This is a genomic window from Sphingomonas sp. PEI4, assembly GCF_056679955.1.
The window spans coordinates 1-112195 of sequence record NZ_JBWXPI010000003.1 but is presented as its reverse complement, the minus strand read 5'-3'; the positions used below and the strand labels follow the sequence as shown (position 1 = coordinate 112195).

The window sequence follows — 112195 nt, the reverse complement described above, 5'->3', positions numbered from 1 at the left end:
GAAGACACCTGGGCGGCAAACGTGAGAGCGAGCCCGATCAGCATTCAGGCGAGCGCAGGAGCGCAACTAAGGAACCGGCGAGGTGCAAAGCATCGCCCTTTCGAGATGAGTAGGTGCATGTCAGCATGGTACCCCAAGCCTATTTTACTTTCACCCAGCAATGTCCGCTTTCTTCTCCATCCCGACTATTCGTGGTGCAAAATCAAAATTTTTGCATCAGCGGGGCAGCCAATGCCGTTGGTCAGCTGATACCCGCTCAGGTTCTCACGTGCACCGCATAATTGGCTGATAATGCAGTTGCACGCCCGCTCGATCCTGAGTTTGTTAGAATGACCCACCGTCAAGGGACATCTTCATGCGCCTGGCCGCCTGTTTTCTGTCCGCGCTACTTCTGGGCGCAGCCCCGCCGCCTGCGGCAACAGAGCCGCTGGGGGTGTTCCAGACATGGGGTATACACCCCAAAACGTCTCTCTCCCTCGTCGCGGGTGGTCTCAAGGTCGAGGTTGCGTCCACTCCGTGTAAGCTGCCCGCACAAAACGAGGGGTGCAGCTTCGAAGGTCTCAGCAATCAAGCGACCGTAACTGTTACCCAGCCCGGCATCGCGCCGTTTCAGATGATCAGCGATCGCCAAGCTTCGTTCGTGCGTGTTGCCGTCATCCATCTTGCACCTGGTACGGGGAGGTCGGCAGTGGTGGTCGATAATCAATGGGGTGGCTCGGCCGGCTTAACCGCAGTGACGGTGATCGAACAGGAAGCTGGCGGCTTCCGAGCTGTGCCGCTGGAGCATCACGGCAGCCGCGAGTTAACGGGCAAGGTAAGCCTGCTCCCTCGTGAACTAGTGAAACACGGTCGGCCCGGCTTCGTGTTGGAGGCGCGCGGGTTCAACTTCTCGGGCGAGTGCAACGCCTGCACGCGTGGAACACCGCTCGTGCTCGCCGTGCGCGATGGGCACAGCATCGACATCTCATCTGACCCTGCCGTGCGGCCATTGTTTGCGCATGACCTTCCAGCGCATCGCCGCGTCTGCGTGTCAGCAGTCCATGACCGCAACGGTCATTGCGCGGCCTTTGTTGCCGACGCCGCCCGGCTGGGGCAGGCCGTATCGGCGTGGCGGGTAATGCTTGCCCATTACCGGCACGAGCCAGCTGGCTATCCGGCGGCGTTGCGTTCGTTCCTCGTCGCTGAAGGCTACCTAACGCCAGCTGCGGCAAGTGCACTGCCACTGGCATGATGCAAAAATCACGGGTTTCGCATCGGCGAAGGAACGGCGGGAAGCGCCCGATGCGATTGAAATGCACGCATTCTATCATTGCGCCATCTTGCGACTCCGCGCAGCATGATCAATGCCGGTATGACACCTGGAGAAACAAATGTTTTACGCCAACAAATTCCTGATCGGAATCGCTATAGCTTTGTCGACGTCCGCCGTTGCAAAATCCGATGTCACGCACACCCTCCGCTATAACGACGCGGGCAGGGAAATCGATGTTAAGGTCGGTGATACGGTAGCATTCGTATTACCTGCTTATTTGGGAACCGGAACATATTGGACGCCCCGGCCAGACCCAATCTACAAAATTACGCAACCTCCTCGCGTGGAGGATGACCCGGCGAAACGGCTCCGCGATGCTACAAATATGCGGATCCAGTTCATTCACCCCGGCAGGAAAGCCTTGAAAGTTGCAGCAGTCCCGATGGGCTACGGCGGTGGCAACGCGTCGAACGTGCTGACGTATAACTTTATTGTTTCCCAATGAGGCAAACGTAGGAAAGGCAGCGAGGCCGCTAGCTTATTTTTCAAAGTCAATTCCATCGATCTAATGAAGACAGTTGGTCCGTTTTTTTCAAACAGGCCATTCTTGATGCAAAAATCAAAAGTTTTGCATAAAGTTTTAATCGCTAGCGCTGGCTGCATTTCAGATCGATCGCACGCCGATCGAGGTCGCTGAGGGTTTCCCCGATCCTAGCGGACTCATTATCCCAGCAACGCTGCTTAGGCGTGCGATTGTCCCTCTGTTGAACGGGCACCACGTACACAGGATATGGAAAAACAGGCGTTTTGCTCTCGGGTACGGCAGGCCCTGCCTGTTGAAACGATGAATTCGGCTTTGACGTATCCTGTACCTGCAAGGATGCGATCAGGGCCATTCCGAACGTGATTATCGTTGCCATCATCACCGCGTCTCCCCGTTGCCGATCCGCTGAGTATGCACCTAGACTGGTGACGAATACCCTACGTAACGATTTACCCCTCAACCGCGACGCGATGCAGAAGTCACAAGTTTTGCATCAAACGAAAAACCTCACAAAACCGGGCACTTCCGCGATGCATAAATCCGATGCAAAAACAGCACATGATTTACGGCTACGCACGCGTCTCATCCACCGGTCAGGACCTAGCGCAGCAGCTCGCCCAACTAGGTGCGGCCGGCTGCACGAAGATCTATCAGGAGAAGGTCAGCGGCGGGACGGCCGAGCGTCCGCAACTCAAGCGCGCTATCGGCGCGCTCGATACCGGCGACGTGCTGATGGTAACGTCCACCGATCGCCTTGCCCGCAATACCCGTGATCTGTTGAACATCCTGCATGCGGTAAAAGAAGCTGGTGCCGGCTTTCGCTCGATCGCAGAGCCGATGGTGGACACCACCTCCCAGTTCGCAGAGGTCATCATTGCCGTGTTAGGCGTGGCGGCGAGCTACGAGCGCCATCGTATCACCGAACGCACCGCTGCCGGTAGGGTCCAGGCCAAGGCCCGTGGCGTAAAGTTCGGCCGACGTGCTGCCCTTACTCCGCATCAGCAGGCCGAAGCGCTACAACGGCTCGCCGCTGGCGATACGCAGCGCACTGTCGCCGCCCTGCTTGGCGTCGATCAGGCGACGATATCGAGGCTATACCGAAGGGAAGGCTGAATGGCCGGGGACTGACGGCTTTCGGCTGACCATTAGCCGAAGCTGCCGTTCGGTGTTACTTGTGGTGCATTGAGCTACAAGGAACATCATGAGCTTATTTATGATCTTTGCGCTGGGGCAGGTTGCAATGACCGCTCCACCACCGCCACCCGTCGCGTTCGAAGACTGGGCGGCACTACAGCCTATTGAGAAATCTTACCGCGCATCCGTGCTATGTCGTGCGGGCGGTCGCATTACCGCAGAGTTCGCTCTTGCTCGTGGAGTTGTCTCTGTAAAGAGTATTGAGGGAATATCCCATATACTTACACCATCGGAACGCGTTTCCATAGATGCTGCGGTCAGAAGCCTGGGATATCTCGATAGAGTTGGCATTGGCTGCAATGGCCAAGATGCCCTGATCAGCGTGTTGGGAGGCTTTTCAGAGATCAATCACAAAATGATGCGACGTTCCGTATCCATTGTTTGGCAGCCTCGCGGCATAAGCGGAATGGGTGGACGCACTTCACCAGAAATGGAGCTTCTCGCCGAGCAGCGTTGAGAGCGAAGCAGTCGGTTTAGGATTGCATTACAACTCAACGTACGGCCGCAAGTGGGCGCTTTCTGCCATCGCAACACGGTCTCCGACGCATTAGATTTGCGCATCAAAGTCCGGTCACGTTTTAGCCGTTCGCGGCATGATGCAAAACTTGTGATTTTCGCATCATAGTCGAGGGTTTTGGCAGTTAGCTGCCATTGCCTCCGCCGCGGCGAAGAACGACCCAGCTCACCGTCAAAGATAACAGCCATGCTGGGAAGGCGCTTAGCAACAGGCCAGGCCCTGGCGGTATCATATCCTGCAAAGCGTCAGGTTGTCGCCAAGGCCACGGCCACGAGAGCACCAGACCATAAAGCACCATAGCTCCAGGCACGACAGAGCCTGCTATGACGATCCAGAGTACACGATTAGTACGGACCAGCCGAGAAGCCCGGAGCGAGATCACTACTATCGCTGTGATGACCGACGCTGGGATTGTGAGCATCAGAACGTAGGCGGTGATAAATAAGACTGCCTCCATTCGAGATATCAAGCTCATCTGCGGGCTTCTGGCAAGCACTGCTTTGTCTGCCGCAAGTGGCTGCTTCGGGCATTAGCTAACCAGCTATTTTGCCCTCCGCTGATGCAAAATGTTTCAATCTTTCATCACGAACGGCGAAAGTGATGGGGGTGCGGACCAACCGCTATTGGAAAGGCAGATGGCGTACGCCGACGTTGGGTGACACAACGGCTTTCCCCAAAGGATCGAGCTTGGGAATAGCGGGCCAGTATTTCCCCTAGGCGACTATAGGGCTGGCGGGTAGCATCGTATGTCGGAGGGACGTCATGCCGCTATTACTGGCTCTATTGCTCGCGCTGCCCTCTCCGCCGCCGCAGCAGCAGGCGGTCGCGGAGGACCGCTGTACAACGTTGCAAGCTGGGTTGGACAGCGCAACGGCAAAGCCGCCACCCCAGACTGACTTGTCGAGCCAATACTTTGGAACTGTAATTATCACTGCCACACAGCCGTTTTGCACGGGATGGACTGTCGTGACCGTGTTTCGGGATAGCAAGCTACACTGGGCGCTACGCCGAATATCCGTCGAACCAGATCTCGCCGTAGCGCCGGTCGAGCGCTGGGCATATTCGAGTAGCTGTCCGGCAATTCTCGACTGGCTTGAGCGGCTTGAGCGGTTACCGATCCGTTTTGGCATCGGTCCTATTAGGCAGACTCCACAATCGCGGGCACCACTCCGCGTACTGATGAGCCACGGAACTGACTATGCAGTGCGTGGCTATAGCTGGGTAACTCAACCCAGCGGCGCGCCAGCTACGCTGTCGTTGTCGAGCAACGATGGTGAAGTTGCCACTTGGGCGCGGGGCATATTGCAAGCAACGGTGCCGTGCTGGAAGGCGGGCTGAGACGGACTCATGGGAGTAGTTACTCCTGCCGCCTTGCAAACGAACCTCTACTGGGACAGCCCCCTCTCCGATCGCACTGACTGAACGGCCGCTTTGCGTCTCAGTCCTGATGCAAAACTTTTGATTTTCGCATCACGAACGGCGGCTTTGGGGATCGGCGGGACAAGCCTCGAATGACCGACTTTGGGCGAAAGCGGACATAGGCTTGTCGCGTAAGTGCTGAGTTTCTCGACAGCGTCTTCGAATCTCAGTTTCTCTCGTGTGCTTGCGTCGCAAAAGTCGGTTGCATAATGCTGGTTTTCTGATACAGTTTTGCGACATGCTGATCGGCTACGCCCGTGTGTCCACCGACGACCAGGATCTCCGGCTGCAACGCGCCGCGTTGAAGGAGGTTGGATGCAAACGGACGTTCGAGGAGAAGATCTCGGGCGCGAAGCGTGACCGACCCGAGCTGGCAAAGATGATCGAGCAGCTGCGCGACGAAGACACGGTAGTGGTAACGCGGCTCGACCGGTTGGCACGCTCCACGCGCGATTTGCTCGACATTGCCGAGAAGCTTAAGGAGATCGGCGCCGGCCTGCGCTCCCTAGCTGAGCCTTGGGCTGATACGACTTCGCCAGCGGGGCGCATGGTACTGACCGTGTTCGCCGGTATCGCCGAATTCGAGCGCGAGCTGATCCACCAACGCACTAGCACCGGGCGGGTAGCGGCCAAAGCGAGGGGAGTACGCTTCGGGCGCCCGCCCAAGCTCACCCCCGATCAAATCGCGCTAGGCGAGCGGCTGGTAAGCGAGGGTACGTCCGTGCGTGAAGCTGCCAAGCTGCTTAAATGCCATCATGCGACGCTCTATCGTGCGCTGGCAGCCGCGGCGTCGAGAATGGACGCCTGATGCCGATCCGTGCCGAACATGTGTTCTTGTATCCAATCGATTGGCCGCAGCTGTCGCAGCTCGTGCGCTTTGTCAGAGCGAAGGGACGATGCGAGCATTGCGCGCGTCCCCATGGACAAAGGGTTTTCCATTTGGGGGATGGACGGTGGTGGGACAGGAATCGTCTATGCTGGCGCGATGGCAGGGGACGGCGCGTGCGAAGACCGATGGAGAATATCCTGATCCAAGGCAGGTGGACACCGGTGGTACTGGCCTGTGCTCACCTCAACCATGATCCCAGCGACAGCGCGCTTCACCAGCTGGCCGCACTCTGCCAGCGCTGCCACATGATTTACGACGGCCCCGAACATCGTCGTCGACGCTGGAGGAACGCGCATTACCGGCGCGCGCTCGGTGACTTGTTCCACGGACCATACCCAATGCATGGTGCCGACTGGATTACGCCCACCCCGATCAGCATGCTCGACGACAGCCGTTCGTTGTACGCTCAGATTCCATAGAGCCAAATTTACCCCCGTACCCAAATCACGCCTTGGCCAGCGCATACTCCTGAACCAACACCTTCTCCGGCACGTGCCATGCCCCGGCGATCTTGCGGATCATGGGAAGGGTGAGGGCACGGTTACGCGCCAGTATCTCGGTTGCCCGTGACTGGCCAATCAGCGCTGCCAGTTCTGCACGCGTGTGACCGTTCATCTCCATTGCTGCTTCGATCGCGCGCACCGGATCAAGCGGCTCGATAGGCCAGCGACGGCTTTCATATGTTTCAACCAACGTGGCGAGCACATCGAGCCGATCGCCGGCATCGGTGCCCTCCTCTGCTCCCCACAGCGTCTCGATCTCTCGCAGCGCTGCTTCATGGTCTTCGTCAGTACGGATAGGACGAATGTGCATCGCACCAGCTCCAATAGGCATCATCAAAACAGGCTCACCGTCAGGGCATCGATCTTATCGTACTCGGCATGCGTCCCAACGAACTTGATGAAAGCAATCGACCGTTTCCAATCAAACGCCACCACCATACGATAATCGCCGCCAGCCACCTCGAACCGGACCCGCTCGCCGTTGAGCGACTTCGCTTTCGAAAAGTCGGCAACGACATCCAGAGGACTATGCCAAACAGCCGCCCCGGCAACCTCATGCCAGTGCCTTAAAGAGGCTTCCGTCGTGGGGTGCTTCGTCCAGAAAGCGATCAGCTTGTTCCTGGCGATAATTCTCATATCGATTGATTATCATTTCCCAGTACGGGAAACAAGCAAATTTCCCGTATTGGGAAAGTTTTGGGATCAGTGCTGCCCTCGCTATCGTTCCTAACCCTAGGTGCTGACATGGGAACGACACCGAAATCGAAGCGGTATCGCGCAGTGGCGCACGATACCGGCGGGCCCGAGCTTGCTAACACGCAAAGCTTCATCAACGGCCTGTGCCGCCTGATCGGCGTCGCGCCGCCCAACGGCAGCCGAACCGACGACATAGCAGGCAATAGGGGAGGATCGTCGCATGAGTTTTGACAGCACTAAGAACACGCTTGAGAAGCTGCTGGAGCAGGTTGACGAAGGCGACCACTAGCTACCTGAATGTATAAGGAATTATGTGTGGGCGGAAGAGGCGTGGTTACCGTCTCACCTTGCCTATTGCGCCATTCGACACCGGCCAGCGCGCACCAGAGGTCGACACCGAAAGCACCGTCAGCCCGGACCCGATCGCCGAACATCCGGTCGAGGATGACCTCGAAGTGCTTGGCGGGCCAATGGACGCGGGTGCTGGCGACACCGGCGAAATCATCTCTTGTGAAGAACATGATCGCCGGCTCCACCCCGCTACATCTCCATGCCGAAATCCCGGTCACGCCCCAGCCCCCCGGGTCCTGGCCCGTCTATCCGAAGCTGACGTTCCGGCAGGACGCGGTCAAGCGCACGTTCCAGCGCCGGCTCGCCCAACATGCGACCCTCAAGCCGTTCCTGCCGTCGCTCGACGATTACCTCGCTACGGTTGGTCGTCGCCGCCATACTGTCGGCCGACACCGCTTTCCAGTCGACGACGAACCGCTCGGCATAAGCGCCGCGATCGGTGCGCATCTCCCCTTCCCGCAGCCATGCCTGGGTCAACCGACCGAGGTCGGTCCATACGGTGCCTGGCGACGCAAGCTCACGGTCGAGCACGATACGCAGATCCTCCGCGCCGTTCACCCGCACCCGGTCGAGCGCTGCGGCAGCTGCGCCGAGCTCACGTTCCTGTGCCGTCGACGCGGGTCGGCCGTCGATCGCCCGCTGCTCGGCAACGAGGAACAGGTGCGCATAGCGCTCGACCGCAGTATCCATCACCGGCGATGTCGCCGGCATCCGGATCGTCAGACCCGGTCCCGCCCTTCCAATCGTCTCCAGCGCCGAGGTCTTGTCACCGGCATTGCGCGCGACACCGCGCTCGATCGCGCGACCGTCATCGACGATCAGCGCTACCTTGTCCGCAATGCGGGTAAGCCCGACGAGAAACGAGCGCTCGCTCAGCAGCCGACGCTCGCTCGAGCGCAATGCCAGCATGCCATGGTCAGTGGTGACCCCTTGCGCGATATGGACGTTGATCGCGTACGCCAGATCGAACCGCTCGGCCATGCGATCACCGGCTTGCAACTCATGCACGGTGCCGTCGATGAGCGATGAGACGACAAGCCTGCCCGTGCCCACTTCCTCGACACGGGCCATGTCGGCATTGCTGATCTTGCGATCATGATCGTTGTCGGTCCAGCGGATGCGGTCACCGGCATGGAGTTCGATCTGTTTAGGCTGATAGATCGTGACGGCATCGTATTTGAGGTTCTTCGCCAGCCGGTCGGGCTGCAGGTGCTTTTCTCCGCCGCCCCGCATCTCAAGACGTACCCGGCCGCCCTCGATCGCCTTCACGATACCCCGATCGCCGCGGACGAAGCCTTGCGAGGGTAAGTCGGTACGGATCTCGACCACCCGGCCGGGCTGATAACCCTTCAGAAGCCGGGCACCCTCGCGGGTGGCATTGACCCGGTCGAGCACCTCGATGCGGGTGCCGACGTTCGACATCTCGCCGGTCGCCTTCAATTCGGCCTGTACCGCCTGATTGGCCTCGCTGCGCATCGCCCGGCCCGCGGTAAGGAGCAACGTGTTGTCGCGCGTCTCCTTCGGCAGCGCCGCCCACCGGGCAGCGGCAGCCCTAGCGACATCGACTGCCGCCACTTCGGTCGTATCGGGCTTCAACAGCTCGAAGACCGTGGACAAATCCTTGCCATCAAGCGCGGCAACAATTCCTTTCATCTGGTCCGAGCGAGATCTCAAATTGTCGGTTATGTGCGCGGTCGCATGTCCGGCGCGCTGGCTGTCCTCGAACGGCCTGCCGGCCGCGATCGCGCCCAGCTGGCGGCTGTCACCAATCTGGACCAGACGGGCGGCACCGGTCATGTCAGCGAGACGGACGATCCGCTCCATATCCCAGGTGCCGACCTGACTGGCCTCCTCGACCATGATGACCGCCCCCTTCAGTTCGCCGGTGACGCGGGCAAGCTGGGCAGCGCTCGCGGTGCCGTCGATCACCCGGGCATGACGCGCCAGGAACCGCGCGATCGTGCTCGTCTCCGCGCCGGTGTCACGCCCAAGCGCGGTCGCGGTGCGACTGGCGATCGCGAGCCCGATGACATGATGCCCTTGCGCCTTCGCGATCGCGGTGACCGGCGCCAGCGCTGCCGACTTGCCGCGACCGGGGCCGCCCTGGATGTTCACCATCCGGTCGGACGACGACAGAATCAGCACAGCCGCAGCCTGCTGGCCGGCATTGAGCGGGCGCAGGCCCAGCTCGTGCGCTGCCTCCTGCGCGGTGGAGACGGCAGCGTCCGGCGACACGATCGGCACCGCCCGCCCCCTGCCCGCCTCGATGCCGGCCAAATAGGCATATTCGAGCCTCACCGCGCTCTCGGTGGTCACCATGCGGTCGCCGTCACCCAGCAGCAGGCCTTTGCTCTCCATGAGCGCTATGCGGGCTTCGACATCACCGACCGTAACCGGCCCGCCGCGTTCAAGGGCAGCGCGGATCAGGTCTAGCCGGTCGAAGGCGGCTTCGCTCTCACCCAGATCACGGGCTGCCGAGGCGACCGCCTGCGCCGCGGCATAGCCGACCGGATCCAGACGCCCGAGCCGTTCGGGCACGAGCGGATCCCCGTCACGTGGGGAAAGCCCCATGCGGGCCGCGACGGCGAGCCCGCGCTCCCCGACCCCGCGGACGCCGCGCATCGTCCGGGTCCATATCGTCTCCGATCGACCTGACCGGGCAAGCGCCTCCCCCACCAGCAGCCTTGCTTCGAAGCCACTCTCCGCTGCCAACGCCCGCCACCCTTCCGCGCGGAGTGCAGACGCCACCTCGGGGGTCTTGGCGTTCCGGGTCGCTAGCGTCGCCAGTTCGCGCTCGCGGGCGGTTCCTTCACGACCACGCGCTTCGAGGTGGGCGTCGATCTCGCCCGAGCGTGTTGAGAACGCCTCGACCACTTCGCGCGGCACACCCGTAATGTCGAAGGCGCCGTCGACCGGGTTCTGTGCTGGCATCGTCGCATAGCCCAGCGCCTCGACACGGGCCCGCAAGGTGGAGGCGAAGACCGCGCCCATGACGTGTTGGCGCTGGTACAGTTGATCGGAATGCAGCGCCTTCCAACTGCCGTCCGGCATCCGGGTGGCATTGGCGAGCACGTTATGGACATGCAGCTGCGGTTCGCCGTTTCGGTTCACATCGTGGAGGAATGTCGCGGCCAGCACGTTGCCAGTGCGCACCGCCCGCTGCCCCTCGGCGGTCGACACCCTTGCCTCGACGATGTTGCGCTCGATCCAGCCGAGCGTCGCCGTTGCGGCTTCGCGCACCGCCGCGATCAGCCGCGCATCGCCACCGACCAGCGCCAGGACCGATACCGACTTGGGCACCGACATCGTCAGGTCCCAGCCTGGGCGATGTCCCCCGCGCCGCGCATCGATCACGCTGCCGTCGGGAAGGCGGCCTTCGAGTACCGCCTCGAAACGGGCGGCGTCGACCGCGCCTTCGAGGCCCAGCGCGGTTGCCCCCTCCCCCGCCCAGGCGCTCGCGCCTTCGGCCTGATCGATGGTGTAGTAGTTGTCCTTCGCATAATAGGTCGCGGCATTGCCGGCGGATGAGACAGCGCTGACCGAGATCATGAGCGCTTCGCCTTGACCGATGCCGCGCCTGCTTTCGTGCGGGAGGCTTTGCCCGATGCCGATGCCGCTACATTGATGCGATGGTCGGCAGGCACCTGACAGTCATCGACCTCGAAGCGGTAGCGGATCAGCCGGCAGAACTCGGCATCTCCCGCCGCCATCTTGTGCGCCATCGGGATACCAAACGCAGGAACGGATTTACCAAGCCCGATGATGAACAAGGCGCCGACACCTGCCATAAACAGGCTCCACAGGCAGATGTACGCCGATGACCAGAAGCGGTCGTCACCCAGCACGAGACCCGTTACCTTGCGTGGGTCTTTCCGGACCTCCTCGATCGCTTCGGTATTTTCCCGCACCGCCTCGACAAGCTCTGCCTGCTTTTTGTCGATAGCATCGAGACGTGGCTGGTCCGTGATCGCGGCCATCATAACCGCCATCTCCGTCTTGATCGGCTCCAGGCTGCGCGAGATGCGTTCAGGGAAGCCGGTAAGGAACTCGGCCCGTGCGGAATACATCGCGAGCTGGTCCTTGCGCTCCATCGAGAGCAGTTCCGCCTCATGGGCGGCCCATTTGTTGGCGAAGCGTTCGACCTCCATGATCGCCTTGTTGAGCATGGCGTCCATCGCGACGAGATCGCCAGGTCCGGGCAGCGGGCGTTGAACCATGGGCTCACCGCCGGTCTTGCGATCGAGACCTCCCAGGACGAGGTCGCGCGCGAGCACACCGCGTTCAAGGCCAGCGTCGTTCGCGCATTCCAGCAGCCGGGCATGCTCCTCGGGCGTCAGTCGTATGTTGACCTGGATCGTTCTAGACATGCCCGTCATCCCCTTTGCACCAGACCATCGCTTCCGGAAGCATGACCGGATACACTGATACCTATCCATCTTAGGCTAGGTGAAGCAGTCTTCATGTCAATGAGCTTTGAATGAGTGAGCTTTCAACCCTTGGAGCCCGCATCAAGGCGATCCGTCGCATGGCGGGGATGGGTCAGGATGCACTGGCGCAGGCGCTGGGCTTCTCCACCCGATCGCTGATCAGCTGGGAAAAGGACATGGTCGAACCGCCGCTTGGCGTCGTGCGGCAGCTCTGCCGCGATCATGAGGTCGATGCCAGCTGGCTCGTCTTCGGCACCGATACCACGCCGACCCGCTATCATGGTCCCGTCGAATGGGATCGATACGACCGGCTGATGAAGATGATCGGCGACCTGTGCGAGGATGTCGGGTTCGATCCCGAACCTGGTAGCGGCCAGAGATTGGCTCGCTCGCTGTACGATGAAGGTGACGACGATGACGCCGATACACGTCGGCGCATTCGTCATACGATACTCATGCTTTCAAAGGGGAAGTGACGTGAAACCACGCAGCGAAAAGATCCTGGCCGAATGGGCGGACGACAACCGCCGGACGTGGGTCAGGCGCCGCGACTGGCATGGCGGATACCGGCTTGCTGCGCTTTGCGTCGTGCTACTTTTTGCCGGGTTCGCAGCCCTTCCTCCTTCGGGCTCTTGGCCGTTCGCGACGATCTGCTGGATTGGGTCTGCGGCAAGCTTCGTGACCATGCTTCGCCGCTCACGCGATCGCCGCTATTTCATTGCTCGTCAGTCAGGCCTTCAGGGTTACCATGAAGCTGCTCAAACCCCTTGGTGGCGCCGCTGATCAAGCGGGGCCGCGGGGGCGGATATAGACCCTGAGGCCATCCCGGCGGACGTCGAAAGCGCCAATCTTCTCAATCAGCGTGATGAGCTTGGCGCAGCCGTAATTGCACGGATCGAAATCCGGCGTCAGCGCGATCAGACGCTGACCGACCGCGCCCAGGAAATACCAGCCGGCCTGCTCGTTGAGCTGCCCCAATGCCGTCTCGATCAAGGCCGCCGCAGCCGCAGCCGGCAAGCCTGTCGTTTTTGTATAATCGCCTGCGGTCTGGCTCGTCGGCACGACCGGTGCGCCCTTACCGGATGAGGTCAGGTTCTTGGTGTAGATGAAGCGTTTGCAGGCCTGTCGAAAGCTCGCTGGCGCCTTGTTTTCGCCAAAGCCGAAAACATCGATACCCTGCTCCCGGATACGCGCTGCCAGCCGGGTGAAATCACCATCCGACGATACCAGGCAGAAGCCGTCGAACTGGCCCGAATGCAGGAGGTTCATGGCGCCGATGACGAGCGCGATATCGGAGGCGTTCTTACCGACCGTGTTCGCGAAATTCTGATGCGGAAGGCAGGCATAGAGCGGTGCGATTTCGGCCCAGCCTCTCAACCTCGTGCCGGTGAAATCGCCGGAGATCCGCCGCACGCTAGCCTCACCGATCTTCGCAATTTCCTCGAACAATCCCGCCGTGATTTGGGGCGTTGCGTTGTCGGCATCGATCAACACGGCAAGCTTGCAAGAGGCGATCGGATCGTCGGTCATGACCGGCATCGTGGCGGCAATCCGACTGCTTATTATCACAGGCTCGGCCAGCGTTTCAATGGGCGATCTGCAGGACGTCGCAGGCCGCCCCGGGCACGCCAGCGATGCCGCGTTTCAGGCCGTCCCGCGGTGCCAGAATATGACTCGTTGACGGTTATGCCTGGCCGGGATGCCAAGCCGGTGTCGTGGTAGCCCTCGAGGCCGTGTGTAGCAGCGTAGCAGGCCTGTAGCACGTCTCCTGCCAGCTTTCATCCGCCCGGTAGCCATGCTGTTACTCTGCTACATCATTGTCTACAAACAACTTTTTGCTCGTTGCACAATCGCTACGCATAGCGTGGTGTGTGCTTCTACCCTTTGCCGATCCTGATGTCGCCTCTGGTCCATTTGGTGGCCTCGATATCGTTCCTGGTTTTCGGGGGGGCCTCGGGCCGCCATGAGAGCCGGCCAGCAGATCACGCTTGCGTCAGACGCGCCGTTTGTCCCCAGGGCCGACTGCCTGCGCCGCCAGCAATGCCGCCAACACTTCGTCGCTCAGCGTCTCCGGCATCAGGACCTTGCGGTCGTTCAGAGCACGCCTAGTCAGGCGGATCAGATGCGAGAGTTCGGGCATCTCGAAGGGGTCATTGATCGCCAGTTTGCGGGATCGCTCGCTCGCCGTGATCGCAAGGTGAAGATGCAATCGGAGGGTTCCGCCGACCATGGCTCCGGCCCTGCGGAAAATCCACTTTCGTCAGCGTGCGCAACCAACGCCGGCCAGTTCATCGGCGCGATCTCCGCTACGGAGCGTATATCCTCGTGGTATCGCACACCGTGTACCGTGAACCAGCCCGAGATGCCGCAGACGATCCCGTCTGCGTATTCCGACGAAGCCGGCCACCTATTCCGACACGAAGCCGGCCACCGTACCGACACGAAGCCGGCCACCGTACCGACACGAAGCCGGCCAGCGTTCCGATCTGATGTCGGCCATTTGAGACGGTCATACAGGTCGTAATGTTAGGTCTCGCGATACGGCATTCAGGTCAAGCGTCGAGTGCGGAAGCGCTTCGTTTGCGAAGGCTCTCGCCGGTGAGATCGATGCGATAAGCGTTGTGAACTACACGGTCCAAGATCGCGTCGGCAAGTGTGGGATTTCCGATGATCTCGTACCAGCGGTCGACGGGAATTTGGCTGGTGATGAGGATGGAGCCGCGGTCGTAGCGATCTTCGACGATCTCGAGCAGATCTCGGCGGCGATCGGCGCTGAGCGTTTCTGGTCCCCAGTCGTCGATGATGAGCAGATCGGCGCGCGACAGCGCGCGCAGCATTCTGGACTAGCGGCCATCGCTCCTGCCGAGCGTCAGCATGGTAAACAGCTGGGACGCGCGATGATAAACGACGGAGAGATCGTCACGGCAGGCCTTCTGGCCATGTGCTCAGCAGAAGGCGAGCTGCACGTCGCCGACGCGCGCGAGCTTGCGGTATGCGGCATAGCCGTCGACCCCGGCCTTCGCCGGGCAGGCTCTGCAGCATGCCGCGGAAGCCGGTGAGATGCCGGGTAGGCTGCTCGGCCCCTTCGACGGGCTTGTCTGTGGAAAATGGTGTATTCACGAGGTGCCTGAGCGGGGTGGCCACCCCGCTCAGGCGGCGGATGTGAGGCCGTTCGACAGGCTGGTCGCCAGAGACCGTTCCTGAGCAGGGCCGCATCCGTCTTTCCCAAACCCCGAACAGTTGCTTGGGGCCGTTAACGGACCCCGCACGACAAGCCTGGGAGACCGGATTATGTCACAGCCCGACCTCTTTGTCGGCATCGATGTTGCCAAGGACGAACTCGTTATTCACCTTCATCCGACCGGAATGCTGTGGCGCGTCGCCAACAGCAAGACCGGGCTTGCCATGCTCGGCCGCAAGCTCACCCGGCTTGCCGGCACGGCCTGTTTGCGGATCGGCTTCGAGGCGTCGGGCGGTTACGAGCGCAAGCTTACTATCCTGCTCGATCGGCTGGCACTTGCCGCCTATCTACTAGATCCGGCACGGGTGCGCAGCTTCGCCCGTGCCGAGCGACAGCTGGCCAAGACCGATCCGCTCGATGCCGCGGTGATCGCACGCTGCCTTGCCGCGCTGCACGCCGAACTCACGCCCCATGTCTACGACCCGGAAGCCATCAGGCTTGCCGAGCATGTTCGTCTGCGCGACCTCGCTGTCGCCCAGGCGGTCCAACTGGGCAACCAGCTCGAGAGCATCGCTGATACCGCCATGCGTCGCCTCATCGTCGCCCAGGTCGCACGGCTAAAGGCCTTGGCCCTGCGGATCGAAAAAGCCATTGCCTCCGTCATCGCTGCCTCACCCGATCTGGCAGCACGGGAGGCATTGCTACGCACCGCACCCGGCGTCGGGCCAATCGTAGCCGCATGCCTTCTGGCGCGCATGCCCGAACTCGGACACCTCTCCAGCCGACAGGTTGCAGCCCTTGCCGGTCTGGCGCCGTTCGATCGGCAAAGCGGCAAGACCAGTCGACCTGGACGCTGCTCGGGCGGCAGGCCAAGCGTCAGACGCTCCCTCTACCTGGCAGCACTCACCATCGCGCGCTCAGGCAAAGGGCATCTCGCCGCGACCACCAATCGGCTGCGCGAAGCCGGTAAACCTTTCAAGCTTGCGATCGTCGCCACCATGCGGAAGCTCTCGGAGCGTGCGCCGAAGCGGTGCCGGCGCAGCGCGGCGATGATGTCGTGCAGCCGGGCCAGTTCTGCCTCGGCATGGTCGTTGACGGCGCCGAGCCGTACGATCTCTGCCTGAGCCTCCGCCTCGACCGCCTGCAGGAGGGCAATTTCCGCCTGCTTCTGCTCATTGGCGGCACGCAGTGAGGCGAGTTCTTCATCGTGCGATCGCAACTGCGCCATGGTCGCGACGAGCATGGTACGCAGAGCGTGCGGATCAGATGGAAGGTCAGCCTCAAGCAGCATCGCGTAGCAGTGAATCAGGCCGCTCGCGCGGCATCAACCGGGCAATTGCGGCGCCACGGGCTTGCGGCCGCCATGGACCCGGCGCCAGTCTGAATCCTCGAGCAGAACCGCCATCTGCGCGGCCGTCAGCCGAATCACGCCGTCGCGGATACCTAGCCAACGGAAGTCGCCCTGCTCGAGCCGTTTAGCCATCAGGCACAGGCCCGTGCCATCCCACCAGACCAGCTTTACCCGGTCCGCCTTCTTTGCGCGGAAGACATAGACCACGCCCGAGAACGGGTCGGCGCCATACTGAGCTTTCACCAATGCCGCGAGCGAGTCCGCACCTTTGCGAAAGTCCACCGGCGCGGTCGCCACGATGACCCGCGCGTCGCTGCCAGAGCCGATCAACGCGACACCTTCAAGGCATCGATCACCGCGGCGATGACGCTGGCATCCGCACCACGCCCGATCTTCACCGCGACACCATCGATCTCCAGCTCGACCATGCCATCGGCACGCGCTTGTTAGGAGCGTCGTCGGACCGATCGCTCTGGAACAGCGACGACCGGCGCAGGCTCGATGACAGCGGGCACGAACACCGGCGCTGCCACCTCCTTGGCTTTGCGCGCCTCCCGCCTCCAGGTGAACAGTTGCGATGGACATATCCCGTGGCGTCGGGCACCGCGCTGACGCTTTCAAGCCCTGCGTAGCTCTCTGCCAAAATCCGAGCCCGGGTCTCGTCTGCCCACTCGCGACGTCGGCCCGCTCCCGTAAACACTTCGAACCGGACCGGCTTAGTGCCAGCATCGTCACATGACATCGTCATGGCTGTAGGCCTTCCTGATTTCAGAAGGGCCAATCCGTCCACGCTTACGCCGTCGTCAATAAGGTGCCAGTGGAAGATCGCTTACGTTATAACCGCCAGACGATGCATCTTAACGACCTAGCCCACAAATGATTCAACCTGACTCATACTGATTGCCCAGAAATAATCGTCGAGCATTATCACGGAATGGGACAGATTATCACACATGCCTGTGGCCACGAGCAGATCCACTACATCTCCGGTTTCATCAGTCAGCAGGAACGAAAGGCACGTTGGCTGGAGACGACCAAGTGCCGGAACTGCTTCGTTGCGATCAAACAAGCCGAACAAACGGAGGCGGCGGCTCGTGACGGCGCAGCCATAGCCCACCTCAAACTGCCGCTGCTTGCGGGCAGTGATCGTCAGATTGTGTGGGCGACAGCAATCCGCGCCGCCCGCCTCGGCGCGCTCGTTGCTGGTCCGGTGACCGGAAAAGAGCAAGACTGGGAAATCTGTGTCCATGTAACCGACGCGAAATGGTGGATCGATCACCGCGATCTGACGGACGCAGCATTATTTGCGGAGGCCGAGCGCTGTGCAGTCGCCGTCGTCGAACCGGTGGATGGCAACCCGAATACCGGCATACTGCAGGCCGCCTGACCTGGCTCGTGACGGTATCGGCCAGCACCGCTGGACGGTTGAGCACAAGCTGGCGATTTGCGTAATGCATTTGGCCGGATGGGTCGGTCCGAGCGGCGGTCGAGCGCCATTAGCAGCGGCACGATCTACACTTGGCAGCGTCAAGCGATGTCAGGTGAGCTGAGCGGAGTGCCAGCCCCGCCTCAGCCCATATTTGCCGACGTCCGGATTATCGCATATCCAGGTGCGCACGCGGCACGGGAAGCTGATCAGGCTAAATACGAGGCTGCGCTCGACGCTTGGGAGCCGAACTCGAGACGGCGCGGCAGTGCGTCGATCGGATCGCCTTCTGCAGGTAGGTGCCGGTTTACGTCACCGGGGGAGTTCGCAGTCGGCAATGACGTGATTGCGGTCGCCAACGGCAGCGGGATCAAGGCGATCGCAGTCGCCGAGGTGGACATCACCTTCGACCAGTACCGTCGCCGCATCGGCAAGGTCTGGGCCGTGCGCGATGGTCGCGCATGGATCGACGTTCAGCACGGCTGAGAACGAGCACCACCACGAATAGTAGCGGCTTCGCGGCGCAAGCGGTCGCGGAAGGACCGCAGACACTTGCTACGCCTAGTCTCAACCGCATGGAATGGCTCGTCGTTATCAACCTAGCCGTCATGACGATCGCCACCCTGATCGGGGTGATAATGATCGTAAAGCTCGTTGGCGATTGGATGAAGCACCGCCGGCAGGATGTCTGATTGTCGCCCGCCAGTACCTGTTCGAAGCGGCTGGCATGATCGCCGCACTGCTCGGATGTTTCTCCGCCCGGTTCTGGATCGGTGCCGGCGAGATCGCGCGTCGAGAGCATCGCCGAATCCTCGGTGCTCCGGTCTCCTCCATGACTCTAGCAGTCGCGGCAGGTGGTGATCAGTCTGCATCCCAAGCCGCTTAGTGCTCTGCTTTATGGCGGCGGGGTGGGCATCCTCGGCGAAGGCATGTTCAAGCTCGCCGAACAGCGGATCAACAAGCTGAAGGCCGCCATGGGTTCGGAAGATAAGCCGATCGGCTGAAAGACGGAACCCTGCTCGCTCAATTTGGGGGGCAAGCGAGCAGGGGACGTCCGGGGAGAAACTGAAGCCTCGACCTCTCGTCTAACCGCCTGTTGCTAATACGAGAATAACGGCCCGTCCTAACAGATCAGGAGAGGACGCGCCTACCGGAACGGTGGGAGTAAACCCGGCTAGCATCAACGCTGGAATGGCATTTTGTTCCGGCCGGTATTGACCGGCCGTGCGTGCAAGGAGGCGTCCCGCCCAGCCCGTGTGACACAACAGTGTCTCGGACGAGACGCCTCTGCCGGCGCAATGCGCGGCCAAGCATTGCCACCCCGTTGATAAATATACGCTCAAACCGGAGATATGCAATGACGACGCCACCAAAGCCGGCGTGGCTTCGCCACGCCCGGTCGCTCCTTGGCACGCGTGAAGCTGCCGGGGCAGCCACAGCCCGACCATCATGGCGTGGCCAAGAAGCTGGGCAAAGGTGCTGGGCATGGTTTACAATGCCGACAGCGTGCCGTGGTGCGGACTGTTCGTCGCAGCGTGCCTCGCCGAGGATGGCAGCCCAGCCGCGCCGATCACAGTCTGCGAGAAGGTAACCAAGGAACAGATTTACGTCGCGATCCGGACGGCGCGCGTCGCTTTCCAGCGTCGAGAGCTTGGTGAAGGGCTATCGCGCCACGTCAGGCTAGCGCGAGGTGCCGCGGCGTTACTCGCCAACGCAGAAGTAATAGGGCAGAGTTATAAATATAAAAGGCACCGCAGCGGGGAGGCGTCTTGGGAAAGCTCAACCCGCTGCGATGACATTAATCTGTCACTTACCAATACGGTAAGCAATCCCTTACGTGGCCTGATTTAAAGCAATGTCGCGACGAGCGCGTGTGATGAGCACGGTTATAAAAAGCTCGCCGCGACACTTCATGGTAGCGTGAGTGCCTGACGAGCGGCAACCGCCATCTCGCGGAATGCAGTCTGCCATGTTGCCACAGCCTGCGCCCAAGGCGTGTGATCCTCGACGCGATCCATCCGGCTCTCCCACATGTACGCGGCGACGTACTCGATCACGAGGTCATCGTCGTTGCTCGTACAGAGCCGACACCGTCCGGCCATATCGAACCCTTGCAAGTTTGTTCCTGATGCGTTCCATAGCCGGATGCACCGGCAACCGCAAATCACGATTGATCTGGCGGTGCAGATCTTGCGGACCACGCTGAGCGAAACCAGCGCCGGGCGGGTCGACACTGTCGCGGTCCGCGTGGCGCTGCGGTGCCTGTGGGAGCATTGCCCTGAACGCTGGCCCCTCGTGATGTTCTGGGAAGGTGCGCAGCAGGATAACGACATCGGCCGCAGCCAGAGCGTAACGACTTCGTTCAACAGGATCCTGGAGCAACTGCGGCACTTAGGTCTTTATTCGGAGAGCGCCTAGCTACTGGGTTCGGCACGGGCAATGAATTCGACAGCTGCGGCTACGCGCCTCCAGTCCTCAACGGCTATGCGATCACCAAGAGCTTCGTCCAGTTGGTCGATAATGTACTTCGTGCTGCCGTCGCCATGTTCGGCGAGGATCGTTCCGGCCCTCAGCCAGACGTCTCGGTTGGACAATCGTCCGGTATCAGCCAATGATTACGACCTTCAGCTGCTCGCTCATTCCCGCCTTGCAGTGCACAAGCACATGGTCAGGCAGAACGTCGAAACGGACTGCGAGGACGCGACCGCACTCTCTGCGAACTTGCACGATTACTGGCAACCCCGAACATGCTGCTGATCTGTCAGCGCAAGGATAATTTGATCCGCTTTCCTGCGGTATAGTTTGAGGTTCTCATCTGTCGTGTCGAGGCCAGAGCCATCATGAAGGCGAATTCGCCTCGCTCTATTCGCCTGAAGCTATCCAGCAGGCCACGTAGGCGGTGTAGATCACTATCGTTTATGACTTAAGCCTATGCGCGGTCGAACGATTCGGGCAAACTATCTGCATGGACGAACTGACGACATCAATCGTGGGGATCGGCTTGCCGAATGACGACAAATCGAAGAGCAACAGACGGATAATGTGCATGCTCTGCGCCCGGGCTGACCTCGTCGAACTAAGGCCGGGAACGAAGAACCCGCTCCACGCGAACCCACTGTGATCTGGATCGGGCGTGGAGTACAGCGGGATTACATCTGGGCAGAATGATGCCGCTGATCAGCAAGCGGATGAACCAAGACGAGGTCAATGCGACCTTTCAAGCGGTCTACCGTCGCGTGGCTTATCAGGATCAGCTCGGTTCTCTTTACGTTTTGGTGAACAATGTGTCATAATTGGTTGACGACGAACAACGTCGCAACCATCGGAGACTTCTATGTTCACCAAATTCATTGCCATGGCTTCGGCCGGCGTTGCTCTGATCGCAGCTCCGGTTGCAGTCAGTGCTGCTCCAGCAAATTCGGCAGCCAACCTGTCTGTCTCGAAGACGGTTCGCGCTGGCACGCTGACGGCAAAAAAGAGCAAACTCGCCGGCGGCGGACTTATCGTAGTGGCCCTAGCTGCTGTCGCAGTGGGTGGAGGTTTGTACCTCGCAATCGACGACGACGACAACAATTCCGATAGCAACTAATCTACAGGGCTGGTGCTACAGCACCAGCCCATCCGTTATTTGTACTCGTTGGCGCGTTCTTTCCCAATCCAAAGCTTGTGTTAAGGTTTAGCGTCGCCGGAATATTCTGAGTTGTATCCAGCGACGAGGCTGTTCGTGTGGCGCTTAGCAGGACCGTCCGGGCGGCTAAGGACTAGTGTTTTGATGGCGCCGACGCCGTAAAACAGCGTCAACGTGACGATCGTATCCATCGAGTCACGTCATCGACGATATCGAGGATGCGGAACCGCCGACCCGTGGCCATCTTATCGTGGACGAAGTCCACGCTCCAGCGTTGGTTCGGCAATGCCAGCACGGGCACTGGTGCCCGAGCGCCGCCAGCGCGTTCGCCCCTTCTTGCGATTCCGTCCGGTCCTCTTCGCGGTAGAGCCGCTGGGTCTTTTTGCGGTTAATCATGATGCCGTCCCGGCGCAGCAGGATGTGCAGGCGCCGATAACCGAGCCGACGGCGTTGCTGCGCGAACTCGCGCAAACGCGACCGTAGGTCGCCATCATTTCCCCGGCACGAGCGATACCGCATGCTCGTTCGATCTGCCCGGCGACAGCGAACGCCGCCACTCGCTCAGCCGGCACCAGTCGCTCGAGATCCTGTCCGACTATGTCCGCAACCATGAACTGTTCCGCGACCATGCGGGCGAGCGATTTTTCTAGCAGGCGTGCTGGACTGGCCGGTTGCATCCGGGCGATAGTCAGCCTTGCGCAAACAGGCAGAGTTCTTGCTACACCAATGCGCCAATCGCCGCTCCGGTCGCTGGGTCACTGGTAATGCTCGCGCGCAGCATTCGCTGAAGGCGAAGGCCGGTGAAAATCGTTGCGGCAAGGCCCAACGCCAGCATGGCGCCCTGAAGCAGACCGGTGTCGTTCTGCGTCATCGCCCAGCCCGCCCGGGCAAACGCGCCAGTCGCGACATACCCGAACAACGCGGGCAACGAGGCCAGCGTGCCGAGCAGAAACTGGCGATTGTCTATCCCGGTCAGCCCTAACCCATAGCTGGTGGCTGCGAACGGCATCAAAGGCGAGACACGCATCAGGCAGACAAACCGCCAACCGTCGCGCGCGACCGCCGCGTCGAACTTGGCGAGCCGGTCGCGCGACATGAGCAATTGCGCGATCCATGGCCGCAGGATCGACCGGCTGAGCAAAAACGCCAGCCAGCCGCCAAGCAGCGTTCCCGTCGCCGACAGCGTGAAACCCAGCCACAGTCCGTAGGATAGCCCCGCCGCGATCGCGAGCAGCGAGGCAGGCAGAATTCCCAACGCCGCAACGCCGATCTGGATGGCAGTAAAGATCAGCCAGCCTTGCGGGCCGCTCGCTTGGGTCGCGACCAGCATATGGTCGATCTGCGCCATTGGATTGCGAAGTCCGCGCGCGATGAGGGCGCCGGCAGCTAGCGTGGCCAACAGCACCAATCCGGCGATCGCGCGGGGCTGTGCCCTCACCGTTGGCCTGCCGCGAGAACCGCCTGAAGCGCCACTTCGTCAAGATCGCGGGTATCGTTGCCATGGAAGATCGCCGAGCGGCGAAGGCCCCAGCGATTGAGCCGGTAATCCAGCGCGGTCGCCAGCACGCCGATCCCATAAGTACAACTGCGGCGGAAGTTGATGCTCGACGCTTCGGCGAAATATTTTGTCGGGCAGGAAATCTCACCGATCCGGAACCCGAACCACGCCGCCTGCGCCATCATCTGGTTGTCGAAGACGAAGTCCTCCGAGCAGGACGACAAGGGTAAACTTTCCAGAACGGTACGGCTCCATGCGCGGTAGCCCGAATGATATTCGGACAGTTTCTGCGTCATCAGGATGTTCTGAACCAGCGTCAGCATACGGTTGAACACGTATTTGTATTTGGGCATCCCGCCGACCAGTGCGCCGCGTCCGAGGATGCGGGAGGCGAGCACCATATCGTACTGGTCCGATGCGATCATGCTCGCCATCGCCGTCACCAGCCGGGGGGTATATTGATAATCCGGGTGCAGCATCACAACGATGTCCGCGCCACGCGCGAGCGCACTGGCGTAGCAGGACTTCTGGTTGCCACCATAGCCGCGATTGCTGCGATGCATTAGCGTATGGATGCCAAGTTCGCACGCTACTGCGACGGTGTCGTCAGTGCTTGCATCGTCGATCAAGATGACGTCGTCGACGACATCGAACGGGATTTCGGCATAGGTCTGCTTCAACGTCCTTGCGGCATTGTAGGCTGGCAGCACTACCGCGACCTTTTTGCCCCCGATCATGTCTCGCTCCTTGTCGGCATGCGTTGCCGCGCGCAAAACGCGCTTGAGGACAGATAGGACATGGCGGTTAACAAAATGAGAAATCGGGCATTCATGGTGCCGGCGTTCGCGGCCGTAATCCTGTTCGTCGTGATGGTCACACTCTATGCTGGCGGCGCACGCGATCTTTACAATGCGATCTTGCGCGGCTGGGGCGTGGATCCGTTCAGCTTTCCGTTTCTCGATACGGATACGGTGCTTTCCGCTATCCGATGCCTGCGCAAGGGTGTCGACGTGTTCGTCGTCAACCCGTGCGACTATCTTGGCCGCGTCTATGATTATTCGCCGCTATGGCTGGCACTTGCCGCGTTTCCAATGACCCTCGGCTGGTTGCAACCGATCGGCTTCGGAGTCGCCTTTGCCTTCCTCGCCTCGCTGTTTTTGCTGCCTGCGGGGCGGACCCGGCGCGATGTCGCGCTGATCGCGTTTGGCGTCGTATCCTCGGCGACGGTCTATGCGGTGGAACGCGGGAACAACGACCTGGTGATCTTCATTCTCGCGGCCGGCGCTGCTGATCTGGCTTGTCGATCGCCAATGCTGCGTATCGTCGGCTACGCGTCGGCACTACTCGCTGGTCTGCTCAAATATTATCCGATGACGCTGATGGTGCTGGCCACGCGCGAGCGGCCAAAACGCTTTTTCGCCGTTGCGGCTGGATCGATCGGAGTGGTTGCCCTGTTCGTTGCACTTGCAGGCCACGACCTGAGCCGGGCATTCGGCCTGATCCCGACCGGATCCTATTTCTCAGATATGTTCGGATCAATCACGGTGGCAGGCGGGCTTACCCAGTTGGTCGGCTGGCCGTTGCTCATCGGTGCGCTGCTGCGCGGCGTGATGATTTTCACAGCCGTCCTGATCGGTGTGTTGATAGGTCGGCGTGACAGGGTGAAGGTGGATGTCGCGCGGTTGAACGAGCGCGAGCGCACGTTCCTGTTAGCGGGCATCATGCTGACCTGTGGCTGTTTTTTCACTGCGCAGAACATTGGCTATCGCGTGGTTCACTTGGTTCTGCTGCTACCGGCGATGGTCGCCCTGTACCGCATTGCGCCCAGCAGGCTCTACGGCTGGGGTGTGGCGGCGACCCTCGCGCTGCTATGGTCGCAGGGCTGGCGGCACGCACTGTCGCTCGCGGCTGGCTCACTTGGTGAACGTGCTGAAAACGCGGCAATGGTAACTGGGTGGGTCGTACGTGAAGGACTGTGGTGGTGGCTTATAGTGCTGCTGATTGGACTCGCCACCGCGGTGTTGTTGCAGTCCGAAATGGGGGTTTTTGCGCAACGTCTTCTGACGCGCCGTACGGCTGGCCATTCCTCATGACCGATAAGATCCCCGCCCTGACGGTGAACCTGTTTTGATTATGCCCAATGGAGGTGGTGCGATGCATATTCGTCCTATCCGGACCGACCAGGATCACGAGATGGCGTTGCGCGAGATCGAGTTGCTTTGGGGCGCCGACGACGGGACAGACGCTGGCGATCGGCTGGACGTGCTGGCGACGTTGGTTGAGACGTATGAAAGCCGGCGCTGGCCGATCGAACTGCTGGATTCGGTGCGCGCGATCCAGGCGGCGATGGAGATGAACGGTTATACCTGTGCCGAGCTCGCTGCGCTGATAGGGTGTTGTTGCCCCCTAAAGACCTGACAGAGCCTCGCAGGTTTGCGCGATGAACTCGCGGGGTGATCGATAGCGCAAAGCGCGGTGCGGATGCACGTAAAGCGTGGCCGACAGGCCGTGGACTATGCGGCTTGCGCTACCGGCTTGGCAGGCTGCTGGGCCCAGTTCCCTGATGTGGATCCCCGTTTTCCGCTGGCATGGCCCTTCTGGCGAGCACTCTACGCTGCTCGGCTCCGCCCGCTTGGCGCGACCCGCGATATCGCGGCACTGGAAACAGGCGGCGGTGATCTGCTTGTCGGCCGTGCCGAGAAAAGCGGCACGCTGCTTCGTCAAGATGGTCCTGCCCATCTCGTTACCATTGCCCCCACCCGCTCGGGCAAGGGCGTCGGCACCATCCTGCCCAATCTCTTGACCGTCGATCGGTCCATCGTCTGCATCGATCCCAAGGGCGAGAATGCCCGCATCTCGGCGCGTGCCCGCGGACGCTTCGGCGCGGTCCATTGCCTCGACCCGTTCAGCGTCTCTGGACGTGCCACTGCGCGCTACAATCCGCTCGACCGCATGGATGCTGGCGACATCGATCTCGTCGATGATGTGGCGGCACTTGCCGATGCTATCGTCCAGGACGAGTACGCCGGTGGCGACGCCGTCCACTGGAACGAGGAAGCACGCGCACTCCTGTCCGGCCTGATCCTCCATATCGTCGCGACGGAGCCGCCTGACCGGTGCTCGCTCATTATACTCCGGGACTATCTCACATTGCCTCCAGTAGGCTTCTCTGCCCTACTGAGGCAATGCAGGCGAACACTGCCGTTCACGGTCTGGTTGCCCGCGCCGCCAACCGCTTCCTCGGCAAGGCAGACCGCGAAGCCTCCGGCGTTCTATCCGCGGCGCAGCGCCACACCCATTTCCTCGATAGCCCGCGGATCGCCGACTGCCTTGGTACGTCTGATTTTAGCTTCGCTGATTTGCGCAGTGGGTCCATTACGATCTTCCTGTGCCTGCCGCCTGATCGGATCGATGCGTATAGCCGCTGGCTGCGGCTGATCGTGGTCGAGGCACTGACTGCGCTCGCGCGCCCCCCTGCCTGCCGAGCCGCAAACCTGTCCTGCTTCTGCTCGACGAGTTTGCCGCACTCGGCCGGCTCGAGCCGGTTGTGCGCGCGATGGCCCTCATGGCCGGCTACGGCGTCCAGCTCTGGCCGATCCTCCATGAAATTCACCAGCTCCGACATCTCTACGGCGAGCGCGCCGGCACCTTCCTCGCCAATGCCGGTCTGCTTCAGGTGTTCGGCGTCAACGATCATGATACCGCCGAACTGGTTTCGAAGATGATTGGCGAGGAAACCGTCGAATATCGTTCGGAAGGGTGGTCGACCAATCACGGCAAGGACATGTTTGCCGGTAGCACCCACGGTAGCTCGGTCAGCGAGCACATCACCGCACGTCGGCTGCTTACCCCCGATGAAATTATGCGGCTCGGGCCCGAGCGCCAGCTTCTCCTCCGGCCGGGGAAAGCGCCCCTGCTAACCGGACGAATCGCCTATTATCGTGACCAAGAGTTCGCTAACATATTTGATACCCCATGATCATCGAAGGTAGCTCATTTGCTAATGAACCGCATACCGCTCCTTTTCCTGCGCTGAACCTGAAATAAATTTCTATAAAATACGCGCAGACATGTCTACACTTATACATGTCTGCGCATGGCATTCCAATCAGATACGAAGATATATGTCTCAAAGCACGGACATCGCTGCAGGTTGCAGCACGTTACCGGCATTGGTCGATACACTGTTTTTCCCGACAACACGGGCAGCCGTCGAAATATATGAAAAGAATATGCATGTCCGGTACGAGGAAATGCTGGCGATCTCGGCAATCTGCCCCTCCCCCGCTATCCGACGCGGTAGCGTCATGTCGACCATGCGCAGCACGATTGCCTACATGTCGACACGTAGATACGTGGGCTATCCTACTGTCGCGTCAACTGATCGTCACGACGTCGGCCGATGAGACGGGGAACAACGGCTCGGTGCCGCGCAAGCGGAGTAGAGCATGGCCGTGAAGTGCTCGGACGCACCCACACCTCAGAGATATTCAAGTAGACGTTGCATTGACTAGGTTGAGACCCGCAACCCGGTCATGCTGCGCCTTGGTGATGCGGTCACAGCTTTCCCCCTTCGCGGCGTGATGCTTAGCTCATGTCGAGGCTGACCTACGCACGGCGATACTTGCAGGCATGTGGATCCACTCGATGTTCAACTGGAGGGGGCACTAACGTAACTGACCGTCCACACCCACATTCCTGATCTGGCACCATGACCGTTGCTTCGAGAAATGAAGAAATCTGGCTAGTCACAGTAGGTCGATAACCCCGACCCTCTGACGGATGGCGTTTCCGATCGGCTCGATAAGGGCGACCGGCACGCTCGGGGGCATCGCAGCCACCGCCGCCTCAAAGGCCTGCTCTGCACTGCCGCGAAGTTCATGCAGGATCTCGCGCGTAGATTCCGCATCGTAACCGGCGCCTAGCGCCGTTTGCAGGAAGTGGCGCGGCGCAATCTCGTCGAGACGATACCGGCGCTTATCGCCGATCGCCATGGCAAGTCGCATCTGTCGCCTATTGACCTGATGGGCAGCAAGGCTCGGTTCGGCGGACAGCACGTCATACAGCGGCGTTGCCGAAAAACGTCCCCCGGGTGACAGGAAGACGCTGAAGTTCTTGGCGTGCCCGTCCGTAGCGCCGATCAACCAGAATGCAATGATGGCCTTCATCAGCATGCGCCGATCAACATCTGGCCGGTCGCTTGCTGCAAGCAGGCGCATGATATCCGCGACGCCCGGGCCACCATGGTCCTCGTATTTGCGCGTCGACGGCACCGAGAGCGCCTGACACATATCCTCCTGAGGTCTGCGCAGCAGGCGGCCGTCGCGCGCCCAAAGCCGATCGAAGCGCTCGACGATCAGCACCGGCCGGTCACCAAAGGTCGCGATCCGTGTCGGCGCCACCTCAAGCCCGAGGGTAGCGAGAAAGGTCAGGCAGAGATGCTCGTTCTCGACACTGTTCGACAGATCGATGCCGTTCGGAAGTTCGCCGATCTGCGGCTTGAAGATATGCGTGGTGGCGGTGGTACCGAGCGGCTTGTTCCAGCGCCCTTGCCACCACAGCAAGGCAGTTTTTTCCTGCGCGCCGGCGATGGAGATACGGAACGCTTCGTCCGGCTCGAGCCCGAGCGGTGCTCGACCCAGGTTGTTCAGGATGGCGGCGACGTCGTCGTCCTCCAGCGCTTCGGCTTCTATCATGCTCGCAGGCGCGACCGCTTCGCCTTCGGGCAAAAACTGAAGGGCGCCGACACAATCACGCCCGACCGCCGCCAGCAGGCTGTAGGGATCATCTCCCTCGGCGCCGACCCGGCCTGCGACACGGCGACGAATATCTGCATTGTCGGGCAAGAGATTGTCGAAAACGGCCGTGACGACATTGCCGGTATAGCGCCTCGTCGTAAGCGGCAGAGAAAGCGAGATCGGCTGGACATGCTCCCAACTGAGCCATTCTGTCGTATAGCAGAAGCTGATCGCACCACTGGCCCCCCGAGACAACAAACCCACCTCGCGGCCATTCAGCAGCACGCGCAGTGAGGAAGACCGTCGCGCCATCAGAAGATTTCGTCGAGGGCGGATGCCGACTGGCTGCGTTCGGCGACCTGGAGTTCCAGTTTCAAATAGGTCAGCACCGAAAAGAGCGTATCAAGCGTGCCCCCCTCGCCCTTTTCCAGATGGGAGATAGTTGCCTGCCTGAGATTTGTCCGAGCGCCCAACTCGCGCTGGGTAAGCCCGGCATTCTGGCGGGCATTGCGCAACGCACTACCCAAACTTTGCGAGGATCGAATGATCAAATGCATCTGCCAGTCCATACGGTTTTACGTATTAATAACCCTTATACGAAAAATCGTATTTAGCAATGCTAAACGAAAAAACGTATGGCGTATTTGACTACAAATGGCGCTTCATTACTCCTATCAGTGAAGGCGGCGTCGCATTCCACCAAGGGAGAGGCTCGGCGAATCTGGACAGGCTGCTAAGTGAAGTTTTGCCTAAAGGCCGCCAACATGACTGCCGAACAGGAGAACAGGACAAACGACTGGGCCGGAACCACATTCTGACCTCCAAGGCAAAAGTAGCGTCGGTTACTGTAAAGAACGAGAAGATGCTGGCCAAACTGGCAAAGCCGTTTGACGTTCACTCTAACCAAATCACGACGTGGTGCGGCCAATTGCTGGAAGGAGCAGCGGGTTTTTGGGTCGGAGAGCCATAGCAGCCTGCCGAGGCTGCGATCGACGTAAAGCTCCACATGCCAAGATCGGCGAATTGACGCTGGAAACCGATTTTTGCATCGAAGCTTTGGAAGAACGCTGACGCGCCTTGGGGCTGAAGATCTTTAACACGGATCAGAGTAGGCAACTCACCAGCATGGTGTTCACCGCCGTCTCGCAGCGAGGCGCGCGTCTCGATCGGCCCTCATCTGACCTTCTCCAGTGGACGACGTCCGTACTCACCGCTTGACCGCAGGAAGCCCGCTCACGTCTACTTCAACCGACCGGATCTCCCCGCGGCATGAACCGGCGGACGCTCCACTTGACATCGCGCCGAGCTGCTCTCGAAATGGAACGAAGATTGGGGACAGTCGGACCTGCTCGAATGGCCAGGAAACGAGAACGTGATCGGTATTGTTACATGGACACAGGGATTAACGGCAAGTTATCGTTTCAGGCTCAAAATGATTATAGTCGGTGGGGCGCAACGGTAAATGAACAGCGCAGTATATACCCTTGCGGTAAACGTTTGTATTGCGTTCCTTTTTTCTAGCGTGTTTGCCGTTATTCGCCTTTCTTATCCGCGCCAGCGCGGGGCCGGATGGTTCTGTACGACCTATCTTATCGGAATGCTGACCCCGCTCAGCGAGCTTGCCGTCCATTTTGCGGGTTGGCCGAGGATGTTTGCTCTCGCCAGCTACGGCAGCTTTTTGGTGTCGGTCCTGACGATGCCGCTAGGTCTGTCCGCCGTTGCGGCGCGCGCGCTGCCATGGCGATCGGTCGGCGTTATATTGGTGTGGGGCGTCGTTGCCCGCTTCGCGATCTGGGGTGGCACCCGCGATCACATACTTTATGAATTGATCTACCAGTCGGCGTTCATTGCCGGGTCTGCGCTCTCGTTGATCGTCGCCATTCGCACCGTGCGGCGACAGGGCGGCCTGCTGTGGTGGGGCGTGGTTTTCGTTTTCTGCCTGATAGTCATGCACTTCGCGACCAAGCCATTTTTCGCGGTCTATCTCGGGTCCGGGATCGACGACAAAGCCTATACGAGCAGCCTTTACGCTATTTTTTCGCAGGCGACCGGCGGCGTTCTAATTATTGCTGCCGGCCTGCAGATCCTGCTGGTCATTCTGGCCACGGCGATCGGACGAACCACCCTCGAGTCCGAAACCGATCCGCTTACTGCCATCGCCAATCGCCGCGGCTTTGACCGACAAGCGGCGCAAAAGATCGCGAAAGCACAAGCTGCCAGTCTGCCTTTGACGGTCGTGGCGTTCGACCTCGATCATTTCAAACAGATCAACGATCACCATGGCCATTCGACCGGCGATGCAGTGATACGCGCCTTCGCCGATTTGTTGCGTACGTCGTTACCGGTGTCTGCGGTGATCGCGCGCACTGGCGGGGAGGAGTTCGTCGTGCTGCTCGAGCGTACGACCATCCGCGGTGCATGGCAGGCAGCAGAGGCGATCCGCCACGCGCTGACCGTTACCGATGGAAACCTGCCGCCGGTGACCGTCAGCGGAGGCATTGCTGAATTGCAGTCCGGCGATACGTTGGCGACGCTGCTCGATCGCGCCGACGCCTGGACCTACGCCGCCAAGGCGGATGGCCGGAACCGCGTCTGTCCGCCGGTGGAACCGTCTTTGGTAGAGGCACTAGCGATAGCGGGATGATTCGTATGGTTTAGAATGGCTTTCCATAAGTAGCCAACTGTTATGTTGGCTTCATTCAAGCGCAATCCATGAGCGATTTTTAAAGACTGATCTCTCGCTTGCTCATCTCAGCTGACGCGATCTCGGCAAGGGGTGACTGGCTCTGAGATTTAAAGATATCGGCGAGATCAAGTAGGTCTTCGGCGGATTCTAATTTGAAGTGCGAAAAGTCAGCTTATACGCGGGTTCTACCCGCTTAGAGGTCCCACATGGGTCACATCCCGCCCACGTGAGACGAACAATATGCTACCGCCGTCGTATTCGACGCGACTTCGATCCCGATCCAGTGAACCCCAACTCGATCAGATTGGCAACGCGCGCATCACGCGCCGATACGCTAGTCTCACCCAATACAACGACCACGATACGCCGGCCCCGGCGCTTTGCCGAAGCCGCAAGATTGTAGCCCGCGTCGGATGTGTACCCCGTCTTTATACCATCTACGCCTGCAACCCTACCAAGCAGATGGTTGTGGTTGCCGATCCTACGGGATCGCCACTGGATCGTACGCTTGCTGAACCGGGCGTATTGCCGAGGAAAGCGATAAACGATAGCTCGCGAGAGCTTCGCCATGTCATTCGCGGTCGTCACGTTCCCGGTATTCGTCAGTCCGCTTGCGTTGGCAAACCGCGTGTTGCGCAAACCAATCTGCCGCGCCTTTGCCGTCATGAGCTTGGCAAATTGCGCCTCGCTGCCAGCGATTCTTTCGGCCACGGCCACGGCCAGATCGTTCGATGAAACAGCCGCGATCGCATCCAGCGCCTTGCCGACGGTGATCGTTCTTCCCGCGGCTATGCCGAGATGCGAAGCGGGCTGGCGCGCCGCCCGACGGGAGATCGGCAGGGGGGCGCTCGGCCGCAATCGACCATCAGCCAGGGCTTCGAATGCGAGATAGAGCGTCATCAACTTGGTCAGAGACGCCGGCCGTTTTGCTGCATCAGGCGCATGCGAAAACAGAACGGCACCGGTCGAGGCATCGACGACAATCTCAGATACACGTGCTCGACCAGCAGCCGCTTCCACAGGCGGGGCAAATGCCAGCGCAGCGAATAAACAGGTCCGCCAAGCGCGTAGATGACTGGAAAACATGTTGGAGTTGCGACCTTCAATGGAGATCGAACATGCCCACCCTGACCTGACTGCCACCTTAAGCCGCGCACTCCGGGGCACGACCCAGCTTGCCGCTACTCCAAGTCACCTTCCGTGACGGTTATCAGACTGGCCGTCGGCCGTAGCTCAGCCAGATCGGCGCAGATATCGAGTATCTCGTCACTGAAGCGCTCGAACAATTCCAGGGCATCATCTTCGGGTTCGTCGCCGCAGACCTCACGCAATACGGCGTACTTCACGGCAAAATCGCGATCTTCGCTATCGATCTCCGCAGTGAATTCGACCTGCTTCTCGCGGTCGTTGTCGACCAGGCTGTCTTGGTCAATCTTGAGACGGTCGGCCATGTATCGCTGCTTCCTTGGTTAGCGCACCCCCCTGCCCCAAGGCTATGTGGCGTGCAAACTCAGCAAAGGCTGACGCCGCGGTACGTCGCGTCCTCAACAAGGATCTTGGCAGTGCCAGGGCCGACGATCGTGTTCACTTTCCCCAGTGCCGTATCGATGCTGTCGCCTGGAAATACGATCTCAACCACGTGGGAATTTGCGACGGGGAGGCCATCAGCGTCGATTACCATCGGCGTAGGTAGCAGCTGAACACGATAGGCGAGCAGGGCGGAATTGGTCATGCTGCCTTCTGCAACCTGCTGCAGCCGTGTCAATGCGCGCGGACCTCGCTGGGGGAAACGCTCCGGCAGGGGCAGAATTGCCGGTGGTCCATATGAGCACGGCTGCACACGAGGAGTACAAGATAATCAGGCACTTGGCACCTGTCTGCCGGGCTTCTAGGCATGGCTAAGCCAATCGCGTTACAAATTGAAAGCCAGGTTCGTATGCAGGTCTCCGTCCGCGACAACAATGTCGACCAGGCGCTCCGTGTTCTGAAGAAGAAGCTGCAACGCGAAGGCGTGTACCGCGAAATGAAGCTGCGTCGGCATTTCGAAAAGCCCTCGGAGAAACGAGCCCGTGAACACGCCGCAGCGGTCAGCCGGGCGCGCAAAGCCGATCGCAAGCGCGCGGAAAAGGATCAGTAAACGCTAAGCTACGTTAGCCCTTACCGGGCGAGCGCGTGCTGTTTGCTCAGGCGGCGAACGACGGAAACGAGCTTGGCCATTGCTGGGTCCCGGATCGGCTCTGCGAGGCGCACCTCACGGCTCCGGCCATCAATCGTCAGACCGACTGTATACGTGCGCGCATCCGGCCTCGCGACATCGGTCGAAGGCTCACAGCCGAAAAAGTCAGCCTGGTCGGCCAGGCTGGCGAGTTCCTGGCGCTCTGGCGTCGCAAGGTCGCCGAACGAGATCGTTTGTTCCTTTGCCAGCCCCGGGAAACGGGCAAGACCGCCCTCGATCCGTACCCGGGCTTCGCCCGTCACGGTCTCGTCGCAAGCCTTGCCCATCTGCATCAGATTACTCCAACCGTTGTCCATGCCTCGGCGACGGCTATCGTCTCGGCGCTGTCCGTGCCGTGCAAACGCCCCGCAACGTCAATGGTGACGCGGGCAAAGCCGGCGAAATCCGTGTTGGCCCTCGTATTGGGGTCCAAGAGTGCGCTGTACCATATCCGCCCGGCGCGGTCCCATGCGTTTCCGCCGATCGTCGTCGCGGCCAGATAGAAGGCCCGGTTGGGGATGCCAGAGTTGATGTGCACCCCGCCATTATCCTGATTGGTGCGGACAAAGTCGTCCATGTGGCCGGGCTGCGGGTCCTTGCCGAGAACCGGATCGTCATAGGCTGTCCCGGGTGCCTTCATCGAGCGCAGCGCGACACCATTGACTGCCGATGTCAGCAAGCCGGCGCCGATGAGCCAGTCGGCCTGCTCAGCGGTCTGGCCGAGCAGCTTCTGCTTCACCAAGCTACCAAATACATCGGAGATGCTCTCGTTAAGCGCGCCCGACTGGTTGAAGTAGGCGAGCCCTGCCTCCTTCTCGATAACGCCGTGGGTAAGTTCGTGACCGATGACATCAAGCGCGATCGTGAAGCGATTGAACAGTTCGCCATCGCCATCACCGAACACCATCTGGGTGCCGTCCCAGAAGGCGTTGTCATAGTCCTGGTCGTAGTGGACCGTCGCATCCAGCGGCAGACCGGCATCGTCGATCGAGTTGCGCTGATAAGCTTCCCAGAACAGCGCGAATGTCGCGCCGAGACCGTCATAAGCCTCGTCGACCGCGATATCGCCTGTTGGTCCCTCCCCTTCACGCCGCACGATCACCGAGCCGGGAGCTTCAGGTTCGCCCTTAGCGTCGCGGATCGTTCGCAGAGGACTGGGCACCAGGATATTGCCGGCTGCGGCTCGCCTGCGGGCAATATCGCCGGTGACCGGGCCGGCGGTACTCGCCCGAACGATCCGGATGGTCGGGTCTATCAGCAGGCTGTGCATGGCCATGGCGCGCAGCGCAGGAGAGCCGTTCTCGGCGATCTTCGACAGGATGTAGGGCGGCAGGATGCAGTGAAGAGTGTGCCGGTGGGTGGACATGCACATGGTCGTATCTCCTTTGGATATGGTCAGCGGCGGGCACGGCGCAACGCGAACGGTACGAGCGCGACCCACATGATGGTGATGAAGGCGAGGAACTGGCTCGTCTGCGCAGGGCCGCCTGGAAGGTAGCCGAAGCCGCCAAGCGAGGCGGCGTAGAGCTCGAACGAGATGACTGAAACGACGATCGCCAGCACATCTGCATCTCCCCCACTCTCCTCCTGCGTTCCGAACCAACGCAGCGAGATGACGAACAGCGTGATGATGGCGATCAGGATCAGGCGAATGACTATGTCGTTGCAAGCAATGCCGATAGCGAGTGGGTAAAGCGTCACCGCCTCGACCGGGAACAGTTTCACGAGGCTTGCATAATAAGGCTCGGGCATCGGCTCAGGTTGGCGCCCTGGCCTGACAGACGCCCCTATTTCGCTCGTGCTTTCGAGCACGCCTAGAGATCTTAGTCGCCGCGCTGACGCTCGCTGAAGCCGCAGCGCGCCGCGCAAAGTTGGCCGAGAAGACGGCACCTGTTCATCGGCGAGTGCCGCAATCGCGCGCTGCACGGCTGCCGCGTACCGCGACACCGCAGCATCGCCGGGAGTAAGCGCAGTACCGATCGTTATCGCCTGTTCGCAACGGTCGAGGATCGTGGCGAATGCGGGTTGGTCCATGCCCTCGGCGCTACGGGACGAAGCGAACCGGTCGCGTGCATTACCGAGCGCCGTTCTCAGCCCGAACATCGTATCAAAGAAGCGGGGAAGGTAGCGCGGGTTCTCGGTCAGCCCTTGAAGCTGCTCAATGAGCGCGTCGACAGCCTCCACTGCCTGGGCAAAACTGGTCACTGGATCCTCCTCAGGCAGGGGTGGCGATCGACGCGATCAGTCCGAGCGCGCGGGTGATACGATCGATGTTCAGGCGCGCCGCGGCACGGCGCTGCTGCGGCGACAAGCGGCCTGCCAAAGCGTCCCGCAGTCCGGCCTGTGCTCTCGCGACGAGATCGATAGCTTCTGCCACCTCGGCTGCGCGTACCGGCCCCTGCTTTGCGGCCTCGCGGGCGGCAAAAAAGCGCGCCGCAAGCTGCTCACGCTGTTCGGTCGACAGACTAGCGCGATTGCGAAGATAGGTCCGGAAAAGCGCGTTGCCGTAAAGGTCGTCTGCGTTGCGCGCGGCGCCCTTGCCGCAGATAGTGACTTGTACGGACAGCGATGCAAGCGCGCGATCGACGACGGCGCCGCGGTCGACAATCAGCGCGCGAACATCGCGGGTTTGCCGCGCTTCGCGCGCCAGGTCGTTGGCGAAGGCAATTAGTGCAATGACACTCTGCCCTTGTTCGCTGGCGATGGCCGCATTAACGTTCGGCAGGTCGGTGCCAGCGACGAAGTTCGTGAAGCGGGCCAGCCGCTCGGCCTGATCGGCAAAGGCGGTGATCTCGGCCGACACGTCGGTCTTGGGCGCGTCGAGAATGGTCGCCAGTGCATCGGCATACCCGCCAATAGCAGCAAGAAGTGCGATGCGCGGCTCCAGCATCGCTCGCGGACTGCTCGCGATGTCGATTTCGAACGCCGTGTAGCCAACGGCCGGCGCTCCACCTGCGAGGCATAGAGGTGCAGGCGGAGCCGTGGGCATCATCGGCACCTGAATGCGAAGCGGTGTGGCGGGCAGACAGCTGGGGTCGCTCGCGACCAGCGCCGCAGCAGCCTCACGACGGCGTTGCTCGATAGCGTCGAAGTAGATCGTCGTGGCCGAGACCGCCTCACGGCTTCGGGCCTGGACGATCCCGGCGGTTTCCAGTTGGATCGCGTTCGTCGCACATCCCGTCAGCAGCAGCGGGCCTGTCAGTATGGGCAGAAGGGAAAAGGCGCGGTAGCGCATAGCGGTCTCCTTCGGTCTTTCGGGCATCATGCCCTTAAACTACGATTCTCTCTTCCCTTTCTGCGCCGCGGGATCGTCCGCACACGCGAACGGTCCGCTGGCCGATCACGCGTACGAACAGCTGTGATGATATTAACGACACTGGTGATGAGCGCTGCGATACCCATAAGCATCGGGCCGTCGATCATGTCGGTCATTGTCCGACTCTCCCTGTTAACCGATAGCCGATGTTCCATATATGTTCTGTGTAGGACAGCGCTATTTTCGGTCGTTACACGCGAATGTCCTCGGCCTCGGTAAGCAGGACCCTGACGATTTTGCCGGTCGCCTCTTCCTCGTTCGAGAACCCATCAAACTGATGCAATGATCCAAAGTCGAGGCTCGTCAGTCCTTCGATCGAAGAAACCGACCGCTGGTAGGTTTTGAACGCGCCAAACAGGAGCGACTGGGCGTCCAGGTCGACATCGTGATCGATCAGATACGCGGAGGCCGATGGACGACCGTCGTCATGGATAAAAGCCACGACCTTCCAGTAGGCCAGCGGGATCGCGATGCCGCGATAGACTGGATCGGTCTGCCTGAAGACAGGGCCCGTAAAGACGGTCGCCCGCTCGCCGACCCGGCGCGTGTTGGCGAGGATGTAATCCTCTAGGCCCAGCCACGAGCGCTGGTTGAAGACGGAGAGCTGTGGTGCGCAGTTGGTGAAATGGAAGGTGTCGCGGTTGGCGACGCCGGCGGTCGGGCCCCAGTTCGGATCCTCGCGTCGCACAAGGTGTCCGCGATCGAAGTCGTTATTGGCGTAAAGCTCGTCCCCCACTTGCGCCTCTTCGGGGATGCGGCCGTCGAACGCCCATGGATCACCGCCGCGCGGTACCGAGACGCTGGCGCTTCCGTCGATGTTGACGGCGGTGAACAGGGCGAGGCGCCGGCTTTTCGACATGATGATCGAGAAATGCTCGTAGTCCAGGCGGCTATCGTCGCTATTAGGAACCGGCAAGACGTCCTCGGCAATGGCGCTCGTGTCGGGGAGCGACACGACAAATCCGGTAAGGAAGTCTTCGCGATAGCCCACTCGCCCGCGGAACGCGCCAGCGTCGGACGTCCTGACTCCTTCCAGTTCGAACGATAGCAAGCCCGGGTTCGAACGCGGCAGTGGCTGAAGATCGACCAAGCGGGGTCGGTATGACAGATCGATCATGATAGTCCTCTCTCGCGTCATTCACGACGACTACGCATGCCGCGTAGCGTCATGATGACACCGCATCGGGATGGGTCTGGATCAAACGCATAAGCGCGGAAAAGCGGCAGTCTCGTTGCATCAAGGTGCGGCTCTTCGATCCAAGCGTCACGACGAGAGGAATCCGACGTCCTCGGTTTCGCACGCTCATAGCATCAGCCCTACCGGATCACGGCTACGGGAGGCTGCGTCGTAGCCGCGTTGCCACGCTGCGCGCAGACGACTTCCGCGCCGGCCGCTGGGGCTATCATTGCCCATGACAAAGCAGCGCCAACCGGCTTTTTCTGCTTTCCACACCTCGTCGAGCGGTGCTGGCGCAAGCAATGCCATGAAATCGAGGCGGCGCTCTTTTTTTGAAGCTGTCTCGGCCATGTCAGAGATCTTCGCGCAGCATGATCGTCAGCACGGCGGGTGATGCTAGGTGTTTGATCCCAGGGTTTGATGGTGCAATCCTTCCGCTGGAATGGAAGCTGTATGGGACAGGTTCGTTACGGGAGCGCCACGACTACGGACGCAGTCCGAGCAGCAATACAGCGATCGCAAGCTTCGCTCTCGACGCTGAGCCGAGAGCTGGGGATCAAGCCGAAGACGGTGGCGAAATGGCGCAAACGGGCGACGGTTGAGGATCTGAAGACCGGGCCGAAGGCCCCTCACTGCACGACCTTGACCGAAGCCGAGGAGGCAGCGGTCACTGCGTTTCGGCGTCACATATTGCTGCCGCTCGACGATTGCCTATATGCGTTGCAGCCCTCGATCCCGCAGCTGACACGCTCAGCGCGGCATCAATGTCCGCAGCGGCACGGCATATCCGGCTGCCGGATATCGAGGGCGACAAGGCTCTACTGAGCGAAGTCGAAGGGCCAAAGCGGCAGCGCTTCAAGCGCTACCCCATCGGCTTCTTCCGCATGGATATCGCCGAGGTTCAGACCACCGAAGGCAAGCTCTACCTGTTCGTGGGCATTGACCGTACCAGCAAGTTCGCGGTCACTCAGCTGGTCGATAAGGCTGACGGGCGGACGGCCTGGGAGTTCCTTGAGCATCTGCTGAAAGCCGTACCTTACCGGATCCAGACGATCCTGACCGACAATGGCGTCCAGTTTGCTGAGCAGCCGCGCAATTGTAATACCGCCTGGTCGCGTCAGATGCGCTTCGACATGATCTGTGACGAGCACCGGCTCACCAAGGCTCTCCCGAGCAAAGCCGAGGGGCCGAACCGTCCCTGGACCAACGGTCAGGTCGAGCGGATGAACCGCACTATCAAGGACGCGACGGTCAAGCGCTTCCACTATGAGAGCCATGAGCAGCTACGGGTGCACTTCGCCGACTTCATGGCGGCCTACAATTTCGCCCGTCGACCCAAAACGCTCAGTGGCCTTACGCTGTACGAATACGTCGCCAAAATCTGGAGGTCAGAGCCGCACAGGTTCAAAGCAAACGCTTTGATCGGACAGATTGTCGCTGTGAAACGTTGAGTGAAGAACATCAGGGGGATTTGTCATGAGATTGCAATCGAAAGAGCTCGCAACCATAGCCTGGCTGAAGAAGGAGCAACGTGAGGCAGTGCGGATCATTGTCGATTGGCAGGCGTCAGTCACCGTTGGTCAATTCGGCCCCAAGAGGGTCAAAATCACTGACTGTACAAGTCGCGGTTGCCGCATCGAAACTGATCTTGCGGCGGCCGTCGGCACATTCGTGCATGTCGCTCTCCCGCTTTTCACAGACGTTCCTGGCTGGGTCGCGTGGAGCAGTTCTGACGCTTTGGGCATTGACTTCAGTCACCCGCTCCCGAGCAGGGTTCTGGAATATATTATCGAGCAAAACGACCCGTTCTGACGCTAGAGGCACGAGGCTTTAGGTCGGTTGAGGCTGCTGGTCGTCATCATCCGGATGGTACGGAGGCTTATGATGGAAGTGCAAGTCCTGCCCGGTCTCCCGCCCGTGGTATCCCGCATAATGCGCCGGATCGTGTTGTTGCCCTTAAAGACCTAACTGGGCATGCACAGCTTTCGCGATGCAACGGGGGTGATCGGCAGCGCAAAGCGCGGTGCGGATGCACCTCGCGAACCAGCCGGGCAGTTGGTTGAATATGCTTCGTGCATTTGGCACAAGGTTCACCCGGATATCATCGTGCTTGAGAGTGCGAACGAACGCCTCAGTCATGCCGTTCGATTAACGGCTGCTGAGCGGGGCTGTTCGCGGGATCAATCCGATGCGCGGGCAAAGACGCGCGTGATTTCAGGCGGTGTAGCAGCTGCCGTTATCAATGAGCTATTCGATCGGTTCGAACATGCGATTCACCTGTTCGTGGCAATGCTAGACGGTAGCGACCATCGAGTCCTGGACGTCCGCGGCGGTGATGCCGTAGATGGTCATGCGTCCGCGCACGTGCAGCGGCAGCTTGTCGGCCTTCGCCGTGGTGTAGGCCAGCGGATCGATGCGATGACCGATTGGGACCATGATGTCTCTCCTGGGATAGTGTCAGCGCGAGGCGTACTGGACGCCCCGGGGGATGATAGTCATGACGCCGTCCTCGATGACAACGCGGCCGAGCCGGGCAATCTCGGTCTGGCCAAGAAGAGTGTACGCAATGCCACGCTGGCCGATGCGCGCGATCATGCTGCCAAACTGCTGTCCGGCGACTTCCATCGAGAATAGCCTGGCGACTGCCACGGTAGTCATGCCGCCGATGCCGACGGCCTGCTCGTTGCGGATGATCGACTGATAGGCGCCGACCGCCTGTGCCGCTTCTGGCGTGAGCAGCGTGTAGGTGGCCCCGGTATCTATGATTGCCTTGATCGCAACGCCGTTGATGCGGATGTTCGCGATGAAGTGCCCGCTCCAGCCATCGCGTTTGATGCGCATGACCCGGGGCATCGATGACGGCTGGTCGTCCGAGAGTTCAGACAGGTCCGGTTTTAGGCGTGGTGGTACATAAGCAGGCTGGCGATAGATGGCCTGCTGGTAGCTCGGAGTCCGCGCCGCGTAGGCAACGCGCTGTGGTTCGACGTGCGTGACGACCTTGCGCGAAAGGATGCGACCGTGGTCGTCCTCCTCGACAGTTTCGGTAGTGACGACGACGCCGGAGGCGACTTCGACGCCGCTCTGGCCGTCCCATGGCTGATCGGAAATCTGCTGCTCACCGCCCGGCGAATAGGTGATAATGCGCATTGTGCCCGCGGGTACGTCGATGGACTCGCCGTTGACGGTGACGCGCACCTGCGCGATGGCAGGCGCCGCCACGATGACCGCGGCGGCGATAGCCAGAATGCGGGGCATGATCATGCGCTCCCGATAGGACACAGAGGTTGAGGTCCGGTAAACTTAATGCGGCGATGGTCTCGCCGAGCCGAATAGGCAGATCTGGCCGCGCGTAGTTGGTGCCCTTGCTGTCGATCAACATATGCAGACAACCTGTACCTGCGCGACCGTCAAGCGACATCGTCAATGTCTTTTGCCGCCGGCACAGCGGCGCAAGCCAATCCAACTTCGTAAGTTTCAGCAGGCTCGCAACCAGCCCGTTAACTGCCGCAGCGGAAGACCAACCACCAATTTCAGCGTCAGGCAAAACCCTGATCGCGGTATCCGAGAGTCGCAGCGGCCGACCAGGACGACCACCCGGTGCCGACAGCCACTGCATAGCTGGGTCAAACCATACCTCCAGCGATCCGCGCCGCTTCAGCGCTGCGTTATGTTCGTTCCAGTTCGTCGTGTGGCGTGCTGGCCTGGGCGTCCTCGCCACCTACGCTCCGGGATTCGCTTAGTGAATCCCAGAGCGGTCACGCAACAAAGTCCTACTCATACGCGTAGCCCTCCTACCGGATTACAGCAGCGCGCCCACCGCGTTCAAGAAGCGCGCCAAGGTTATCGGCTTCGAGATATAGGACCGTGCGCCGGCTACCCGGATCCGTTCCTCATCGTCGGGTCCGGCATAGGCGGTCACGGCCATTACCGGGATCGTTCGCAAGTCCTTGTCGCTCATTATCTCAAGGATCAGCTCGTAGCCTGTGATGTACGGCATCTGGATGTCCATGATGATCAAATCAGGGCGAAAGTCACGGGCCCGGGCCAGAGCTTCGCGGCCGTCGCGTACCGGCTCGACGACGAACTCATGCGCTTGTAATAAGTCGCAGAACAGCTTCAGGTTAAGCTCGTTGTCTTCAACGATAAGCACCCGTTTAGCCATAAGGTGTTCGGCCCTACAAAACTGGAATATGCTTCTGGAAAAAAGTATTTTGATGCAAGATGTTCGCTACAGATCGTGCTCGCCGTTGCACAAACTATGGCGTGCCAGCTTTGCCGGCACTCAACAGAGCCTGTGAGGAGGCAGCATCACCTCCTACCGCAAGACGCGAAGAGGGAGCGCCTTGTAGGATGGGCTTTACCGCGCCGGAGGCGGGCGGCACCCGATTCTGCAGCGACCAGAAGAAGATGATGATCATGCCGACCGTAAGGGCGATGATCATCGCCGCAAGCAGCATGCCAATCGAGCGCGAGTTCATGTGAGGCTTCCCTAGAATGATGCTCGCGCCCGAACGTTTATGCCTGACCGAACTGGGTTAACTGTTGCGACGCTGGTTCGCGTTTCGCCGCGCCCTTGCCGGCTTCCAGAGCGTCGGCTGCCACCTGCTTGACGCTTCCAACCAGTTCGCCGCTCTTCAGGGCTGCCACTGCTTCGCCGATCGGCTTGTCCGCGGTAAGTCCTTCGCGGCTTGCACTGTCGCGAGCGGTGTCGAGCACTTGATTGACAACCTGGCCGCCCTTGTCCGCCAAGTCCTGCGCCATGTCTCGGCCCGTAACTTTGAGCTTGCCGGCAGCAGAGCCAAGAGCACGCTCCTCGGCGTTCGAGGTGGGTAGCAGCGACCCGACGATCAGGCCGGCGACAGCCGCGAGACCGCCGAGTGCCAGGGGGTTCGACTTCAGCGATGCGAAGCTAGTGCGGGTGTTCTGGGCCATGTTCCGGCTCCTTTGATGAAGTGTGTAAGCGCCACGTTCTAACTGCTCGCCTGCGCCTGATACGGCGCCGGCGAGGCCTGCTTGCGCGTCATGCGACGTCTCACGTAACCGCTGGCGTGCCGACGCGAGCGCCTGCGTGATGCGTTCGCCGTAGGCCGACGATGGCTCGGCAGGGTTGCGCTCGACCCCGAGAACACGACCGCGGGCCACGTAGAGGCGTTCGTTGAACGCGTCGTCGTGTTCGCCTTCGGAGCGCTGTACCTGGTTTTCGGCAAGCCGTAGACGGGCAGACAGATCATCCGCCGGGTGCGCCCCGCGGCCGCCTGTGCGCTGGTTCGGCATCATCAACCATGCAAATCCGACACCGACGAGCGCCACCGCCAAGGGGTTGGCTTTGGCACGGACGATGAGGTTTTCGGTGAATGCACCGCCGTCATTGCCGCCGATGTGCGAAAACGCATCGTTGACGAGCTGTGCTGGAGACATCTTGTCCTGCAACGCATCGAGCCGCTCGTCCATGCGCGCGCGGGTGCGTGCCAGATCCTGCTCGATCTGATCGGTGTCGGCGTGTTCGTTGGCCATCAGATATGCTCCTTGACGATATGTGCGTCGCGCTGGACGCTGGCGATCGTGCGCTCGGGCTTGATGTTCTGGAGAGACAGTCTGGCGATAGCGGCCCGGGCGATGAGCCCGCCGACCAGCACGATCACCACGCCGACGATCAACAGCGCCGCCCAGGTCGGAATCCACTTCGCCAGCAATGCCGCGCCGCCTTCGAGCAGTACGACAAGCCCGGCAAAGGCGACCAGGGCTCCGCCCACGGCCGCGATCGCTGCCGTGATGAGCCCGTGAATCTTCTGGTCGATCTCCGCGCGCGCCAAGGCCAACTCACCGCGCACCAGATCCTGAATATCGCCCGCAAGCCCGCTGGCGATCTCCCCGATGCTATCGGATCCGCGTAGATCAGCGTTGGCCATGACCAACCTCCGGCACGACAGGCAGATCGTCGCTGCTCACGTCCGCTGCCACGACCTTGCCGAAGCGCGCAACCGCAAATCCCGCCACAAGCGAGGCGCCGATGAACAGCCCAGGCTGACGCCGCGCAAAGCCCTGGACCTGCTGGAGCAGATCGGCAGGGTCGGTTTCGCGCAAGGAGTTGGCCAGAGTTCCAAGCTCCGTGCCGCCACGCGCAATGGCGCCAGCGATCCAGTCCTGCTTGCCTGCGAATTGTTCGCTGCTTTTGCTCAGGCTTTCCGCCACCTCATCAAAGCGATCAGCAATGCCGGCCTTTCGGTCGGTAGCCGAGCTGGTGAGACGCTGTTTTACCTGACCGGCAATCCCGGCTGCTGCCTGCTTTGCGCCAGCGACCGGCATGGAGCCGGCCTGTGGCGGAGCAAAGGAAGGTTCCGGGATCGGGCTACCAAGCGCGGGGTTAGGAATGGTGGCCTGAGGCGCCTGATAGCTGGCTCCAAGTGTCGTATCGGTCATGATGTTCGCTCCTGTATGATGTCGTTACGTCTGCCGGGCAGCGCGGGTGCATAGGCGTCGGAAGCGGCTAGGCCTTGGCGCTGCTCACTTTCCGCGGATGACATCGGCTTGCTGGTCGAGCGCCCTGGCCTGCCCCTTGGCCTGCTGGCGTAGTGCCTTGGCCTGACTCTCGAGTGCGTCGGCCCGCTGGTCAGCCGACGTCTTGATCTCGTCGGCACGATCTTCAGCGGCGTCCGCCTGAGCTTCAATCGCCTGTGCCCGATCCTTGGCTGTACGATCCCGGATCTCACCGAGACGTTCCTGCGGCCCGGCCTCGATGACCCCGCTGGCGTTCACAGCCGCATCAGCCTTCTCGCCTGCATTCTCACGAGGGCCGTCACAGGCAGCGAGCAGACCGCAGACAATCAGAGCTGAAGTTGAGAATTTCCTGTTCACGCCTCAGACTCCTGCGGCATAATAGTGGAGCGGACGATGGTGCTCATCGAGCATAGCGGCGTCGCCGAATTGGCGCGTGCTGACGACCAAGCCCGGCGTCACAGAGTTCGGCTGCATCGCCGTGCTCCCTGTTATTGTAAGTAAGCGCCAGCCCGCGCAGGCGTGAGCCTGCGCGGGTGCACCAGGTCTTAGTAGCCCTTGGTCGTCGTACCGAAGGTCGAGCCCGTGGACGTGTCTACGTCACTGTCGCGATCGACCTCGACGTCCGTCTTGCGAACGGTGTCGTCGATGTTCTCGACATGCTCTTCGGCGGTTTTGGAAACGACGACTTCCTCGACCACGCGCGCGTTCTTGCCGACGACGGCTTCCTCACCCGTGGCCGTCATGTCGATCGAGCGCTCACGAAAGGCGTCGCCGTCTGCTGCCGAGAGCGGCAGGTCGACAGAGCGGCGCTCGACGTTGAGGCGCTCGTTGCGCAGGCGGATCTGCTCGTGCACCGGCGTCTCGGTGACGTAGGAGCGTACTCGCACGCCACCACGATCGACGTCGCGCTTGCCGACAACAAGCTGCTCTTCAACTACCGGGATAACCTCTTCACGCTCACTGCTGCCGACGTGATCGGTCGAGCCGACTCCACCCATGGCACGATCATCGCCACCGCCGGTTGCGGGTGCGTTCGAGCCGAATGCGCCGAGAGCAGCGCCCGTACCAACGCCTGCACCCGTTGCCGGAGCGGAATAATCCCAGCCCGACGAACGCCACTGGCCGGAGCGATCATCGATGTCGATCGAGCCCGCGCCTTCCAGAACACGCACGGCTTCGTCGACGCGGTCGTCGTCGACGTCTGCGGTCAGCAGCACGCCGCCACGGCGCAGGCCTTCTTCATACGTGTGACGATCTTCGTCAGGCAGGAATGCATTCTTGATCGAATCCCAGACGCCACGATCTTCGTGGGTCGAGTAACCCTGCTCGCGGTGGCCGCTGCTAGTCTTGTCATGGATATGGACGTGTTCGGCATCGACATTGGCGCTCTCGAGGCGTGCCTTGGCGGCCTCTGCATCCGAACGGCTGTCGAACATGGCAGTGATGGTGCTGGACATGATTTTACTCTCCTGGCTTGTGAAACGAGAAAGGGATTTAGCGAGCCGTCACGACGAGTTCGGTGCGACGGTTCTCAAAACGGCCACCAGCTGTGGCGTTGGTATCAACCGGATCTGTTTCGCCGCCCGACACGGTCTCGATGCGACCGCCGTCGATGCCCTTGCCAACGAGCGCAGCCTTCACGCTGTCAGCGCGTGCCTTGCCGAGTGCGGCGTTGGCGGCATTGTCCCCGCGTGCGTCCGCGTAACCAGCAATACGGATACGCGTGGTCGGGTACTTCGCCAGCGTTGTCGCAACCTCGTTCACTTCGGCTGCGTCAGCTGCGCGAATTTCGCTCTTGGCGGTGTCGAAGTTCAGCTTCTCAAAGGTAAACGTCCGTGGCGTCGCCTCTGCGCCGGCAAGATAGCTACCGAGACCGGCAATGCCGACGAGCGCCGTGGCATTTGCAGCATTCGGCGTTGCAGCGACGACCTCGGTCGGCTGCTGGGCAGCGGCGGTCGTGTTATCGATCGGCGCGACTGCAGCGGGTTCGTCCCGGCCGCAGCGACTGAGCGCGAATAGGAGGGCGAGAATACCAAGCGCAAGAAGAAGCCACGGCAACCAGTTGAAGCCCTTCTTCTTCTCGATATGAATATGGCTCGGCGCGCCGTCAGGCCGCCGGTCGTTGGGCATGGGCATCAATGCTTCTCCTGGTGTTCTAAATCTTCGCGCTCGATCTCGACGCGCGTGCGGCGCAGTGTCGTCGGCAGTTCGACCGCCTGGTGCTCCACGGCACGGCGAAGATGCAGTTCTTCGACCAGGAAGAGGCGCTTCTCGACGACGAGCCGCTCTTCCAGCACCGGCACGATGGTCACATCGCCTTCAGTGCGAATGGCCGGAGCCTCTGCGACTTCCTCGTCCTTGGGGACGCGGGTGATCTCGACATGCTCGCGGCGCACTTCGTCACGGACGAGCACCTGCTCCTCATCGGACGACGTGCGCACGTTCACTCGCTCGGTTTCGACCGAACGCTTGTGGATCGTCGCTTCTTCTTCCACGATGGGTATGGTTAGATGGTCGGACATGGCTGGCCTTGAGATTAAGCCAGCAGAACATTCCCGCCGATGCACTGTTCCGTCTAAAGTTAACGAACAAACATGGGTTATAGTAAGATCTAACTATAGGTACTGGTACAACTCAATCGCGAGCTTTCCTTCATACAGGAACAATCGACCGCTACGCTGCGCTTGGAGTGCATGACCCAACCTCTTCCTCGCGTTCTGACTGGCAACACACTCCTTCATCTTGAACAGCTGATCAGCGGGCTGACCGCAGGTGTGATCCTCGTTGACCTCAGCGGCAGCATCCTCTGGGCAAATGACGCAGCGCTTGCCATGCACGGTGTCGGCAAGCTGGAGGATCTCGGGGCGACAGCAGACGAATACGCCACGCGCTTTTCGCTCAGCCTGCGCAATGGCCACCGCCTCGCCAGTCGAGACTACCCCATCATGCGAATCCTGGCTGGAGAGACCATTCCCGACCTGATTGTCGAGGTAGCGGCAAGCGGCCCACAGGAGGCCCGCTGGACTCATCATATCCGGGACGTTCTTCTGACCGGCGACGACGACGAGCCTGACTGTCTGGCCCTCGTTATCCAGGACGTGTCGGAACAGTTCGAGGCAGAAGAGCGGTTCGAGGCGATGTTCCAGGCCAATCCAGCGCCTGCCCTCATCCTGCGTCTGGCCGACCAGCGCTTCGCTCGCGTCAATACCGGCTTCCTCGAGATGACCGGTTATCCGCGCACAGCTATCGTTGGCCGCAGCCTCTACGACCTCGACATCTTCAATGGTGCAAAGATGCTCGTGCTCGCCAAGGAGCGTCTGGCGGCAGGCAAGACGATCCCGCAGATGGAAGCCGAGCTGCCGCTGCCCGGCGGGCAGACGGGTCTGGTCGTCCTCGCGGGGCAGCCGATCGATATCGGTGACGACAAGTGCATGCTGTTCACCTTCACCGACCTTGAGCCGCGGCGAAAGGCTGAACGCTCATTGCGGGACAGCGAGACGCATTTCTCCACGCTGTTCCAGATGGCGCCGGTTGCGATGGCACTCACCTCGCCCGATGGACACCGCATGATCGAGGGTAACGAGGCATTCTGGCGGCTGACCGGTTACAGCGCGACCAGCTTTGTCGGGCGTGCTGCCGGCGATCCCGAGCTGTGGGCGGATATCCAGGATCGTAACGCCGCGGAGCAGGAGATCGAGCATGGTGGCGGGGTCCGCAACCGCGACGTCCAGCTGCTCGATGCCAGGAACCAGCCGGTCGACTGCCTGCTTTCCGCCGAACGCATGGTGCTGCGCGGCGAACAATGCACGCTGTGGCTCTTCCAGGACATCTCTGCCCGGCGGAGCAGTGAACTGGAGCTAGTTGCCGCGATAGAGGCGGTGATGACGGATGCCAGTTGGTTCAGCCGTTCCATCATGGACAAGCTTGCCAGCCTGAAGAACCCGCATCACTGCGAGTCGAAGAAAGAGGTGCAGGAGCTGACGCCGCGGGAGCGCGAGGTGTTGGCGTTGATCAGCGAGGGGCTCGATGACAAGGCTATCGCGCATCGTCTGGCCCTCTCTGGGAACACCGTGCGCAACCACGTCGCCAGCATCTACAGCAAGATTGGCGTCAACCGTCGGCCAGCCGCAGTAGCATGGGCGCGCGATCGCGGCGTCTCCTGAGCCCTTAGGCTAACATGTCGCGAAATGCTGGTTTTCACGAGACGCAAACTGCTGCCGGCTATCGGAATGATATGTGTTGCAAACACCTCAGACCGTCCGAAAACGTCATGAGGGATTCCGTTTACTAAGAATGGACATTCTCGCGCCCCTGTCTGTTTATGTAGGCGTGGTTAGAGCCGACTCCGCGACAGGCGTACGTCCAGCGTTGTCAGAAAAGACTGTCTTGCGCGTTTTACTGCGTGAACCGGATTGGCTCTGTTCCGCATCATAATAGTGCGGAAAGACAGTAATGAACCGGGGAGTTTTTCGGGCCTCACCGATTCCCGGTCAAACGGTCCCGCTTTGTTTGGCGGCCGCCTTTAAAGCATCACCACGGCAATGGCATCTGCGTGGCCTCAGGATTCAATGGCTGGAACAGGCCACCGTAGACATGCTGCGCGACTGTTAATTGAGCAGCTGCTCGCAAGCTCTCGTTCGGTGCCGTGAGGCCAATCAACGCCCACGTGGGAGCGCCGTCGATTAGCAAGGCTATCCGCTCCGCAGTGATCATGCCGCCCATTAGGCGGAGTCGGTTGAGTAGGTTGCGTACGTGATAGGCCACGGCGCGCGAATTCGGCTTCGATCGGTGTCAACAAGGACTCAGTGCCGTCCTCAATCGCTTGAAAATAGATCGTCTGCATCTCGCATGGGCGGATGTCAGGCAGGATCTCAGCGATCAGATTACGGGTCTGACTGCAGGGCCGTGCGCCGCTGCGCATCGACTCAGGTGCGTGTTCCATGTGCCGCCCATAGTGGAACAGATAAAGAACACAATAAGAGTGGCACGACTGAGAGGCCCGCCGCGCGGACCTCGGATAACTCAGGTTAGTTACGGGATGTCTCCGGGGAAAGCCCCGATCAGACGAGTTGTACGCACCTCCCAGTATACGCGGATATGGATGGGGCGTGGCACGCGCTCCGTACGCATACTCGAGATCTACGTCTCCGCTCGGAACTACCTCGAAATGGTTCAGATAAACGTAACGGTGACCGCACGGACAGTCAGTCCGCCAATCGATCTAGCGATTTACGTAGAACATGGTTCAAAACGGATTGTTCTGCTCTATGATATACTCAAGAACTTTCCCCGGCAGAGGATGCGCGAAGTCGACGCCTATTGCCGCCGGGCTGCTCCATGCAACCCAACCCTGTACATCAGTGAACTTCGGTATCACGACCTGAACGAACGTGCCGACCGTAATAGCCAGGTCGGTCGCAATCCGGCAGCCGCGACTGGTACAATCCGTGATCCTTACCGCGCGCGAGCCAAACTTGTCAGCGGCGACCGTTGCCTCCCAGTCTACCACGATGCGGACGGCAGCTCGCTGGTCTTTCCCCGTCCACCCTGGAGCGGCAAGTTTGAACGATCGAAGTGTCACTATGGGCTTCCTTGCACTGGCCGTCCACGTTGCCTTACGAAAGTAGGTCTAAAGGAGCCGTAAACCGCCAATCGATTCATCGGCGCCTTGCTTGTATTTTGAGGTGGTGCGTAACGCGTCAATCCAATCTGTTGGGCAGCGACGATTACTACTCAAATTGCGGAATCGTATGATCGGTCGCAGATCATGACATTCGACTCGTTCCCCGGTGATCGGATCGCGAGCTCGTTGAGCGCCGGATGCTGGTGGCCGAGATAGATAGCCTCGTTGTCGCCTATGTGGCTTGGCAGCACGGAGGCTGTATCGGTAAGGATCACGTCAACAAGCTCGTTGTCGCCGATGGATACCGGCGCCGCGGGATCGCGCAGGAGTAGATTGGCGCACTGAACGCCGTGCTGGCAGGGCATGTATTTATTTCGACGGGAGCGCACAATGTTCGCGCTGTCGCGTTGCTCATGGATACAGGCTGGGCTGCCGCTGGCTAGAGGCGAGGGCAACGGCGTGTTTCATCATGAGGCAGGCGAAGGCGACGACGTGAAGTCCCGCGAGTGTTTCGGCATATCGTTCGTAGTCTTTGACGAGCCGCCTGAAGCGGGTCGCCCATGCGAATGACCGTTCGACAAACCCAGCGTCGCGGCAAGAGGACGAAGCCGCGTTTGGCTTAGGGCAGTTTGACGACCTCGAGTGCTATACCGTGTTTGGCTGCGGCATTGGCAGCACGCTCACGGGTATAACCCTGGTCGATCCAGGCGAGCTCGACCGCGTCGTTGGTGACGGCCTGCACGGTACGCGCGAGCCGTTCCACCTCGCCGCGATCCTCCGCGCTGGCCGGCGTGACGTGGAGCGCCAGCAGATGGCCCAGCGTATCGACGGCCATGTGGATCTTCGAGCCCTTCTTGCGCTTCCCACCGTCATAGCCGGCACGCTCACCGCTCTCGGGCGTGGAGCGCAGCGTCCCACTATCGATGATCGCGGCGGTCGGCTCGGCCTTGTGGCCCGCCGCGAGGCGCAACACCGCGCGCGGGTCGTCGACCAGCGCTTCGAAACATCCTGCCGCCAGCCAGCGCTGCGTCTGCTGGTACACCGCCGCCCAAGGCGGCAGGTCGTTCGGCATCCACCGCCACGGCGCACCGGTCTTAACGATGTAGCGCAGACCGTTGAACACCTCGCGCAGGTAATGCGCCCGCTGACCGGCATCCTCACGCTGCAACAGCAGGTACGGCGCAACCAGCGACCACTCCTCGGTGCTGACATCCGACGGATACGGCTTGCGGCAGATGCTCATCCAATAACGGATGAATCAAGCCCGCTTCCAAGTCCATAACAGCCTCTAGATAGTAGGGTTGTTACCGATGGAAAAGACTGAGTTGTTTTCTACAGCGACCTATAGCCGGCAGCGCCCGTAACGACTGAGTTGCTGTCACAATGGTGCACGGTGCCGGGAACAGCAGTGCGGGGTTCGGCGCTCGATTACGAGCCCGTGGAACAGACCGATCTTGATCAAGTGATAAGCGCCCCGCGTGTCCGTGTGACTGAAGCAGGCGGGGCGCTGAGGTACTCGGCACTGGAAGCAAGGGCTTCAATGATCGCTGTAGCGATGCTTTCCTAATATGCGGTAAAGCATCCCGCCCGTTCCGTGTGACACCAAGATGCCCCGGGCGGGATGCCGAGCATCAACCGTCTTGGTTCGGCTGGCTCTCTCTCAAAGCTCACAGGTAAAGCACTTGCACGCAAGCGTCGTAGGTGCCGAGATTCCCGGATCGGGACAGCAGTCCTCAACCAGTGTACCGCTGGCAAGCGATCGCACGCTGCAGCGGTCTCGGATATTCGACCTAGTGCTCATTCAAGCGCACCCCGTTACGATGTAGCCGCATTTAGATGTCCAACCGCTGCGTCAGCGACATTCCCCATGTGATGCTGGCGCCAGTTCCGATCTCACGGAACAGCGGCACCCGAGGCGATTGCAGCACAGGAGAGCGAGCGACCGCCCGGCAACGTGCATCGGGCAACCACGCGGCTGTAGCTCTTACCGGTTGCCTCGCACCGCAGCGTTTTCCGCAGTTCGCCCCCCGCCCCCTACCGAGACTTATTACCGTCATGGCACCACGCTAACCGCCGCCTTAGGCAGACCAACCGGGGAGCAACATCGGATCACATCGAACCAATATAAGCTTTCTTCAAACCACGACGGTTGCGATAGCGCTTTGCGGAACCTTAACCTAGTTTAAAGTTGATACCCAGAAAGGGTTCGGGAAAACGATAATGCGAGAGTATCGTATTTATGTTCTCGATAATATCGGGAAAATCATTGAGCGCATCGATTTAGAATGCCCAAATGATGCGGAGGCCGTGTCGGACGGAAAGATATACGCCCGGAAAAATGATGTAGAGATTTGGTGCGGTCAGAGAGTCGTTACCGTTCTCCATCCTCTAGCCTGATTGAGACCGCCGCACGACTTCCTCTGAAAACTTTTGAGGCGCGGAGTCATTCGCAGGCGGAATGTGTGTTATGTATGAGCCTCGGTTGCCTTCTCGAATGACTCCATCGGGCGCTTGGTCATGCCATCGAACCAATAGGGAACCACTTTTCCCCACTTCGAGGTCGTAGGGATGATTTCTCATTGCCCTCGTATCAACGCCTAGCTCGCTGGCAACACGAGAACGCTGCTTTTCCATTTCGTCGTTTGTCATAATCTGTCTCAGTCCCGTCTCGGGTTCGATACTGGCGCGACAAACCTTCCAAAGAGGGGGATTGATCCTGTCTATTTCTTACCAAAGCTACATTAGCGTCAAACGGTTGGCCTTGCTCGACCGAACGAAGACAACGCGGGAGCGGTCGCCCTTCGAGAATCCACGATTTTTCAGGATCGCTCAGCACATTCTCGAGGGCTTCGAACACCATTGAGCTTACGATAGTGCCTTACGAGTCGTAGGATCCGCGCACTGTTCGGAGAGATATTCGTGTTGCGGCGCCATGCGACGCAATGTCGAAAATCTGGATTCAATCATGGCCACCCCGCTGATTCGTCGGGAGATTATTCGCAAGCCTAAGAGTGGATCAAGCCGGTTACGGCGTTCCGTTCCTTGATTACGGCGTGATGCGCGTACCGATCTCGGACGTTAGGCACGTGGACGGCCGTGACGGCGTCGCAGGGGTTCATGCGCGAGTGGAAGAAGCGGTCTGAGATGCCGTCGCCAGCGTGGACGACCGACATCTCCCAAGTACCAACGGTTCGTGCTTAACTCACGCCTTGCTTGCGCGCGCCGACGATCATACCCCGTGCTATCTGGCGAACTGCCTCGTTATCCTTGATCTCATCCGTTGCAGGATCACCCAGATGGTCGAGGCTTTGTTCCCCGCTGCCAGTTGAGGAGGTCACTCCGTATGCTCGGGCTGGCAGCAATTCCACAACGACCGACTGGATTGAAGACTTTCGCGACGAGGCTCTGGCCGCAGCAAAACGGAAGAAAGATCCGTACCGTCTGAGCGATACTATCCTGACGGCGGACTCAGCGGATACCCAAACCGCTTCCTAACTTCTGTTTCACTGCGCGAACCTATCTGGTATCGCGCTGGTATCGCAAACCGCCCATCCCGACCGCCGGCTATGGCGATTTGCCTGCACCCTCCCCTCGTAAACCGTTCGAAACTGCAGCATCGGGAGCAATCGCACTGCAGAGGTCAGGGGTGATCAGGGCGGAGCATCGCCCAAGCTTCCAAGCCAACGGATCGTGCCAGCGTCTCGATCGTGTCTAGGGTCGGGTTCGCCCGTCCGTTCTCGAGCATTGAGAGGTAGGTTGCCGCAATTCCTGTTCGCTCAAAGATCTGCACTTGCGTCAGGCGAAGCTCGCGGCGTCGCTGCTTCATACGCTTCCCGAACAGTCGAGCAGTCGGGGACAAGCCATCGTCCAGGTATATGGTTTTGGTCATATGCGCAGGACCTTTATCAAACCGCTCGCCCCCCACAAGTCGCGTCATCTCGTGGAACGTAAGCGTGGACCTCGGGTTAGCCATGACGCGCGGGACGCCGCAGAACGCTGTGCCTCCACTGAAACGGGTTAGACAGTGTGGATCGGCGTCGAAAGTAGGACCCCAATAGCCTTTTGCCAGCTATTGATTCTGCGTCGAAACCTTACATAACCCGGGATCGCGATCGGCTCCGATCGGGACCTCTTCATTACCCATACTTTTTCAAAAGATTATAGGAGGTTGGATCGCTCAGACCGGGGTCCTGCTTCCCGCGCCGATCCACACACCAGGCTCTGCGCGGGTGAAGAACGCCGCGGCATCCGCGGCCTTCAGCAGCGCGCTCAAACGGTCGGTGTCGAGCGCACCGAGAGCCATGGTCCGCTCAGCGACGAGGCCTAGGAAATGCGCGAACCCACCGGTCACCGACAGGCCGATCAGATCGCCGTCGCACGTGGTCGAGATGGCGGTCACGGCCGCGGCGCGGCGTCGCGAAGTCGTACCCCGGTCGCAGCCTTGCGGGCATCGAGACGGGCATGGCGTTCGTCGAGGATCGCCTCGATCATCTCGCCCCGGCGCAACACCCGGTCACGACCGCGCGACGGGGTGCCACTCAACCGCTCCAGTGCCGCATCGATGAGATCGTCACCCATGGTTTCCCTGGCTACCGCCAGCCAGCGGGGTGGCAGGTAGGGATAACGCTCGCACCATGCCCGGCGGATCATCAGGGCGGTCAGCCACACAACCGTCACCAGGGAGAGGACGAGTAGTATTCCGGCGATAATTCGGCTGCCGGTCACTTTGACGACCGGAAACGCCACGATGGCGCTGCTGATGCCGAACCCGATTGCCCAGGGTGACGGCATCCGCCAGTTGGCCATGTCGCTGCGCACTGCGACCCGGTCGAGCATGCCAATGGGGGCCTGTGCGCCCGTGTCAGTCACGCCAAGGATCATGCTCACCTCCCATGCTGCCGAAGACTGTGTCGTGCCACCCCCGTGCGATGATCGTCGAACGACGATCTTGAGAGGTGGCCCCGGTTGTCTGAACAGGCTCGCGGTCTGGATAAGTGGATCGCCGCTGGTTGATCATGCCGCTGCGAGAAGCGGCTGGTCGAAGTATACCTGGTCCGGTGTCCTGGTACCAAGGGCTGAATGTGGCCGGATGCTGTTATAAAATGCAAAGTATCGGCCGATGCCGGCGCGTGCTTCCGGGACTGAGGTGTATGCGTTGAGGTACACGTCCTCGTATTTCACCGAGCGCCAGAGGCGCTCCACGAACACGTTGTCGCGCCAGCAACCCTTTCCATCCATGCTAATGGCGATCTTCTCTCGGTGAAGGACAGCGGTGAAAGCCGCACTGGTAAATTGCGAGCCCTGGTCGCTGTTGAAGATCGTAGGCTTGCCATAACGGGCGAGCGCTTCCTCCAGTGCCTCGATACAAAACGCGACATCCATTGAGATCGACACCCGCCAAGCCAGCACCCGCCGGGTAAACCAATCGACGATAGCGACCAGATAGACGAAACCGCGCGCCATGGGCACATACGTGATATCGGTCGCCCAAACTTGGTTCGGCCGCGTCACCGCCAGCTTGCGCAGCAGATAGGGATAGATCTTGTGACCCGTCGCCGGTTTCGACGTGTTCGGACGGCGGTAGATCGCCTCTAGCCCCATCCGCTTCATCAGCGTCGCAACATGCCGTCGTCCGATGCTCACATCCTCCTGACGGAGCAGATCGCGCAGCATCCGGCTCCCGGCGAACGGATAGAGCAGATGAAGTTCGTCGATCCGGCGCATGATCGCCAGGTCAGCCGAGGATACAGGCCGCGGAAGATAGTAGATGCTGCCGCGGCTGATCTCGAGCTGCTGCGCCTGATGGGTCAGCGGCAACTCATGGTCACGGTCGATCATCGCTTTGCGCTCGGCAACAGACCGGCCTTCCCGAGCGCACCGGCCAAAAAATCGTTCGCCAGCGTCAGCTCACCAATCTTGGCGTGCAGCACGGTTATATCGACCGCTGGTTCGCTCGCTGCCGGAACCGCTCCGAACACGTCTGCCGCCCCCTCCAGCAGCTTGGACCGCCACTGGTTGATGAGGTTCGGGTGCACCTCATACTCCTGCGCCAGCTCGGCCAGCGTCTTCTCACCCTTCACAGCAGCCAGCGCCACCTTGGCCTTGAATGCCGGACTGTGGTTCCGGCGGGGTCGCTTGCTCATCTTGCTTCCTCTTCGCGGCCAGCATGGCCGCTGTCAGATCGGCAATCCACTTATCCCCGCTGTTCAGATTCCTAGAACCACCTCTCTTGAACACTGCAGATCGTGTTGCAGTCGTCATGACGGTGGCTGGACAGGTTGGTACCGAACGGGTTGCCGGCGACGTCGATCCGGCCGGTCATCGGCAACCCTGTAGCGGGATTGATAGCGGGATCGTCGATGGCCGATCCGCCTGGTGAAAGTTGCCAGTCGTCGAAGAACGACACGATGCGGGTCAGCAGTCTCATGAGGTACACCAAGCTCCCGGCGGCGACGATGCGAAGATATACGTTTTCCGCATTTACGGCAAGACGGGTTAATGCGGGAGCATGCCCGTGTCCCCTTCCCTTCCCGATCTTCACGCGCGCATCGTCGCCGCACTGACGGCCGCGCGCCAGGGGGCCCGGCTTCGCCAGGTCGATCTGGCGAAGCGGCTCGGCTGGCAGCAGGCCTATGTGTCGCGGTACGAGACCGGCGAGCGCATGCTGGCGGTCGATGAGTTTGTTGGGGTGGCACAAGCGATCGGGGTCGATCCCGTCGCAATGCTCGCTCAGGTGCTGGATGAGGGTAACGACGGACCTGGCTGATCCGGGCCGCAAGCCAATGTGCGATCGCCTGCTCCATCCGGTCGGATCTCCAGCCCGACCGGCTCGAACGCCTGCCGTCCGCCGGGATAAGTGCCGGCGTCAGCCGCCCTCGGCAAATTCGCATGGAACGTGCGTACGAATTTCAACGGACAGTTCGGACAATACGACGCCGCCAAGGGACCAAGCGGGACATGATGGAAGTCGTAGATCCAGCACCCTAGCCCCAAGCTAGTCCTCGTTTATTGCTGGGGCCGGCGAAGAGAGGTGTGCTCATTATCCTGTTAGGAAACAACTACTTCCTGTGGCGTAACGGCGTCGGTGCTTAACGCTCTGTGATGATCAGGTACCTGTCTCTCGAGACTCAGGTCGGTCGTCTGCGGACGGCTTTTTTATCATGTTCTCAGAACGAAAGTCATATTTACAAATACGCCGCTGCGCGCAGCGGAAGGATTCCTGATTCAATAGATTCTGATTCAGCGACAAAAAACCTACCCCTTACAATGAGGTACGTCGCTCAAGCTGACCGTACGGGGGCGTTTAGCTGACTGCGCGGGGGCGGTTACCTGTCCAGGTGGGGGAGGCATCCTGCCCAAGTGGGGGCACGCTGACCTAATGGGGTGATAGTTGCTCAAGAGCATCATCTCTCGGGTCTACTGTGATAGACCGCAAATCTGTCCATCGAAGTTGGATTATTGACGCGAGCCGAGCAGGATACGGGACTCGGCAGAGTTCCTCGAATTCCAACAATCGACCTGTTAAACCTATCCTGACCTTAGGGGGGGTAAATTCCGATTAGCCTGACCTGACTTGACGAGCATGGTCAGGTCAGGCAGCAATATCTAGACCAAGACCCAGTTCCGATCGTGATATTCCATGGAATTAGACCGCGACCAAATAGCTGCAGCGGCTGCTGAGGAAGCGGCTGTAGAAATAATGCCCGGCCGCGCCATGCGGGTAGCTGCGGTCTTACGTGCAAAGGGCGGCGACGAGTTCGCGAAGCCCGGAGCCATCATCGAAGTCAAATTCGTGAAGGGAGAATCGCTAAGTCTGACCGCGTCTCGCCTGCTTGCTCTGATGATCTTGACTGCAGGCGGCGATGCTTGGGAGGACCGGCCGCACCGGATGCGAAAGGCCGATATCCGTCGCGGCCACAAGGGCAACGAGCGTATTACCGATATGCTTCAGGAGCTTCACCGCACACTGTTTGCAATCGACGATCGCTCTTGGCGTGGAAAGAAGGCGACGACGTTATTCTCGCTTATTTCTCGCTCAAAGGAGGAAACGGACGAGGATGGCGGCGAGGCCGGTTGGATCGAGTGGGAGTTTACCCCTGACGCGCGGAAGCTGATTCAGGCATCTGAGACTTATGCGGTGTTGAACCGTCAGGCGGTTCTTGGTTTTCGGTCGAACTATGCGCTTAAGCTTTACGAACTTGGAGCACTGCGCCTCCACCGGCGGCAGGCGACCTGGCGGGGGGATATGGCGGCGCTTCGGGCTGCCTTGGGCATTCCCCCGGAGGCCTACACCGACTTTGCGCAACTGAGGCGCAAGGTTCTTGAGAAAGCTAAAGCCGAGATTGATCAGCTTGCGCACTTTCGAGTGGAGTGGCGTGAAATCAGACACGGCCGGACCGTGGTCGAGATCGAGTTCCGGTTTGAGCCTAAAGGAGCGCCGGAAGTAATTGAGACGGTCAGCGAGCTGGATCGTCATTCGAGCGGCAGGATGCCTCGTCGCATAGGAAAAGTCGATGCGGTAGTGGAGGGCGTCGATGCAATTCACGGACTGCCGAAAAAGGCGTTTTCGGCATCAACGGCAACCTCTAAATCAGTTGATATCGATGTGGTGTTTCCGAGCGGCTCAATACGGTTCGGCGCCGAAGAGCTTTACGCGATCGGACGGAATCAAGGCGGCGGTTGGGACGTAGACCTTATCGCACAGGCGTTTCGAGCGCAGATGGGCGAGCGCCTCGTGAAGCTGCGAGGCGCAAAATTGATCTCGGCGTGGACAGGGTTTTGCGAGGGTTGGGTAACAAGGCGAGGCAGGGCTTAACTGCAAATTGCACGTGTGCAATTTGCTCCCCCAGCTAGTCAGGATAGGGGCCGAGTCGGCAGTTTGAAAGGCGACGCAGGCAACGACTTTCGAAAGATAAGATAAATCTGACCAAAAAGCGAAAGTTTGTGTACCATAGCGCAAATTTCGAAAGATAAGCACATGGCCAACATTCTGGAACTTGACGAGGCTGACCGGCTCGTGTCGGTAGCGGCACTGGCGCGGCGCACGTCTTCGGTCCTAGAAAAATTGCGAGACGCTGCTAGAAGCGCTAGATCAGATGATCGTCGGGAGCCAACCTTTACGATCAGCAAGGCTGCCGAACTGGTCGGCCGAACCTCTGCAGCGATCCGTGACGCGGAAAAGGATGGCAGGCTTCCGGAGCCTGTCCGTACCGGCAATAACAGACGCGAACGCTACACCTTGGCGCAACTCAACGACATGCGCGGTGTCTTCGGGACACGTCCGTATCGAAGCCCTGGAGACCCGTGCTGCGTCGTCGCGGTGCAAAACTTCAAAGGCGGCGTAGGCAAATCAACACTGGCCGTGCATCTAGCGCAGTATCTTGCGATCCGTGGATATCGGGTCGCATTGATTGATTGCGATAGCCAGGCGTCAGCAACGACCCTTTTCGGCTACGTGCCGGACCTCGATTTGGATGAGGACGATACGCTGTATCCGTTCCTAAGGGAGGGTGAGCGAACCTCGCTCGACTACGCGCTCCGCAAGACGCATTTTGATGGTCTCGAGTTAATTCCAGCCAACCTCCGGTTATTCCAGTCCGAGTACGAACTTGCCGCGCGAATGGCACGCGGCAGTGGTGCTTTGCTCGATCGGTTGAAGGAAGGTATCGAAAGCATTGCCGATCGATTCGACGTCATCGTTATGGATCCGCCGCCAGCGCTCGGAGCGATTTCGCTGTCGGTATTGCGAGCTGCGAATGCCCTGGTTGTGCCGGTCCCGCCGACCGTGATGGATTTCTCGTCAACAGCGGCATTCTTATCTATGTTGGACGAGACGATTGAGCAGCTCGCAGAACGCGGTCTCGCGCCTGAATTGTGTTTTCTCCGGTTCGTAGCGTCGAAGGTGGACGAGAACAAATCCATGCAGAAGGAGATGCTGAACCTAATGAGGACCTTATTCGGCCACGCGATGGTTCGAACGCCGCTGAAGGACTCAGCCGAGATCGACAATGCGACCGCCCGGCTAATGACGGTCTACGAGCTTGACGGACCGGCGACGAGTTCGGCGGTGCGTAACAGATGCCTAGCGTATCTGGACGGGGTAAACGCGGAGATCGAAATCGATATTCGTTCAACGTGGCAAAGTCATCAGAAGAGACTACGTCAGGAGGCATTAGCGTGAACAATGCGAATTGCTTGCCTGAAACTGGCCGTAGAAGCTTAAATTGCACGCGTGCAATTCCGAGCAGAGGGAGGCTCTTATGAGCAGAAAAAACACGGGGTTTGCGGCCGATCTCGCCGCGGGCATTGATTTGTCCAACGACGCTGAGCCGGTGCGGCGGCCGAGCATTGCAGCCAACGTCCTGACGGGGCGGTCCAACCGGCTAGCCGATCTCGCTTCGGGCGCGGTCGTGAACCGGACGCACGAGCTAGTTGATCCGGTACGGTGTCGGATGTGGCCTGGCCATAATCGTGAATATCGCCTGCTTAATGAGGAGCGCTGCGAAGATCTTATCGAGAGCATCAAGGCACAAGGCCGGCAAGAGATGCCAGCGATCGTTAGACGGGTTCCGGCAGATCCAGATTACGACTTTGAGGTGATCTGCGGCGCGCGCCGCCACTGGACGATTACCTGGTTACGCGCGCACAACTATCCTGACTTCAAGTTCCTAATCGACGTTCGGAAAATTGGCGATGAGGAGGCTTTTCGGCTTGCTGATATTGAAAATCGCGCCCGGGACGATCTAACGGATCTCGAGCGCGCACGAGATTATCTTCGCGCACTAAATGCCTATTATAACGGCCGCCAGAAGACGATGGCCGAGCGGCTGAAGGTGAGCGAGAGTTGGCTCACGCGCTACCTCGATCTGGCACGTCTTCCGAACGAACTGATGGTGGCATTTAAAAAGCCGCAGGAACTTGGCATCCGTAATGCGATTGCATTGAAGGCGATGCTCAAACCGGATGACAGACGTGCGCAGGTATATGCTACTGCTAAGAGGCTGGGCGAGGAACAGGAGGCGAGCGGGAGAGCAATGCCAGTACTCGACGTCATCAAAGCACTCGCGCTGGCGACCGCCCCCCCCAAGAGGTCAGGAACCCCCAAGAGGTCAGGATCTACGCACACGGTATCCAGTGAAGGCGGGAAGCCCGTGTTGCGAATTGAAGGAACTGATCGCAAGGGCGTTCGCTTGACGCTCCTTCACAAGAGCGGCGCCTCTCGAGAAGATGCGGAGAAGGCGCTTCGGGAGATATTGGACGCGCACTGGTCGTGACACGACGCGCTTAGCCGCTGAGTGCGACAACTGTGTCGCATTCGAGTCAGCGGGGTTCTACTGTGGCCGCTGTTCGAACATGCGCTTCGCAATTTCAAGAGTTTGCCACGATCGAACGGCAATTCGATCAACCCCGCTTATAGCAGGGCGCTGTCGAACGATGCTGTTATCATTGTGTCGACGTGGCTTCCAGAAGATTTCCTTCTATCGCTTAGGTTCTTGTGCACCGGCGATTGTTGCGTTGCGCCCCAAGAGAACGCGATCAATCTCTGCCATAGCTGGTCGAGATCGGCAGCCGCTGCGCCTAGCGGCCCTTGATCAAGAGCTACCAACGGTGATGGAGATGTTCGGGGAGGGCGGGGGTTACCTGACCGCCCTGTTGGAGCTTGACCAGTCCGGCAGCGGCAAGGGCGCGAGCTTGAATATCGGCACCGGCGCGCGACAGGCCAAGCGCACGTGCAATCTGCGTCCGCGTGGTCGGACCAAACGCTGCGACAAGGGCCCAGGTGTCGGCGGCACGGGCGTTGCGGGATAAGCCATCAAGGGCATCACGACCGCGGCAGAGGGAGGTCTCGATGCGCCCTAGCTCCATAAACGCTGCCGTCGCGACATGCTGGCTATGATCAACGAACGCTGCGGCCCGCTCGGCCTCGCCGAGATCGAGCCGGAATACCGAACGCGGGATCATGCCCGCGACAGACGGCGCGACGCCGCGCGCGACAAGCGCAAGGTTTAGGGCCCAGCATCCCGCTGGCTCAGCCGCAATGTAGTGCCGCATCGATCGCGAGGGCAGGGCGAGCATCGCATCGTGCCCCTGACCTTCGGCGAAATCCGCGGTGGTGATCAGACTGTCGACCGCAGATGTGGCGCGAGTCAGTCCCTGAAGCGGATGATCTGGACCAAGGTCGGCCAGCCCACAGGCTCGGGTGAGGGGGCCACCGGCAGGCATCTGCGCCACCGCGTCTTGGGCGGCGTTGAGCAACGCCAGCGCATCGGCCTCAAAGCCACGCGGCGCGTTGACCATGCGAACGACGGTCGTCGCGGCGTTCGCGATCGCCGGCACGCCGTTGGCAGCAAGCCAGAGCACGACGGCATCACGGCGCGGGTCGTCGGTCATGAGGATCGAACTAGGATCACTACTGGGCTGGTGGGCAGGGCCGACATCACCGGCGCCGGCGTCGCGCCGATACGCACGCCAGGCGCCGGCGACGGTTGCCAGGCTGGCAACCCTGCAAATTTCAGGGGACGCAAAGCGCGCGGCGCCTGCCACGCGACCGAGCGCGTAGCCAAGCGAAGTGAGATCGAGGGGAGGCATCGCAGCTTTGATACGCTAGCAATACTCAGATCACTAGGCATCGCTAAATGCCCGAAAAAGCTACTTACCATAATCGGACATTATGGTAAGTATATAGATGTGCTACGGTGCCGGAATGCAGGGTAAATCGAACCAGCGGGCGCGGCCCTCATGAGCGAGATCATCGTCCATCGCACCGACGGGGAGGGGCTTCCGGTCCGCGCGCGGCGTGGGACCGTCGAGCCAATCGATGCCCGCGTTACCCGGTTGCTGGGTCTTGCCCTGCCGGCTGATGCCGGCCCTGTCAGCGAGATCGGTTTCGCCGCGCAGCTCGGCGCTATGGCAGCGGCGAGCAAGGCGGCGCTGGCGTCGGACCTGGCCTGCTATCTGCGTTGGTGTGAGGACATCCGTGTCGCCCCGCTGCCCGCTGAGCCCGAAAACCTGGTCCGCTACATCGCCATGCTCGAGGCGCGCGGCGCCAAGCCCGCGACGGTCGCCCGGCGGGTTGCCAGTCTTGCCACCGCGCATAGCCTGTCAGGCCTGCAGGGGAGGGGGCATGCACCGACGAGCCACGTCATGGTCCGCGCGGCGCTCAAGGGCCTGCGCCGGCGTCGCGGCGCCGCCCAGCGTCAGGCCGCGCCCTTGCGCTTCGGCGCCACGCTCGATCCGCATACCAAGGGGTTTACGCTGACGGCGCTGCTGGGGGCCTGTGGCGGCGACCTGCAGGGGCTGCGCGATGCCGCCCTGCTGTCGCTGGGTTATGACGCGGGATTGCGCGTCAGCGAGCTCGTCGCGGTCACCGTCGCGCATATTGATCCGCACAGCGATGGATCAGCGCTTCTTTTCATTCCCTCGTCCAAGACCGACCAGGACGGGCAGGGGGCCTGGGGCTGGCTGTCCCCGGATACGATGCGCCGCGTTGGTGCGTGGCTGGTGGCGAGCGCCATCACTGAGGGACCGGTCTTTCGCCGCGTCGGGGTCGACCGACGCCGTCTGCGCGTCGCGGTCCCGCCGATGGCGTACGAGGCGATCCCAGGACACACGCGGCACTGGCAGGAGAAGCTGAAGGGTAAGAAGGCCGAACCGGCGAGGACGGTCTACACCGTCGGGACGGCCCCGCTTAGCCGGCAGGGTGTAAATGGGATCTATCGGCGCGTGGCGCTCAGCGCGTTCGATCAGGGACTGGTCGAGATGCCGATCGCCAAGGTTGAAGAGGCGGCGCGGGCGCTGTCGAGCCATTCGCTGCGCGTGGGGCTCACGCAGGACCTGTTTGCGGCCGGCGAGGACGGCGTCGGCATTGCCCAAGCGCTGCGTTGGTCGTCGCCGTCGACGGCGCTGCGCTATGGCCGCAAGCTCGCTGCGCGAAGCAACGTTGCGGCTCGGGTGTTGTCGCGGATCAGAAGCTGATTTGGTGCTATGACACGGACGGAACGCGCCGCAATTATCGTTAAGCCCGTACTTTCCTATGTAACCTAATCGGCAAAGCTTGCCACAGAGGCACAATAGCGTGAACTTGATGGAGGCTGCGCTCTGGTACGGGTAGTATCCGCTGGTCAGTCGATTTACGATGCAGCAATGATCCCGCTCGTCACCGACGCCGCCTTGACCCGGGCGATTTCAACGCAACGGATGCTGGAGGCCGGTCGAGACTATTGGCAACGCGGACGTGTCGGCGAACTGCACCTCGAAGACGGTCAAGGAGTCGTACAAGCCACGGTGGTGGGAAGTGCCCGTTCACCTTATCATGTAGAACTGCGCTTCCGGTCTAATGCGATTGTCGCGATCTGCACGTGTCCGGTCGGGATCGGCTGCAAGCACGCGGCCGCCGTTCTGCTTGCGTTGCAGGCACGCCAGGGCGCGCGGCAGCCGCCTCACGCAGTTTCGACAGTCCGCGCGGAAGGGGCGTTGGTAGCACGCTCCACAACGATGCTCGCGACGGACCTGCTTCCGACGTCTCTTGCGCAATGGGCGGCCGCAATGAAGCCCTTGTCCGAACGCCATGGGGCGACCGCGCCTCCAGCATCACGTGCCGTCATTTACGTCGTGCGAGTCCAGGCGCTTGTCGGCAATATGCGCTTATCGAAGAAGCGTCCGCTGGCATCGCTGACAACACCGGGTTGCGCCCTGCGCCTGTTCGTCGAGGCACTCGACATCGGGCTCGACGAGGACGGCCACCCGGTGGGCAACGGCGCCAAGGCTCAGCCTGCTGGTCTTTATGGTGGATACGGCAGCCCCGCACATATGACGGATGAGGATCGGCACATCCTGCGACGCTTGCAGATGCGGATTGGCGATACCGACCATGAGGGATGTCTGACAGGCGCCGGGGGCGCGGACCTGTTCGAGCGAATACTCGCGACCGGCCGGGCGCGATGGGCGACGGCGCGCGGCGTATCGATGCACCGGCAGGTCTCCAGAAAGTCTATGCTCGACTGGATCCATGACGATCTTGGCCGTACGCGATTGTCGGTCCGGGATGTGCCTGTCGACGGCGTGGCGGTAGTGTTGGCACCCCCTATGCTGATCGACACCGGTAGCGGTGCGGTCGTGTCTCTCGATTTCGACCTGCCCCCCACCATGGCCGAGCATCTTCTGCGCCTGCCTCCGGTCGACGCGGACGCGGTTGTTGGGCTTGCGGCGCTCTGGCCCGATCTCGTGCTGGCCCATGTGGTGCCCCCGGTCGCACCGACAGTGCGCGATCTTGGCACAGTCGCACCGGTTCCGGTCCTGTCGCTGTGCATGGACAAGGTCACCATGCAGGCATGGCATGGCGGTCACTATCGCTACTCCGGCAAAATGCAGGTTCCATGCGCGCTCGCCCGCCTGACATTCGATTATGCCGGCACGATTGTCGATGCCACGACCGTGGAGCAGACGGTGCTGTTCCGGGACGCTGACGGGCTCGTCCGCTTCAGCCGTGATCCCGACGGCGAGAACGATGCCATAATGCGGCTGATACTGGCCGGGCTAATCCCCCTGTTCGATTTCGAGGACGCCGAGCCAGCACCTCGGCAGGAATGGGATCATGCGCCCGGTTTGCCGGCGACGGCAGAAGACTTTACGCCATTCCTCATCTACGACGCCGACACCCTACAAGCAGAAGGCTGGCGGATCGAGGTCGCCCCGGACTTTCCGCTGCACGTCATCCCTGTCGAAGCGGCAGATCTGTCAGCTGCGGTTGTACCCTCGGGGATCGACTGGTTCGACATCACGCTCGGTGCGAATGTGGACGGCGACCGCGTCGATCTGGTGCCAGCGTTGCGCCGGATGCTGGCGACGATCGACGCCAACGAACTCGAGGCGCTCGGTTCTGATCTCGCTGAGGAAGACGATGTCATTCCGGTCGCCCTTGGCGACGGCAAAGTGGTGGCGATGAAAGCGGCGAGCGTGCTGCCGATGTTGCGCGCCCTGATGATCCTTGCCGCGAATGATCCAGCGCCCGCGACAGCAGGGAGCAGATCGGGCTTTTCAAGACTTGATCTGGGACTGCTGGGCGCTATCGAAGCCGCGACACCCGGGATGGCATGGACCGGTGCGGAGCCGTTGCGACGTCTTGCCAGGGAGCTAACCCAACTCCGTCTCGCACCGACCCCGCTCCCGCCGGGTTTCGAAGCAACCTTGCGCCCGTATCAGCAAACCGGGTTCGACTGGCTTGAAGCGCTGGCGCGGGCAGGGCTCGGCGGGCTGCTCGCCGACGACATGGGTCTCGGCAAAACCGTACAAACGCTCGCCCATATCGTGTCGCAGAAGACTGCAGGCGCACTCGACGGCCCCGTTCTCATCGTCGCACCAACGTCAGTGCTGCCGAACTGGCAAGCCGAGATTGCCAGATTTGCGCCCACACTGACGGTGCTGTTGCTGCATGGCTCAAGCCGGCACGACCGGCACGACACCATTCGTGCTCATGACATTGTCCTGACCAGCTATCCGCTGCTGGTGCGTGACGAGGACGTGCTGACACGCGAAGCGTTCGGCCTCGTCGTGTTCGATGAGGCACATGTGCTCAAGAACCCCAGAACAGCCGGTCATGCGGCTGCCCGCAAACTGACAGCCACGCGGCAGATCGCCCTGAGTGGGACGCCGATCGAGAACCAACTCACCGATGTGTGGTCGCTGTTCGAACTGATCGTTCCGGGGCTGCTCGGCAACCAGCGCGACTTTGTACGCATGTACCGTACGCCAATCGAGAAGCACGGCGACAGCGAAGCGCGGGCACGGCTGGCACGCAAGCTGAAGCCATTCATGCTGCGTCGCACCAAGGATGCGGTGGCAGTCGATCTGCCGGCAAAGTCGGTCTTGCCTGTCATGGTCGTCCCAGGGGCCGCACAGATGGCACTCCACGAAAGCCAGCGTATCCTGATGCAGCAGCGCGTCCGCGACGAGATCGCCCGGGTCGGGCTCATGCGGGCCCAGATCATAATGCTGACAGCACTGACGCGGCTGCGGCAGGTGTGCTGCGATCCGCGCCTGCTGCCAGAGCAGGGGGCGAAGCCACCACCGTCCGCCAAGCTCGAGCGGCTGCTGGAGCTGCTCGACGAACTGATCGCAGAAGGACGGCGGATCATTCTGTTCAGCCAGTTCACAAGCATGCTCGATCTTATCAAACCAGAGCTAGACCGACGGCATCACGCCTGGGTCGAACTGACCGGCAAAACTCGGGATCGCAAGACGCCAGTAGCTCGCTTTCAACAAGGCGAGGTGCCGCTTATCCTGATCAGCCTGAAGGCAGGCGGGACCGGGCTCAACTTGACCACGGCCGATACTGTCATTCTCTACGATCCATGGTGGAACCCGGCGGTAGAGGCGCAGGCGATCGACCGTGCGCACCGGATTGGTCAGAGCAAGCCGGTCTTTGTGTACCGGATGATTGCAACCGGTACGATCGAGGAAAAGATCCTGACACTCCAGCAGCGCAAGGCGGCGCTAGCCGACACATTGTGGAGCGAGGACGTGACGTCTCCCGCCCACATTACCGAAGACGACATCGCCTTTTTATTGGGATAAGCCAGGCAGCCCGCATCGGCGACGCAACATGGACGGCACGACGCAACTGTTAACCATCGTGAGTGCTTTTTTGACGTTACTTAACTTGAAGCGCTGTGAAAGCGGCGTAAGCAGGATGAAACTGTAGGTCGGCACCGACGTGAGATCCTAGTATTGGCGCCGATCCACGATATGTTAGAAACCATCCGGAATTATAGAATGGCGGGTAATAGATATAGAATATCTAGGTGTCTGGGTCAGAAAGGTTGATTTGGTGGCAAAGCGCGTGCTCATTGTCGAAGACAACGAACTCAACCTGAAGCTATTTTGTGATCTTCTGCAAGCGCATGAGCTCATCGTTGAGGCGCTTCGCGACGGTCGTAACGCTATAGCTCGTGCTCATCAGTTTCGGCCAGACCTGATAATAATGGACATTCAGATGCCACACGTGACCGGCTACGAATTGATTCTAGAAATTATGAAGGACAAAGACCTGAGCATGATCCCAGTCATGGCAGTCACTGCCTATGCCAGCCACAAGGATGAAGAACGAATTCGAGCAGCCGGCGCAAGAGCCTATATTTCCAAGCCGGTGACCATCGCGCATTTTTTAAGAGCGGCGAATGCTTTGTTGAGCGGGTGTGCATAGCTATAGCCGATTAAGTTGTATTGCAATACATAAGCTATGCTGCCAAAGGTTTGCCTCGACAGGCAAGCCCAGCGACTTGATGTTTTTTTACAGTCGCTGGTTACGATGAAACCCGATCAAAACTGAACTAGCAAATATTCAATAGCCTCATATTCCTAACAAAAGTGTGACCGACTATATCAAGCATACTGAATCGAGTCACATTCGTTATTTGAAAGCTCATTAAACAATCGATCTGATTCATGGCGTCTATAGTGAAGGACCTACTTTGAGCATCGAAGACAAATATTCTCAGGCGTATCACGAGCTTCGTTGCCGTCAATAAGAGCAACGAATTCCATTCGTTCGACACCAGTAATCCCGTCGCAGGACTATGAAACCAGCAGACTGCAAACCTCTTTCTCAAGAAAGCTCAACGTGAACGGCTTTGCTAAAAATCGATCTGCGATGTTAGACCGGAGCTCAGCTTCATCAGTGTAACCCGACATCACAATCGTCCGAAGATTTGGGCGCAACGCCAGTGCGCGTTCGATGAGATCGAAACCGTTCAGTTTACCAGGCATTCTAACGTCAGTTACGATTAAATCAATATGAGTCAAACTACTTACAATATTGATTGCATCGTCACCAGTAGCGGATAGGATTACATCGAACCCGCAATCCTCAAGCTGCTCGCCTACCACGTTGCGGATGCGTTCCTCGTCATCGACAACCAGAATGACGTGTGAGTGAACGGTCACGACCTCACTCCCTTGTTAAGCATTAATTCAACAGGTACTCGTATTTTGCCTGCATGCATACTCTAAAAGTTCTGATCGTTGACGATAACCTTGTCGTTCTTTCCACGATTTCCGAGATGGTTAGCGAACTTGGCTACATGCCAGTCGCTGTCGATAGCGCGGAAGCTGCGCTCGATCAGCTTTCTGCGGGCGGCATCGACATGCTGCTTAGCGACATAGCGCTCGGGTCTGGCCTGTCCGGCGCTGAGCTGATCCTGAACCGTGGCATTATGCCGCGGACCGTTATACTGATGTCAGGTCGTCCGAGACCTGAAGGCTTGCCAAACGGTACGCGTTATTTAAGCAAGCCCTTTACCATAAAAGCGCTCGAACACGCTCTGATGTCGTAATAGAGTCCTCGTTCGACAAGCCTTTCATAACAGGCGCGGTACTCATCTAGCGTTTGGATTTTGCCTATTACCAAACTGCTGCGAGAATAGTAGGAAATGATGTGAGTGCGAGCGGAGGGAGAACCGGGCCGGCGTTAATCGGCCATACGTGGCGATGCTGGGGCAATATCCTTAGCCCTTGATCGAGATGTATGCGAGCTGCTGCAGCGAGACGAAGCCGAGCTTGTCGAGATCTCGTATGCCGACATCACGCATCCAGACGACCGCTCTTGGAACGCCCATCATGTCGAGACGCTCGAGAACCGCGGTGCGGCGATTACGATCCGGAAACGGTATGTGCATCGCGTCGGCGCTGTCGACCCCTCGTAACCCCAAGTTTTCCAAAAGATACAGGTAGTCGCCTCGCTTAAAGCGGGGTTCCGCTTTCGGTGCCGATCCACCGGGGACGGGGGGGCGAAATTTCAGTTATTCGGTAACAAGAGAGTGTCATCATCGATTGTTGGAAAAGTATCTTAGAAGTGAGCTACCGCGGTCCCGTTCCGCGATGCAAGAAATAGAGGAAGGAGCTATGACTTTCCAAGGCAACGCTCTGCTTAATCCGCTGCGATTACCTTTTTTTTAATTCTGTCGCAACCTTGTTGCTCAGATGAACCGCTGCCCAGTAGCTGCCTGCCTACCCATGGCGAGACGCCTTCTCAAATGGGGTAAAATCCGGGTCACTTGCAATCTGCGAATGATATTTAGCAAGTCGAGCATGAGCAACTCTTGCCTCCTGATTGCTCGCGACTTTTGCACGCGCGCCCTCCTCTGCGGCGCGGCGGCGATGATAGCGTTGCCTACCGATCGATTTCATCACTGCTCTCGCTGCAGGAGCTACGTTCCATGAGTCAACGCGCGACTATAGCGATGAGAAAACTAAACTTTGGCTACTAAGTTTCCGGGCGCACACATTCCACGCGTCTTCCATTATGAGCGAATTGCTTCTTTGTCAGAAGCTAACTGCAGTATCGGCGACGAAGGCGCGGAATAGCTCCCGGCATCTGCACGGTAGTGACACACTTAAGATCGCAGGTTGTCGCGGTCAGCGGCGGCTGCGAACAAGTTAACTTTTGGTTTCGCCTGCAACCGCTGCCCGCGCTAAAATGTAATCAATTACCTTTTGCGGAACGGGATTGGCCACCTCAAGACCGATCTCACCGGAGTGAGACCATGCAACCCAGCCGGAATATCGAGGTAGTTGGGGTATATCCAGCGACAGGAAGCGTCCGAGAGTTACTCCATAATCGGACCTAATCCTGAACCCCAACGACGATATGTTCGTAAGAGTGGCGGAATGGAGGTCGCCTGCTGGCGTAATGAGGGACACAGGTAAATAGATTCTTGACCGTACAGCCGATCGTCGATCGCCGGGAAACGAAGGTGGGTTGTCGACCGGATCATCAGCGTGGCTCATTCGACACTCATTCCATTTTCAAATGAAGGCCGAATTAACCGGATCGTATGAAATAGTGACATGACCCGGAATCCGTGCCTTGGTGAGAAATACTACGTAAGCTTACCTCCGCTGCAGGATCAAACTCCGAAACCTAGTTTCTTGTACGTCCACGTTGAGACCTCCGCTGGAAACAATCTCTCTCCAATTATAACCTAAATGCATCGGTTCGGCGCGCGGGTGAATCGGTCTGTCGAGCCACCAAAAAAGAGTTAACTATCTGTTAACCAATTTCGGGTGGGTGTTGGGTTCGTCGTTTCCTTACGGCGTAACGGAGACGAACGTGCCGACTGATGTAAACCTCGAAACGGAATGCGAGCGAGTGCGGCGTATCGTCGGGGGACTGAATGACGAGCTTTCCCGTGAATTGCTTGACGCCTACGCCGCCGATCTTCGAGAAGCACAGCATATACGGTGGATTGCCGATCGAAATTCTGGACTTTCGCGCTCCTCGGCTCTCCCTCTGCACCAATTGCGTTAACCTCTTGTTTACCGTCTCCCGGCACAAGGGTGGCGGGGGACATAGTATGCGTTTTCGAATCTATGAGTTGGGTAGTTGTGGCGAAATTGTAAGCGGTGCGGACCTCTCGGCGGCTAGCGACGAACATTCCTTGATCGAAGCGGCAGGGCACTTGAACCGGTATGGACTTGAGATCTGGCAGGGTAATCGCAAGGTCGCGTTGATAAGTCCGCCTGCAACCCATTCACGAGGTTCCTTGAGCGTGATCGCTGCAGCGTCGCAGCCACCGGGTTTGACTTCAATGTATCGCTCTCTGCCATGAGCGCACCGACTTCCTTCGGGTAAACATATTTCCGTATCAGTGTCTCAGCGAAGTCGCCACGCAGTGGCACTGAACGACTATGCAAACGCACTACCTGAACGCGGAAATCCTGCCAGAACTGCGGCTGCCGAAATGCAGACGGTGTACGACCAGTGCATGGAGGGACGCCCCCGGAAGCCTGCTTGGACCAATCGAGGCGGTGTTCCCACGTCGCGGCCCCGTATACCCCTAAGCTCAACAGCATCAGACTCCGTAAACGCCGTCCGAAACGGTTGAGATCAGACGGGTTCTGACCCCTGCTTCTATCGCTTGGGCGAAAAGCGGTGCGCACGAATAGAAAGCTAGCGGTAGCCGTCTTAGCTGTATTTACCGTAGGCTCGAGCCCGATGGCCCATCGCGCCGGTAGCAACGTCTTAAAGAGGACATCCGATCGCATAATTTTGCAACCGTGCTGAGGTGTACAACTCATTTTATCGCCGATCGAGTTACCGCGAGGGCGACCGCAAAACGGAACGCTAAAGCGGCTGAGCGGCGGAATTGGACCGGCAATCAATCACACGATATGCCAGCTTCACCAAAAATAGCCTGAGCCATACTTTGCCTCAAAGACCTTTTCTGAAGATTTCAGCGGGCCTGAACAACCGTTGTAAATTAACGAGTTAGCCTGTCTCATAGAAACCGATTACATCCCGATGTTCTGCGGGATCCCAGCATGTGATGGCTACTCCTACATGCGATTGGAGCGATTGCTTTAAGGTGTTATAGTCGGTGGATGTTGCCAAATTCAACGCGCGTTACCCTACGCCTGGACATGCTGCCGCAGCAGAACGGCGAGAGAGATTAGGTAAGGGCGACCGAACCTATTTCGATTATCTTCTACGCTGCCGCGCAAGATGCTTAAGTGCCTTGGCGGCCGCATCAAACGGCGACGACTGAGGTTTTATCCAAGAAACGATAGCTACCGCCGATCAGATTATTTCGGCACTTGAGCGATCGCCGAAGCGCTGACTGATGCTCGCTCACGCTCCCCTAAGCTGTTTGGGCGTCGTCTCAACCTTGTTGAGTGATGCCGGGATACCGGAACGTTTCGTCAACAGCTTCACTTGTGGCTCTACCGCCGTAAAAGTGGGTCAACGGTACACTCGGCAAGCACGCCTGTTAGGACCCAAACCCAATCAGCGGGTTGAGTGGAGCGACTTTTTTGATTCACGGACGGCGTGGATCAAGGGAGGTGTCGCGTGGCATTGTCCTGGTTGTCGGACGAGGAGCGGTCGGCGATCGAGGCGCATTTGCCCAAGAACCAAGCCAGCGCGAGGAGGGTGGACGATCGTCGGGTGATTTCGGGTATCCTGCACGTGCTGAAAGTAGGGTGCCGCTGGTGATGAATAACAAAGAACGATCGGTTTTTTTGGCTGCTGGATCAAGCACCGCAACAATCATCGGATGTGGCCTTACTCGGAACACTAGCTTGGTCCGGCTGCGACCCGGATGCGCCTTTCGCCGCAGATATGAATCGTTCTATCGATGTCAGAGCAAAACTTAACTAATAATTAACCATGATTAATGCTTTGTAAATTAGTGCAGACATACTGATCTGCGGAGAGAAAAGTGCCTCAAGATGACTATCTGTGTGCGGAATCGGCTCGCGCTCAGCGATTGGCCGACAATCTCAGAGACGAACTGTCCCGAGAACGCCTAAGCCAATATCTTTCGGAAATTCGAGAGGAGCAGCAACGGCGGAGGTACGGCGAGACGCTGCTTGACCTGCGGCTCGGCAAACAAGTCAACATTTCGATTTAAGAGACTTCTACTGGACAAGCTGATGGCAAAGAGGGTGGCAGGAGCAGTCATTCAGTGGTCAACGCAGACCTCTCAAAGTGGTCTGGTACTTCATGTCGAAGTCGCGCGGTCAGTGGAGGAGTTCCTTGCAGGAGAGGAAATATCGGTTCAGATGACTCTTAACAACTGGCAGCTTAAAGCCTTAGCGATTGATATCGTAAAAGCAGCTATTGTACAGGGTATTGAGTTTTATCCGATGAGGAAGTGGTGGAGGTTTTGGTAGGTAGATCGAATTGCTCGTAAAGCGTAAAGATTCTTCCAGTCCTACATGTACGTCCGGCTTGCAAGAGAACTGCCTAACGCGCTCTCGTATTTTAAGGTTAGTATGGGCGGACTGTGATACAATCGCAATGCTAAAAGCTTGGTGCCGTCACTCAAGTTCTAGTTCAAGCTATCGGTTTATGCTGGGAGTGCAAATGTCCATTCGTTCTCGCCGGCCCGGATTTTGATTTTAACTTTCGGCGGACAGGGCGGCTAGCCGTCGCTGCAGGCCTCATTCAACTCGTGCTTCAAACGCGTTAGCTGCGACTGCTTCGTCTCGGATGCCTGTTCAACCGTCAGCGGTTTCGCGCGCCGACCGTAGTCGACGCCTTCACCCGTGAGGCACTCGCGATTGACGTCGACCAAGAGATCAGGGGCGAGCAGGTTGTCGAGGCGATGCCACGGATCTCGTCAATCCGCGGCGCGTCCAAGACCATTCGTGTAGACAAATGGGCTAGAGTTCATCTCGAAGGCGCCCGACCTTTGGGCGTACGAGAATGGCGTGACGCTCGACTTCAGTCGACTGGGGAAGCTTACCGACAATGTCTTCATGGAATCGTTCTACGGCCGCCTTCGCGACGAGTGCCTGAACGCGCATGGGTTCCTATACATCGCTGACGCCCGAGCGAAGATCGAGGCCTGGCGGCGGGACTATAACGAGAGCCGCCCTCACACATGGCTTGGTTGGATGACGCCGGTCGAATATGCTGCTGCCGCGACCGCCAAGGCGGCCGAATGAACGCCCGAAACCCACCTTCAGGTTGGATGAGAAGCCGGGGATCTTTAAATCTGATTAATTCGCTCCATCCTGATACGATGGGAATCGCCATCGCGCTGCTAAGGCCGATTGGTAGATGGCAGGCTTTACGAACAGCCGCACGCGAGTAGTCGGGCCGGGCATTGAACCCGGCTTGACCGCTTCTTATCAGCATTGTGAAGACGGGCAGGGGCCAAGGCCGCTCCGAAGCAACATCCGCAAGGATTACAGGCGTTGACGATCGCCTTGGTGTCGCCATTGACAGCGACAGTGCTGATAACGGGCTTTGCGGCCGTCAACGATACCTACTGTCAGCCCAAATGGGCGTCAGCCGCGTTGATACGAAACGAAATGATCGTGAGCATGATGTAAGCGCTTCCGGTTGATTATAGTTAGTCGCCGATCGGGCTTTCGCCATGTTTACGGAGCACGTCGTTGAACGCCTCGGCCATCAGTGCTTGGAGACTCCTTCCCTGCCGGCGTGCCAGCGTGTGCATCGCAAACGACATTTCGGGGGAGAAGAAGCCGGCGATTTGCTTGCGCCCCTGACGACTGGCTGGACCTGTGGTAGCTCCCTGTCCGCCGACGGTTTGTCGGTTCTGGTTTTGTCCGACCGATGTGTGACCGGGATTGGTCGATGCGCTGTCAGGTGCAGGGGGCGTTCGATCGCGCAGATTGGCGAACGAGGGTTTGCGAGTCATGCTGCGGCTTTTCCTTTTAGCGCAGGTTTAACAATCTTACTCGAAATGTCGACCTGTCGACATGTCCACTCGTATACCTGTCGAACGTCGTCGGCGGCCTTACCGGTTGGATCGAATTCCATGACCGTGCGGCCTTCGGCGCTGGCATGGCGGAATGCGGCGCGATCAGGGACCTGAATCGGACAAGCCTGCGTGCCGAAGCTTTCGACCAGTTCGGCGGCTTCCTGATACACCCGCGGCGCATTAGGCGAGCCGGCAGTGAAGACGACAAAAGCGGGCTTGCGCAGCAATTGCACCAGCTTTGCGGTCGTCTGGATTGCTGAGAGATCAAATGCGCTAGGCCTGCAGGGGATCAGCACCAGATCAGCGATCTCGACTGCAGCGCGGGCGGCACTGTCGGCATGAGGGGGCGTATCGATAACGATGAACTCGGCACCTTGTTTCTTCGCCTGCGCTACCTTGGCGGCGAGCCGTGGTGGTGGACTGTCTATCACCTCGGGAGGAGCCTCCTCGCGCCAGGCCGCCCATTGACTAGCCGTGGCTTGGGGATCGGTGTCGATGACGAGCGCGACCCTTCCGGAATCATGCGCGGCTGCGGCAAGATGGATTGCTAGTGTCGTCTTACCGGCTCCGCCCTTCTGGCTGATGATCGCGATTGTCGTCATGTCAGACCTCCTACATGTCTACACAGGCAAAACAATAGGACTGATATCGATTTGCCCACAGGTTGAGTTCGGAAAGCCTCGGTCCTTCTTCAACGCGTCATATCATACACTGCTTAACCGAATTTAGAGCAACGCTAGCCGCTTGCTCCAGCTAGGGAGCATATGACGGCATAGCCGGTATTTCAGGTTTTTCCTTTTTCTCCTTCAGTTGTTCATGGCTTTGATCGTCTTGAGGGCGGTTGATTTGTGCCGTAACGGGTTAGGGTTCTTGTTTGGGATAATCATATTAGTTTGTGAGCGGTTCCGGATATATTTGAGACTCGCGCTCACGGCGGTCAATGGTCGCGCCGAGCTTGGCGAGCATCTTGCCCAATTGCCCGCCGACCGTCGCAGACGCCAATTCCCGGCAGGATAATCCTGCCAGCATTGCCGACACATCGTCGATGCGATCGATCTCGTGCTGCACCGCATCGTCGGGCAGGGGGGCTGGCCGCATCCACCGGGGCATGTAGCCGAGTACGCGTTGGGGCAGGGTCGGGCGGTATGCGTTGGACGTCTGCCGGTAGCGTGGTCCCGAACCGTGCGCGTCGACCCGCTCGAAGCGGCGCTGACGAACGAGAAACCCAATATTCTCCAGGATATGGAGAGCGCGAGCAATCGTCGCACGGCCGAGACTTGTCGCGTCCGACAGATGGTCATAGCTGGGGAAGACCCGCCCGCGATTGAGGCGCGCCAGCGTGAGGATCTCCTCATAGACCCGTACGGCAGCTGCGGTCATCGTAACGATCCGGCGCTCGGCTGCGTTCAGGACGCGATCGCCAACGCGGGCCTCACGCCGCAACTGGCGGCCTGCATCGAGAGTCCGTCGTGCGATCCGCAGCAATTTGTCAGTCTCGCCCTTGGCGGGCACTGCAAAGAACAGCTCTTCAAACGTCCCCGCCTCGATGCTGTCGCGCAGCACCGGCGCGCCGGTCCGATGCGCCATGCGAGGACGCCCGGTGCCCGCACTGGGCGCCATGTCGCGCCCGCTTACGCTTACGCCCGCCTTGCCAAGCGCCCTTGCAGTCGCTTGGCTTAGGGTAAAAACAGTCATCTTCCGTCCCCTTATTGGGGCTGGGACCAAGGCAAAAAGGGAGCGTGGCGCGAAACGCGCATCCTTGAACCGAAGTTCGTGTCCGGCTATATGAAGGGGGTCTGAGAGTGACCCCGGATCGACGTTTGGCGACGTCGCTCCATTTAAGCTTGGGATGCCCGGCCTCGTGCCGGGCTTTCCTTTATGGGGTCACAGCCACTCCATCTTCGGTCGTGCCAGCATCAGCGCTGACATTCCCGATTTTCGCAGCAAATTTCGAATAGCGAAAGCACCTCCGGTTCGTGCTTTCGAGTATCAATTGCGAATTACCTTACATTCTGAGGCCGAAAGTTCGTGCTTTCGAGTATCAATTCATTGACCAATTCGTGCTTTCGAGTATCAATTCACGATGTCTCTTCCGAATCGGACGATGCCGATTCACGTCGCGATTCGGAAAGCGAGTCGCGCATCGATCCTCGGCCGCCTTCCCGCACCGATTCCGGCGGTGCACCGATCGATGGCTCCGGCTCCACGAGCAATGCCGGACGTCGGGTGATTACGACCTTGACCGGGTTGCTCTTGCGGCCGCGCTTGGCGGTATCGACCACCGCTTTGGGATCGTTGACGGTCTCGATCAGTTCAAGCCGGTAATCCGGAATCGTGTCGGTGCTCGCGATTTGCCGTAGTGCCGTACGGAAGTTGGCTAGCGGATTCTGATAGCCGATCTGCAGGCGGAAGGTCGCGAGGTCGATCTCGAACCCGTCGCCATCACCGGTCGAGCGTGCGACTTCGTAGATCCGCCGTTCGATCGGCCCCAGTTGAAAGTACGCCGCGGCGTAGTCGAGGACATGACGATCGAGCAGGATCGCCCGGAACAGCCAGTCGCAGAGCCGTACCTTGACCGCTTTCAACCGCCGTTCGCCGGCCCGCGTCTTGTTATAATGCAGCTTTGCCTCAGACAACCACGAGAAAAATCCTTCCTCCCCTTCGCCACCCGCTTCGATATTGGTCTTGATCTGCGTGCCCTGGAGCCGCTCCAGCGCCTCCGACAACCGGCCATAAGAGCGCGCGCTGTGGTTGCTGCCAGTCACGCTGAACAGATCGTGCGCGGTGAACACGAAATCCTGTGCGACGTCCTCGCCCGCCTCGAGCTTGGCGGCCATGAGACTCGCGATGTATAGAACGATCTCCTTGTCGTAGATCGTAGCCACGCCGCTGGCGCTCGGGCGGACCTCGATCGTGACGGTATCAGTCTGGTAGCTGAGCGGCTTCATCCACGCATTCTTGCTGAGCGCGAAGAACGGGAAGGCCATCAGCGATCGCTCGCCGCGGATTTCGCCGTACAGAGGGCTGTCGAGCAGGAAGAGCTCGCCTTGGGGAATCCTGGATGGCGTTGTCTTGCCATCCTTGGTGCGCTTTACGGTGGGCGATCGGGTCATTAGCCATTCCTACTCGAAAGCACGAACTTTTGGCATCCCATCTCCTGTTTTACAGGGCAAGCAGGCCATCACAGCACTTCAGTTCGTGCTTTCGAGTAGAAATTCATCAGTACGCTACGCACGCCGGCAAAATGGTCCGAGGGTCCTGCCATGCCCGAGGATGCCCAAACATGTCGAAATGTCGACATGTTAGCTTTCTGACACGTCGTTATATTGGAGGCTCGACTGTTGCCCCGTGGCGGCGGGTTCAAGCTGATTTCACCATACACGTCCGTTAGTATTGGGAGGATTTAATCGCTCGTGGCAACGCTTCGAGACCGGGAGCGTGCGATGGAGACCAAGAAGCGGCGTTCTGTCCGGTGCACACTGTTGTGGCTGCGGTCGCCGGGGACGCCACCGGTTGCCAATCGGCATGGAGCGCGAAATGTTCGAGTGCGGTCTCATTGATCATAGCCAGAAGACGACGGTAGCTGAGAGCGCGACGTCGGAGAAGAAGACGGTCGGGCGTCGGTCGTAGCGGGTAACGACGCGGCGCCAGTCTAACCCTGGAACAGCCAGCGGATTGGGCTGTTCGTCATAGTCGCTGATGGGATCGGCGATGGTAAAGTCGAACCTACACCGGCGCGGATGGCTACGGACACGAGATAGTGACCTTGCCCCCGTCACACGTCTCCCTTGACGTGGAGACTATGCTGCCAAGCTAATTTGCCGGGCAAGCCATTTCTGTTCGAAGGCCATCGGACTGGTATAACCCAGCGTCGAATGAAGCCGTCGATGGTTGTAGAAGGCGATCCAATCCATCACCTCGTCCTTGGCCAGGCGCCGCGTGTCGAAGCGCATGCCATGGAGCCGCTCGACCTTTAGCGAGCCGAACAGTGTCTCGGTCACGGCGTTGTCCCAGCAATCGCCTTTGCGGCTCATCGAGCTGGTCATTTTGAACGCAGCAACGAGCTTCCGGTAATCGTTGCTAGCATATTGGCTGCCGCGATCGGAATGGAAGATCAGGCCCGGCGCGGGATGGCGCCGAAACCAGGCCATGCGCAACGCATCCATTACCAGCGTCCGTGTCATGCGCTCGCCCATCGCAAAGCCGACCACCTGCCGGTTGAACAGGTCGATCACCACGGCAAGGTAAAGCCAGCCCTCTTCGGTCCAGATGTAGGTGATATCGCCCGTCCATACCTCGTTTGGCGCATCTACGGTGAAGTTACGCGCCAGCAGGTTCGGCGCCACCGGCAGATCATGTGCGCTGTTCGTGGTTGCCTTGAACCGCCGCTTGCCACGGGCGCGCAGGCCGCAGGCCTTCATCATTCTGCGAACGCGCTCCTTGCCCGCCCGGATGCCGCGCGTGGCAAGCTGACGCCATATCCTGGGCCAGCCATAGGCCCCCTTCATCTCGGTGAAGACCGCTTTGATGTGAACCGCCAATGCCGTGTCGCTGAGCCGGCGGTTTGGCTGGTTCAGCCCGCCATCTGCGGCTTGGTGTAATCGGTGCTGGTGATAGCCGCTGGCGCTAACCTGCAAGACGCGGCACTGGACTACGATAGGCCAGATATCGCGATGCCGCTCGATAAAGGCGTACCTCACCGCGACTCCCTCGCGAAGTACGCCGTCGCTTTTTTTAAGATGTCGCGCTCCATGCGCACCCGCGACAGCTCCGCCTTCAGTCGCGCAATCTCCATCTGTTCGGCGGTCAGATCCTTGCCCCGAACGTCCCGGAGACGACCTGCGGCCTCTGCTTTATACCCAGTTATTCAGCGATTGCGCAGACACGCCCAGCGTCCGCGCCGCTGACGCCAGCGTCTCTCCGCCCCGCACCAACCACACTGCTTCCTGTTTGAACTCAAGCGTGTAGCGCGCCCTCACTCCGTCCTTCATGCAAATCCCTTTGCTGATCGAGTCCTATCAGCCAAGGGAGACGTCAGGCAGGGGCAAGGTCAAGCGGCTACATCGAGGGATTGACGGTAGTTCGGCTAGAGGGGGAAGTTGTAAGCTGACCAGAAGATCCGGAATCTCGCACCAATACGCCCTATCGCGGAAGGCGTTTAAGCGCTCCGGCGGGCGCATCGAGGGTAGCATCGCGCCATCGCTATGACCGGTAGAGATGAACCGATGCCACGCGATGGCCTTTTCCAGATAAGGCATCTGGAGGGAAGCTCGCCTAGCCGATCGCGACACCGCCAGTCAGACGACACGTGAAGCTGAACGGACGGCTGGTTCCAGGACGCGACGAAAGCGCTTTGAGTGTCCGCAACTGTGAAGGAAATTGGGCACCGGAAGGTGTACATATCCTCCAAAGCAGGAAGCCGCGGACCACGGATGCTGCCCTACGGGGTTTTCCGTTTTCGCCCTGGTTTTAAGACGTGTGCAACAGCCGCCCGGGCGGACAACTGCGGGCTGGAAGGATGCTGCCCGGCGCTCAGTTTGGCTTGGATTGTAGCTTCGACGAAGCCGTGATGTCGCGGACAGGGTACGGCTTACCCTCATCCTCAAACTAAATCATTACGGTGTCATATGCCTCGAAACGGCGACGCTAATGGCGCTTTCGATTTGATCCCGTAGTTCGGAAAGGTGAACAGGCTTACTAACGAATGCCGTTGCGCCAAATGCCCGGCATTCATACTCGTTTTTTATACCGTCAGCCGCAGTGAGTACCATGATAGGAATGTCGGCGGTTATCTCGTCGCGTCGCATATCAAGAATAAGGTCGCGGCCATCGCAGTCGGGGAGGACAATATCGAGTATCACAAGCTCAGGATGCACTGCGGCCGTGATTGCGCGGCCCTCCCTTCCTGATAGCGCGGTAATACAATGATAACCCGCAACGCGGATAAGGTCTGAAAATAGTTTTGCGTGCAGTGGATTTGGCTCAATCAGGACAACTACTGCACCCATCACAGCTTCACCCACCCCAAACCGGCGTTCATCAGGCGGCAATTTGGATCATAATAAAGAAAACAAAGATATATCATCGGTTAAATTAGGACGCTTTTGTAAGGAAGGTAGGGCGGGGCATCCCCCGCTCGGCATTCGAAAGGTTCAGCGAAACGTTGATCTGAACTCACCGACGAGCGTTACGGAAGTATCGTTATATCGATCGCTGCTACCTGGATACCCAAAGAGCAGTGAAAATAGGTCCACACTCCTTACATACTACGTCAAGAAGATCAGTAGTAATTAGCTTCCAATCGAAATCGGAGTTCAGTTCTAGATTTCAAAACCCGGCAGTGAGTCTTTGGAATTTAAGAGAGTTCGACTGACTCGTTCAAGTCAGCTTTGCGACCTTGGCGAGTATCACCTGTGGCGAGCAGCTTGCGTGCTGTTAGCCCTCCTCGCTTTGACTCGCGTATTTCTCTTCATAAAAATACCCGTAATTGGTAATCTGGGAGTTCGCGGCAGCAATCAATTCCCACAACCTATTCCAATCGGGACGGGACGAGATTTGTAGGAAGTGGGTGCAAGCGTTTGGTGCGATCGGATTTCATCCCATTCGACCGCGCCTACCAATTCTGCGATACGTTTGTCGAGAGAACAGCTATCCTTCTTCGAGGGATTTCATCACGTCTGCGAGATTTCCCTTCACGACGACATAATTACCCTTCTCAAAGTTCACAGCGCTTGCATCATTTCCGCCCCTAAAGCGTCGCACAAAGTTCACGCGATCCACGTTCACGACGATCGGGTCGCCTTCAGGACTTTGAAATTCTACATAGCCGTTCATGCGTGTCCTCGATGATTGAAAAAGGTGACTATAACTCCGCACCACGCCATTGCACAGCGGAATGCCACCCTGGGAAGAGCAACAGAATATCGGCACCGCGATCAATCGACTTTCGAACGGAAATTCCGGAAACCTCCCTACGGACCCAGCAATTAAATGGAATTGTGCTGCTCAAAATGAGTTAAGTATCAACGCATTAGTGTCGACGAGAAACCGTACGCCGGACGTTATCCGATTGGCCGCTTGTACAAATACTAATCAGGTCATACTTGCTCGCCAGCTAAATGGAGGCCTTATGCCCGACGATACCTACCAGCCCAACGCTGTCGAACTCGCTACCGAGTTGACGATCGCTTGGCTCAGCAATCCAAATACCCGCACATCCGCTGATGACGTTCCCGCATTTCTATCGCAGATGCACATCAGCATTCAGGCGCTTGTTGGTGGTTCGCAGGCATCGAAAACTCCTGCCGAGGAGCCGAAGGAATATGTCGGTGCGATCACGGCTAGGAAGTCCCTTGCCAGCCCCGATCACATCATCAGCATGATTGATGGCAAATCATACAAAACGCTGCGCCGTCATCTCGCAACCAACGGCATGACGCCTCCGGAATATCGCGAGCGCTATAACCTCAAGGCCGACTATCCGATGGTCGCTGCGACGTATTCGGAAAGCCGTCGCGCTATGGCGAAAAAGATCGGGCTGGGTCGCAAGCCCGGTCAGACGAACGCTGCCAAGGCAGAAGCTGCAAAGCCGGTGGCACGCAAGCGCAAGGCCGACGACGTAGCGGGATAACCTCGGGGCTGGCCTTTAGAGATGGAGGCCAGTCACCCCCTGTCTGTTATTTTTTCTGCTCTCCCTCGGCCACGGCGTTGTAGGGAGTAGCCTTATTCTCGCTCGGCTTGGCGTGGAAGTTACTGGGTCGCTTGTGGTCGTTGCAAGCTCCGAGCGCGAGCAGTAAGCCTAGCAGTAAAGCGGCATTTGATGTTCCGATATAATGGACCCATGCGCTAACGCCTATCGCGCTCCAATCCAGTATCATTTCGGTAAGACGGCACGCATCGGTGAACGGCCTGACCAGCATCTTCCCGTCTGCCTCTATCACGATGGCTGCGACAGCCCGATTGAGTTCGAGAACCGACACCATATGGGAGTCATGGGAGCCGCTTTCAGCATTCTCAAAATATTATTCCAGACCGTGCGAAAACTCGCTGGGTGATTCCACAAGGTTGCTGACGGGTGTATGCTGTAATCATGGCATATATCGAGGGTCATGCGCGCGACCAGGCGCTGCTGCTGCCGGCATCGGTAGAGGATTATGTGGCAGCGGATAGTCCGGTTCGGTTCATCGACGCGTTCGTTGATGACCTCGATCTGGGCGAGGCCGGTTTTCATCGGTCGCGGCCGAAGGCGACGGGGCGGCCAGGCTATGACCCGGGCGACATGCTCAAGCTGTACCTGTACGGCTATCTCAACCGGGTGCGGTCGAGCCGACGGCTGGAAGCCGAGGCCGCACGCAACCTCGAGCTGATCTGGCTGCTGCGTGGGCTTCGGCCAGACTATAAGACCATCGCTGACTTTCGCCGCGACAACCGGAGCGCCTTCAAGGCAGTGTTCCGCGCCTTCGTCGTCCTATGCCGCAAGCTCGACCTGTTCGGGCGCGAGCTGCTGGCGGTGGACGGCACGCGGCTGAAGGCGGTGAACAACCCGGGACGCAACTTCTCCCGTGACAAGCTGGCCAGGTATATTGCCGCGGCCGACGAGCGGCTTGAGGGGTATCTTGCCGAGATGGACGCCATCGACTGCGGCGAGGATGGCCATGGGCCTGGCCGCAGCGCGGCGCTGGCCGCAAAGATCGCCAGGGTGCGCGAGCGGCGTCAGGCCCAGGAGGCGATGCTGCACGAGCTGAACGCCAGCGGCGAGAGCCAGATATCGCTAACCGACCCCGATGCGCGCGCGATGGTCACGGGTCGAAAGACCACGGTGGGCTACAACGCGCAGGTAGCGGTGGATGCGAAACACAAGCTGATCGTCGAGCAGCACGTTACCAACGCCGGCACCGACATGGGTCTGCTGGCACCTACTGCTGGGGCGGCGAAAGACGCGCTAGGCGTCGAGCAGATCGATGTGGTCGCCGACATGGGCTATTACAAAGGCGAGGACATCGAAGCATGCGAGGCGAATGGTATCACACCCTTCGTCGCCCGGCCGAGACGGGGCAGCGCCATCGCCAATGGCCGTTTCTCTAAGGATCTCTTTCGCTACGATGCCGAGGCGGACGCGTACCACTGCCCGGGTGGCCGGACCCTCGACATCAGCTATCGCGCAGTGACGCGCGGCCACGCCAACATCCAATATTCCAACCCCGCCGCCTGTTCGGACTGCGCAATCAAGGTGAACTGTACCAGCAGTCGCTGGCGGCGCATCAACCGTTGGGAAAACGAGGCGGTGCTGGACCGCATGGCGGGGCGCTTGGTTGCGCGCCCTGATATTCTTGCCGTTCGCCGCGAGACGGTCGAACACCCGTTCGGCTCGATCAAGCAATGGATGAACCAGGGCGCATTCCTGATGCGCGGGCTGGAGAAGGTTCGCGCCGAGTTCAGTCTGACCGCGCTCGCCTACAATCTAAGAAGAGCCATTACCCTCATCGGCGTGCCGGGGTTGATCAGGGCCGTAAAGGGCTGATCAAGCTCGCCAAATCTGCTGCGCAGCGCTCAATGGCCTCCCCTTGAAGCCACCAGAGCGCCACCAGAGCGCCACCACCGCAGTAACTCAAAAATATTTGCGCCCAGCTCCACGGTTTAACAAAAGACGTCTGTGCCCATGTGACGGCGAGTTCTCGCACGGTCTGTTATTCTATTTCGAGAATGCTGAAAGGCAATGATTGTGTCGCATAGCGATTCCAATACTTACCTATTTAGTGGCGACGATCGGCTCAATGGTATGAAAGAACAGCAGGGGGGACGACGTCGTATGGACATTCCGTGGAACGAAAGCGCCACCCTTGTACGCATGGCTAGTAGGTCTGCCGCCGGTACTGCGGTTGATGCAGTGCCTCTTTTTGAAGGACCGCTCTCCCTCACGGTTTCGCGAGTACGCGATATGATGCCGTCAGAAAGAGAGCGGCTGCGAATCTCATTGCCCAACCGGCGAGCGCACCCGCGCACTTTCCAGAAGAAGGCTATCGCAATGCTAGTGTACGAGTTGGCGCACACGTAGCCATGATTACGGAGGCTCTTATCTTGCCACCTGCGTCGTCCATAGGACGAGCCCCCGCCCAAAGAAGTGCAAGGACGGTGGGGCCCCGTCGAGCCGCTCCGCGCAGATAATCGTAAGCGGCCAGTTGGTCCGCGGCTTGAGTCTCGTCCGGCTGCTGAAGGCAACCCAGCAATGTAGATCCCGTAGTATCAGACCCGTCCCGTTAGTCATTGCGACGTTCCACGGATGAGAACCCGAGAAGGCAACGGCGGCATCGAGCATCATCCGCTGCAGCGCGGTCCGGGGTGAGCGCCTGCGGTTGGGCGTACCGCATGGCCATTGGAAAGCCACAACTTCGGTGCCGGCCTGCGCCGTTCCGGCATGGTCGCGCCGGTGGTGCTTGATAGTCCAGTCAACGAAGCGGCGAGCGTTAGTTTCCTCTTGCTCTACAGTCCTGACCTCTGCGGTTCCTGGATGATCGCGCGCTCCATTCCTGAGTGATCGCGATCGAAACGAGGATTATTGAGCGGCGATCTGGATGAGACAGTAGCGGCGATCAGGATGAGACTCTGCGGCCGTGACGGGAGCGAGATTGTCGCGGCGCGACAGGCAATGCAAGGCCAACTTTGGTCTTGATCGCCGCTCCGCGACAGACGGTGTCTCAGCTTGATTGTCGCTGGAGGGCTGCGCGGCGTCGGTAGCTCTCGACGTTCATCTCGAAGATGGTGGAATGATGAACGAGGCGATCGACAGCGGCGAGCGTCATGGCGGGGTCAGGGAATACGCGCGACCAGTCGCCGAATGGCTGGTTGGCGGTAATGAGGGTTGATCGGCGTTCGTAGCGGGCGCTAATCAGTTCGAAGAGGACGGAGGTTTCGGCCTGGTCCTTGGTGACGTAGGCGAGATCGTCGAGCACGAGCAGGTGATATTTGTCGAGCTTGGCGATCGCACTTTCGAGGGCGAGCTCACGGCGCGCGATCTGCAGTTTCTGGACGAGATCCGAGGTACGGGTGAACAGGACGCGCCAGCCCGCCTCGATGAGTGCCATGCCGATTGCAGCGGCGAGATGGCTCTTCCCGCCGCCCGGTCCGCCAATCATGATGAGGTTGGCCCCCTTCTCGAGCCAGCTGTCGCCGGCGCAGAGCGCCATGATGTGAGCCTTCGAGATCATCGGCACGTTGGTGAAGTCGAAGGTGTCGAGGGTCTTGCCTGGTGGCAGGCGTGCTTCTGCCAGGTGCCGCTCGATGCGTCGCCGGTCGCGTTCGGCGATCTCATGCTCGGCGAGCGCGGCGAGGAAGCGGGTGGCCGGCCACGCCTCCTTGTCGGCGCGTTCAGCGAACTGGAGCCAGGCCTGCTTGATGGCAGGCAGACGCAGTTCGTTGAGGATGAATGCGAGGCGCTGGGTGTCGACAGCGGGGTTCATGCGGCCGCTCCCGTCAGCAGAGTGTCGTAGACGGCAAGCGAGGGCAATTGCACCGAGACGACCGGCAAGCTGGCCGGGTCTGGTGAGAAGCGTGCTCGTAGCTGCGTGAGGTCTGGCAGGCGCCTGGCGTCCAGATCCGCTGCCAGAACATCTGCCAGCTCTGCTTCGCAACCCCGCTCATGCGCGAGCGAGAGCAACTCGACCATGATCTTGCAGGCGACGCGCTCGGGCAGTTGTTCGATAAGACGGTCGAATGTCCGGCGATACGCTTCGCGCGGAAAGATCTGGTCGCGGTAGACGAGGTTCATCAGCGCCATAGGTTTGCGCCGCAGGCTGTGAATGACGTGCCGGTAGTCGACGACGTGTCCGTGCTTGCCGTCGCTGGGCGTTCGTCCGCGACGGAGCGTCATGAGACGCGTCGCGCCGAGGAAGATATCGAGGCGGTCGTCATACAGGCGGACCCTCAGCCTGTGGCCGATGAGGCGCGACGGGACCGTGTAGAAGACCTTCTTCAGCGTGAAGCTGCTGGTCGAGGTGACGGGGACAATGCTCTCCTCATAGTCGCCGGTGCGAAGCTGCGGGAGCGGCTGCAGCGTTGCGCGCTCGGCATCGATACGAGCCGCGTTGCGTCGGTTCTTGCGCGCGACGATCTCGTCGATGAAGGCGCGATAGGCGGTCAAATCGTCGAAGTCGCCGGATCCGCGCATCAACAGTGCGTCGTTTACGGCATATTTGAGATGGCCGTGGGGGCTTTCGATAGCGCCGTTCTCATGGGCGACACCGCGATTGTTGCGCGTCGGCTCCATCGCATAATGCTCGCAAAGCGCATCATATCGCCGCGTCAGGTCAACTCTGGCGTCAGCGTCGAGATTGCGGAATGCGGCCGACAGGCTGTCACTGCGGTGTAGGCGTGGCGCGCCGCCTACCGCCCACAGGGCGTTCTGCAGTCCCTCGGCCAAGGCGACATAGCTCTCGCCGCCGAGGATGACATGGGCGTGCTCGAAACCCGACCAGACCAACCGGAAGTGATAGAGGAGATGCTTGAGCGGCTCGCCGGCGACCGTGACGGGCACATCGAGGTCGCCCATATCGGTGAAGTCCGACAGGCCCATGTGGCCGGGCTCGTGGGTCTGACGGAAAATGACTTCCTGGTCCTGACCATGCCGCGCACGCCATGTCCGGATGCGCCGCTCCAGGGTCCTCCGGATACCGGGCGACAGATCCGAATGCCGGCGAAGCATCTCCTCAAATATGGCAACGGCCCGCAGGCCGGGAGCCGCCTGGAGAAGTGGGACAATCTCGGTGTCGAAGATCTCTGCCAGCGGGTCTGGTCGGCGCCGACCTCGCGGCTCCGCCTTCTGGGACGGGAGTTTGCCGCCCTTGAGCAGTCGATAGGCGGTCGCCCGGCTGATACCGGCCTTGGCCGCTGCCACGGGCACCGGGTCGCTTTGACGATGTTTCATAAAGAGCCTCGTTTGATGATCGTTGACGTGTCGACCGCTCACCTGCGCTCTTCCCCCAAGGAAAAGCCCAGATGTAGGCCGGTCACGACCACCAAAGCCCTTCGAAAGGGCTTCCGTTTGGGGCTGTCGGCTCCGGGCTACGCCCTACGCCGACAGCCCCAAACGGAGTCTCATCTTGATTGACGCTGCTGTCTCACCTTCATCGCCGCGCAGCAGAGGATGCTTCGCGGACCGATCCGGTCGTCGCAGGCTGCTCCCTTATGGGGTGGCCGATGCCGACGGAGCGAATGGCAATGCGCAAGCTGCGAAAGATTTTGCGGCTGACGTATGACGGGGGGGGTGTCCTCGCGGGAGGTCGCGCGACGAGTGGGCGTCGGGAGCAAGGGAGTGCGTGTGATGCTGCAACGCTTTCGGGCGTCAGCGTTGACGTGGCCTTCGCCGGAGGTGCTGACAGATACGGCGCTCGAACGGGAGTTCTATGGAGTAGCCGCAACGCGGAGCGGGCAGAGCCAGACTGGTCGGCAGTCAGTCGCGAGCTCAAGCGCAAGCACGTCACCTTACAGGGCTGTGGGACTGTTTGGTCGCAGCGGTTGATGGCGGGCCTACTTATCTTCTATCCGCTTGTCAGCATCGTGATATCGAGGCTCGACCGGCTGGTGTTGAGAGGTGGTTCTAGGAATCTGAACAGCGGGGATAAGTGGATTGCCGATCTGACAGCGGCCATGCTGGCCGCGAAGAGGAAGCAAGATGAGCAAGCGACCCCGCCGGAACCACAGTCCGGCATTCAAGGCCAAGGTGGCGCTGGCTGCTGTGAAGGGTGAGAAGACGCTGGCCGAGCTGGCGCAGGAGTATGAGGTGCACCCGAACCTCATCAACCAGTGGCGGTCCAAGCTGCTGGAGGGGGCGGCAGACGTGTTCGGAGCGGTTCCGGCAGCGAGCGAACCAGCGGTCGATATAACCGTGCTGCACGCCAAGATTGGTGAGCTGACGCTGGCGAACGATTTTTTGGCCGGTGCGCTCGGGAAGGCCGGTCTGTTGCCGAGCGCAAAGCGATGATCGACCGTGACCATGAGTTGCCGCTGACCCATCAGGCGCAGCAGCTCGAGATCAGCCGCGGCAGCATCTACTATCTTCCGCGGCCTGTATCCTCGGCTGACCTGGCGATCATGCGCCGGATCGACGAACTTCATCTGCTCTATCCGTTCGCCGGGAGCCGGATGCTGCGCGATCTGCTCCGTCAGGAGGATGTGAGCATCGGACGACGGCATGTTGCGACGCTGATGAAGCGGATGGGGCTAGAGGCGATCTACCGCCGTCCGAACACGTCGAAACCGGCGACGGGTCACAAGATCTATCCCTATCTGCTGCGCAAGCTGGCGGTGACGCGGCCGAACCAAGTTTGGGCGACCGATATCACGTATGTGCCCATGGCGCGCGGTTTCGTCTATCTGGTCGCTATCGTCGATTGGTTTACCCGGCGGGTGCTGGCTTGGCGGGTGTCGATCTCAATGGATGTCGCGTTTTGTATCGAGGCACTGGAGGAAGCGCTCGCCCGTTATGGCAAGCCTACGATCTTCAACAGCGACCAGGGCTCGCAATTTACCAGTGCGGCTTTCACCGCTGTCCTTCACCGAGAGAAGATCGCCATTAGCATGGATGGAAAGGGTTGCTGGCGCGACAACGTGTTCGTGGAGCGCCTCTGGCGCTCGGTGAAATACGAGGACGTGTACCTCAACGCATACACCTCAGTCCCGGAAGCACGCGCCGGCATCGGCCGATACTTTGCATTTTATAACAGCATCCGGCCACATTCAGCCCTTGGTACCAGGACACCGGACCAGGTATACTTCGACCAGCCGCTTCTCGCAGCGGCATGATCAACCAGCGGCGATCCACTTATCCAGACCGCGAGCCTGTTCAGACAACCGGGGCCACCTCTGTTGGACTTGCATTGGAGCCACTGAAAGACCCTAATAGTAACATTTTGAAGTTTGTTCGAAGCGCATACTCGTCTGGGGCAACGATTAATGAATCAAAACGATCTGCGTCAAGCTATGCAGCGCCGATTTCAGGTTACGAGTTTGCGTGAGTGGTGCCGACTACAGCTTGTAGAGCCAGCCACGTTACCGAGCTCATGTTAGGTAAGCGTGGACCGCCATCCGACCTTTTGGCTGCACCCAATCTTGAGGTACAGAGGTGGCCCCGGTTGTCTGAACAGGCTCGCGGTCTGGATAAGTGGATCGCCGCTGGTTGATCATGCCGCTGCGAGAAGCGGCTGGTCGAAGTATACCTGGTCCGGTGTCCTGGTACCAAGGGCTGAATGTGGCCGGATGCTGTTATAAAATGCAAAGTATCGGCCGATGCCGGCGCGTGCTTCCGGGACTGAGGTGTATGCGTTGAGGTACACGTCCTCGTATTTCACCGAGCGCCAGAGGCGCTCCACGAACACGTTGTCGCGCCAGCAACCCTTTCCATCCATGCTAATGGCGATCTTCTCTCGGTGAAGGACAGCGGTGAAAGCCGCACTGGTAAATTGCGAGCCCTGGTCGCTGTTGAAGATCGTAGGCTTGCCATAACGGGCGAGCGCTTCCTCCAGTGCCTCGATACAAAACGCGACATCCATTGAGATCGACACCCGCCAAGCCAGCACCCGCCGGGTAAACCAATCGACGATAGCGACCAGATAGACGAAACCGCGCGCCATGGGCACATACGTGATATCGGTCGCCCAAACTTGGTTCGGCCGCGTCACCGCCAGCTTGCGCAGCAGATAGGGATAGATCTTGTGACCCGTCGCCGGTTTCGACGTGTTCGGACGGCGGTAGATCGCCTCTAGCCCCATCCGCTTCATCAGCGTCGCAACATGCCGTCGTCCGATGCTCACATCCTCCTGACGGAGCAGATCGCGCAGCATCCGGCTCCCGGCGAACGGATAGAGCAGATGAAGTTCGTCGATCCGGCGCATGATCGCCAGGTCAGCCGAGGATACAGGCCGCGGAAGATAGTAGATGCTGCCGCGGCTGATCTCGAGCTGCTGCGCCTGATGGGTCAGCGGCAACTCATGGTCACGGTCGATCATCGCTTTGCGCTCGGCAACAGACCGGCCTTCCCGAGCGCACCGGCCAAAAAATCGTTCGCCAGCGTCAGCTCACCAATCTTGGCGTGCAGCACGGTTATATCGACCGCTGGTTCGCTCGCTGCCGGAACCGCTCCGAACACGTCTGCCGCCCCCTCCAGCAGCTTGGACCGCCACTGGTTGATGAGGTTCGGGTGCACCTCATACTCCTGCGCCAGCTCGGCCAGCGTCTTCTCACCCTTCACAGCAGCCAGCGCCACCTTGGCCTTGAATGCCGGACTGTGGTTCCGGCGGGGTCGCTTGCTCATCTTGCTTCCTCTTCGCGGCCAGCATGGCCGCTGTCAGATCGGCAATCCACTTATCCCCGCTGTTCAGATTCCTAGAACCACCTCTGTACGCTACGTGCGGCGCTACCGCGCTGAAGACTCGGCCTCCTAATGAAGTACAGCTAAATTTTTCGCTCGGACGCCTCGTCCCCGGTTCCTTGAATGCAAACAGGAGGGATATTCACGGCGATGCTCGCTCCAATCCGAGGCATTCGGCAATTTTACATACGACGTCGTCCCAACCAACAACGCATTTCGCCGGGCTGGCGTATTTCCATACCGCACACATTTAATCGATCTGGCAGCAGGAACCCTCAACCGTTGTAATCGTTTGCCTTGGGCGATCGGACTGGTCGATACTTGGAGTGACCTAATGATTAAAAAACTGACCCTCGCCGCATCGGCTATCGCTTTGACCGCCATCCCGGTCGCAGCAAGCGCTGCCCCTGCCGCAGCAAATTCTGCTGGGTCGCTCTCGCTTTCTACGGTTCGTGCAGGCACGCCTACGTCGAAGTCCAGCAAACTGGCTGGCCTTCAGGATTCGAGCATCGCTCCGATCATCATTGGTATCGGTATCCTCGCGGGTGTGACGTACCTGATCGTCGATCACGAGGACGACAACAACTCTGATAGCAATTAAGTAAAATGGGCCGGTAATTCCGGCCCATTTCTACAAAACACTCCTATCGATTGTTGTGCCTACTTAGTCCGGTTGAACGCCTTCGCTTCGTTAGACGTCGTAAGGCGCGACTTGGTTTCGAACTCCGGCGCACCCAATTTTAACGCCTTGAGCGGCTTATCCTGTCGCGTCTCGCTTGGTCTCGGGAGTGGCCGATGCGTTTGATCAGGGTCGGACATGGGTTTTCCCAAGAACATTCCCAGGTTAGCCGCGTTGCCATAATCCTTGGCTTCCAACGCCTCCACACGGCGGGTCAGAAGCTTGAGATTCAGCTTTTCCGGAGCCATCTGCAGCACGCCGACTTGTAGCACCAATTCGTCGATCCGCTTGTTGGCAGCCGCGATCCGTATCCCAGCCTGCATCCGGTCAAGATCCGCCACTACTGGATCCTCAGTCACCTTGACCGTTACGGGAGCGGGCGCTGACGCCTAGCCACAGCCTGATAGGATGATCAGACGCGCCAGCGACATAATGCTTTTGCAGAAATATTGCATGTTATCTGCCTACGCCTTCGCCACCGCATAGTCCTGCATAAGCAACTTTTCAGGTACGCGCCACGCTTCGGCAATCTTGCGGATCACGGAGAGGGTTAGCCACAATGACGCGCTAATATCTCCGTCGCCCGCGACTGCCCGATTGGCGCCGCGAGTTCGGCGTCGGGGTAGCTGCTCATCTTCATCACCGCCTTGGTCGTGGGTACGGGATCCAGCGGTTCAATTGCCAGCGCCGGCTTTCGTACGTCTCGACCAACGTCGTCAGCACGTCAAGCCGATCGCCAACCTCGGTGCCAGCGGGAGACGAGTGACACGCTCATACCGGACAAATACGTCTCCTGGACGATCTGCACATTTTCCACTGCCCCCGGCATTGAACACCAGAAAGGACCTTGCTTTTATTGTAACGCCTGGTCGTACCATCAGTCAGGTGCCGCACTCTTATCTAAGAGCCGAGCCCTTTCGAGTCATTTAGGGGCCACCCCACGCAATATGATGGAAGGCGACACACAATAACGGGGTAGACGCCCCCGACTGCATGGATGTGCATATTGAGGTGTTGAATCGCGCCTGCGGCAACCTGTCATTAAAGCGTTACCGGTAAAAGACCGATGAGGTATAACCGCGGGACTGAACATGATCGCAAACACACGCATTGTAGTAATCGGACTTGGCTATGTCGGATTGCCGCTCGCGATTGCCTTAGCCAAATCGTTCGAGACGTGGGGGCTCGATGTGGACGCGGGTCGCATCGCCGAATTAAGCCGCGGGTATGACCGCACACGCGAAATCGATCTGGACCGCCTAGCTGCGTCGAGCCTTCGCCTGACAACTGATCCCGCAAGCTGCCCCGATGCAGACTTTTATATCGTTACCGTGCCGACACCGGTCGATGCCGATAATCGTCCAGACCTGTCGATAGTCATGGCCGCGACACGAACCGTAGGCGCCATGCTCAAAGCCGATCGACGATCGATCGTCGTTTATGAGAGCACTGTCTATCCAGGTGTGACCGAAGAGATATGCGGCCTTGAACTTGAACGGGTCAGCAAGCTGACTTGTGGTAACGACTTCTTCCTCGGCTATTCACCCGAACGCATCAATCCCGGCGACCGCGAACACACCATCGACAGAATTACCAAAGTCGTGTCAGGCCAGACGCCCGAGGTGCTCGAGGCGATCGCCGATCTATACGGAAAGGTGACGAGCGGGGGCGTGTTCCGCGCAGCCTCGATTAAAGCAGCGGAAGCGGCGAAGGTGATCGAGAACGCACAGCGCGATATCAACATCGCATTCGTCAATGAGATTACGCAGATATTTGCGAAGATGGACTTGTCGGTCTGGGACGTACTAGCGGCGGCCAGCACCAAGTGGAATTTTCTGAAGTTCGAACCGGGGCTTGTCGGAGGCCACTGCATCGGCGTGGATCCCTATTATCTCGCGCACCGGGCGACCGAACTGGGCTGCGAGCCGCGGATCATCTTGGCAGGCCGGGACATGAACGACGGCATGGCGACCTGGGTGGCGAAGGACGTCCATAACTGGCACGCTGCCGGCCCGGGCCGCGTACTCATCCTTGGCCTTGCGTTTAAGCAGGACGTGCCTGACCTGCGCAACTCCAAGGTTGCAGACTTGATCGCTGAGTTCTGCGATCTTGGCCACCGCGTCGATGTTCACGATCCTATCGTTTCGGCGCAAGAGGCGCTGCATGAATATGGACTGGAGATGGTGTCCGAACCGGATGCCGAATACGATCTTATCGTGCTGGCGGTACCACACTGTGTCTTGATCCATAACTTCGGCCATTTTGCTGGAATGTTAGTTAAGGGCGGCGGGATCGTTGACCTGAAAAACGTGCTAAGGTCATCTGGACAGCTTCCAGTCGGTTCGAAGTTGTGGACGATGTAAGACTTAATGCACATGTAATAAAGCGCAATGCGGAGGCCTAAAGCCTACGCGCATCATTCTAACATTCTGTTGTGGCAGATTGGGGTAATTGCTCACGAGGGTGCCCTAAAGCGGGGTACATCGCTTGCTAAAGACCGCAGAAAAGCGTCACTACGGCGGAGGGTGTCTCCGCGGCATTGCGACTTTTGAACTAGTATTGGCGAGCCTGTGCAATGATCATTAGGTTCCCATCTTGAAATTTCGACCTTGAGGTCACGATCGGGTCCGTTTTGAGATCAGTGACGGTCGCGTTGACCCCCTCCTTCGCTTCGACAAGGATCATCTCGATCGGCTGCTCGATGCGGTAAACGTCTATCATTCGGTAGACGGAGGTCCGGCTCACCTCCAGCAGCGAGGCGGTCGCTTTCAAGTTATAATTGCAGTGTTCTAGGGCCGATAAAACCGCTTCTCGTTTGGCATAGGCAATGGTTCCTTTCCGCTCCCACGCTTTGGTTCGTCTATTAAATGTTGGGTTGGCATCGCGGGCACACTCGCCTTGACAGGCTAGTACGACGGCGCGGTTTAGATGGACGCAACGGCAGTTAAGGTCGGGGGATGAGGTAGCAGCGTCCAGCTCGGAAAGCGTCAGTCGCTCGTAAGCAGTTGTTTTTGGCGTATCGCGCATATCAGGGACATCCATGACGGGGCGACAATAGCGGAGTTGTGGCGTGAACCGATCAATAGGCACTGTATTGTGCCGACCGTTTCAAGCCGAGTCGCCGTAAGCTCGTGCCAAATTACTCCTGATTCGGTTCTACCGATATTATCCTAGATCAACACCGGTCTGCGATTGTAACGAACATACATTTGAGCTTGATATAGCTGATTTAGAGCAAGTGTTGAGAGTGTCGACCTCGCAGAACTCCCTGCGAAGCTTAAGCGACGCAATGGCTCGTTATCGTTGTACATTGCGAAAATGCTCTCGCCGCTATTCACGGGGTATAACGCGGTAAAACCGGGGCATCGATACCGAACGACGCCGGGGAAAACCGCAGATCAATACCGCCGACCCGAGTTAGTTCGTCACTCCGGGTGGGTGACAATCTCAGTACCATCATCAAGTTGAAACGGCATTTCCTCCGCGTCTGAGTGAGGCTCCGGTGTAACGACGATCCCTAAAAGCGCGGACTCGCGAAGGTATACGGTCGCGCCTGCAGTCGTTTGGAGCTCGAAAAGGCGGCCGACGCTCTTCGCTTCCATTACCACGACAGGTTCGGTGCTGCCCAGCACGATGGCAGAGACGCCGCATCCTCGTGAGAGCCCGTCCATCAACTTCTCGATCAGGCGGTCCGCGGCGTCATCGATTTCGGTCATGTCGTTCCTCTCGATCCTCGAGCCCTGGAACTAGCACAAGGTGGCGTGCACCTACTAACACTGCGGCGGAGGGTTTCTCCGCCGAACCATTCAGCTTGAACGCAACTTTTGCCGGCAGGGCAGTCGCGTCTTGCCGGATAGAAAGCCGTAGATCCAAGCGCCTCTGAGATTCGGGGCCAAGCGGTCATCGTAAGGACATTGCGCCACGCTGCCGTCAGCCGTCTGACTGGCATTCAGTCCGTCCTCGAAGCTGCACTCCATCATTCGTTCAATGCCCTTTGAGGTGAAGCGCACCCCGAGTGTTCGTTCGCTGCTCATGACGGGCAACCGAATAAAACAAATAAGCTTAACAATTATACACTTACATCATCGGAGACCGAAAATGCTGACCAACGCCGCGGTCAAAGCCGCGCGGCCGCGCGCGGCCGCATAAAAGCTGTTCGACCAGGGCGGCCTGCACCTCTACGTGGCGCCGACCGGCCGGAAGTCTTTCCGGATCAAATTCCGCTTTGTCGGGAAGGAGCTGCTGCTGACGATCGGCGCCGTTCCCGAAGTGTCGCTCGATGCTGCCCGGGTCCGGTGCGACCAAGTGCGCGAGCTGCTCGGCCGCGGCGAGGATCCGCGGACTTGCGAAATTGCACAAGTTGGCAAGGCTCATGCTTTCGCTGACGTCGCGCGCCAGTGCCACACGCATAGATGTTGACCAGCTGCGCCTGCAGCATGTCGAGGCGATCGGCGGTCGATCGCAGCTCGGTCGCCACGCCGTACGTCCCGTCGGAGGGCTTGTGGATCATCATCACCGCATTCTCGGCCATGATGATCTCGTCGCCGGCCATTGCGATGATGCTCGCGATCTGCGCAGATCGGGCCCGAGACCGAAGGACTGGTCATCGCCATCATGGCGCGTCGTTCGTACCCCGAGCAGGGCTTCCGCACCTGCATGGGCGTTCTGCAGCTCTACAAAACACTCGACAAGAGCCGCGCCGAAAGCGTGTCGGCCTATGCGCTCGCGGTCGGCGGGCTGAACTCGAAAAGCGTCGCCTCGATCCTGTCCCACAGCCTTGATCTCGCCGTGTCCGCAGAAGGCGACGGCGTCGACAGCCACGCCAACGTGCGTGGCCCGCTCTATTTTCAATGAAAGGACGTCGTATGCTGCTCCATCCTACGCTTGACCTGCTCAACACACTCGGCCTGACAGGCATGGCCAAGGGCCTGCAGGATCTGGAAAGCCAACCCGAGGCCCGGTCGCTCGACCATGCCGAATGGCTCGGCCTGCTGCTCGACCAGGAACTAACGGTGCGCCGCCAGAAGCGCTTTGAAAGCCGCGCCCGAGCGGCCCATCTACGCCACGACGCCAGCATCGAGGACGTCGACTACCACGCGGCCCGCGGCCTCGACCGCAGTCTCTTCCTCAAGCTTGGATCATGCGACTGGATCCGCGCAAATCGCAATGTGCTGATCACCGGGCCTTGCGGCGTGGGCAAGAGCTTCCTCGCCTGCGCGCTTGGCCAGAAGGCCTGCCGTGATGATCTCTCAGTCGTTTATCATCGCGCGTCCCAGCTGTTTGCCATGCTGACGCTCGGCAGAAGCGATGGCCGCTATCCCAAGATGCTGCGCGCGCTGTCGCGCGCCGATCTGCTCATCATCGACGACTGGGGACCAGAAACGCTCAGCGCCGATCGCCGCCGAGACCTGCTCGAGATTGTCGAAGATCGCTACGACCGTGGCTCCATCCTCATCACCAGCCAGATCCCCGTGGACCGCTGGTACGAGATCATCGGAAATCCCACACTCGCTGACGCGATCTTGGACCGCGTCGTCCACAACGCCTACCGCATCGATCTCACCGGCGAGAGCCTTCGCAAACGACGCGCTTCCGCACTCGACGCTTGACCTGACCGACGTATCGCGAGACCTACCATTACGACCTGTATAGCCGCCTCAAATGGCCGACATCAGATCGGAACGCTGGCCGGCTTCGCCGGAATACGCACCACAAACTGATGAAATCGTTTAATTCAATTTTCGGTTGGGCTCTAAGAGCGCGATCCTGTCAGGTCATCTTAGGCGCCACCTAATGCCGGATAATTTTTATCGCAAAAGCCGGGTTATCTCTCTTATAGCGCTGAGCGGTCACGTGCGACGTCGAAGCCACTGATGGGCGGGATAGTTCTTCCCAAGGCCCGCCTGATCCAGGAGAAACCTTATGCGCGTTCTCGTTACCGGCGCAGCCGGGTTCATCGGCTTTAGCGTCAGCCGCCACCTGCTTGCATGCGGCCATACCGTGCTCGGCATCGACAGCCTGAACGATTATTATGATGTCGCTCTAAAGCACGCACGACTGTCAGAACTTAGTAAATTAGGCGACGGCTTCGCATTCAAACAGATTGATTTCTCTGATCATGTCGCGCTCGACGCTGCATTGAATGGTGAGCCGTTCGACCGGATCGTGCATCTTGGTGCACAAGCTGGCGTACGGTACTCAATTGAGAATCCACGCGCCTATCTGCAGGCGAACCTTGCCGGGCATCTTAACATAATCGAGGTTGCGCGTAACCGGCAGGTCGAGCACCTCGTATACGCATCATCCTCATCGGTTTATGGTGGCAACGAAACACTGCCGTTCCGTGTGGAGGACCGTGTTGACCAGCCACTGTCGCTCTATGCCGCCACCAAGAAGGCGGATGAGCTGATGAGCGAGACTTATGCGCATCTCTATCGCATGCCGCAGACTGGCCTACGCTTCTTTACCGTTTATGGCCCGTGGGGGCGTCCGGACATGGCGATGTGGCTGTTTACCAAAGCGATCCTCGACGGGCGGCCGATCAACGTGTTCGGCGAGGGTCGGATGCGGCGCGACTTTACCTATATCGACGATATTGTTGTCGGCATTGTAGCCTGCCTTAATAATCCGCCCGCCGATGACGGCACTGTCAAAGCAGGCGGCAGCATAAGCCCACACCGCATCTACAATATCGGCAACAGCCGTTCGGAGGATCTTGGGGAGATGATCTCACTGATTGAACAGGCATGCGGCCGGCGCGCCGAGCGCCGCCTCCTGCCGATGCAGCCCGGCGACGTGCGCGACACCTTTGCCGACATCGGGGCGATCCAGCGCGATCTCGACTTTGAACCGCGCACTACCATCGCTGAAGGCGTACCGCGTTTTGTACAATGGTATCGTGACTACCACGGCAACAAGTAACCTATACGAGCGACGGGCATTATACCGATCGGGCAGGAGCGCCCGCCATGAACCCGGCGATGAACGTCGTGAGAACCCATAGAGGATGTCGCATTGCCGCCCAGCTTCGCGTCGGCACGGCACGGTACGGTACGGTACGGTCGCGGTGCTGGCAGTTTCGGCTTGAGCAAGTGCTGTCTCTGCATCCTCGAGACTTAACGACTTAATTACAGCTGGTCATGATCGACCGGTCGCCTGCGCTATGAGGCTTATGGCGGGCTACGGCGTACAGCTCTGGCCGATTCTTCTGGGTAGGAGCGGCACGCTATAGTTGTTGTAATCAACGCCGAAGCGTATGCATCCGGTGAGCGCCCTCGAGGTTAGCGCAGATGATGCTATCGGCGGTGGAGCTTGGTTTCATCGATGATGTATCGGAGCTTCTCGAAGCCTTCATCGATGACGGCGGAAGCCAGAGCCAATCCTCGTCGCCGAAATTGTCGTCGATGATCTGGATGGCGCATCTTCGGAAAACATGCTGATGGCCGCGTCGGAAACGGTGTCCTCGGTCTCGCCCAACAGTCAGCAGCGTGTCGCAGGGTGAGACGCTGCTTGTCGCAGGCATGGCTAAGCGGCATGCGCGAAGGCTTCAGGACGCTGCTGTCAAGCTTTCCACTCCCACGGCAACAGCTCGTAAAGTCGGGTCTGTGGATGGTCCGAAAACTACGCGATAACGTCGCTGAGTTAGGCATGAGGGTCAACATCGTTGAGGCGGCATGTCTAAATCAGCGTGTACATGGCGGCCGCACGGTCACCGCCGCGGTCAGAGCCGCAGAAAGTCCAGTTCCGGCGCCCGACGGCAACGGTACGGGTCTCGTAGTTCGGCTGCGTTGTTGTTGGTTATGCAGATCCGGCCATCCTGGACGAAGCGGGCAATGCTGGCCCAGCGTGACAGCATGTAGTTGATGGCCTTAGCCAGATCGCCCTTGCGCGACAGGCGGCCATATTGCTGGCGCAGGAACTGCTCGAGGGTCGGCGACGTGGACTTGTCGCAAGGCGAGCCGTTCGCGTGCGTTCCGACCCAAAATCACGCGTCCGGCAGCGGAGATTGCGTCCATGCGGGTAACGACGTCGACCGCAAGAGGCGTCCGGCTCAGGCGAACCTCCTTGAAGAGCGGGCGACGGGCATGTGCCTAGCAAGCTGCCTCCAGGGCGGGTCCTGGTTTGCGGCCTGCGGTGTAGACCGCGTCATAGCCGCTATAGGCGTCAGCTTGCAGGATGCCGGCATACCGAGCGAGCTGCTGCTGCGGATGGGCTCCTGTGCGGTCGCGCGTGTAGAAATAGCAGGCGGCAGGTGGGGGGGGTGCCGCCAAAGGGGCGGTCTTGGCGAACAGATGCTCAAATCCTGCCGGAGATGGTCTCGCCGGCTGCCATGAACGGCACGGTCGTATCGTCATGGTGGATGTGCTCACCGGCTAGCACTACTTTGGCAGAGTTGGTCATCGGCTGTCGCCAGCGGCTTATGGCAGTGCGTGGGTGGCGGTCTTGCCAGCCGGTCAATGATCGCCAGGCAGCAGCTCGAGCATTATGCCGGCATCCTGCAGGTCGATGGCTATGCGGTCTACAAGGCGCTGGCCAAGGGCAAGCCGATGGTGCTCGCCTTCTGTCTGGCTCATGCCTGGCGCAGGTTCGTCGAGGCGCACAAGAAGACCGGCTCCCAGCTTGCCCTCGACGTCATCGCCCGGATTACCGCCATCTACCGCGTCGAAGCCGACGCGCGGGGCAAGAGCGCCGACGAGCGACGCACGCTTCGCCAGGAGCACAGCAAACCGCGGATGGCGGGTCTGAAGGCGTTGTTTGATTTCACGATGCCGCAGCTGTCGACCAACTCGCCCGTCTTCAAGGCGATGACGTACATGCTCGGCCATTGGAGCGGGCTGACGCGCTTTCGCGATGACGGGCGTATCGAGGTGGATACCAACACGGTCGAGCGCTCGATGAGGAGCGTTGCCCAAGGACGGCGCTCGAGCCTGTTCGCCGGCAGCGGAAGCGGCGCCCGCACTTGGGCGATCCTAGCGTCTCTCCTACAGACCGCTCGGCTTAACGGCCTGGACCCTTACACTTGGCTCGACGACGTCCTCGAGCGCATCGTGTCGGGCAGCGTGAAGAACCACGAACTCGACCAGCTTCTCGCCTGGAACTGGGCACCGGCGAGCGACAGACCTGCGAGGTTGGCGGCATGAACACCAGTCGGCGCTTCATGCGCCCGCCCAGGCCAAGGGCGCGCACCTTTACGCCGGAGCAGCTGGAAGACTGGTTGGATAGCCTCGACCCACCCGCCGCGGGTGTATCGATGATTGACGGCTATCTCGCAGTTCTAGTGCACTGACCCACTCGAGTGATTCACAATTGGGCTGCGGCGTGCGAGTCTAGGCGGATGTCCCAGACTGTATGCGTGATCGTGAATCCTGAAGACGTGGCTCGGTTAGAGGCGATCGTCGCCGATCGGAACCGAGCGCTAAAGCACATCCAGCGCGCCAGGATTGTCCTGACCTCGTCCGAGCGCCTGACCGTGCAGGCGGTGGCGCGGCGGACCGGTACCAGTCGACCAGCAGTCTGGCGCTGGCAGGCCCGCTTTGCCGCACAAGGTGTGGATGGATTGCTGCGCGACAAGACACGCCCGCCCGGCACAGCGCCGCTTTCCACAGCTGTGGTTGCCAAGGTTCTGGCACTGACCTGTGCTGAGCCGCCAGGGGAGGCCACGCATTGGACCGGACGGGCCATGGCGAAGGTGATGAGCGTGTCCCTGAGCACGATCCAGCGGATCTGGACTGCCAACCGGCTTCAGCTGCACCGCATCCGGACATTCAAGCGCTCGAGGGATCCGGCTTTTGCCGCCAAGGTAGAAGACGTCGTGGGCCTATACATGCACCCGCCGGCTCACGCCTTGGTGCTCTCGATCGACGAGAAGTCCCAGGTCCAGGCGCTCGATCGCACCCAGCCGGGTCTGCCGCTCAAGCCCGGCAAATGCGGCACCATGACCCACGACTACAAGCGACATGGGACCACGACCCTGTTTGCCGCCCTCAACATCCTCGATGGCGCGGTGATCGGCCGCTGCATGCAGCAGCACCGCCATCAGGAGTTCATTCGCTTCCTCAACACCATCGAACGTGAAGTTCCCGCCGGGAAGGACATCCACGCTATCATGGACAATTACGGCACCCACAAGCACCCCAAGGTCAAAGCCTGGCTCGGCCGCCATCCGCGGTGGACCTTCCACTTCACACCGACATCGGCCTCCTGGCTCAATGCCGTTGAAGGCTTTTTCTCAATCCTCACTCGACAGCGGCTGCGGCGCGGCGCCTTCAGCGGCATCGTTGATCTACAGGCTGCCATCAAACGCTACCTCAAGGAACACAACGCCGACCCCAAGCCCTTCGTCTGGACCAAGCCCGCTGCTGAAATCTTCGATAAACTCGCTAGGCTGCCTGCACCTTCTGTCTGACTCGGTGCACTAGTCGTTTCCCCGCAGTTCATCCCTCCGGAAGACTGGCTGCCGACGATTGTCAACGACCGGATCGTATGGGCACTGGAAGGCACCGTCGAGGCGACCGTCAGGAACACCCTGTTTCAACAATACAACAAGATCAGCTCGACCCTGACGGGCGGCACTCAACGGTATGCGCCGATCTACATGCGCACTGACGATGGCGAAGTCCTGCTGGAGGAGTTTGCCAACGGGTTTTACTTCGGCATGCAACTCGCCATCGACGCGTGGCTGCCGTTCCTCCGGGATCCGGAAATTGGGCTCGCGATAGTAGCCATTCTTGGCTATCGCCTGAAGGAGTCCAGTACCGACGAGCGCATCGTCACCGTCGAAGCGCAAACCGCTGAGCTCCTCGCCGAGTCCTGGCGAATCGCCCCCGAACTGGTCGAGATGCTCCACCTGAAGCTCGCCGGTTCTCGCAACATCGAGATCCGCTGACGCCGCCCCCCGTGCCGCTAGCCTAGCGACCAGGTGGGGCGCTCACATCGGTTACGAAAAGAAAGCCGAGGGCGAGAAAGGCGATCTACAAGCTAATGACCGAGTGCAGTCGTGAGCGGCCTGTCTCGTCGACAGGCAGCGCTGCGGTTCGGTGCTAGCGCCGCAAGCCGTCCAGTGGCAGCAGCTCGCAAACCAGCGTCGCTGTCGCAGGCGGGAAATCAACGTTCGATAAGGGTCGAAGCACATGCCGGGTTTCGGGGGTAGACTGCTAAGTTAGGTGTCAGAGGTATGCGACCACCGGTAGGCGTTCCGATGACGGCGAGCACGCCGACCAACGCGCCGAGATAAGCATGATCGGATTGAAAGCGCCACGTGCGGATAATGCCCCACCTTCAGCAAGGTTCGACGCGGCTGCGTCACCAACGCGAACCGCGGCCGAGACGACCGTATCCTCGACCGTAAGACGCGTAGGCGGCGATCCAGGTACCGATGGTCCCAGGCAGGGGAATAGTTTCATGGTTTTCGTCTTTTTCGGCAGGTTGTAAGATTCAGCCGGAAGAGTGTTAACTTGAGGCAATGAAATTCAATTCGAGTGGACTTAGAGAAACAGTGATTTTGCGGAGTCACCGGGATGGCGGACCAAAGGTTTCGACAGCAAGCCGAGGAGTATCGTGCCAAGGCAATGCATGCTCGAACTGAAACCGATAGGACTTGGGCGTCGCTATGCGCCTGCATATTGGAAGAACAGGCAATTCTTATTGAAAAGACCGGGAGATGTCCGGAGGTTCCTTTACCGGACCGGCCAAGTATTTACCTCTAAGAGCCCGACCGAAAATTGAGTTGAGCAATTTCAGTAGTTTGTGATTCACCGGGGGTTGCGAAGACCACGAGGATCACATGGGCTGGACTGAACCGCTCGGCGCGAGCATGACAGAAGCGGGCTGCGCTATGCAAGCGACTGCACGGATGAAGAATGGGCTGTCGTCAGGCCATTATTGAGGCGAACCTCCAGGGTGGGACGCCCGCGCAAGCACAAGGCGCGGACCCTGTGGGATGCAATCCAATATATCGCATCGAGAGGGTGCCAATGGGCGCAACTGCCCAAGGATTTCCCGCCCTCACAACGGTGCAGTATCATTTCTACCGGATGCGCGACAACGGCCTGCTTGATGTCATCAACGCGGTGCTGGTGGCATGGGTGTGGGTATCGGAAGGTCGCGAGCCGGCGCCAACGGCAGGCATCATTGATAGCCAGTCGGTGAAGACAACCGAGGCGGGTGGGCCTCGCGGATACGACGCTGGCAAGAAGATAAAGGGGTGCAAGCGCCACGTCGTGACCGACCTGACCTTGCCCCTGCCTGACGTCTCCCTTGGCTGATAGGACTCGATCAGCAGAGGGATATTTGCATGAAGGACGGAGTGAGGGTTGGTGCGGGGCGGAGAGACGCTAGCGTCAGCGGCGCGGACGCTGGGCGTGTCTGCGCAATCGCTGGATAACTGGGTAAAAGCAGAGGCCGCAGGTCGTCTCCGGGACGTTCGGGGCAAGGATCTGACCGCCGAACAGATGGAGATTGCGCGACTGAAGGCGGAGCTGTCGCGGGTGCGCATGGAGCGCGACATCTTAAAAAAAGCGACGGCGTACTTCGCGAGGGAGTCGCGGTGAGGTACGCCTTTATCGAGCGACATCGCGATATCTGGCCTATCGTAGTCCAGTGCCGCGTCTTGCAGGTTAGCGCCAGCGGCTATCACCAGCACCGATTACACCAAGCCGCAGATGGCGGGCTGAACCAGCCAAACCGCCGGCTCAGCGACACGGCATTGGCGGTTCACATCAAAGCGGTCTTCACCGAGATGAAGGGGGCCTATGGCTGGCCCAGGATATGGCGTCAGCTTGCCACGCGCGGCATCCGGGCGGGCAAGGAGCGCGTTCGCAGAATGATGAAGGCCTGCGGCCTGCGCGCCCGTGGCAAGCGGCGGTTCAAGGCAACCACGAACAGCGCACATGATCTGCCGGTGGCGCCGAACCTGCTGGCGCGTAACTTCACCGTAGATGCGCCAAACGAGGTATGGACGGGCGATATCACCTACATCTGGACCGAAGGGGGCTGGCTTTACCTTGCCGTGGTGATCGACCTGTTCAACCGGCAGGTGGTCGGCTTTGCGATGGGCGAGCGCATGACACGGACGCTGGTAATGGATGCGTTGCGCATGGCCTGGTTTCGGCGCCATCCCGCGCCGGGCCTGATCTTCCATTCCGATCGCGGCAGCCAATATGCTAGCAACGATTACCGGAAGCTCGTTGCTGCGTTCAAAATGACCAGCTCGATGAGCCGCAAAGGCGATTGCTGGGACAACGCCGTGACCGAGACACTGTTCGGCTCGCTAAAGGTCGAGCGGCTCCATGGCATGCGCTTCGACACGCGGCGCCTGGCCAAGGACGAGGTGATGGATTGGATCGCCTTCTACAACCATCGACGGCTTCATTCGACGCTGGGTTATACCAGTCCGATGGCCTTCGAACAGAAATGGCTTGCCCGGCAAATTAGCTTGGCAGCATAGTCTCCACGTCAAGGGAGACGTGTGACGGGGGCAAGGTCATCAAGCTAAAGCATTGCAAGCCGCCGCTCATGGACAGTTGGTTGCGGACGACGAACTCGCAAGCCTGATCGCGCAGATGCACCAAAGCCGGGGAGGGCGCATGGAACCCCTCGACGACACGGTAAGCAGCAACTCTGAGACTAAGCTCGGTCTTGAACAATCCGTGCGTGAGCGTGCGTACGCGCTGTGGGACGAAGAAGGGTGGCCGGAAGGGCAAACCGACGAGTACTGGCACCGGGCGCTCGATCAGCATCTCCGCGAGCGGGCCTACGTCCTGTGGCAGCAAGGTGGAAGTGTCGAAGGCGGGGCCGGAGAAGACTGGGATCAAACGCGCGAGTTCCAGTCCCGCTAAGGTGACTTGCGGCGCGATAAAGCAGGCCGCGCTGATCGCGGCTCTGCTAAAGATCGCCCTGACTCATCCGGTCCGGCTCGAGAACGATCATTCGGGGGCGTATTTCTATCGCGACCGACGGTGCTAGCGTCGTCGTCGCTCAGCTCGGTCATGCCGTAAACGAGTAAACGGCGACTCTAGAGGATCGGATCCAGTAATTTTAACCTTTGCAACCTAGATTAAGCCCCGATGGCCGTAGCAAAGGATAATCTGTGCGCATCGACCAACTTGATCCGACGCCGCGCGGCGCCGAGCCCCTAGAGATTCCGTCGGAGTTGCTGGAAAGCGTGATACGGCATCAGGCCCACTTGGCGGCTCTCGTCGCAAGCATGCGGGCCGCGGGACTCGAGGAGGACATGGTGGACATCAGTGTTCGCACGCTAATAGACAGCTATGCCGACGAACTGACGATCGCAATTCGCGGCATGGTAAAGGGGCAGCGCGATGGATGACAGTCAGCTGCACGACGATGACGCGCGGATGGCAGCGCTACGCCGTTTGGACGTGCTCGACACCGCTATTGAAGAACCGTTTGAAAAGATTGTGACACTGGTGCGTACGGTGCTCGCCGTGCCAATTGCAACGGTGACGCTCGTCGACCGCGATCGTCAATGGTTCAAGGCGAGTCGCGGCCTCCCTCGGCAGGAGACCCCTCGCTCAATTTCGTTCTGCACGCACACCATCCAGCAGCGTGAACCGCTGATCGTTGAGGATGCGCACCTTGACCCCCGCTTCGCGACCAGTCCGCTCGTCGTCAGTCCGCCGCATATTCGCAGTTATGCTGGCATCCCACTGCGGACGCCTGAAGGGTATAACGTCGGAGCGCTGTGCGCGATGGACACCCGCGCCCGTCAGTTCAGCCCTGCCGAAATTGCGTTACTGAAAAACTTCGCAAATATCGTTTGTGACGAGCTCGAACTTCGGCTGATTGCTCGAACCGACCATCTCACCGGCGCATTGTCGCGGCGCGGCTTTGTCGAACAGGCGGAGCGCGAGATTGCGCGGTTCCGCCGATACGACCGGCCCAGCTCCCTTGTGATGCTCGACGTCGATCGCTTCAAATCCGTTAACGACACCTACGGCCACGGCACGGGGGATCTTGTACTGCAGCAGATCGCCAAGATCGCTGAGAAGATGCTGCGGCCGAGTGACGTGTTCGGTCGACTTGGTGGCGAAGAATTTGCAATGCTGCTTCCCGAAACCGGTGCCAGCGAAGCGGTGACAGTCGCGGAGCGGTTGCGCCAAGCAATCGCCGACCACCCGATGAGCCTCCCGGGGGGCGGCAACCTGAACGTTACCGTCAGCTGCGGTGTTGCGGTGCTTAACTCGACGCTCGGCTCGTTCCAAGCTTGGTTCGACTGCGCTGACCTGATGCTGTATGCCGCAAAATTGGGCGGTAGGAACTGTTCGCGGCTCGCGTAGCGCCGTTGCGGCTGCGCCTTCTACCGGGCGGGCAGCATCTTGCGTAACTTCCACGACTGGGGTGCCGGCCGATCCTGTTCTCCACAGGTATAGCGCAGGTCGACTTTTCGGCTTTTCCCAAGCCAAAGCGCTTTCACTAGGAAGCGGCCGATCGGCGGTCTTCTGCCAAACTGGGAAGCGGCTGGGTGCTGCCGCCGGGACACAGGATATCGGCTCATAAGTATATGTAAAATATCGACTATTCCCGGTGCGTCACTAGCCTTCGTAATGCGGGGGTCACAGGTTCGAGTCCTGTAAGCGGCACCACCCTTCTTTAAGTTACATAACGTTGGTTAGCAGTATGCTTCCTACAGGAGGCGGTCTAGCTAGGCTATTCGTTTGGGTCCTACGTGGGGCGCTTTGGGTAGGAAGTCGTGGCTATGCTTCGTTTGATCTGTGTCTCTGCCTTGGCTGGACTGTTGGCAGTGGCCCCCGCATCGTCCCAAACCGGGCTCGTACCCGATCGGCAGCTTCTCGTGGGCCAGTACCACTTTGAAGAGGAGGGCATCGCGGTCGATGTCAGCCTGAACGCCGACAGCACCGCGGTCTACAGCGTCGGGGGCAGTGTGGGCATCCGCGCGGAGGGCACCTGGGACGTGCGAGACGACAGGATTCACATTTTCAACAAGCCTGGACCGGTCAAGCTGGCGCTGGCGGGGGCACCCACGCGTGACCCAAGTGTCGCCTTGCGTGTCGTTGCGCAGTTACCGGACGGTTCGCCTGCTGAAGGCCTTGCGGTGACGTGGCCCAACGCCGCCGGGTTGTTCTACATGAACGACGGCAAGAACGAGACCAAGCTGGAAGAGGGACCGGTCACCGGGGAGGTGAGCATCGAGCGGGAAGCCGACAGCAAGGGGCTGGCGACGTTCGTCATGAAAGCCGGTGGACCGAACAGCTACCGCTTCACCTATCAACCGAGCAACGTTGAGCCGTTCGACTTCCAGGCAAGGGCCTTGGACGCGAAGGCGGATATGCTGGAGGTCGAACTTGGCAGTGCGTCGGCGACGCTAAAACGCGTTCGAGACTGAAGGTGGCGTGCTCTTGTTGTATCGATCCGCCCGGCACGGGTTTGCCATGCTTTGCAAAGGAAATTTCGTTCAGGAAGGTAGTCTATTTTTAAGAACTGATGCTTAAGGCGGTTGAAACAACGCGGGTACGGGCATTGATAAAGAAAGACAGTATCGGCGAGCGAGCAATTCGGTTTCTTGACGCACAAAAGCTTGATCATGCTCCGGAACATTACGCATTTGCCTACCAATACCTTTCGGGTGTCGACCGAGTATTCTCCGAAGCTGTCGATCGCGAGATTGAAGGGGGCGTACGGTTGCGGCAGGAGGCGGTACGCGCGCTAATGCCACAGAGCAAGTGGCCCTTCGCTGGTGGAATGTTCGATCAGCTGACAACCCAGTTGCTCGAGCTGCTGACTAAGGTTGCCTCAGCCACCAACGGGCTGAACCAAGACCTGACGCGGACCGCAGCGAAGCTGGTGTCGGCCGAACCGCAACAGGTCCGCAAGCTCGTTATCTTCATGATCGAACGCACGGCTGAGGCCGAAACCTCGCTGTCAGCAGCCTTGCAACAAGCGCAGGTGTTACGCGACACGCTGAATGGCGTGAACGAAGAGGTAGGCCGCGATCCGCTAACCGGTCTGCCGGGATACGAGTCGATGGTGCAGCGATTGGGAGCAAGCATTGCGGCGGTCGGCAATTGCTCCATCGCAATCATCGATGTCGATCAGTTAGGTGCCGTTCCATCGCATGGCCCTGAAATGAGCGAACGCGTTTTGAAAGCAGCGGCAATGACGCTGAAGGATGCGTGTTCACCCTATCAGGTTGGGCGATGGGGCGATGCTTCGTTCATGATGCTGATCGACGATCCCGACCTCACGACGGGCATTGCGAAACTAGAGCTTGCCTGTGCCAACATGGGTGCGCGGCAGTTGAAGCTACGTGAGAATAACGAGCTACTGGGACAGGTCACGCTATCGGCCGGCGTGGCGACGACGCGAGGGCGGTCGGCGAAAGACGCGACCAAAGCAGCGATGCGGCTTTCCCGGAAGGCCCAGCGACAGGGCGGAAACCACGTCTTGGCCGAAGCACAGTTAATTGTAGTCACATAGACAGCCGGCTGATCTAGCTTTCAAAATAAACGATATCCTAAATGTAACAGATGGCAGAAGAATCAGCGGAATTGCGCATAGAAGGTATTTAAATTCGACCTGTAATACCTTTACTCGCCATGTCGCGCTTTGGGCTAACTAGTTTGCGATGGATTGTGATCTCCCTTCTATCGACGTGGAGCTGGTTCTGGAGCTCACGCGGATGTTGAACGAAAAAAACCGACTTTTGGTTTTGATCGGAACCAAGGTCATATCGGAACCCAGTGGCGCGAGGACGTTGAACCGTGAGTGATGGTGATGATGAGCCTGCCCCCAATAAAGATCTGGCAGAGTGCAGTATCGAAGATCGAGCACGCTACTTTCTGCGATTGAGCCAATGGGCGGGATCGAATGTGCCGATAGATCCATCGGAGATAAAGTTCCTGACTGGCCCTCACAGAAACGATGAGTAAATCCGAGGCGATGGGACAATCATATTGATCGCGGTCGAACTGCGATGACGGAAAGCGGCGACACCCTATTTGTGGCGTTTCCACAAGGAAACGGCGGCGGCTCGGGCTGAGCAATCTTTCCGACGGGTGCGCGTTTGGGCCCTGCTTCGGGCGCTTTGGGTAGGTAACCAACTCCGCCTAGTTATCCTGTATTCCAACCCTCGGCACAGCGAACGCCGGCGTGGAGCACTGCTGCATCCAAAGTCCGCGCCAACGACGTGATGGCCTTCGGCATTCTAGTTAGCTATTCGTCGCGGATGGTGTTTTTAGCTGCTCTTGCCTTATCAGTTGGTCAGTGCGTGGTTCCGCGCAAGTCGTCGGACTTTGTAGTGGTAATAGATGCCGGCCACGGAGGTAGGGACGTTGGAGCGCCTGCAGTAATACCGCGCAGATATGAAAAGCAGGTGACCCTCGCGATCGCAACCGCCTTGTCGAACCAGCTTAGCCTTCGGAAGGGTTTGGCGGTCGTAATGACGAGGGCCACGGATCGCAACCTCACACTAGTACAGCGGCGGCAGATCATCGGGTCCTGCTCACCAAACCTCGTCATCTCCATCCACGCCGACAGCGGTCCAAGTTCTGCGCGTGGTCCTTCGGTCTATGTCTTGAACGATGCAGGCGAAGCTGTTGTTGTCAGCCGTTTGATGCGTTCGGCCCAGTCTACCTATCACGACGATGATACTGCTTTTATTTTGGCCAACCTGCGTCAGCGGGGGTCGATGAATTTTGCTATCGAACTGGCCGTGAAGATTCGGTCGGCGCTTGGCGGGGGAGATGGAAAGCCGAGGGCTATAAAGACCGCCAACTTCGCATTGCTCAAGGCGCCGGGGGTCCCCTCTATTTTAGTCGAGACCGGCTATGTCACCAACCGGCTTGATGCAGAAAAGCTCTTCGATCCAAACCAGCAGGCGAGAATAGCGAATGCGATCGCCGCATCTATTGTTCCGATCGGACGTTGATTGAGCGACTGCCGACCCATTCTTCGAGCACACGTCGGATGCGCCCGTCTGGCGCCTATCATTTTGACATCACGCGCCAAACGCATAGAAATAAATTACTCAAATTGTAAAAATCTGCCGATAAAATGATTTAGCGCCCAAACCAGTTTATAGTTAATTCGTTTTGGATCGGTATTATTCGACATCTTTCGGAGCGAAGGCGATGTCGGGACAGCGGTATCATGAGCAAGCGGACGAGTTTAGATCAAAGGCATCACGAGCCAGGTCGGACGATTATCGTCGATGGGCTATGTATTGTGCCGAACTACTGAAAGCTCAAGCTGAGATGTACGACTTGTATGGGCGATGTCCGGAGGTCGATCTGCCTGCCCAGCCGTCGGCTGAAAGATAGCTACTGAAAGTGGCGGCACCCGACAGTCAACGGCCTTCAACCTCAGCCATTGTTTTTCTCGGGAACAGCACGCAACGCAGTCGCTGTTCTCAGCACGCTGTGGAGATGCGCTCCCACGAGCGGTTGTTCGCCATCGTCGGCGACGGCCAGTGCCTCACCGATGACGGCAATCAGCCGTTCCAAGTGTTGCGCCGTCGTCTCGCCGCCAATCATTGATTCAAGTCTTTGATCATCTTGGCATATCCGGCAGCGCGAGCCAAATGCGCGATACGGGCCGAGATATCGTCGCAAGCTTTAGCCTGTTCTCGGGCCCGTTCTTCGTTACGAACTAAGTTTGTGAGATCGCTCGAACCAGACATGTTGATGCTCCCATCAAGCGGGAGCGCTCCAGCGTCTCTCAGTCGCCGCCGTGCTTTTGGCGAATCGCGGCGATGATTTGTGATAGTACGTTGCCGCTTCTAACGATACTGAAATGCAGAAGTATTGCCGGTAAACCTCTGCTACTTGTT

At 59.5% G+C, this 112195-nt stretch carries 112 protein-coding genes and 16 pseudogenes (1 of these 128 cut by a window edge); 60 read left to right on the top strand and 68 right to left on the bottom strand.

Going from position 1 to position 112195, the window contains the following annotated elements; genetic code table 11:
• Positions 1 to 44, bottom strand: the 5' portion of a protein-coding gene (locus AC1MLZ_RS21735) for a hypothetical protein (protein WP_056409580.1). Its footprint begins 379 nt before the window's first position; only the first 44 of its 423 coding nucleotides appear in the window; it begins with the start codon at positions 42 to 44; the stop codon falls past the left edge of the window.
• Between the two features lie 311 nt (positions 45 to 355).
• Here AC1MLZ_RS21735 and AC1MLZ_RS21730 point away from each other — a divergent pair, with 311 nt between their 5' ends.
• The 6 genes from AC1MLZ_RS21730 (at position 356) to AC1MLZ_RS21705 (ending at position 6234) form a co-directional block, all read left to right on the top strand.
• A complete protein-coding gene (locus tag AC1MLZ_RS21730) occupies positions 356 to 1231 on the top strand; it encodes a hypothetical protein (protein WP_480962032.1) in 876 nt (291 codons plus the stop codon).
• A gap of 139 nt (positions 1232 to 1370) precedes the next feature.
• Positions 1371 to 1757: a hypothetical protein gene (locus AC1MLZ_RS21725; protein ID WP_480962031.1), complete on the top strand. Its 387-nt coding sequence runs from the start codon at positions 1371 to 1373 to the stop codon at positions 1755 to 1757.
• Positions 1758 to 2339: 582 nt separating this feature from the next.
• Entirely contained in the window at positions 2340 to 2909 is a 570-nt protein-coding gene (locus AC1MLZ_RS21720; RefSeq protein ID WP_446740637.1) for a recombinase family protein, read from the top strand.
• A gap of 88 nt (positions 2910 to 2997) precedes the next feature.
• Positions 2998 to 3447 carry a hypothetical protein gene (locus AC1MLZ_RS21715; RefSeq protein WP_480962030.1) on the top strand — a complete coding sequence of 150 codons (450 nt, stop codon included), beginning with the start codon at positions 2998 to 3000 and terminating at the stop codon, positions 3445 to 3447.
• Positions 3448 to 5164: 1717 nt separating this feature from the next.
• Positions 5165 to 5734 (top strand): recombinase family protein, encoded by a 570-nt coding sequence (locus tag AC1MLZ_RS21710; RefSeq protein WP_480962029.1) that lies wholly within the window; start codon positions 5165 to 5167, stop codon positions 5732 to 5734.
• Complete coding sequence (locus AC1MLZ_RS21705) at positions 5734 to 6234, top strand: hypothetical protein (RefSeq protein ID WP_480962028.1); 501 nt, start codon at positions 5734 to 5736, stop codon at positions 6232 to 6234. The genes AC1MLZ_RS21710 and AC1MLZ_RS21705 overlap by 1 nt, the downstream gene beginning before the upstream one ends.
• Before the next feature lie 25 nt (positions 6235 to 6259).
• On the opposite strand, the gene AC1MLZ_RS21700 is transcribed toward AC1MLZ_RS21705, so the two are convergent.
• Complete coding sequence (locus tag AC1MLZ_RS21700) at positions 6260 to 6628, bottom strand: helix-turn-helix domain-containing protein (protein ID WP_056025163.1); 369 nt, start codon at positions 6626 to 6628, stop codon at positions 6260 to 6262.
• A 23-nt stretch (positions 6629 to 6651) separates the two neighbouring features.
• Positions 6652 to 6954: a type II toxin-antitoxin system HigB family toxin gene (locus AC1MLZ_RS21695; RefSeq protein WP_480962027.1), complete on the bottom strand. Its 303-nt coding sequence runs from the start codon at positions 6952 to 6954 to the stop codon at positions 6652 to 6654.
• A 108-nt stretch (positions 6955 to 7062) separates the two neighbouring features.
• On the opposite strand from AC1MLZ_RS21695, the gene AC1MLZ_RS21690 reads away from it, so the two are divergent.
• A complete protein-coding gene (locus AC1MLZ_RS21690) occupies positions 7063 to 7245 on the top strand; it encodes a hypothetical protein (RefSeq protein WP_480962026.1) in 183 nt (60 codons plus the stop codon).
• Positions 7246 to 7554: 309 nt separating this feature from the next.
• Here AC1MLZ_RS21690 and mobF read toward each other — a convergent pair whose 3' ends face one another.
• Entirely contained in the window at positions 7555 to 10914 is a 3360-nt protein-coding gene (gene mobF, locus AC1MLZ_RS21685) for a MobF family relaxase (RefSeq protein ID WP_480962025.1), read from the bottom strand.
• Positions 10911 to 11639 (bottom strand): hypothetical protein, encoded by a 729-nt coding sequence (locus AC1MLZ_RS21680; protein WP_480962024.1) that lies wholly within the window; start codon positions 11637 to 11639, stop codon positions 10911 to 10913. The genes mobF and AC1MLZ_RS21680 overlap by 4 nt, the downstream gene beginning before the upstream one ends.
• 203 nt (positions 11640 to 11842) lie before the next feature.
• Here AC1MLZ_RS21680 and AC1MLZ_RS21675 point away from each other — a divergent pair, with 203 nt between their 5' ends.
• Positions 11843 to 12268: a helix-turn-helix domain-containing protein gene (locus AC1MLZ_RS21675; RefSeq protein ID WP_480962023.1), complete on the top strand. Its 426-nt coding sequence runs from the start codon at positions 11843 to 11845 to the stop codon at positions 12266 to 12268.
• A 307-nt stretch (positions 12269 to 12575) separates the two neighbouring features.
• Here AC1MLZ_RS21675 and AC1MLZ_RS21670 read toward each other — a convergent pair whose 3' ends face one another.
• The 3 genes and pseudogenes from AC1MLZ_RS21670 to AC1MLZ_RS21660 all read right to left on the bottom strand — a co-directional run.
• Positions 12576 to 13322 (bottom strand): NYN domain-containing protein, encoded by a 747-nt coding sequence (locus AC1MLZ_RS21670; protein WP_480962128.1) that lies wholly within the window; start codon positions 13320 to 13322, stop codon positions 12576 to 12578.
• Between the two features lie 463 nt (positions 13323 to 13785).
• Positions 13786 to 14022 (bottom strand): hypothetical protein, encoded by a 237-nt coding sequence (locus AC1MLZ_RS21665; RefSeq protein ID WP_480962022.1) that lies wholly within the window; start codon positions 14020 to 14022, stop codon positions 13786 to 13788.
• A gap of 322 nt (positions 14023 to 14344) precedes the next feature.
• Positions 14345 to 14737: pseudogene (locus AC1MLZ_RS21660) on the bottom strand (ATP-binding protein); the annotation flags it as partial.
• 346 nt (positions 14738 to 15083) lie between these two features.
• On the opposite strand from AC1MLZ_RS21660, the gene AC1MLZ_RS21655 reads away from it, so the two are divergent.
• On the top strand, positions 15084 to 16097 hold the full coding sequence (locus tag AC1MLZ_RS21655) for an IS110 family RNA-guided transposase (RefSeq protein WP_480962021.1): 1014 nt from the start codon (positions 15084 to 15086) through the stop codon (positions 16095 to 16097).
• A 200-nt stretch (positions 16098 to 16297) separates the two neighbouring features.
• Here the strand turns inward: AC1MLZ_RS21655 and tnpB are convergent, their stop codons facing one another.
• Entirely contained in the window at positions 16298 to 16654 is a 357-nt protein-coding gene (tnpB, locus tag AC1MLZ_RS21650; RefSeq protein ID WP_480962020.1) for an IS66 family insertion sequence element accessory protein TnpB, read from the bottom strand.
• Between the two features lie 116 nt (positions 16655 to 16770).
• The gene (locus AC1MLZ_RS21645; protein ID WP_480962127.1) at positions 16771 to 16896 is read right to left on the bottom strand and encodes a hypothetical protein; all 126 of its coding nucleotides are present in this window, start codon (positions 16894 to 16896) and stop codon (positions 16771 to 16773) included.
• A 362-nt stretch (positions 16897 to 17258) separates the two neighbouring features.
• Here AC1MLZ_RS21645 and AC1MLZ_RS21640 point away from each other — a divergent pair, with 362 nt between their 5' ends.
• The 4 genes from AC1MLZ_RS21640 (at position 17259) to AC1MLZ_RS21625 (ending at position 19601) form a co-directional block, all read left to right on the top strand.
• Positions 17259 to 17711, top strand: a complete 453-nt coding sequence (locus AC1MLZ_RS21640; RefSeq protein WP_480962019.1) for a hypothetical protein — start codon at positions 17259 to 17261, stop codon at positions 17709 to 17711.
• Between the two features lie 381 nt (positions 17712 to 18092).
• Positions 18093 to 18236 (top strand): hypothetical protein, encoded by a 144-nt coding sequence (locus AC1MLZ_RS21635; protein WP_480962018.1) that lies wholly within the window; start codon positions 18093 to 18095, stop codon positions 18234 to 18236.
• 368 nt (positions 18237 to 18604) lie between these two features.
• Positions 18605 to 18754: a hypothetical protein gene (locus AC1MLZ_RS21630; RefSeq protein ID WP_480962017.1), complete on the top strand. Its 150-nt coding sequence runs from the start codon at positions 18605 to 18607 to the stop codon at positions 18752 to 18754.
• Positions 18755 to 19235: 481 nt separating this feature from the next.
• Complete coding sequence (locus tag AC1MLZ_RS21625; protein WP_480962016.1) at positions 19236 to 19601, top strand: hypothetical protein; 366 nt, start codon at positions 19236 to 19238, stop codon at positions 19599 to 19601.
• A 59-nt stretch (positions 19602 to 19660) separates the two neighbouring features.
• On the opposite strand, the gene AC1MLZ_RS21620 is transcribed toward AC1MLZ_RS21625, so the two are convergent.
• On the bottom strand, positions 19661 to 19807 hold the full coding sequence (locus tag AC1MLZ_RS21620) for a hypothetical protein (RefSeq protein ID WP_480962015.1): 147 nt from the start codon (positions 19805 to 19807) through the stop codon (positions 19661 to 19663).
• Positions 19808 to 19895: 88 nt separating this feature from the next.
• Between AC1MLZ_RS21620 and AC1MLZ_RS21615 the strand changes: the two genes are divergently transcribed.
• The 3 genes from AC1MLZ_RS21615 (at position 19896) to AC1MLZ_RS21605 (ending at position 21339) form a co-directional block, all read left to right on the top strand.
• Positions 19896 to 20168, top strand: a complete 273-nt coding sequence (locus AC1MLZ_RS21615; protein WP_480962014.1) for a hypothetical protein — start codon at positions 19896 to 19898, stop codon at positions 20166 to 20168.
• A gap of 746 nt (positions 20169 to 20914) precedes the next feature.
• The gene (locus tag AC1MLZ_RS21610; RefSeq protein WP_480962013.1) at positions 20915 to 21043 is read left to right on the top strand and encodes a hypothetical protein; all 129 of its coding nucleotides are present in this window, start codon (positions 20915 to 20917) and stop codon (positions 21041 to 21043) included.
• Between the two features lie 41 nt (positions 21044 to 21084).
• Positions 21085 to 21339: a hypothetical protein gene (locus AC1MLZ_RS21605; RefSeq protein ID WP_480962012.1), complete on the top strand. Its 255-nt coding sequence runs from the start codon at positions 21085 to 21087 to the stop codon at positions 21337 to 21339.
• 229 nt (positions 21340 to 21568) lie between these two features.
• Here AC1MLZ_RS21605 and AC1MLZ_RS21600 read toward each other — a convergent pair.
• The 3 genes and pseudogenes from AC1MLZ_RS21600 to AC1MLZ_RS21590 form a co-directional block, all read right to left on the bottom strand.
• Positions 21569 to 21921: pseudogene (locus tag AC1MLZ_RS21600) on the bottom strand (IS3 family transposase); the annotation flags it as partial.
• Between the two features lie 175 nt (positions 21922 to 22096).
• Positions 22097 to 22777, bottom strand: a complete 681-nt coding sequence (locus tag AC1MLZ_RS21595; RefSeq protein WP_480962011.1) for a TVP38/TMEM64 family protein — start codon at positions 22775 to 22777, stop codon at positions 22097 to 22099.
• A 35-nt stretch (positions 22778 to 22812) separates the two neighbouring features.
• Positions 22813 to 23613, bottom strand: a complete 801-nt coding sequence (locus tag AC1MLZ_RS21590; protein WP_480962010.1) for a glycosyltransferase family 2 protein — start codon at positions 23611 to 23613, stop codon at positions 22813 to 22815.
• A gap of 60 nt (positions 23614 to 23673) precedes the next feature.
• On the opposite strand from AC1MLZ_RS21590, the gene AC1MLZ_RS21585 reads away from it, so the two are divergent.
• The 5 genes and pseudogenes from AC1MLZ_RS21585 (at position 23674) to AC1MLZ_RS21565 (ending at position 26855) form a co-directional block, all read left to right on the top strand.
• The gene (locus AC1MLZ_RS21585; RefSeq protein ID WP_480962009.1) at positions 23674 to 24969 is read left to right on the top strand and encodes a hypothetical protein; all 1296 of its coding nucleotides are present in this window, start codon (positions 23674 to 23676) and stop codon (positions 24967 to 24969) included.
• Positions 24970 to 25030: 61 nt separating this feature from the next.
• Positions 25031 to 25294, top strand: a complete 264-nt coding sequence (locus AC1MLZ_RS21580; protein ID WP_480962008.1) for a helix-turn-helix domain-containing protein — start codon at positions 25031 to 25033, stop codon at positions 25292 to 25294.
• Between the two features lie 63 nt (positions 25295 to 25357).
• Positions 25358 to 25915, top strand: a pseudogene (locus AC1MLZ_RS21575) (type IV secretory system conjugative DNA transfer family protein); the annotation flags it as partial.
• A gap of 146 nt (positions 25916 to 26061) precedes the next feature.
• Positions 26062 to 26280: pseudogene (locus AC1MLZ_RS21570) on the top strand (type IV secretory system conjugative DNA transfer family protein); the annotation flags it as partial.
• A 143-nt stretch (positions 26281 to 26423) separates the two neighbouring features.
• Positions 26424 to 26855 (top strand): type IV secretory system conjugative DNA transfer family protein, encoded by a 432-nt coding sequence (locus AC1MLZ_RS21565; RefSeq protein ID WP_480962007.1) that lies wholly within the window; start codon positions 26424 to 26426, stop codon positions 26853 to 26855.
• Positions 26856 to 27005: 150 nt separating this feature from the next.
• Here the strand turns inward: AC1MLZ_RS21565 and AC1MLZ_RS21560 are convergent, their stop codons facing one another.
• The 3 genes from AC1MLZ_RS21560 to AC1MLZ_RS21550 form a co-directional block, all read right to left on the bottom strand.
• Positions 27006 to 27203 carry a hypothetical protein gene (locus AC1MLZ_RS21560; protein WP_480962006.1) on the bottom strand — a complete coding sequence of 66 codons (198 nt, stop codon included), beginning with the start codon at positions 27201 to 27203 and terminating at the stop codon, positions 27006 to 27008.
• Between the two features lie 421 nt (positions 27204 to 27624).
• Entirely contained in the window at positions 27625 to 28926 is a 1302-nt protein-coding gene (locus tag AC1MLZ_RS21555; RefSeq protein ID WP_480962005.1) for a type II toxin-antitoxin system HipA family toxin, read from the bottom strand.
• Positions 28926 to 29171 (bottom strand): helix-turn-helix domain-containing protein, encoded by a 246-nt coding sequence (locus AC1MLZ_RS21550; protein ID WP_480962004.1) that lies wholly within the window; start codon positions 29169 to 29171, stop codon positions 28926 to 28928. Before AC1MLZ_RS21550 ends, AC1MLZ_RS21555 begins: the two co-directional genes overlap by 1 nt.
• A 59-nt stretch (positions 29172 to 29230) precedes the next feature.
• Here AC1MLZ_RS21550 and AC1MLZ_RS21545 point away from each other — a divergent pair, with 59 nt between their 5' ends.
• Together AC1MLZ_RS21545 and AC1MLZ_RS21540 are read left to right on the top strand one after the other, a co-directional pair.
• Positions 29231 to 29584, top strand: coding sequence for a hypothetical protein (locus AC1MLZ_RS21545; RefSeq protein WP_480962003.1), 354 nt, complete (start codon positions 29231 to 29233; stop codon positions 29582 to 29584).
• A 492-nt stretch (positions 29585 to 30076) separates the two neighbouring features.
• On the top strand, positions 30077 to 31258 hold the full coding sequence (locus AC1MLZ_RS21540) for a GGDEF domain-containing protein (RefSeq protein ID WP_480962002.1): 1182 nt from the start codon (positions 30077 to 30079) through the stop codon (positions 31256 to 31258).
• 285 nt (positions 31259 to 31543) lie between these two features.
• Here AC1MLZ_RS21540 and AC1MLZ_RS21535 read toward each other — a convergent pair whose 3' ends face one another.
• The 3 genes from AC1MLZ_RS21535 to AC1MLZ_RS21525 all read right to left on the bottom strand — a co-directional run bounded on the left by AC1MLZ_RS21535 (position 31544) and on the right by AC1MLZ_RS21525 (position 33032).
• Positions 31544 to 32386 (bottom strand): D-alanyl-D-alanine carboxypeptidase family protein, encoded by an 843-nt coding sequence (locus AC1MLZ_RS21535; RefSeq protein ID WP_480962001.1) that lies wholly within the window; start codon positions 32384 to 32386, stop codon positions 31544 to 31546.
• Positions 32387 to 32481: 95 nt separating this feature from the next.
• A complete protein-coding gene (locus AC1MLZ_RS21530) occupies positions 32482 to 32751 on the bottom strand; it encodes a DUF1488 family protein (protein ID WP_480962000.1) in 270 nt (89 codons plus the stop codon).
• Positions 32752 to 32810: 59 nt separating this feature from the next.
• Complete coding sequence (locus AC1MLZ_RS21525; protein WP_480961999.1) at positions 32811 to 33032, bottom strand: hypothetical protein; 222 nt, start codon at positions 33030 to 33032, stop codon at positions 32811 to 32813.
• 204 nt (positions 33033 to 33236) lie between these two features.
• Here AC1MLZ_RS21525 and rpsU point away from each other — a divergent pair, with 204 nt between their 5' ends.
• Entirely contained in the window at positions 33237 to 33437 is a 201-nt protein-coding gene (rpsU, locus tag AC1MLZ_RS21520) for a 30S ribosomal protein S21 (protein ID WP_480962126.1), read from the top strand.
• 20 nt (positions 33438 to 33457) lie between these two features.
• Here rpsU and AC1MLZ_RS21515 read toward each other — a convergent pair whose 3' ends face one another.
• The 6 genes from AC1MLZ_RS21515 to AC1MLZ_RS21490 form a co-directional block, all read right to left on the bottom strand.
• A complete protein-coding gene (locus AC1MLZ_RS21515) occupies positions 33458 to 33808 on the bottom strand; it encodes a protealysin inhibitor emfourin (protein WP_480961998.1) in 351 nt (116 codons plus the stop codon).
• A complete protein-coding gene (locus tag AC1MLZ_RS21510; RefSeq protein ID WP_480961997.1) occupies positions 33808 to 34887 on the bottom strand; it encodes a M4 family metallopeptidase in 1080 nt (359 codons plus the stop codon). Before AC1MLZ_RS21510 ends, AC1MLZ_RS21515 begins: the two co-directional genes overlap by 1 nt.
• Before the next feature lie 23 nt (positions 34888 to 34910).
• Positions 34911 to 35720, bottom strand: coding sequence for a hypothetical protein (locus AC1MLZ_RS21505; RefSeq protein WP_480961996.1), 810 nt, complete (start codon positions 35718 to 35720; stop codon positions 34911 to 34913).
• Positions 35721 to 35730: 10 nt separating this feature from the next.
• Positions 35731 to 36750, bottom strand: coding sequence for a hypothetical protein (locus AC1MLZ_RS21500; protein WP_480961995.1), 1020 nt, complete (start codon positions 36748 to 36750; stop codon positions 35731 to 35733).
• 271 nt (positions 36751 to 37021) lie between these two features.
• Complete coding sequence (locus tag AC1MLZ_RS21495; protein WP_480961994.1) at positions 37022 to 37948, bottom strand: DNA/RNA non-specific endonuclease; 927 nt, start codon at positions 37946 to 37948, stop codon at positions 37022 to 37024.
• 186 nt (positions 37949 to 38134) lie between these two features.
• Positions 38135 to 38359: a hypothetical protein gene (locus tag AC1MLZ_RS21490; protein WP_480961993.1), complete on the bottom strand. Its 225-nt coding sequence runs from the start codon at positions 38357 to 38359 to the stop codon at positions 38135 to 38137.
• A gap of 102 nt (positions 38360 to 38461) precedes the next feature.
• On the opposite strand from AC1MLZ_RS21490, the pseudogene AC1MLZ_RS21485 reads away from it, so the two are divergent.
• Positions 38462 to 39459 (top strand): annotated as a pseudogene (locus AC1MLZ_RS21485) (DDE-type integrase/transposase/recombinase).
• Positions 39460 to 39484: 25 nt separating this feature from the next.
• The gene (locus AC1MLZ_RS21480; RefSeq protein WP_480961992.1) at positions 39485 to 39820 is read left to right on the top strand and encodes a hypothetical protein; all 336 of its coding nucleotides are present in this window, start codon (positions 39485 to 39487) and stop codon (positions 39818 to 39820) included.
• A 480-nt stretch (positions 39821 to 40300) separates the two neighbouring features.
• Here the strand turns inward: AC1MLZ_RS21480 and AC1MLZ_RS21475 are convergent, their stop codons facing one another.
• The 4 genes and pseudogenes from AC1MLZ_RS21475 to AC1MLZ_RS21460 all read right to left on the bottom strand — a co-directional run bounded on the left by AC1MLZ_RS21475 (position 40301) and on the right by AC1MLZ_RS21460 (position 42170).
• Positions 40301 to 40444, bottom strand: coding sequence for a hypothetical protein (locus AC1MLZ_RS21475; protein WP_480961991.1), 144 nt, complete (start codon positions 40442 to 40444; stop codon positions 40301 to 40303).
• A gap of 21 nt (positions 40445 to 40465) precedes the next feature.
• A complete protein-coding gene (locus tag AC1MLZ_RS21470) occupies positions 40466 to 41269 on the bottom strand; it encodes a retropepsin-like aspartic protease family protein (protein ID WP_480961990.1) in 804 nt (267 codons plus the stop codon).
• Between the two features lie 106 nt (positions 41270 to 41375).
• Positions 41376 to 41726, bottom strand: a pseudogene (locus AC1MLZ_RS21465) (transposase); the annotation flags it as partial.
• 81 nt (positions 41727 to 41807) lie between these two features.
• A complete protein-coding gene (locus AC1MLZ_RS21460; RefSeq protein WP_480961989.1) occupies positions 41808 to 42170 on the bottom strand; it encodes a response regulator in 363 nt (120 codons plus the stop codon).
• Between the two features lie 188 nt (positions 42171 to 42358).
• Here AC1MLZ_RS21460 and AC1MLZ_RS21455 point away from each other — a divergent pair, with 188 nt between their 5' ends.
• The gene (locus AC1MLZ_RS21455; RefSeq protein ID WP_480961988.1) at positions 42359 to 42490 is read left to right on the top strand and encodes a hypothetical protein; all 132 of its coding nucleotides are present in this window, start codon (positions 42359 to 42361) and stop codon (positions 42488 to 42490) included.
• 33 nt (positions 42491 to 42523) lie between these two features.
• Here the strand turns inward: AC1MLZ_RS21455 and AC1MLZ_RS21450 are convergent, their stop codons facing one another.
• The 7 genes from AC1MLZ_RS21450 to AC1MLZ_RS21420 form a co-directional block, all read right to left on the bottom strand.
• Complete coding sequence (locus tag AC1MLZ_RS21450) at positions 42524 to 43522, bottom strand: DUF3618 domain-containing protein (RefSeq protein WP_480961987.1); 999 nt, start codon at positions 43520 to 43522, stop codon at positions 42524 to 42526.
• Positions 43522 to 43917 carry a phage holin family protein gene (locus tag AC1MLZ_RS21445; protein WP_480961986.1) on the bottom strand — a complete coding sequence of 132 codons (396 nt, stop codon included), beginning with the start codon at positions 43915 to 43917 and terminating at the stop codon, positions 43522 to 43524. Before AC1MLZ_RS21445 ends, AC1MLZ_RS21450 begins: the two co-directional genes overlap by 1 nt.
• Positions 43904 to 44428 carry a hypothetical protein gene (locus AC1MLZ_RS21440; protein WP_480961985.1) on the bottom strand — a complete coding sequence of 175 codons (525 nt, stop codon included), beginning with the start codon at positions 44426 to 44428 and terminating at the stop codon, positions 43904 to 43906. The genes AC1MLZ_RS21445 and AC1MLZ_RS21440 overlap by 14 nt, the downstream gene beginning before the upstream one ends.
• Positions 44429 to 44512: 84 nt before the next feature.
• Positions 44513 to 44863, bottom strand: a complete 351-nt coding sequence (locus AC1MLZ_RS21435; RefSeq protein ID WP_480961984.1) for a hypothetical protein — start codon at positions 44861 to 44863, stop codon at positions 44513 to 44515.
• Between the two features lie 188 nt (positions 44864 to 45051).
• Entirely contained in the window at positions 45052 to 45963 is a 912-nt protein-coding gene (locus AC1MLZ_RS21430; protein WP_480961983.1) for a YsnF/AvaK domain-containing protein, read from the bottom strand.
• 37 nt (positions 45964 to 46000) lie between these two features.
• Positions 46001 to 46642, bottom strand: coding sequence for an OmpA family protein (locus AC1MLZ_RS21425; RefSeq protein WP_480961982.1), 642 nt, complete (start codon positions 46640 to 46642; stop codon positions 46001 to 46003).
• Entirely contained in the window at positions 46642 to 47028 is a 387-nt protein-coding gene (locus AC1MLZ_RS21420; protein WP_480961981.1) for a YsnF/AvaK domain-containing protein, read from the bottom strand. The genes AC1MLZ_RS21425 and AC1MLZ_RS21420 overlap by 1 nt, the downstream gene beginning before the upstream one ends.
• A gap of 171 nt (positions 47029 to 47199) precedes the next feature.
• Here AC1MLZ_RS21420 and AC1MLZ_RS21415 point away from each other — a divergent pair, with 171 nt between their 5' ends.
• Positions 47200 to 48669 (top strand): PAS domain S-box protein, encoded by a 1470-nt coding sequence (locus AC1MLZ_RS21415; protein ID WP_480961980.1) that lies wholly within the window; start codon positions 47200 to 47202, stop codon positions 48667 to 48669.
• Between the two features lie 367 nt (positions 48670 to 49036).
• On the opposite strand, the gene AC1MLZ_RS21410 is transcribed toward AC1MLZ_RS21415, so the two are convergent.
• The 3 genes and pseudogenes from AC1MLZ_RS21410 to AC1MLZ_RS21400 form a co-directional block, all read right to left on the bottom strand.
• Positions 49037 to 49219 (bottom strand): DUF6771 family protein, encoded by a 183-nt coding sequence (locus AC1MLZ_RS21410; protein ID WP_480962125.1) that lies wholly within the window; start codon positions 49217 to 49219, stop codon positions 49037 to 49039.
• Positions 49220 to 49751: 532 nt separating this feature from the next.
• Positions 49752 to 50087, bottom strand: coding sequence for a hypothetical protein (locus tag AC1MLZ_RS21405; protein ID WP_480961979.1), 336 nt, complete (start codon positions 50085 to 50087; stop codon positions 49752 to 49754).
• A 453-nt stretch (positions 50088 to 50540) separates the two neighbouring features.
• Positions 50541 to 51372 (bottom strand): annotated as a pseudogene (locus AC1MLZ_RS21400) (IS5 family transposase).
• Positions 51373 to 53222: 1850 nt separating this feature from the next.
• Here AC1MLZ_RS21400 and AC1MLZ_RS21395 point away from each other — a divergent pair.
• Positions 53223 to 53330: pseudogene (locus AC1MLZ_RS21395) on the top strand (DUF4113 domain-containing protein); the annotation flags it as partial.
• A 439-nt stretch (positions 53331 to 53769) separates the two neighbouring features.
• Here the strand turns inward: AC1MLZ_RS21395 and AC1MLZ_RS21390 are convergent.
• From AC1MLZ_RS21390 to AC1MLZ_RS21370, 5 genes are all read right to left on the bottom strand, one after another.
• Positions 53770 to 53955: a helix-turn-helix domain-containing protein gene (locus AC1MLZ_RS21390; protein WP_480962124.1), complete on the bottom strand. Its 186-nt coding sequence runs from the start codon at positions 53953 to 53955 to the stop codon at positions 53770 to 53772.
• Positions 53956 to 54306: 351 nt separating this feature from the next.
• Positions 54307 to 54528 carry a hypothetical protein gene (locus tag AC1MLZ_RS21385; protein ID WP_480961978.1) on the bottom strand — a complete coding sequence of 74 codons (222 nt, stop codon included), beginning with the start codon at positions 54526 to 54528 and terminating at the stop codon, positions 54307 to 54309.
• Positions 54525 to 55010, bottom strand: a complete 486-nt coding sequence (locus AC1MLZ_RS21380) for a hypothetical protein (RefSeq protein WP_480961977.1) — start codon at positions 55008 to 55010, stop codon at positions 54525 to 54527. The genes AC1MLZ_RS21385 and AC1MLZ_RS21380 overlap by 4 nt, the downstream gene beginning before the upstream one ends.
• 132 nt (positions 55011 to 55142) lie before the next feature.
• A protein-coding gene (locus tag AC1MLZ_RS21375; RefSeq protein WP_128082060.1) for an IS3 family transposase occupies positions 55143 to 56272 on the bottom strand; the annotation gives its coding sequence in 2 pieces (ribosomal slippage) (positions 55143 to 56011 and positions 56011 to 56272; 1131 coding nt in all).
• A gap of 71 nt (positions 56273 to 56343) precedes the next feature.
• A complete protein-coding gene (locus tag AC1MLZ_RS21370) occupies positions 56344 to 56556 on the bottom strand; it encodes a hypothetical protein (RefSeq protein WP_480961976.1) in 213 nt (70 codons plus the stop codon).
• Between the two features lie 87 nt (positions 56557 to 56643).
• On the opposite strand from AC1MLZ_RS21370, the gene AC1MLZ_RS21365 reads away from it, so the two are divergent.
• The 4 genes from AC1MLZ_RS21365 (at position 56644) to AC1MLZ_RS21350 (ending at position 61402) form a co-directional block, all read left to right on the top strand.
• Positions 56644 to 56895 carry a helix-turn-helix domain-containing protein gene (locus tag AC1MLZ_RS21365; RefSeq protein ID WP_480961975.1) on the top strand — a complete coding sequence of 84 codons (252 nt, stop codon included), beginning with the start codon at positions 56644 to 56646 and terminating at the stop codon, positions 56893 to 56895.
• 948 nt (positions 56896 to 57843) lie between these two features.
• Complete coding sequence (locus tag AC1MLZ_RS21360; RefSeq protein ID WP_480962123.1) at positions 57844 to 58944, top strand: RepB family plasmid replication initiator protein; 1101 nt, start codon at positions 57844 to 57846, stop codon at positions 58942 to 58944.
• A gap of 162 nt (positions 58945 to 59106) precedes the next feature.
• Complete coding sequence (locus AC1MLZ_RS21355) at positions 59107 to 60309, top strand: AAA family ATPase (protein ID WP_480961974.1); 1203 nt, start codon at positions 59107 to 59109, stop codon at positions 60307 to 60309.
• A gap of 79 nt (positions 60310 to 60388) precedes the next feature.
• Positions 60389 to 61402, top strand: coding sequence for a ParB/RepB/Spo0J family partition protein (locus tag AC1MLZ_RS21350; RefSeq protein ID WP_480961973.1), 1014 nt, complete (start codon positions 60389 to 60391; stop codon positions 61400 to 61402).
• Between the two features lie 325 nt (positions 61403 to 61727).
• On the opposite strand, the gene AC1MLZ_RS21345 is transcribed toward AC1MLZ_RS21350, so the two are convergent.
• Positions 61728 to 62672, bottom strand: coding sequence for a hypothetical protein (locus AC1MLZ_RS21345; protein WP_480961972.1), 945 nt, complete (start codon positions 62670 to 62672; stop codon positions 61728 to 61730).
• Positions 62673 to 62867: 195 nt separating this feature from the next.
• Here AC1MLZ_RS21345 and AC1MLZ_RS21340 point away from each other — a divergent pair, with 195 nt between their 5' ends.
• From AC1MLZ_RS21340 to AC1MLZ_RS21330, 3 genes are all read left to right on the top strand, one after another.
• Positions 62868 to 64103, top strand: a complete 1236-nt coding sequence (locus tag AC1MLZ_RS21340) for a site-specific integrase (RefSeq protein WP_480961971.1) — start codon at positions 62868 to 62870, stop codon at positions 64101 to 64103.
• A 168-nt stretch (positions 64104 to 64271) separates the two neighbouring features.
• Positions 64272 to 67700, top strand: a complete 3429-nt coding sequence (locus AC1MLZ_RS21335; RefSeq protein ID WP_480961970.1) for a DEAD/DEAH box helicase — start codon at positions 64272 to 64274, stop codon at positions 67698 to 67700.
• Positions 67701 to 67953: 253 nt separating this feature from the next.
• Positions 67954 to 68328, top strand: a complete 375-nt coding sequence (locus AC1MLZ_RS21330) for a response regulator (RefSeq protein ID WP_480961969.1) — start codon at positions 67954 to 67956, stop codon at positions 68326 to 68328.
• 371 nt (positions 68329 to 68699) lie between these two features.
• Here the strand turns inward: AC1MLZ_RS21330 and AC1MLZ_RS21325 are convergent, their stop codons facing one another.
• Positions 68700 to 69068, bottom strand: a complete 369-nt coding sequence (locus tag AC1MLZ_RS21325; RefSeq protein WP_480961968.1) for a response regulator — start codon at positions 69066 to 69068, stop codon at positions 68700 to 68702.
• A gap of 53 nt (positions 69069 to 69121) precedes the next feature.
• On the opposite strand from AC1MLZ_RS21325, the gene AC1MLZ_RS21320 reads away from it, so the two are divergent.
• Positions 69122 to 69457, top strand: a complete 336-nt coding sequence (locus AC1MLZ_RS21320) for a response regulator (RefSeq protein WP_480961967.1) — start codon at positions 69122 to 69124, stop codon at positions 69455 to 69457.
• 171 nt (positions 69458 to 69628) lie between these two features.
• On the opposite strand, the gene AC1MLZ_RS21315 is transcribed toward AC1MLZ_RS21320, so the two are convergent.
• Positions 69629 to 69799, bottom strand: a complete 171-nt coding sequence (locus AC1MLZ_RS21315; protein ID WP_480961966.1) for a hypothetical protein — start codon at positions 69797 to 69799, stop codon at positions 69629 to 69631.
• A 760-nt stretch (positions 69800 to 70559) separates the two neighbouring features.
• Positions 70560 to 70910, bottom strand: a complete 351-nt coding sequence (locus AC1MLZ_RS21310) for a PilZ domain-containing protein (protein ID WP_480961965.1) — start codon at positions 70908 to 70910, stop codon at positions 70560 to 70562.
• A 2059-nt stretch (positions 70911 to 72969) separates the two neighbouring features.
• Here AC1MLZ_RS21310 and AC1MLZ_RS21305 point away from each other — a divergent pair.
• From AC1MLZ_RS21305 to AC1MLZ_RS21295, 3 genes and pseudogenes are all read left to right on the top strand, one after another.
• Positions 72970 to 73110, top strand: a pseudogene (locus AC1MLZ_RS21305) (transposase); the annotation flags it as partial.
• A 443-nt stretch (positions 73111 to 73553) separates the two neighbouring features.
• Positions 73554 to 73793, top strand: coding sequence for a hypothetical protein (locus AC1MLZ_RS21300; protein ID WP_480961964.1), 240 nt, complete (start codon positions 73554 to 73556; stop codon positions 73791 to 73793).
• 323 nt (positions 73794 to 74116) lie between these two features.
• A pseudogene (locus AC1MLZ_RS21295) lies at positions 74117 to 74570 on the top strand (integrase core domain-containing protein); the annotation flags it as partial.
• A gap of 410 nt (positions 74571 to 74980) precedes the next feature.
• Here AC1MLZ_RS21295 and AC1MLZ_RS21290 read toward each other — a convergent pair.
• The 8 genes and pseudogenes from AC1MLZ_RS21290 to AC1MLZ_RS21255 form a co-directional block, all read right to left on the bottom strand.
• The gene (locus tag AC1MLZ_RS21290) at positions 74981 to 75289 is read right to left on the bottom strand and encodes a ribbon-helix-helix domain-containing protein (RefSeq protein WP_480961963.1); all 309 of its coding nucleotides are present in this window, start codon (positions 75287 to 75289) and stop codon (positions 74981 to 74983) included.
• Entirely contained in the window at positions 75286 to 75954 is a 669-nt protein-coding gene (gene parA / locus AC1MLZ_RS21285) for a ParA family partition ATPase (protein ID WP_480961962.1), read from the bottom strand. The genes AC1MLZ_RS21290 and parA overlap by 4 nt, the downstream gene beginning before the upstream one ends.
• Positions 75955 to 76240: 286 nt before the next feature.
• Positions 76241 to 77047 (bottom strand): helix-turn-helix domain-containing protein, encoded by an 807-nt coding sequence (locus AC1MLZ_RS21280; RefSeq protein WP_480961961.1) that lies wholly within the window; start codon positions 77045 to 77047, stop codon positions 76241 to 76243.
• A 383-nt stretch (positions 77048 to 77430) separates the two neighbouring features.
• Complete coding sequence (locus AC1MLZ_RS21275; protein ID WP_480961960.1) at positions 77431 to 78465, bottom strand: replication initiator protein A; 1035 nt, start codon at positions 78463 to 78465, stop codon at positions 77431 to 77433.
• Between the two features lie 447 nt (positions 78466 to 78912).
• Positions 78913 to 79005: pseudogene (locus AC1MLZ_RS21270) on the bottom strand (IS5 family transposase); the annotation flags it as partial.
• A 147-nt stretch (positions 79006 to 79152) separates the two neighbouring features.
• A pseudogene (locus AC1MLZ_RS21265) lies at positions 79153 to 80343 on the bottom strand (IS3 family transposase).
• Positions 80344 to 80967: 624 nt separating this feature from the next.
• On the bottom strand, positions 80968 to 81402 hold the full coding sequence (locus tag AC1MLZ_RS21260; RefSeq protein WP_480961959.1) for a response regulator: 435 nt from the start codon (positions 81400 to 81402) through the stop codon (positions 80968 to 80970).
• Between the two features lie 598 nt (positions 81403 to 82000).
• Positions 82001 to 82186, bottom strand: a complete 186-nt coding sequence (locus tag AC1MLZ_RS21255) for a hypothetical protein (RefSeq protein WP_480961958.1) — start codon at positions 82184 to 82186, stop codon at positions 82001 to 82003.
• A 295-nt stretch (positions 82187 to 82481) separates the two neighbouring features.
• Here AC1MLZ_RS21255 and AC1MLZ_RS21250 point away from each other — a divergent pair, with 295 nt between their 5' ends.
• Positions 82482 to 82982: a Ros/MucR family transcriptional regulator gene (locus AC1MLZ_RS21250; protein ID WP_480961957.1), complete on the top strand. Its 501-nt coding sequence runs from the start codon at positions 82482 to 82484 to the stop codon at positions 82980 to 82982.
• A 46-nt stretch (positions 82983 to 83028) separates the two neighbouring features.
• Here AC1MLZ_RS21250 and AC1MLZ_RS21245 read toward each other — a convergent pair whose 3' ends face one another.
• A complete protein-coding gene (locus AC1MLZ_RS21245) occupies positions 83029 to 83334 on the bottom strand; it encodes a hypothetical protein (protein WP_480961956.1) in 306 nt (101 codons plus the stop codon).
• A gap of 107 nt (positions 83335 to 83441) precedes the next feature.
• On the opposite strand from AC1MLZ_RS21245, the gene AC1MLZ_RS21240 reads away from it, so the two are divergent.
• On the top strand, positions 83442 to 84872 hold the full coding sequence (locus AC1MLZ_RS21240) for an IS1182 family transposase (protein ID WP_480961955.1): 1431 nt from the start codon (positions 83442 to 83444) through the stop codon (positions 84870 to 84872).
• 1174 nt (positions 84873 to 86046) lie between these two features.
• Here the strand turns inward: AC1MLZ_RS21240 and istB (AC1MLZ_RS21235) are convergent.
• Entirely contained in the window at positions 86047 to 86808 is a 762-nt protein-coding gene (gene istB, locus AC1MLZ_RS21235) for an IS21-like element helper ATPase IstB (RefSeq protein ID WP_159513485.1), read from the bottom strand.
• Complete coding sequence (istA, locus tag AC1MLZ_RS21230; protein WP_151989758.1) at positions 86805 to 88313, bottom strand: IS21 family transposase; 1509 nt, start codon at positions 88311 to 88313, stop codon at positions 86805 to 86807. The genes istB (AC1MLZ_RS21235) and istA overlap by 4 nt, the downstream gene beginning before the upstream one ends.
• 705 nt (positions 88314 to 89018) lie before the next feature.
• Between istA and AC1MLZ_RS21225 the strand changes: the two genes are divergently transcribed.
• A protein-coding gene (locus tag AC1MLZ_RS21225) for an IS3 family transposase (RefSeq protein WP_128082060.1) occupies positions 89019 to 90148 on the top strand; the annotation gives its coding sequence in 2 pieces (ribosomal slippage) (positions 89019 to 89280 and positions 89280 to 90148; 1131 coding nt in all).
• 377 nt (positions 90149 to 90525) lie between these two features.
• Here the strand turns inward: AC1MLZ_RS21225 and AC1MLZ_RS21220 are convergent.
• Positions 90526 to 91655, bottom strand: a protein-coding gene (locus AC1MLZ_RS21220; RefSeq protein WP_128082060.1) for an IS3 family transposase whose coding sequence is annotated in 2 segments (ribosomal slippage) — positions 90526 to 91394 and positions 91394 to 91655 — 1131 coding nt in all. Because the reading frame shifts where the segments join, the coding sequence is not laid out codon by codon here.
• A 391-nt stretch (positions 91656 to 92046) separates the two neighbouring features.
• On the opposite strand from AC1MLZ_RS21220, the gene AC1MLZ_RS21215 reads away from it, so the two are divergent.
• Positions 92047 to 92313, top strand: a complete 267-nt coding sequence (locus AC1MLZ_RS21215) for a hypothetical protein (protein ID WP_480961954.1) — start codon at positions 92047 to 92049, stop codon at positions 92311 to 92313.
• A gap of 59 nt (positions 92314 to 92372) precedes the next feature.
• Here the strand turns inward: AC1MLZ_RS21215 and AC1MLZ_RS21210 are convergent, their stop codons facing one another.
• A complete protein-coding gene (locus AC1MLZ_RS21210) occupies positions 92373 to 92732 on the bottom strand; it encodes a hypothetical protein (protein ID WP_480961953.1) in 360 nt (119 codons plus the stop codon).
• 750 nt (positions 92733 to 93482) lie between these two features.
• Here AC1MLZ_RS21210 and AC1MLZ_RS21205 point away from each other — a divergent pair.
• Positions 93483 to 94754, top strand: a complete 1272-nt coding sequence (locus AC1MLZ_RS21205; RefSeq protein WP_480961952.1) for a nucleotide sugar dehydrogenase — start codon at positions 93483 to 93485, stop codon at positions 94752 to 94754.
• A 190-nt stretch (positions 94755 to 94944) separates the two neighbouring features.
• On the opposite strand, the gene AC1MLZ_RS21200 is transcribed toward AC1MLZ_RS21205, so the two are convergent.
• Together AC1MLZ_RS21200 and AC1MLZ_RS21195 are read right to left on the bottom strand one after the other, a co-directional pair.
• Positions 94945 to 95418 (bottom strand): hypothetical protein, encoded by a 474-nt coding sequence (locus AC1MLZ_RS21200; protein WP_480961951.1) that lies wholly within the window; start codon positions 95416 to 95418, stop codon positions 94945 to 94947.
• 398 nt (positions 95419 to 95816) lie between these two features.
• Entirely contained in the window at positions 95817 to 96107 is a 291-nt protein-coding gene (locus tag AC1MLZ_RS21195; protein ID WP_480961950.1) for a hypothetical protein, read from the bottom strand.
• 466 nt (positions 96108 to 96573) lie between these two features.
• On the opposite strand from AC1MLZ_RS21195, the gene AC1MLZ_RS21190 reads away from it, so the two are divergent.
• Positions 96574 to 96810, top strand: a complete 237-nt coding sequence (locus AC1MLZ_RS21190) for an Arm DNA-binding domain-containing protein (protein ID WP_480961949.1) — start codon at positions 96574 to 96576, stop codon at positions 96808 to 96810.
• A gap of 22 nt (positions 96811 to 96832) precedes the next feature.
• Here AC1MLZ_RS21190 and AC1MLZ_RS21185 read toward each other — a convergent pair.
• Positions 96833 to 96922, bottom strand: a pseudogene (locus AC1MLZ_RS21185) (hypothetical protein); the annotation flags it as partial.
• A gap of 83 nt (positions 96923 to 97005) precedes the next feature.
• On the opposite strand from AC1MLZ_RS21185, the gene AC1MLZ_RS21180 reads away from it, so the two are divergent.
• The 3 genes from AC1MLZ_RS21180 to AC1MLZ_RS21170 all read left to right on the top strand — a co-directional run bounded on the left by AC1MLZ_RS21180 (position 97006) and on the right by AC1MLZ_RS21170 (position 99312).
• Positions 97006 to 97245, top strand: a complete 240-nt coding sequence (locus AC1MLZ_RS21180; RefSeq protein WP_480961948.1) for a hypothetical protein — start codon at positions 97006 to 97008, stop codon at positions 97243 to 97245.
• Positions 97246 to 97256: 11 nt separating this feature from the next.
• The gene (istB, locus tag AC1MLZ_RS21175; protein ID WP_480961947.1) at positions 97257 to 98000 is read left to right on the top strand and encodes an IS21-like element helper ATPase IstB; all 744 of its coding nucleotides are present in this window, start codon (positions 97257 to 97259) and stop codon (positions 97998 to 98000) included.
• A 313-nt stretch (positions 98001 to 98313) separates the two neighbouring features.
• On the top strand, positions 98314 to 99312 hold the full coding sequence (locus AC1MLZ_RS21170; RefSeq protein ID WP_480961946.1) for an NAD-dependent epimerase/dehydratase family protein: 999 nt from the start codon (positions 98314 to 98316) through the stop codon (positions 99310 to 99312).
• A gap of 799 nt (positions 99313 to 100111) precedes the next feature.
• Here the strand turns inward: AC1MLZ_RS21170 and AC1MLZ_RS21165 are convergent.
• Positions 100112 to 100309, bottom strand: a pseudogene (locus AC1MLZ_RS21165) (IS66 family transposase); the annotation flags it as partial.
• A gap of 175 nt (positions 100310 to 100484) precedes the next feature.
• Positions 100485 to 100764, bottom strand: a pseudogene (locus tag AC1MLZ_RS21160) (IS66 family transposase); the annotation flags it as partial.
• An 83-nt stretch (positions 100765 to 100847) separates the two neighbouring features.
• Between AC1MLZ_RS21160 and tnpC the strand changes: the two are divergent.
• The 11 genes and pseudogenes from tnpC (at position 100848) to AC1MLZ_RS21105 (ending at position 111295) form a co-directional block, all read left to right on the top strand.
• Positions 100848 to 101531, top strand: coding sequence for an IS66 family transposase (tnpC, locus tag AC1MLZ_RS21155; RefSeq protein ID WP_480961945.1), 684 nt, complete (start codon positions 100848 to 100850; stop codon positions 101529 to 101531).
• Between the two features lie 194 nt (positions 101532 to 101725).
• Entirely contained in the window at positions 101726 to 102796 is a 1071-nt protein-coding gene (locus tag AC1MLZ_RS21150; protein WP_480961944.1) for an IS630 family transposase, read from the top strand.
• A gap of 30 nt (positions 102797 to 102826) precedes the next feature.
• On the top strand, positions 102827 to 103276 hold the full coding sequence (locus tag AC1MLZ_RS21145) for a UPF0149 family protein (RefSeq protein WP_480962122.1): 450 nt from the start codon (positions 102827 to 102829) through the stop codon (positions 103274 to 103276).
• A gap of 897 nt (positions 103277 to 104173) precedes the next feature.
• A pseudogene (locus AC1MLZ_RS21140) lies at positions 104174 to 104618 on the top strand (transposase); the annotation flags it as partial.
• Between the two features lie 84 nt (positions 104619 to 104702).
• A protein-coding gene (locus AC1MLZ_RS21135) for an IS3 family transposase (protein WP_480961943.1) occupies positions 104703 to 105835 on the top strand; the annotation gives its coding sequence in 2 pieces (ribosomal slippage) (positions 104703 to 104913 and positions 104913 to 105835; 1134 coding nt in all).
• 139 nt (positions 105836 to 105974) lie between these two features.
• Complete coding sequence (locus AC1MLZ_RS21130; protein ID WP_480961942.1) at positions 105975 to 106226, top strand: DUF2934 domain-containing protein; 252 nt, start codon at positions 105975 to 105977, stop codon at positions 106224 to 106226.
• Between the two features lie 251 nt (positions 106227 to 106477).
• Entirely contained in the window at positions 106478 to 106717 is a 240-nt protein-coding gene (locus AC1MLZ_RS21125; RefSeq protein WP_480961941.1) for a hypothetical protein, read from the top strand.
• Positions 106710 to 107687, top strand: coding sequence for a sensor domain-containing diguanylate cyclase (locus AC1MLZ_RS21120; RefSeq protein ID WP_480961940.1), 978 nt, complete (start codon positions 106710 to 106712; stop codon positions 107685 to 107687). Before AC1MLZ_RS21125 ends, AC1MLZ_RS21120 begins: the two co-directional genes overlap by 8 nt.
• Before the next feature lie 419 nt (positions 107688 to 108106).
• Positions 108107 to 108754, top strand: coding sequence for a hypothetical protein (locus AC1MLZ_RS21115; protein WP_480961939.1), 648 nt, complete (start codon positions 108107 to 108109; stop codon positions 108752 to 108754).
• A 98-nt stretch (positions 108755 to 108852) separates the two neighbouring features.
• Positions 108853 to 109845, top strand: coding sequence for a GGDEF domain-containing protein (locus AC1MLZ_RS21110; RefSeq protein WP_480961938.1), 993 nt, complete (start codon positions 108853 to 108855; stop codon positions 109843 to 109845).
• Positions 109846 to 110557: 712 nt separating this feature from the next.
• A complete protein-coding gene (locus AC1MLZ_RS21105; protein WP_480961937.1) occupies positions 110558 to 111295 on the top strand; it encodes an N-acetylmuramoyl-L-alanine amidase family protein in 738 nt (245 codons plus the stop codon).
• 433 nt (positions 111296 to 111728) lie between these two features.
• Here the strand turns inward: AC1MLZ_RS21105 and AC1MLZ_RS21100 are convergent, their stop codons facing one another.
• A complete protein-coding gene (locus tag AC1MLZ_RS21100; protein ID WP_480961936.1) occupies positions 111729 to 111899 on the bottom strand; it encodes a hypothetical protein in 171 nt (56 codons plus the stop codon).
• Positions 111900 to 112195: the final 296 nt, after the last annotated feature.

Coding starts and splice junctions, on each gene's coding strand:
- AC1MLZ_RS21720 (WP_446740637.1), top strand. CDS start 2,340: ATGCAAAAACAGCACATGATTTACGGCTACGCACGCGTCTCATCCACC.
- AC1MLZ_RS21605 (WP_480962012.1), top strand. CDS start 21,085: ATGTTCACCAAATTCATTGCCATGGCTTCGGCCGGCGTTGCTCTGATC.
- AC1MLZ_RS21410 (WP_480962125.1), bottom strand. CDS start 49,219: ATGATCACTGCGGAGCGGATAGCCTTGCTAATCGACGGCGCTCCCACG.
- AC1MLZ_RS21625 (WP_480962016.1), top strand. CDS start 19,236: ATGGTTTACAATGCCGACAGCGTGCCGTGGTGCGGACTGTTCGTCGCA.
- AC1MLZ_RS21725 (WP_480962031.1), top strand. CDS start 1,371: ATGTTTTACGCCAACAAATTCCTGATCGGAATCGCTATAGCTTTGTCG.
- AC1MLZ_RS21675 (WP_480962023.1), top strand. CDS start 11,843: ATGAGTGAGCTTTCAACCCTTGGAGCCCGCATCAAGGCGATCCGTCGC.
- AC1MLZ_RS21170 (WP_480961946.1), top strand. CDS start 98,314: ATGCGCGTTCTCGTTACCGGCGCAGCCGGGTTCATCGGCTTTAGCGTC.
- AC1MLZ_RS21540 (WP_480962002.1), top strand. CDS start 30,077: ATGAACAGCGCAGTATATACCCTTGCGGTAAACGTTTGTATTGCGTTC.
- AC1MLZ_RS21475 (WP_480961991.1), bottom strand. CDS start 40,444: ATGGTCCCAATCGGTCATCGCATCGATCCGCTGGCCTACACCACGGCG.
- AC1MLZ_RS21335 (WP_480961970.1), top strand. CDS start 64,272: ATGATCCCGCTCGTCACCGACGCCGCCTTGACCCGGGCGATTTCAACG.
- AC1MLZ_RS21115 (WP_480961939.1), top strand. CDS start 108,107: ATGCTTCGTTTGATCTGTGTCTCTGCCTTGGCTGGACTGTTGGCAGTG.
- AC1MLZ_RS21585 (WP_480962009.1), top strand. CDS start 23,674: ATGGCGGTTAACAAAATGAGAAATCGGGCATTCATGGTGCCGGCGTTC.
- AC1MLZ_RS21495 (WP_480961994.1), bottom strand. CDS start 37,948: ATGATCGATCTGTCATACCGACCCCGCTTGGTCGATCTTCAGCCACTG.
- AC1MLZ_RS21315 (WP_480961966.1), bottom strand. CDS start 69,799: ATGCACATACCGTTTCCGGATCGTAATCGCCGCACCGCGGTTCTCGAG.
- AC1MLZ_RS21500 (WP_480961995.1), bottom strand. CDS start 36,750: ATGCGCTACCGCGCCTTTTCCCTTCTGCCCATACTGACAGGCCCGCTG.
- AC1MLZ_RS21700 (WP_056025163.1), bottom strand. CDS start 6,628: ATGCACATTCGTCCTATCCGTACTGACGAAGACCATGAAGCAGCGCTG.
- AC1MLZ_RS21730 (WP_480962032.1), top strand. CDS start 356: ATGCGCCTGGCCGCCTGTTTTCTGTCCGCGCTACTTCTGGGCGCAGCC.
- AC1MLZ_RS21535 (WP_480962001.1), bottom strand. CDS start 32,386: ATGTTTTCCAGTCATCTACGCGCTTGGCGGACCTGTTTATTCGCTGCG.
- AC1MLZ_RS21460 (WP_480961989.1), bottom strand. CDS start 42,170: ATGGCTAAACGGGTGCTTATCGTTGAAGACAACGAGCTTAACCTGAAG.
- AC1MLZ_RS21355 (WP_480961974.1), top strand. CDS start 59,107: ATGGCCAACATTCTGGAACTTGACGAGGCTGACCGGCTCGTGTCGGTA.
- AC1MLZ_RS21545 (WP_480962003.1), top strand. CDS start 29,231: ATGCTAAACGAAAAAACGTATGGCGTATTTGACTACAAATGGCGCTTC.
- AC1MLZ_RS21100 (WP_480961936.1), bottom strand. CDS start 111,899: ATGATTGGCGGCGAGACGACGGCGCAACACTTGGAACGGCTGATTGCC.
- AC1MLZ_RS21430 (WP_480961983.1), bottom strand. CDS start 45,963: ATGTCCAGCACCATCACTGCCATGTTCGACAGCCGTTCGGATGCAGAG.
- AC1MLZ_RS21320 (WP_480961967.1), top strand. CDS start 69,122: ATGCATACTCTAAAAGTTCTGATCGTTGACGATAACCTTGTCGTTCTT.
- AC1MLZ_RS21455 (WP_480961988.1), top strand. CDS start 42,359: ATGGGCTTTACCGCGCCGGAGGCGGGCGGCACCCGATTCTGCAGCGAC.
- istB (WP_480961947.1), top strand. CDS start 97,257: ATGCTGCTCCATCCTACGCTTGACCTGCTCAACACACTCGGCCTGACA.
- AC1MLZ_RS21425 (WP_480961982.1), bottom strand. CDS start 46,642: ATGCCCATGCCCAACGACCGGCGGCCTGACGGCGCGCCGAGCCATATT.
- AC1MLZ_RS21150 (WP_480961944.1), top strand. CDS start 101,726: ATGTCCCAGACTGTATGCGTGATCGTGAATCCTGAAGACGTGGCTCGG.
- AC1MLZ_RS21250 (WP_480961957.1), top strand. CDS start 82,482: ATGCCCGACGATACCTACCAGCCCAACGCTGTCGAACTCGCTACCGAG.
- AC1MLZ_RS21470 (WP_480961990.1), bottom strand. CDS start 41,269: ATGATCATGCCCCGCATTCTGGCTATCGCCGCCGCGGTCATCGTGGCG.
- AC1MLZ_RS21195 (WP_480961950.1), bottom strand. CDS start 96,107: ATGACCGAAATCGATGACGCCGCGGACCGCCTGATCGAGAAGTTGATG.
- AC1MLZ_RS21655 (WP_480962021.1), top strand. CDS start 15,084: ATGTCACAGCCCGACCTCTTTGTCGGCATCGATGTTGCCAAGGACGAA.
- AC1MLZ_RS21390 (WP_480962124.1), bottom strand. CDS start 53,955: ATGAAGCAGCGACGCCGCGAGCTTCGCCTGACGCAAGTGCAGATCTTT.
- AC1MLZ_RS21360 (WP_480962123.1), top strand. CDS start 57,844: ATGCGGGTAGCTGCGGTCTTACGTGCAAAGGGCGGCGACGAGTTCGCG.
- AC1MLZ_RS21300 (WP_480961964.1), top strand. CDS start 73,554: ATGGCAAAGAGGGTGGCAGGAGCAGTCATTCAGTGGTCAACGCAGACC.
- istB (WP_159513485.1), bottom strand. CDS start 86,808: ATGAACCCCGCTGTCGACACCCAGCGCCTCGCATTCATCCTCAACGAA.
- AC1MLZ_RS21380 (WP_480961977.1), bottom strand. CDS start 55,010: ATGATCCTTGGCGTGACTGACACGGGCGCACAGGCCCCCATTGGCATG.
- AC1MLZ_RS21640 (WP_480962019.1), top strand. CDS start 17,259: ATGGGACAGATTATCACACATGCCTGTGGCCACGAGCAGATCCACTAC.
- tnpC (WP_480961945.1), top strand. CDS start 100,848: ATGATCGCCAGGCAGCAGCTCGAGCATTATGCCGGCATCCTGCAGGTC.
- AC1MLZ_RS21280 (WP_480961961.1), bottom strand. CDS start 77,047: ATGACTGTTTTTACCCTAAGCCAAGCGACTGCAAGGGCGCTTGGCAAG.
- AC1MLZ_RS21690 (WP_480962026.1), top strand. CDS start 7,063: ATGGGAACGACACCGAAATCGAAGCGGTATCGCGCAGTGGCGCACGAT.
- AC1MLZ_RS21370 (WP_480961976.1), bottom strand. CDS start 56,556: ATGAGACTGCTGACCCGCATCGTGTCGTTCTTCGACGACTGGCAACTT.
- AC1MLZ_RS21290 (WP_480961963.1), bottom strand. CDS start 75,289: ATGACTCGCAAACCCTCGTTCGCCAATCTGCGCGATCGAACGCCCCCT.
- AC1MLZ_RS21715 (WP_480962030.1), top strand. CDS start 2,998: ATGAGCTTATTTATGATCTTTGCGCTGGGGCAGGTTGCAATGACCGCT.
- AC1MLZ_RS21510 (WP_480961997.1), bottom strand. CDS start 34,887: ATGTGCATGTCCACCCACCGGCACACTCTTCACTGCATCCTGCCGCCC.
- AC1MLZ_RS21105 (WP_480961937.1), top strand. CDS start 110,558: ATGGCCTTCGGCATTCTAGTTAGCTATTCGTCGCGGATGGTGTTTTTA.
- AC1MLZ_RS21515 (WP_480961998.1), bottom strand. CDS start 33,808: ATGCAGATGGGCAAGGCTTGCGACGAGACCGTGACGGGCGAAGCCCGG.
- AC1MLZ_RS21550 (WP_480962004.1), bottom strand. CDS start 29,171: ATGCATTTGATCATTCGATCCTCGCAAAGTTTGGGTAGTGCGTTGCGC.
- parA (WP_480961962.1), bottom strand. CDS start 75,954: ATGACGACAATCGCGATCATCAGCCAGAAGGGCGGAGCCGGTAAGACG.
- AC1MLZ_RS21450 (WP_480961987.1), bottom strand. CDS start 43,522: ATGGCCAACGAACACGCCGACACCGATCAGATCGAGCAGGATCTGGCA.
- AC1MLZ_RS21610 (WP_480962013.1), top strand. CDS start 20,915: ATGATGCCGCTGATCAGCAAGCGGATGAACCAAGACGAGGTCAATGCG.
- AC1MLZ_RS21110 (WP_480961938.1), top strand. CDS start 108,853: ATGCTTAAGGCGGTTGAAACAACGCGGGTACGGGCATTGATAAAGAAA.
- AC1MLZ_RS21215 (WP_480961954.1), top strand. CDS start 92,047: ATGATTAAAAAACTGACCCTCGCCGCATCGGCTATCGCTTTGACCGCC.
- AC1MLZ_RS21710 (WP_480962029.1), top strand. CDS start 5,165: ATGCTGATCGGCTACGCCCGTGTGTCCACCGACGACCAGGATCTCCGG.
- AC1MLZ_RS21705 (WP_480962028.1), top strand. CDS start 5,734: ATGCCGATCCGTGCCGAACATGTGTTCTTGTATCCAATCGATTGGCCG.
- AC1MLZ_RS21200 (WP_480961951.1), bottom strand. CDS start 95,418: ATGCGCGATACGCCAAAAACAACTGCTTACGAGCGACTGACGCTTTCC.
- AC1MLZ_RS21120 (WP_480961940.1), top strand. CDS start 106,710: ATGGATGACAGTCAGCTGCACGACGATGACGCGCGGATGGCAGCGCTA.
- AC1MLZ_RS21670 (WP_480962128.1), bottom strand. CDS start 13,322: ATGACCGACGATCCGATCGCCTCTTGCAAGCTTGCCGTGTTGATCGAT.
- AC1MLZ_RS21240 (WP_480961955.1), top strand. CDS start 83,442: ATGGCATATATCGAGGGTCATGCGCGCGACCAGGCGCTGCTGCTGCCG.
- AC1MLZ_RS21420 (WP_480961981.1), bottom strand. CDS start 47,028: ATGTCCGACCATCTAACCATACCCATCGTGGAAGAAGAAGCGACGATC.
- AC1MLZ_RS21445 (WP_480961986.1), bottom strand. CDS start 43,917: ATGGCCAACGCTGATCTACGCGGATCCGATAGCATCGGGGAGATCGCC.
- AC1MLZ_RS21415 (WP_480961980.1), top strand. CDS start 47,200: ATGACCCAACCTCTTCCTCGCGTTCTGACTGGCAACACACTCCTTCAT.
- AC1MLZ_RS21525 (WP_480961999.1), bottom strand. CDS start 33,032: ATGACCAATTCCGCCCTGCTCGCCTATCGTGTTCAGCTGCTACCTACG.
- AC1MLZ_RS21530 (WP_480962000.1), bottom strand. CDS start 32,751: ATGGCCGACCGTCTCAAGATTGACCAAGACAGCCTGGTCGACAACGAC.
- AC1MLZ_RS21255 (WP_480961958.1), bottom strand. CDS start 82,186: ATGAACGGCTATGTAGAATTTCAAAGTCCTGAAGGCGACCCGATCGTC.
- AC1MLZ_RS21180 (WP_480961948.1), top strand. CDS start 97,006: ATGGCGCGTCGTTCGTACCCCGAGCAGGGCTTCCGCACCTGCATGGGC.
- AC1MLZ_RS21695 (WP_480962027.1), bottom strand. CDS start 6,954: ATGAGAATTATCGCCAGGAACAAGCTGATCGCTTTCTGGACGAAGCAC.
- AC1MLZ_RS21440 (WP_480961985.1), bottom strand. CDS start 44,428: ATGACCGATACGACACTTGGAGCCAGCTATCAGGCGCCTCAGGCCACC.
- rpsU (WP_480962126.1), top strand. CDS start 33,237: ATGCAGGTCTCCGTCCGCGACAACAATGTCGACCAGGCGCTCCGTGTT.
- AC1MLZ_RS21480 (WP_480961992.1), top strand. CDS start 39,485: ATGAGATTGCAATCGAAAGAGCTCGCAACCATAGCCTGGCTGAAGAAG.
- mobF (WP_480962025.1), bottom strand. CDS start 10,914: ATGATCTCGGTCAGCGCTGTCTCATCCGCCGGCAATGCCGCGACCTAT.
- AC1MLZ_RS21590 (WP_480962010.1), bottom strand. CDS start 23,613: ATGATCGGGGGCAAAAAGGTCGCGGTAGTGCTGCCAGCCTACAATGCC.
- AC1MLZ_RS21350 (WP_480961973.1), top strand. CDS start 60,389: ATGAGCAGAAAAAACACGGGGTTTGCGGCCGATCTCGCCGCGGGCATT.
- AC1MLZ_RS21615 (WP_480962014.1), top strand. CDS start 19,896: ATGCACCGGCAACCGCAAATCACGATTGATCTGGCGGTGCAGATCTTG.
- AC1MLZ_RS21490 (WP_480961993.1), bottom strand. CDS start 38,359: ATGGCCGAGACAGCTTCAAAAAAAGAGCGCCGCCTCGATTTCATGGCA.
- AC1MLZ_RS21275 (WP_480961960.1), bottom strand. CDS start 78,465: ATGACCCGATCGCCCACCGTAAAGCGCACCAAGGATGGCAAGACAACG.
- AC1MLZ_RS21340 (WP_480961971.1), top strand. CDS start 62,868: ATGAGCGAGATCATCGTCCATCGCACCGACGGGGAGGGGCTTCCGGTC.
- AC1MLZ_RS21580 (WP_480962008.1), top strand. CDS start 25,031: ATGCATATTCGTCCTATCCGGACCGACCAGGATCACGAGATGGCGTTG.
- AC1MLZ_RS21310 (WP_480961965.1), bottom strand. CDS start 70,910: ATGAGCCACGCTGATGATCCGGTCGACAACCCACCTTCGTTTCCCGGC.
- AC1MLZ_RS21555 (WP_480962005.1), bottom strand. CDS start 28,926: ATGGCGCGACGGTCTTCCTCACTGCGCGTGCTGCTGAATGGCCGCGAG.
- AC1MLZ_RS21665 (WP_480962022.1), bottom strand. CDS start 14,022: ATGGTCGGCGGAACCCTCCGATTGCATCTTCACCTTGCGATCACGGCG.
- AC1MLZ_RS21205 (WP_480961952.1), top strand. CDS start 93,483: ATGATCGCAAACACACGCATTGTAGTAATCGGACTTGGCTATGTCGGA.
- AC1MLZ_RS21245 (WP_480961956.1), bottom strand. CDS start 83,334: ATGGTGTCGGTTCTCGAACTCAATCGGGCTGTCGCAGCCATCGTGATA.
- AC1MLZ_RS21130 (WP_480961942.1), top strand. CDS start 105,975: ATGGAACCCCTCGACGACACGGTAAGCAGCAACTCTGAGACTAAGCTC.